This window comes from Geodermatophilus sp. SYSU D00684 (genome assembly GCF_054050455.1).
The window spans coordinates 1-113,067 of sequence record NZ_JBJGZI010000015.1 but is presented as its reverse complement, the minus strand read 5'-3'; the positions used below and the strand labels follow the sequence as shown (position 1 = coordinate 113,067).

Genomic DNA, 113,067 nt, shown 5'->3' with positions numbered 1-113,067 from the left:
GCGGTTTCGGCGGCGGTGGCGGTGGCGGCGGTTTCGGCGGCGGCGCGAGCGACCCGTGGTCGACGCCCGCCGGCCCGTCCGACGAGCCTCCCTTCTGACAGAAGGACCTCCTCGCCCCCCACGCCGCGCTCCGCACGGCGCGGGCCCCTGCGAGGGGGCCATCCACACCCCAGATCTAGTCGTACCTGGAGAACCCAGTGCCCAAGCCCCCCGTGCGCAAGCCCAAGAAGAAGGTCTGCCAGTTCTGCAAGGACAAGGCGACCTACATCGACTACAAGGACACGACGCTGCTGCGGAAGTTCATCTCCGACCGCGGCAAGATCCGTGCCCGCCGCGTGAGCGGCAACTGCAGCCAGCACCAGCGGGACGTCGCCACGGCCGTCAAGAACAGCCGTGAGATGGCCCTGCTGCCCTACACCTCGACGGCGCGCTGACCATGAGCACGATGAAGCTGATCCTCACGCAGGAGGTCACCGGTCTCGGGTCCTCCGGTGACACCGTCGAGGTCAAGGGCGGCTACGGCCGCAACTACCTCCTGCCCCGCGGCCTGGCCATCGTCGCCACCCGCGGTGCCGAGAAGCAGGTCGAGTCGCTGCGCCGGGCGCGTGCCGCCCGCGAGGTGCGGTCGCTCGATGAGGCCCAGGCCGTGGCCGGCCGCCTCTCCGGCCTGACGGTCCGGGTGCCCGCCCGCGCCGGCGACGGCGGCCGCCTGTTCGGCCGCGTCACCACCGCCGACGTCGCCGCGGCCGTCACGGCCGCCGGTGGCCCGGAGCTGGACCGCCGCCGCATCGAGCTGCCGAGCAGCATCAAGACCACCGGCAAGCACACCGTCACCGTGCGGGTGCACCCGGAGGTCACGGCGACCCTCCCCATCGAGGTCGTCGCCGGCTGAGAACGCCGCAGCACCGCCCGCGAGGGGCGTCGGACACCCGTCCGGCGCCCCTCGCGGCGTCTCGGGGGCCGTGCCCGCCCTCCCGGGCCCCCCGAGCCCCCGGACCGCGGCGAGGGGACGTGTCGCGGGCCCGCCGGACGGCGGGGTCGCGGCCGGGCTCCCGTGCCGGTGGGCGCCTGTGACGGCTGCGCCGGGCGGGACGACACGACACGCCCGGAGCCCCCGGCGCGCCGACTTTCTCGTGTCCACAGCCGGTGGGCGGCCGGGGCGCAGGTGACGCCCGCGGGACCGCGGCACGAGGGGTCGGTGTCCTCCCCGTCTCCACATGTCGACTCCGGCTGTCCACCGACTTGTCCACAAGTTGTGCAGAACGCGGCCCACACGGGTGTTGGACGGGTCCGTCCCCGCTTCCTAACGTCGTCTCCTGCGCCGGACCTCCGCGAACTGTCGGTGGCTCCGGGTAGTGATGTCCTCGAACGCGTGTTCGAGCGGCACGCGAGGCGTCCTGGTGCTTCCCCCACCGGGCCCCGGCCGGGCGGCCGGGGTCTGTACGCGCGCGCGTGCCCCGAGGAGAGGGAGGTACCCAGGTGGCGGTGGCCGACGACTTCAGCCGGCCGCAGGCGACGGCGCCGGAGTACGACCGGCAGCCGCCGCAGGACGTCGCGGCCGAGCAGTCGGTGCTGGGCGGCATGCTGATGAGCAAGGACGCCATCGCCGACGTGGTGGAGCAGCTGACCGGCAACGACTTCTACCGGCCGGCGCACCAGTTGATCTACGACTGCATCCTCGACCTGTACGGCCGGGGTGAGCCGGCCGACGCGATCACCGTCGCCGCGGAGCTCAACCGCACCGACCAGCTGTCGAAGATGGGCGGCGCGGTCTACCTGCACACCCTCATCGCCTCGACGCCGACGGCGGCCAACGCGGGCTACTACGCCCAGATCGTGGCCGAGCAGGCCACCCTGCGCCGCCTGGTCGAGGCCGGCACCCGCGTGGTGCAGCTGGGCTACGGCGCGGCCGGCGGGCGGGGCGACGTCGACGACATCGTCGACCGCGCGCAGCAGGAGATCTACGAGGTCACCGAGAAGCGGATGAGCGAGGACTACTCGCGCCTCGAGGACGTCCTGCAGCCCACGATGGACGAGCTCGACGCCATCGCCTCCCGCGGCGGCACCGCCCGCGGCGTGCCCACCGGCATCCGCGACCTCGACGAGCTGACCAACGGCCTGCAGGCGGGCCAGATGGTCGTCATCGCCGCCCGCCCCGGTGTGGGCAAGTCGACCCTGGGGCTGGACATCGCGCGGTCGGCCACGGTCAAGCACCACATGCCGGCCGTCATCTTCTCGCTCGAGATGAGCAAGCACGAGATCACCATGCGTCTGCTGTCGGCCGAGGCGAAGGTGCCGCTGCACCACATGCGCGCCGGCACGCTGTCCGACGAGGACTGGTCGAAGCTGGCCCGCCGGATGGGCGAGGTGGCCGACGCCCCGCTCTACATCGACGACTCGCCGAACATGACGATGATGGAGATCCGGGCCAAGGCGCGGCGGCTCAAGCAGCGCAACGACCTCAAGCTCGTGGTCATCGACTACCTCCAGCTCATGACGTCGGGCAAGCGCGTCGAGAGCCGCCAGCAGGAGGTCTCCGAGTTCTCCCGGGCGCTGAAGCTGCTGGCCAAGGAGCTCGAGGTCCCGGTCATCGCGATGTCGCAGCTCAACCGCGGGTCCGAGCAGCGTCAGGACAAGAAGCCGATGCTGTCGGACCTCCGTGAGTCCGGCTCGATCGAGCAGGACGCCGACATGGTCATGATGATCCACCGCGAGGACATGTACGAGAAGGAGAGCCCGCGGGCCGGCGAGGCCGACATCATGCTGGTCAAGCACCGCAACGGCCCGACGGCCAACGTCACCGTCGCCTTCCAGGGCCACTACAGCCGCTTCGTCGACATGGCCAACTGAGACATGGCCAACTGAGGCATGGCCAACTGAGACATGGCCAACTGAGACATGGCCGACCGAGACACGGCCGACCGAGAGGCCGCGCGCACGCGCAGGAGGGCCCGGGACCGTCGTGGTCCCGGGCCCTACGCGTGTTCGGTCAGCGGTCAGGCCACCGCGACCTGAGCCAGGCTCTGCGTCCGTGCGTGGATCTGCCCGCGCGCCACGTTCAGCGTGCCGGTCATGCCGTAGACGGTCCGGTTGAGCGCCGCAAGTGCCAGGTCGCCGGTCTGCATGGTCACCGCCCCGTGCATCGGGACCTCGACGTCGGGCCACTCGGTGTCGGGTGTGATCTGGTCCAGCGGTGGTAGGGGGAAGGGCAGGACGAGGTACCCGCGCACGATGAGGGACACCGTCGTCCCCGCGGGGAGGAGAGCGACCATCCGCACATCGAGGACCCCGACGCCGTCCGCACGGATCAGCAGGAAATCGGTGCCGGTGACCTGGGCGCCGACCATGGGCCCCTCCAGCATCGTCCCCTCGATGCCCACGTCCATCCTCAGCCCCTCGGGCACGACCCCGATCGGCACGGTGCCGGTCATCGTCGCCTCCAGGACGTAGCCGTCCATGTTCCCTCCTCCGATCGCTGCGGCGGTCGGTCCATGGCAGCCCGGCCGGCGGCGAGGGTGCAGGTGGGCGTGCACGACGTCCCGTGCCGTTCACCGGTTGTCCGCACCAGAACACGCGGTGTTCCACGTGGATCACCGAGCGCGACGTTGCAGCGACACACCGTCGCACTGCAACGTCGTGACCCCGGTGGCACCCGCTCGTTGGTCCGGGCCGAGCACCGCCGAGCCCGGCCGTGTCCTCGACCGACCGCTCACCGTCGAGAGGCCAACGCGTGACGACCCTGCCCGAGCACCCCCGCACCGACGAGCCCGCGGCCACGCACAGCCGCCGCCGCTTCCTCACCTACCTCGTCGCGGCCCCGACGCTCGCCGTCGCCGCGCAGGTCGTCGCCGACGTGGCCGGCCCGGCGACCGCGCAGGCGCTGCCCTCGCTGCCCGCGCCGGCCGAGCTCCTCGACCTCGGGGACGTGCTGATCCTCGCCGGCAAGCCCACCGAGGACCTCATCGTCGTCACCGTCGACGGGCAGGGCCGGGTCGGGCTCGCCCTCCCCCGCACCGAGGTCGGCCAGGGCATCACCACCGCCGTCGCCATGCTGCTGGCCGACGAGCTGGACGTGCCGCTGGACCGTGTCGACGTCACCCTCGCCGACGCCCGCCCCGAGCTGGTGTTCAACCAGCTCACCGGCGGCTCCAACACCATGCGCAGCGTCTACGGCCCGGTCCGGCGGGCGGCCGCCGTGGCCCGCGCCCGGCTGCTGGCCGCCGCGGCCCTCCGCTGGGGCACCACCCCGGGCTCGCTCACCGTCACCGACGGCGTGGTCAGCGGCCCCGGCGGGCGGACCGCCACGTACGGCGAGCTGTCGGCCGCCGCGGCCGACCGGACGCTGGCCGTCGCGCCCGCCTCGCCCAAGCCCGCCTCCGCGCACCGGGTCGTCGGCACGCCCACCAGCCGCACGGACGCCCGCGCGATGGTGACCGGCCGGCAGCGCTACACCCTCGACCTCGACGTCGTCCCCGGTGCGCTGCCGACCATGCTGCGCCGCCCGCCGACGATCAACGGCACCGTCCGGTCGCTGGACAACGAGGCGGAGGTCCGGGCCTTGCCGGGCGTCGTCGACGTCGCCGTGGTGCCCACCGGGGTCGCCGTCCTCGCCGAGACCTTCGGCCAGGCCCGCGACGCCGTCGCGGCCGTGCGGGCCACCTGGGGGCCGGGCACGGTCGACGGCGAGGACGACGAGTCGATCCGGCGGAAGCTGCGCGCGGTCACGCCGCCGCCCTTGGCCCCCGGCCTGCTGGTGCGGACGGTGGACGCGGAGTTCGACTTCGCCTTCGTCAGCCACGCGCCGCTGGAGCCCAACTGCGCCGTCGCGCACGTGACCGCGGACCGCGCGGAGATCTGGTCGCCGCTGAAGTCGCCGATCGTCGCGCAGGAGACGATCGCCGCCGAGCTCGGTCTGCCGGTGTCCCAGGTGACCGTGCACGTCGTCCAAGGCGGCGGCTCGTTCGGCCGGCGCCTGTTCTCCGACGCCGCCCTGGAGGCCGCGCGGGTGTCCAAGGCGACGGGGCGGCCGGTCAAGCTGCTGTGGTCGCGGATCGACGACATGCGCCACGGCCGGGCCCGCGCCGCCAGCCACCACCGCATCCGGGCCACGCACGCCGCCGGGGACGTGCTCACCTTCGAGCACCGGGTGGCCAGCGTGGAGACCGACTTCGGGCACGGCCTCGGCGAGATCCTCACGTCGGTCGCCGCCAACCTCCCGGTCGGCGGGAACGCCTCGTTCGCGCAGACGGTCTTCCTCACCACCGTGCACTCGCCGTACCACTTCGGCGTCACCACGCAGACGCTTGCCGAGGTGCCGCTGCAGATGCACACCGGCAGCTGGCGCTCGGTGTACTCGGCCAACACCCGCGGGGCCGAGGAGGTCGTCGTCGACGAGCTCGCCGCCGCCACCGGCCGCGACCCGGCCGAGTTCCGCCGCCGCTTCCTCACGGAGGACCGCTACCGCGCCGTCCTGGACAAGGTCGTCCAGGAGGGGCAGTGGGGCCGGCGGCTGCCGCGCGGCCGCGCCCAGGGCCTGGGCTTCCACGCCGAGTACAAGGGCTGCACCGCCTGCCTGGTCGAGATCGACGCGCACGACCCGCAGCGCCCGCGGGTCACCCGGGCGACGATCGCCGTCGACGTCGGGAAGGCGGTCAACCCGCGCGGGCTCGAGGCGCAGATGCTCGGCGGGCTCACCGACGCCATCGGCACCACGCTGCGCGCGGGCCTGCACGTCGTCGACGGGCTGCCGCTCGAGGGCAGCTACAGCCAGTTCCACTACACCCGGCAGGCCGACTCGCCGGCCGACGTCCGGGTCTTCGTCATCGACAGCAGCGACGAGCCCGGCGGGGCCGGCGAGCTCGGCGTCCCGGCCGCGGTCGGCGCCGTCGCCAACGCCTACGCCCGCGCGACCGGGACCAGGCCGCGGTCGTTCCCCCTCGTCTTCCCGGTCGACTTCGAGCCCTTCCCCCGCTGAGGAGCGCCCCGTGCCGAACTACACCTTCCAGCTCAACGGCGAGACCGTCACCGTCGACGCCCCCGCCGACCTGCCCCTGCTCTGGGCGCTGCGCGACAAGCTCGGCGTGACCGGGCCGAAGTACGGCTGCGGCATCGACGTCTGCAAGGCCTGCACCAGCCACCTCGACGGCGAGGCGATCCGCCCGTGCGTCACCCCGACGGCGGAGGTGGCCGGCCGCGAGGTCACGACCATCGAGGGGCTGGCCGACGGCGACCGACTGCACCCGGTCCAGGAGGCGTGGCTCGAGCAGGACGTCGCGCAGTGCGGCTACTGCCAGCCCGGGCAGATCATGGCCGCCGTCGCGCTGCTGCGCCGGACCTCGGACCCCACCGACGAGGAGATCGACGAGATCCAGAACGTCTGCCGGTGCGGCACCTACGTCCGCATCCGCGAGGCGATCAAGGCCGCGGCCGCACGGATGTGACCGTCCGTCCGGGGGCCGGGAGGCTGCCCTCCCGGCCTCCCGGACGGGGACGGACCGGTCCCGACCTGCGGTTTCCCGTGATCATCTTGTGATCCGAGTCACTGCAGACTAGGAAGAGGCGCCCCCTTCCTCCTACCTGGAGACGCCTTGCAGCAACGACGCTGGCACCGCGCGACGACGTCGCTCGTCGGTGCGCTGGCCTTCACGGCCGCCCTCTCGGTCACCGCGCCCCCCGCGCTGGCCGACCCGCAGAAGGCCGAGCCGGTCTCGGTCTTCCCCTCCGACACCCTCACCGTCCGCGACCCCGCCCAGCTGACCGGCCGGCGGGTGGACCTGCCGACGGCCGGCTGCGGCGCCGCGATCAGCTGCGGCCTGGTCCAGCAGCTCAACCAGCTCGACGGCTTCGACCTGGACCCGCGGCTGGCGATCCGCTTCAGCCGGCCGGTCGACGTGGCCACCGCCGCCGCAGCGATCACGGTCCAGGAGGAGCGCGGCGGCTGGCGGACCGGCGTCGACCGCGTCGTCTGGGACCCGGCCACCAACACGCTCTACGCCCACCCGGCGCAGCAGCTCGCGCCCGGCACCACCTACCGGGTCAGGGTCCAGGGCGGGCCGACCATCGAGGCCACCCAGGACACCTTCACCACGCTGTCGGCCACCGACGGCCTGCAGGACCTGCAGCGGCAGATCGACAGCGGCAGCGCCTTCCGCGCCGTCGGGATCGACCGCCCGGGCCTGCAGATCCAGGGCGCCTTCCCGACCCGCGGCACGACCGTCACGTGGACCACCGACCGCGGCGCCATCGACCCCGCGCCGACGCCCGTGCCCGTCCCGACGGCGGCCCTCGGGGGCACGATCGTCTTCGGCACGTTCCAGGCGCCGTCCTGGCTCACCCCCGACGTCACCATCCCCCAGACGCCGACGCGGGACGCCGGCCCGCGGCCGGTCGAGGCCGAGCGGCTGCCCTTCGTCGCCGTCCTGCCGCCCGGGCAGGCCCCGGCCGGCGGCTGGCCGGTCGCGGTGTTCGGCCACGGCTTCACCAGCTCGACCAACGCGGTGTTCCTCGCCGCGGTCGCGAACGCCCAGAACGGCATCGCGACCATCGGCACGAACGTGGTCGGCCACGGCTTCGGCCCGGACAGCGCGTGGAACGTGACCAGCGGCGGCACGACGACGGTCATCCCGGCCCACGGGCGCGGGATCGACCAGGACCGTGACGCCGACATCGAGTCCAGCGAGGGGTCCTCGGCCACCGGTGCGGCCGCGGCCCAGTCCTCCCGCGACGCGCTGCGGCAGACCGTCGCGGACAACACGACGCTGATCCGCTCGCTGGGCGGCACCGACGTCGACGGCAACGGGACGCCCGACCTCTCCGGCGAGGGCGTGACCTACTTCGGCCAGAGCTTCGGCGGCATCTACGGCACCATGCTGACCGGCGTCGACCGGGCGGTGACCCGCTCGGTGCTCAACGTGCCCGGCGGCCCGATCAGCGAGATCGCCCGGCTCTCGCCGGCGTTCCGCCCGCTGACCACGGCGTCGCTGCAGGCGGCGGGGCTGCTCAACAGCACCGACCCGACGCGGAACCACTTCCAGGAGCAGATGCCGCTGCGTGGCGAGGGACCGGTCACGGTCACCGTGCCCGGTGCGGTGGAGATCCAGGAGTACCTGGCCCGGTCCACCTGGCTGTCCCGCCCGGGCAGCCCGGAGACCTTCGCCCCGCTGATCGACCCGCAGCGGGTGCTGGTCCAGGTGGCCCACGGCGACCAGACGGTGCCCAACCCGACGTCGTACACGCTCGTCGACGCCGGGCACCTGTGGTCGCGGACCAGCCTCTACCGCAACGACAGGGCCACGCCGCCGCTGCCCAACCCGCACTCGTTCCTGCTGGTGCTGACGCACCCGTCGGCGCTGCAGGGGCAGGCGCAGGTGGCGGCGTTCTTGAGGTCGGGGCAGGTCGTCGACCCGGACGCGGGCGGCGCGGTGTGGGAGGTGCCGATCGGCGACCCGTCCGTGCTGCTCCGGCTGAACTACGCCCAGCCGGCGCTGCGGCCCTGACCGGCCGCTGACCGACGAGGGGCCCGGGACGGCGATCCGTCCCGGGCCCCTCCGCGTGTGCTGCCTCAGACCCTCGTCAGGCCGAGGCCGGGTCGAAGTGGTCGAGGAACTCGGCGACGGGCCGGCCGAACCAGCGGTGCGCGCCCTCGACGGCGACCTGCGGCCAGTCCCACCAGGCGACCCGCAGCAGCCGGGCCGCGACGTCGTCCTCGAAGCGCTTCCGGATGACCCGGGCCGGGACGCCGCCGACGACGGTGTAGGGCGCGACGTCGGCGGTGACCAGCGCGCGGGCGCCGACGACCGCGCCGGTGCCGACGGTGACGTCCCCGAGGAGCGTGGCGCCGTAGCCGATCCAGACGTCGTCGCCGACGACCAGCCGCTCGCCGGTGGCCCCGGGCGGCGCCTGGTCGTAGGGCTCGTCCGGCACGAGGATGCCGATCGGGAAGGTCGACGCCGTCTCGGGGCGGTGCAGGCCCCGCAGGTCCAGCCGGAGATCGGTGCCCTGCTCGTCCTGGAGACGGCCGCCGGGCAGCACGATCCGGACGTCGTCGGCGATCGAGCAGTAGCCGCCCAGCTCCACCAGGTCGTGCGGGGTGAAGGTCTGCACGACGGTCCGGGCGCCGGCGTAGGTCCCCGGACCGGCGACCACGCCGGGCACGCCGCCGAACGGGCGGCGCACGTGCTCGCTCAGGCTCCCGGCGTCGGCGCAGGCGGTCACCGGGATGCCGCCGGCCCGCGCCCGGCGCACCAGGTCCGGGACGGAGTCGGGCTCCTCCGGGCCGCCGGTCGCCGCGTCGCCCCACAGGCGCCGCAGCAGCGCGGCGGGCGCGGCCGCGTGCGGCGCCGGGTCCCCGGGGGCGGCGACGGCGACCCCGCCGTCGCGGGCCGCCGCCTCCGCCAGGACGGTCACCGCCGTCGGGACCGGGCAGCCCTCGGTGCCGGCGGAGAAGACCACCTCGCCCCGGGCCCGGTCGAGGCCGAGCAGGAGCGCCGCGGCCCGGCGGGCGCCGGGCGCGCGCACCACCTCGGCGCCCTCCACGAGCCGGAGGAAGGCCGCCACCTCGTGGCGGCCGGAGCTGTCGACGACCACGGTCTCGACGGTGTGGCCGGCGGACTCCGCGTGCCCCACCGCGGCGACCAGGGCCTCCAGGGACGCCTCGACGGCGGGGACACGGGTGTCGGCGACCAGGACGACGCCGACCAGCACGGGCCGGCGGTAGTCAGCGGCCGGGGCCGTCCCGGGTGCGACACGGCCACCGACGACGGAGGGCGGGGCGCGCGGCCGTGGCCGCACACCCCGCCCTCGTCAGGCGGACTCCCCGCTCAGGCGGCAGCGGCGGCCATGGCGGCCTGCTCGCGGACGAGCCGGCGGCGGACCTTCGGCTCCCCGGTGGTCATCTTCCAGAGCTTGGCCAGCTGCGAGGGCAGGTTCCGGGCGTTGGTGTTCGCCAGCCAGCCGTTCGGCAGCGACAGCCGGATGATCTTGTGCCAGGCCGAGCCGACCTGCTTCGGCAGCGGCGCGGTGTGGTAGTTCAGCCCGTAGCGCTGGAACAGGTCGCGGATCTTCGGGGCGATCTCGGCGTACCGGTTGCTCGGCAGGTCCGGGAACAGGTGGTGCTCGATCTGGTGGGAGAGGTTCCCGGTCAGGATGTGCATCGCCTTGGAGCCGGAGATGTTGGCCGAGCCGAGCATCTGCCGCAGGTACCACTCGCCGCGGGTCTCGCCGTCGATGGACTTCTTCTCGAAGGTCTCGACGCCCTCGGGGAAGTGCCCGCAGAGGATGACCGAGTTCGACCACAGATTCCGCACGATGTTGGCGGTGAAGTTCGCGGCCAGGGTGGCCAGGAAGTTCGGACCCGACAGCAGCGGGTGGATGACGTAGTCCTTGCGCACCTGCCGGCCGATCTTGACCAGCACCTGCTTGGCCCGCCGGCGGAACTCCGGGTCGCCGGTCTGCTTCTTGGCGATGACGGCGCCGAGCTCGAGGTCGTACGCGGCGATCCCGTACTCGAAGAAGCAGGCGTTGATGAAGCTCCACAGCGGCTGGCCGAGGTACATCGGCGTCCAGGGCTGGTCCTCGTCGACGCGCATGATGCCGTAGCCGAGGTCGTTGTCCTTGCCGATGACGTTCGTGTACGTGTGGTGCAGCTCGTTGTGCGAGTGCTTCCACTGCTCGGCCGGGCTGGCCATGTCCCACTCCCACGTCGTGGAGTGGATCTTCGGGTCGCGCATCCAGTCCCACTGCCCGTGGAGGATGTTGTGGCCGATCTCCATGTTCTCGAGGATCTTGGCGATCGACAGGCCGATCGTCCCGGCGATCCACGCGGGCGGGAAGCCGGAGGCCAGCAGCACGGCGCGGCTGCCGAGCTCGATCTTGCGGTGCACGTCGATGACCTTGCGGATGTAGCGCGCGTCGGAGTCGCCGCGGCTGTCCATCACGCCCTGGCGGATCTCGTCGAGCTCCTTGCCGATGAGCTCGATGTCCTCGGGGGTGAGGTGCTCGATGGGGTTGTCGGTCTTCTTCTGCAGAACGGTCATGCGATGCGTCTCCTCGGGGGTCGGGAGGTCAGTGGTCGATGTCGCAGGCGCCGGCGGCGGCGCTGATGCAGGTCTGGACGAGGACGCCGTCGCCGGGGGCGGCGGTGGTCACCTCGCCGGTGCGCAGGTCGCGGACGGCGCCCTCGCGCAGCGGGAGCACACAGCCGTAGCAGATGCCCATGCGGCAGCCGCTGGGCATCAGGACGCCGGCCTCCTCGGCGGCGTCGAGGATCGGGGTGGCGCCGCCGGCCTCGAGCGAGGTGCCCTTCTTCGTGAAGGTGACCGTGCCGCCCTCGCCGGTGACCAGCACCTTCGGGCGGAACCGCTCGGTGTAGAGCCGCTCGGTGAGCCCGGCCGCGGCCCAGTGCTCCTCCAGCGCCTCGAGCATGCCGACCGGGCCGCACGCCCAGGTGTCGCGCTCGGCGAGGTCGGGGACGAGGGCGGCGACGGCCGCGGCGTCGAGCATCCCGGCGGTGTCGGTGTGCTGCTCGACCAGCCGGATCCGCCCGTCGGCGGCCAGCTGCCGCAGCTCCGTCCCGAAGACGACGTCGTCGGGCGTGGGCGCGGAGTGCACCAGGACGACGTCGGTGAGCTCGGGGTGGTTGCGCAGGATGCCCATCACCGGGGTGATGCCGGAGCCGGCGGTGACGAACAGCGCCTTGGCCGGCAGCTGCGCGGGCAGGCAGAAGTCCCCGGTGGCCTGGTCGAGCTGCACGATCGTGCCGGGCCGCGTCCGCCGGACCAGGTGGTTGCTCACCTTGCCACCGGGGATCGCCTTGACGGTCACGGTGAAGCAGCCGTCGGTGCGGCCGAGGTCGGAGGTGATCGAGTAGGCCCGCCACATCCGGACGCCGTCGACGTCGATGCCGATGCGCACGTACTGGCCGGGCCGGTGCGGCTGCCAGTCGGCGCCGGGCCGGATGACCACGGTGGCGGCGTCGCGGGTCTCGGGCACGACCGCCTCGATCCGTCCGCGCAGGTCGGCGCCGGCGCGCAGCGGGTCGATCAGGTCGAGGTAGTCGGCGGGCAGCAGCGGGGTGGTGACGAGTTCGGCGACGCGCAGGACGCGGTCGCGCAGCGCCTTGAGGGCCGGCCGGGCCGGGGAAGGGCGCGGAGCGGTCGCGGTCATGCCCTCACTGTTCCCTGCGGAACGTGCAACTACCTGTGCCCTGGACGTGAACGTTCCGCCGGATACTGTTCGCGGAGGACAAACCGTGTCACGGGGAGGTCACGTGGTCCCCCAGCAGGAGACCTTCGCGCTGCACGTCGCGGCGGCGATGCGCACGGAGCTGCCGTCGGTCGCCGAGCGGACGGTCGCGGCGATCGTCGTCGAGGTGCCCAGCTACGCCGAGGCCTTCCGCGGGCAGATGGGCCGCAAGATCGAGAACGCCGTCCAGCTCGCCCTCGGCGGCTTCCTGGAGCTCGCGACCGGCGGCGCGGACGCCAGCCGGCCGGTGGACCCCGCGATCGAGAGCGCCTACGCGCTCGGGCGCGGGGAGGCACGCACCGGCCGGTCGATGGACGCGCTGCTGTCGGCCTACCGGGTCGGCGCCCGGGTGGCCTGGCGGCACCTCAGCGAGACGGCGGTGGCGGCCGGCATGCCCGCCGCGGCGCTGGCGCGCTTCGCCGAGCTGGTGTTCGCCTACATCGACCAGCTCTCGGCGGCGAGTGCCTCCGGGCACGCCGACCAGCTCGCGGCCAGCGGCCGGGTGCGGCGGCGGCACCTGGAGCGGCTGGCCGAGCTGCTGGTCACCGGCGCGCCCCCGTACGAGCTGATCACCGCGGCCGAGCGGGCGGACTGGACGCCGCCGCGCACGCTCACCGCCGTCCTGCTGTCCGAGGCCGGCGCCCGCGACGCGACGGCGGTGCTCGACGCGCGCACGCTGCAGGCCGGCGAGGACCTGCCCGGCGCCGAGCCCTCGACCGAGCGGGCGGTGCTGCTGGTGCCCGACGCCGAGGGGTTCGCCCGCGCCGCGCTGCTCAAGGTGCTCTCCGGCCGCGACGCCGTCGTCGGGCCGGCGCGGCCGTGGCAGGAGGCGCGCTCGTCGTACTCGCGGGCGCTGCGGGCGCTGCAGGTGGGCCTGTCCCCCGACGGCGACGCGCCCGTGGACACCGAGCAGCGGCTGGCCGACCTGGTCCTGCGCGCCGACGGCGAGGCGCTGGCCGACCTGCGCGCGCAGGTGCTCGCCCCGCTCGACGGGCTGGCTCCCGGCCCGCGGGAGAAGCTGCTGGAGACGCTGCGCTCGTGGCTGCTGCACCACGGCCGGCGCGAGCAGGTGGCCGCGGAGCTGTTCGTCCACCCGCAGACGGTGCGCTACCGCATGGGGCAGCTGCGGGAGCTGTTCGGCACGCACCTCGACGACCCGCAGACCGTCCTCGAGCTGACCCTCGCCCTCGGCTGCCGCTGAGGAGCCTCCCCGCGATCATGGCGTCCTGACCGCGACACGCCGCCCGGCGATGGTCACGGCGCCATGATCGCGGGGAACTGGCACGGTGCGCACCCCGCGCCGACGGCGCGACGCTCGTCGTCCACCTCGACGCCGGCCTGGGCGTGGTCGGCCGGCTGGCCGAGGTCAGCCGACCCGGAGGACGGCGACCAGGAAGTCCGACTCCGCGGTGAACGGGTGCAGGTGCCAGCTCGACAGGAGCAGGTCCGGCGCCAGCCCGGCGGCGCGGGCGTCGCCGAGGAACGCGTCGAAGGCGTAGTCCCGCCCGGCGCCGAAGCCGACCACCGCCCGGCCGCCGTCGGCCAGGTGGGCGCGGAAGCGCCGCAGCACCTCGACCCGCGTGGACGGCGCCAGGAAGGTCACCACGTTGCCGGCGCACACGATCGCGTCGAACCGGTCGGGCAGGTCCAGGGCGGCCAGGTCGCCCACCAGCCAGCGGGCGCCCGGGTGGTCCTCCTGCGCCGCGTCGATCAGCACCGGGTCGACGTCGACCCCGACCACGTCGTGCCCCACCGAGGCGAGGTGGCCGCCGACCCGGCCCGGGCCGCAGCCGGCGTCGAGCACCCGCGACCGCCGCGGCAGCATCGCGTCGACCAGCCGGGCCTCGCCGACGATGTCCATCCCGCCGGCGGCCAGGTCCCTGAACCGCTTGACGTAGGCCGCCGAGTGACCGGGGTCGGCCTCGGTCATCCGCACCCAGAGGTTCTCGCTCACGGCTCCATCGTCGGGGGCCGCCAGTCCGGCGGGTCGCCCGGGTGCAGCGCCGGGTCGTCCGCGGCGAGGGTCCGCACCGGCCCGGGCGGGGTCAGCGGCCCCTCGAAGCGCACCGTCACCCGGCCCAGCCCGCGGCCCCACACCCAGCCCGGGCCCAGCTCGTCGTGCACGACGTCCTGCCCCGGCCACCACCGCCGGTCGGCCGGGCCCGCGGTCCGGGCGGCCTGCGCGAGGACGGCGGTGGCCTCCGACTCGTCGGGCGCCTCGGCGTCGTCGTCGGCGAACAGGTCGCCCTGCGCGTACTGCGACAGCCCCGAGACGCCGACGCCGAGCAGCCGCAGGCCCCCGCCGGTGCCGGCCTCGACGAGCAGCCGCCGGGCGATCGCGGCCACCTGGCGGGCGTCATCGGTGGGCTGCGGCAGCGTCTGCGAGCGGGTGAGCGTGGTGAAGTCGTAGCGGCGCAGCTTGAGCGTCACCGTCCGCCCCGACAGCGCCGAGGACCGCAGCCGCGCGCCCACCCGGGTGGCCATCGAGTCGATGAGCCGGTTGAGCTCGGCGAGGTCGGTGAGGTCCCGCTCGAAGGTCTCCTCGTGCGACACCGACTTGGCCTCGCGCTCGGCCACCACCGGCCGGTCGTCCTCGGCCCGCGCCAGCTGGTACAGCCCGCTGCCGTGCGCCTTCCCGGCCAGCGCGACGAGGTCGGGCAGCGACTTGGCGGCCAGCTGCGCCACCGTCGCGACGCCGACCTGCCGCAGCCGCTCCGCCGTCGCCGGGCCCACGCCGCCGAGCCGGGTCACCGGCAGCGGGTGCAGCACGTCCAGCTCCGTGCCGGGCGCGACGACGACGAGGCCGTCGGGCTTGTCCAGGTCGGAACCGATCTTGGCCATGAGCTTGGAGCTGCCGATGCCCACCGAGCCGGTCACCCCGCCGGTGGCCCCGGCGATGCGCGCCTTGAGCCCGCGGGCCAGCGCGGTGACGCCCTCGACGGACAGGTCGTGCCCGGGACCGGCGGCGAGGTCGACGTAGGCCTCGTCGATCGACACCGGCTCGACCAGCGGCGACAGCTCCCGCAGCAGCTCCATGACGACGTCGGAGGTCCGCCGGTAGGCGCCGAACCGGCCGCCGAGGAACGCCGTCCCGGGCGGGCAGCGGCGCCGCGCCTCCGCCGTCGACATGGCCGAGCGGGCCCCGTACGCGCGCGCCTCGTAGGACGCCGTCGCGACGACGCCGCGCCCGCCGGTGCCGCCGACGACCACCGGCCGGCCCCGCAGCGAGGGCTTGTCGCGCTGCTCGACGGCGGCGAAGAACGCGTCCAGGTCCAGGTGCAGGACGCTCGCCTCCCGCCGCACGCCCCCCATGGTCCTACGCCGGGACGACAGGCCCTGGACGCCGGTCCGTTGCCGCCGGATGCTGGCCGGCAGGCACCCGGCAGGAGGCCGCCGATGACCGCTCACGGGACCCCGGCGACGACGCGGGCACGAGCCGGTGGACCGCGGCACGGGGCGCTGGTCGCCTACCGGCTGGCGCTGGCCCTGCTGCTGCTCGCCGTCGTCGTGCAGTTCTTCCTCGCCGGGATCGGCGCCTTCGGCGGGGGCTTCGACGCCCACGAGACCAACGGCTTCACCGTCGTCCCCGCGCTGTCGGCCGTGGTCCTCGTCCTGGCACTGGTGGCGCGCGCCGGCACCCGGGACGTCGTCCTCGCCCTGGTGCTCGCCCTGCTGACCTTCGTCGGGCAGAGCCTGCTGCGGGCCCTGGCCGACGAGGGGACCGTCTGGGGCGGCCTGCACGCGGTGGGCGGCCTGGCCGTCCTCGGGATCGCCGGCTTCCTGCACGCGTCGGCGGTCCGCCGGCTGCACGCCGAACCGGGGGCGTAGCGCCGGCTCAGGCCAGCGCCAGCACCAGGCAGACGACGGCCAGCGCGAGGGCGACCGGCGTCATGACCAGCCGCTCGGGCCGGCTGCGGGAGATCGCGTTGAGGACCACGCCCAGCGCGAAGTACCCGGTCAGGACCCACATGCCGACCTCGACGAGCCCGCCGGGCAGCAGGTCGACGGCCCCGGCCGCCTGCAGCACCAGCAGCGCCACCACGGCGTAGACCCCGATCGACAGCACGCTGCCCACCCGCAGGCGGGGCGGCAGGACGACGTGCTGCCCGCCCCACGCGAACCGGCCCAGCGGCGCGCCGCCGGCCAGCGCGAGCTGGAGGACGGCGAGGGCGGCGAGCAGGGCGGTTCCGACGGCGGCGACCGGGATCACGGAGCCGGACGGTAGCGCCGCGCGGCGTCGGTCAGGCGTCCGTGAGCGCGGCCGGCGGCAGCCAGTCGGCGTCGAGCAGCTCGGCGATCTCCTGCAGGGCCGAGGTGTCCGCACCCGCCGTCGACCCGCTGACCGCCAGCCGCCCGACCATCACCCGGGCCACCTGCTCCTCGACCGTCCCCTCGGCGTAGGCCACCCGCCACGGCGAGACCTGCCCGTCGCGGTGGGTGCGGCCGGTGACCTGGCGGGCCTGGATGCCGGAGAAGCGCGGCTGGTGGAACAGCCCCACCCGCGGCGCCGGCGAGGCGGTCGTGCCGCCGGGCAGCAGCTCACCGGCGTGCAGGCTGATCGAGGCGGTCACGGTGAACACGCACACCGGCGCCTCGCCGGCCTGGAAGCGCAGCCGCTCGGCCTCGACGTCGAACCGGTCGCGCCCGTAGATCGAGGCGACGGCGATGCCGGAGTCCAGCAGCGCCTCGCGGATCGGGTCGGCCGCGGTCTCCACGAACTCCACCGACACCGCGACCTGCCGCTCGGCCTCCACCTGGGCGCGCACCCAGTCGACGGTCGCCTGCGCGCGGATCAGGCCGGCCTTCTGCCGGAACCGCAGCAGCGCGGCGCGGCCGCGGGCGCTCTGCCGGGACTTCCGGGCCAGCTGCATCTCCGCGCGGAACTCCTGCCACTCCGACTCGTAGGCGGCCCGCTCGGCGGGGGTCAGGGCCACCGGCGTCCCGGTCACCGACACCGGGCCCCACGGCGCCGGACGGTGCAGGGTCGCCGGCGGGTCGTCCGGACCGTCCCCGCCGGCCAGCCAGCCCTGCAGGCGGGCGAGGTCGGCGCGGCGGGCGTCGGGGTCCTCGGTCCACGCCCAGCCGTAGCGGCCGCGTTCCACGTGGAACCCGTGCCCGGCGAGCTTCGCGGGGAGGTCGGCCCAGGCGCGCAGCGGCTCGTCGTGCACCTGGGCGAACTGCGGCGCCAGGTAGGGCAGCTCCATCGGCGTGTGCGCGGGGGTGGCGGTGGCCGCGATGACGAAGGGGACGTCCTTCGTGCGGGCGCCCCCGGAGACCGCCTTCCAGTGCTTCCAGCGCTGCGTCGTCGTGTGCCGGACCATGTGCGCCTCGTCGGCGACGACGACGTCGAACGGCAGCTTCGCGACCTTCGCCAGCCGGTCCCAGGTGGTGACGCACCAGCGCAGCCCGCCGTCGCCGAAGCCGGCGATCGAGCGGGTCCAGTGCGGGATCGTGATGGCGGCCGGGCGGTCGGCGACGACGAGCACCCGCTCGCCGCCGCGCAGCTCGCAGATCTCGCGGGCGGCCATCACCGCGGTGCCGGTCTTGCCGACGCCGGGGTCGTCGCCGAGCAGGAACACCCGGTGCCCGGCCGCGGCCGAGGCGACGACGGCCTCCGCGCCGGTGCACTGCTCCTCGCGCGGCACCAGCTGCCGGGCCTCGGGCAGCGGCCGCGGCGTCTCGTTGAGCTCGTCCTCGAGGAACCGCTCGAACGTGTACGGCGGCGGGTCGTAGGGCGCCAGCGCCGGCGGCAGCCGCGCGCCGACCCACACGTGCGCCTGCAGCCCGGCGTGCCAGACGGCGCCCGGGGCCGGGGCGCGGAACGGGACGGCGAGCACCCACACCCGCTCGCCGGGGCCGGCGGTGGGCAGGTCGGGCACCGGCGGCCGGCGGGCCGCCGTCCGCCGCTTCGTGGTCCGGCGCTTGGTGGTCGTGGCGGCGCGACGCCGTCCGGGCATGCTGGGACCTCCCCCGTCGTCCCCGGCACGGTAGGTCGCCGTCGCCCGCGGATCTGGTGGAATCGCCGGGTGACCGCCGATGCGCCCTCCGACGAGCGGCTGGCGGCGCGCACCGTCGGCGAGGCCGGGCCGCGGGTGGTGTTCGTCCACGGGCTGTTCGGCCAGGGCAAGAACTGGACGACGGCGGCGAAGGGGCTGGCCGACCGCCACCGGGTGACGCTGCTCGACCTGCCCAACCACGGGCACTCGCCGTGGACCGACCGGGTCGACTACGTGGACATGGCCGGGCTGGTGGCCGCGGAGCTGGAGTCCTCCGGCGAGCCGGCGACGCTGGTCGGGCACTCGATGGGCGGCAAGGTGGCGATGCAGCTGGCGCTGCGCCGGCCGGAGCTGCTGCGCGCGCTCGTCGTCGTCGACATCGCCCCGGTCGAGTACCCGCTCACCGGCGGCCGCACCGACGACCCCGACGAGGAGGCCTCGCCGTTCGGCGCCTACATCGCCGCGATGCGGGCGGTGGACCTCGGCGCGCTGCGCACCCGCGAGGACGCCGACCGGGCGCTGCGCGAGGCGGTGCCCAGCACGATGGTGCGGTCGTTCCTGCTGCAGAGCCTGGTCCGCGAGGGCGTGGGCTCGGGCCGCTGGCGGTGGCGGCTGAACCTGGAGACCCTCGAGCGCGACCTCGGCGAGCTGCGCGGCTTCCCCGACCCGCCGCCCGGCGCCACCTTCGACGGCCCGGTGCTCTGGGTCGCCGGCGCGAACAGCCACTACGTGCTGCCCGAGGACCGCGCGCGGATGGACGAGCTGTTCCCCTCGACCCGGCTGGTCAAGGTGAAGAACGCCGGCCACTGGGTGCACTCGGAGCAGCCCGAGGTCTTCCTCGAGACGCTGCGCCGCTTCCTGGACGCCGTCGAGGGCTGAGGACGTTCCCGCGGGGGACGTCGCGCGGGGCCCGTCGCCGCCGCGGAGCGAGCACCTCCGCGGACGTGTGCACGGGCTGCCCGCCGTCTGACCCGTCAGGGGTGGCGGAGCTGGGCCCGTGGCCCGCGGCTCCGTAGCCTGCCCTCCGCACCCGCGCCGGGACGACGGACGCCCGTCCGCTCCCGCGGGGATCGGGACGGGGAGGACGGACATGACGCAGTGGGAGGCGCCCGGGTACGGCACCGGGCAGCAGGGGTGGCCGCAGTACGGGCCGTCCCCCGGCTCGCCCGCGGGTGGCCCGCCGCACGGCCCGTACGGTCCGCCGCCCGGACCGTACGGCCACGGGTACCCGCCCTTCGGCTACCCCGTCCCACGCCGCACCAACGGTCTGGCCATCGCGTCGATGGTGCTGGGCATCCTCTGGCTCTACTGGATCGGCAGCGTCCTGGCCCTCGTCTTCGGCTACGTCGCGCGCGGCCAGATCCGCGAGCGCGGCGAGGGCGGGGACGGCATGGCGATCGCCGGCATCGTGCTGGGCTGGGTGGGGATCGGCTTCATCGCGGTCGGACTCCTCGTGGGCGTCGCGGCGAACGCCTGAGTCCCCGTCGCGCCGAGGTCGTGCACCGCGACCCCCGGCACTGCCGGGGATCGCTGCCACGCTGAGCGTGTGAGCAGCCCGCCGGCCGTGCCGTGTCGATGACCGAGGACGACGTCCGCGCGCTGGCGCTGGCGCTGCCGGAGGTCACCGAGGCCGACCACCACGGCCGCCCGTCCTTCCGGCTGGGGACCGCCGTGCTCGCGACGCTGTGGGCACCGGGCATCCTCAACGTCATGGTCGGGGAGTCGGAGGCGCGCGCGGCCGAGGGCGGCGCGGTGTCGCTGCTGTGGTGGGGCGAGCGGCTCTCCGGCGTGCGGGTCGACCTCGCCGCGGCCGACCCGGCCGTCGTCGCCGGTCTGCTGGACGAGGCCTGGGCCCGCCGGGCCCCCGCCCGGCTGCGGAGGCAGCACCCGTGACGTATCCCCGGCCGGTCCCGCTCATCGGCGACGCCACGTCCGCCGCCGAGCGGGCCGGCGACCCCGCCGGCTGGGCCATGCCCGACGACGCCGGCGGGTTCTACGCCGTCGTCGCCGCCCGCCGCGACGTCCGCCGGTACCGCCCCGACCCGGTGCCCGACGACGTCCTGCGCCGGGTGCTGGCCGCCGGGCACTCCGCCCCGTCGGTGGGGCACAGCCAGCCGTGGCGGTTCGTCGTCGTCCGCGACCCGGCCGTCCGGGACCGCGCCGCCGTCCTCACCGACCGCGAGCGGCTGCGCCAGGCCGCGCAGATGGAGCCCGACGCCGCCCGCCGGCTGCTCGACCTGCAGCTCGAGGGCGTGCGCGAGGCGCCGCTGGGGATCGTCGTCTGCTGCGACCGGCGCACCCCCGCGGCCGGCGTCCTGGGCCGCGCGACCTTCCCCGACGCCGACCTGTGGAGCTGCGCGGCCGCCATCCAGAACCTGTGGCTGGCCGCCCGCGCCGAGGGCCTGGGCATGGGCTGGGTGACGCTGTTCCGTCCCGAGGAGCTGGCCGGGCTGGTCGGCCTGCCCGACGGCGTGGCCACCCTCGGCTGGCTGTGCCTGGGCTGGCCCGACGAGCGCCCGCCCGCGCCCGGGCTGGAGCGCGCCGGCTGGTCGCGGCGGCTGCCGCTGGACGCCGTCGTCCTGGAGGACCGCTGGCCCGCCGACGACGGCGGCCCACCCGCTCCCCCGTCGCACCTGCGCGCGCCCGGCCGCGAGGACGTCGTCGGCGCCCGCGACGAGGCCGACCGCCTGCTCACTCCCCCGGGCTCGCTCGGCGTGCTCGACCGCGCGGTGGACCGCGTGGTGGCCCTCGGCCGCGGCGACGTCACCGGCGGCGCGCTCGTGCTCGCCGCCGCCGACCACCCGGTCGCCGCGCTCGGCGTCTCGGCCTACGGCGGGCACGTCACCCGCGACGTCGTCCGCGCCGCGCTGGCCGGCACCTCGGTCGGCGCCACCGCCGCGGCCGCGGCCGGGCTGACGACGGTCGTCGTCGACGCCGGGGTGGACGGCGACCCGCTGCCCGGCGCGGTGGACGCCCGCCCCGCCGGCCCGCGCGGCGACCTGGCCGCGGCCCCCGCCCTGACCGCCGCCGACGTCGAGCGGCTGCTGGCCGCCGGGCGGGAGCTGGGCGCCCGCGACGGCCTGCTCGCGCTCGGCGAGGTGGGCGTGGGCAACACGACCGTCGCCGCCGCGCTGGCCGCCGGGCTGCTCGGCGCCGACCCCGCCGAGGTCACCGGGCTGGGGTCCGGCGCCGACAGCGAGGTGCTCGGGCGCAAGCGCGCCGTGGTGGCCGCCGCGCTGGCCCGGGCGGGGAGCGGTCCGGACCCCGCGCGGGCGCTGGCCGAGCTCGGCGGGCCGGAGCTCACCGTGCTGGCCGGGGCGGTCCTCGGCGCCGCGGCCGCGCGCACCCCCGTCGTCCTGGACGGGTTCGCCGTCTCGGTGGCCGCGCTGGCCGCCGTGCTGCTCGAGCCCGGCGCGCAGGCCTGCCTGGTCGCCGGGCAGCGCAGCCGCGAGCGCGGGCACGAGCTGGTGCTGCACGCCCTCGGCCTGGAGCCGCTGCTGGACCTGCGGCTGCGCGCCGGGGAGGGCGCCGGGGCCGCGCTGGCCGCCGGCCTGCTGCTCGACGGCCTCCGGGTGCGCCGGGCGACCGCCCGGGTGGGGTGACGCCGGGTCGCCAGCCGGGCCCCGGTCGGGCCAGGATCGGCGCGTGACCGATCCCCGCGCCGGCCAGCCGGCCGCCCCGTCCGACCTGGTCGACGTCGCCTCGCTTGTGACCGCCTACTACACGCTGGTGCCCGACCCGGCCGAGCCGGAGCAGCGGGTGTCGTTCGGGACCTCGGGGCACCGCGGGTCGGCGTTCGACACCGCGTTCAACGAGGCGCACATCCTGGCCACCACCCAGGCGATCTGCGAGTACCGGGCGGCGCAGGGGTACGACGGGCCGCTGTTCCTCGGCCGCGACACCCACGCGCTGTCCGAGCCGGCGTGGGCCAGCGCGCTCGAGGTGCTCGTCGCCAACGACGTGACCGTGCTCGTCGACGCCGCCGGCCGGTACACGCCCACGCCGGCGGTGAGCCACGCGATCCTCGCCGCCAACCGGGGGAAGACCGGCGGTCTCGCCGACGGCATCGTCGTCACGCCGTCGCACAACCCGCCCCGCGACGGCGGCTTCAAGTACAACCCGCCGTCGGGCGGCCCGGCCGACACCGACGCCACGAAGGTCATCGCCGACCGCGCCAACGAGCTGCTCGCCGCGGGGCTCGACGGTGTGCGGCGGGTGCCGTTCGCCCGGGCGCACGCGGCGGCGCAGCGCTACGACTACGTCGCCACCTACGTCGACGACCTGCCGGCGGTGCTCGACCTCGACGCGGTCCGCTCGGCCGGGGTGCGGATCGGCGCCGACCCGCTCGGCGGGGCGTCGGTGGACTACTGGGCGGCGATCGCCGAGCGGCACCGGCTCGACCTCACCGTCGTCAACCCGCTGGTCGACCCCACGTGGCGGTTCATGACGCTCGACTGGGACGGCAAGATCCGGATGGACTGCTCGTCGCCGTCGGCGATGGCCTCGCTCATCGGCAAGCGCGCCGACTACGCGATCGCCACCGGCAACGACGCCGACGCCGACCGGCACGGGATCGTCACCCCCGACGCGGGGCTGATGAACCCCAACCACTTCCTCGCCGTGGCGATCTCCTACCTGTTCGCGCACCGCCCGGAGTGGGGCGAGGACGTCGCCGTCGGCAAGACGCTGGTGTCGTCGTCGCTGATCGACCGCGTCGTCGCCGGGCTGGGGCGGCGGCTGGTCGAGGTGCCGGTCGGGTTCAAGTGGTTCGTGCCGGGACTGCTCGACGGGTCGGTCGGCTTCGGCGGCGAGGAGTCCGCGGGGGCGTCGTTCCTGCGCCGCGACGGCGGGGTGTGGACGACGGACAAGGACGGCATCCTGCTCGCGCTGCTGGCCGGCGAGATCCAGGCGGTGACCGGCAGCTCGCCGTCGCAGCTGCACGCGGAGCTGACCGGGCGGTACGGCGCGTCGGCCTACGCGCGGGTGGACGCCCCGGCGAACCGCGAGCAGAAGGCGGCGCTGGGCAAGCTGTCGCCGGAGGACGTCACCGCCACGGAGCTGGCCGGCGAGCCGATCACCGCCAAGCTCACCCGCGCGCCCGGCAACGACGCCGCGATCGGCGGGCTGAAGGTGGTCACGGAGAACGCCTGGTTCGCCGCCCGCCCGTCGGGGACCGAGGACGTCTACAAGGTCTACGCGGAGTCCTTCCGCGGCCCCGACCACCTCGCGCAGGTGCAGGAGGAGGCGCGCGCCGTCGTCGGCGCCGCCCTCGGCGTCTGACCGGAGCGGGTGGCAGAAATGGCCACTTCTGCCGCCCGGGTCAGGCGGCCAGCGCCGCCCGGACACGCCGGAGGACGGCGTCCAGGACGCGGAGGTCGGCCGCGCTGAGGCGGATGACCCGCCAGCCGGCCGCGGTCAGCCGCGCATGGCGCTCGTCGTCGCGGACGATCTGGACGCCGTCGAAGTGGTGCTCGCCCTCGTACTCGATCGCGAGCCGCGCCTCGGGGAAGGCGAGGTCGACCCGGGCGACGAAGCGGCCGGCGTGCCGGACCTCGAACTGCGGTTCGGGCGCGAGGCCGGCCGTCACGAGCGCCACCCGCACCCGGGACTCCGGACCCGACTCGGCCCGCGGGTCGACCAGGGACACCGCCCGGCGCACCCTGGTCACGCCCCACCGTCCCGAGCCCGCGCGCACGCCGGCCGACAGGTCCGCGCGGGAGACGGAGCCCGCCCTGACCAGAGCGTCCAGGGCGGCGACCGCGGTCCCCAGGGGCTCGAGCGCGGCGACGTCCCAGGACGTGCGCAGCGCGGTGCTGAGCGGGATGCCGTCACGCACCTCGACCTCGTCGGGGCCGACCGCCGTCCGGTGCACCCGCACCCCACGAGGGCCCTTCCACTCGACGTCGGCGGGCCGCAGGACGGTGACGGGGTCGTTCGGCCCGGGCCACGGAGCGCCGTGCCAGCCCGCTGCCGAGCTGCCGCCGATGACCGCGCCAGGAGGCAGCAGGAGGGCCACCGCCTCACAGCGCAGCCGGTGGTCGAACGGCAGCGCGGGATCGGCGTAGACGCCCTGGACGACGCGGCGGAACGACCGCAGCTGCCGCGGCGTCAGGTCGCCGCTGGACACGGCGTGGCTGCCGACGAAGACGCCGGTGACGAAGCGGGCGGCGCTGGGCACCGGGAGAGGGTGGACCGACCGGCCCACCCCTCGCTGCCGTCGTCCACAGGTGCGGCAGAAATGGCCATTTCTGCCGCTCTCGGGTGTGGACACGGGGCCGGGAACGGAGGGCGCGGGTGCGGCGGCCGCAGACTGGGCGCATGACCGGTCAGCCGTACGAGCAGGAGTGGGACGTCGTCCCGCCCGGGTCCGTCCCCCCGCCCCCGCCGCCCGCGTACGGCAACCAGCCCACGTTCGGCGCCCAGCCGCTCTACGGCGCCCCCTCCCCCTACGGCGCACCGCCCCCGTACGGCGCCGTGCCGCCCTACGGGCAGGTCCCGCCCTCCCTGCCGCCGGCCCCGTACGGCCCCGGCTGGGCGGCGGTGCCGCTCGCGCCTCCGGCGTGGCCGCACGGCCCCGGGCGGCCGGGGACGGCGACCACCGCGGCCGTGCTCGGCTTCGTCACCGGCGGCCTGACCGCGCTGGTGTCGCTGGCCCTCCTCGTCGCGGTGCTCACCGGCGCCGAGGACGACCCGATCACCGTCACGCTGCTGCTCGGGCTCCCCTGCGCGGCCGGGCTGGTCACCGGGGCGGCGCGGCTGCTGGGCCGGCACTCCCCCACGGTCCTGTTCGCCTCCGCGCTCGCCTCGGTCGCCGTCCTGTTCCTCGCCCTCGTCGTGGGGGCCGCGTCGCAGCACGCCGACGACATCGCCGGCTTCACCGTCTTCCTCGTGCTCGCGCTGCCGCTGCCGGTGCTGACCGCGGTGTTCGCCCGGCTGCCCGGCACGGTGGGCTGGGCCGGCTCGCGCGCCTGAGGGAGCCGCGCCCAGGAGGAGCGGCGCCCGAGGGAGCTCAGCGGCGGCGGGCCTTGTCGGCGTACATCGCCGCGTCGGCCTCCCGGACCACCGCCTCCTGCGCCTCCTCCGGGTCCACGCCGCCGTCGACGGAGCCGATGCCGATGCTCAGGCCCACCCGCACGGTGGTCGAGCCGATGGTCAGCGAGCCGGGGAAGTCCTCCCGCAGCCGCGCGGCCAGCACCTCGGCGTCGGCCCGCTCGGTGTTCTCGCAGACGACGGCGAACTCGTCGCCGCCCAGGCGGGCCGCGGTGTCGCTGGCCCGCAGCACCGAGGCGAGGTGCCCGGCCACGGCCACGAGGACGGCGTCACCGACGGGGTGACCGAACTGGTCGTTGACCGCCTTGAACCCGTCGAGGTCGAGCACGAGCACGCAGGTCGGCGTGTGCTCGCGGTGGCCGCGCTCGAGCGCGTGCCGCAGCCGGTCGCGGAACAGCAGTCGGTTGGGCAGCCCGGTGAGCGGGTCGTGCGCCGACAGGTGCAGCAGCCGCGCCTCCATCGCCTTGCGCTCGGTGACGTCCTCGACCACCAGGACCAGGTGCGGTGCGCTGACGCCCGGGGTGCCGTCGACCCAGGACGACGTCACCTGGACCGGCACGACCTCCCCGTCGGACCGCACCATCCGGCACTCGTGCCGGGCCCGGCCGCGGCTCTCCTGCAGGCCGGCGCAGACGGTGACCGCCCCGGCCACGTCCTCGGGATGGGTGACGGCGAACAGCGTCGTGCCGCGCAGCGTCTCGGGGTCGCGGCCGAGCAGCTCGCCGAGCGCGGCGTTCGCCTCGATCAGCACACCCTCCGGGGTGCTCAGTGCCACGCCCATCGGCGAGTTCGTGAACGCGCTGCCCAGGTCGGGGGGCGGCAGGGTGCCCGTGGCACCACCCAGGTCCACGGCGCCTCCCTCCCGCACCTCGGCTCGGTGTACCGACCCCAGTCATTACCTCCTGCGTTCCACGTGGAACCCCATCACGTAGCAGGATGGTCGGGTTCCCCCGTCCGGGCGAGCAGACAGGAGGGCAGCGGTGTCGTCGGACTTCGACCTGGTGCTGCCGACGGCGGTCGACGTCCGCGAGGTCGGCATGCGGGACGGGCTGCAGCTGGAGGCCCCCGTCCCGCTCGAGGGCAAGCTCGCGATGCTGGAGGCGCTGGTCGCCACCGGCGTCCGCCGCATCGAGGTGACCTCGTTCGTGTCGCCGAAGGCCGTCCCGGCGCTGGCCGACGCCGACCGGGTGGCCGCCGAGCTGTCCCGGTGGCCGGGCGTGCACTGGTCGGCGCTGGTCGCCAACCCCCGCGGCGCGGTCCGCGCGGTCGACGCCGGCCTCGCCCACCTGGAGCTGGTCGTGTCCGCCTCCGACGGGCACAGCCGGGCCAACGCCGGCCGCTCCACCGCCGAGGCGCTGGCCGGCGTCGGCGAGGTGGCAGCGCTGGCGCACGGCGTCGGCGGCTCGCTGGAGGTCGTCGTCGCCACCGCGTGGGACTGCCCGTTCGACGGGCGCACCCCGATCGCCCGCACCGTCGACGTCTGCCGCGCCGCGGTCACCGCCGGCGCCGACGCCCTGTGCCTGGGCGACACCATCGGGACGACGACGCCGGCGCGGGTGGTCCGACTGCTGCACGCCGTCCGCCGCGCCTGCCCCGGCACCCCGGTCGCCGTGCACTTCCACGACACCCGCGGCACCGGCCAGGCCAACGCGCTGGCCGCCGTCCAGGCCGGGGTGACCCAGCTCGACGCCTCCGTCGGCGGGCTCGGCGGCTGCCCGTTCGCGCCCGGCGCGAGCGGCAACATCGCCACCGAGGAGCTCGTCTACTGGCTGGAGGAGTCCGACGTGCGGACCGGGATCGACCTGGACGCGCTGCTGGCCGCCGCGCGGGTCACCGAGTCCGCGGTCGGCCACGAGCTGCCCAGCTCCCTGTACCGCGCCGGCGGCCGCTCGGTCCCCCGGGCGGCGGCCGGGACGACGGCGTGAGCGGTCCGGCGGAGGTCGTCGACCCGCGGGTCATGCGGGACGTGCTCGGCCACTTCGCCTCCGGCGTCACCGTGGTCACCGCGGACAGCGACGGCGGCCCGATCGGCTTCACCTGCCAGTCGTTCAGCTCGCTGTCGCTGGACCCGCCGCTGGTGGCGCTCGCGCCCTCGCGCACGTCGAGCACCTGGCCGCGGCTGCGGGACATCGGCCGGTTCTGCGTCAACGTCCTCGCCGAGGACCAGTCCGGGCTGTCGGCGGCGTTCGCCCGCTCGGGCGTCGACAAGTTCGCCGGCGTCCCGTGGCGGCCGAGCCGGCACGGCTCCCCCGTGCTCGACGGCGTCGTCGCGTGGATCGACTGCACGCTGTGGGCGGAGTACGACGGCGGCGACCACACCATCGTCGCCGCCCGGGTGCTGGACCTCGGCGCCGATCCGGGCCGCCGCCCGCTGCTGTTCCACCGCGGCCGCTACGGGTTCGTGGAGGACAACGGGGGCTGAACGCCCCCTCCGGGTGTCCGCTAGCCGAAGCGGACGGCGATGAGCGCGACGTCGTCGCGGCCGTCGAGGGTGCCGCTGACCGCGGCGTCGCACAGGTCGCGGGGCGAGGCGTCGGCCGGGGTGGCCGACAGCCGCTCCACCAGCGCGGCGATCCCCTGGTCGAGGTCCGAGCCGGGGGTCTCCACCAGCCCGTCGGTGTAGGCGAGCACCGTGGAGCCCGGCGGCAGCCGCAGGGTCCGCGTCCGCCGCTCGGCGCTGGCGTCGACGCCGACCAGCAGGCCGGTCACGCCGTCGACCGGCGTCACGGACCCGTCGGGTGAGCGCAGGAGCAGCGGCGGGTGGCCGGCGTTGGCCAGCTGCGCGGTCCAGGCGCCGCCGGGCCCGTCCGGCGGGAGGGCGCGCAGGTAGGCCATCGTCGCCAGCGAGGCGACCCGCAGCCCCTGCACCAGCCGGTCCACCCGGGTGAGCACCGTGCTCGGGTACGGGTCGGGGGCGTCCCAGAGGCAGGCGCGGATGAGCCCGCGCAGGTGTCCCATCGCAGCGGCCGCGGCGACGTCGTGGCCGACGACGTCGCCGACGACCATCCCGACCGACCCGTCGGGCAGCTGCAGCAGGTCGTAGAAGTCCCCGCCGACGTCGGCGGCGGTCGAGGCGCTGACGTAGTGCGCGGCGGCCTCCAGCCCGGGGATCTCCGGCAGGTCCGGCAGCAGGGACCGCTGCAGGGTGTCGGCGACGGCGTGCTCCTGCTGGTAGAGCCGCACGTTGTCCATGACCAGGGCCGCCCGGCGGGCGAGGTCCTCGACCAGCCCGACGTCGTCGGGGGTGAACGGGCGCTCCGGTGAGGTGCGCACCAGCGTGATCGCCCCGCGGGTCCGGCGGCGGGCCACCATGGGCGCGCTCAGCGCCGACGCCGCGCCCAGCCGCCCGGCGATCTCCCGGGCCACCGGGGAGGCGGTGGCGTCGTCCAGCCGCTCGGGCAGCCGCTCGACCAGCACCGCGCGCGAGGTGGTGATGCTGCGCTGGCTCGGCGAGTCCGGCGGCAGCCGGAGGGCGTGCCCGGCGTCGAAGCGGCGCAGGTCGGTCCGCTGGTGCTCGCGGTCCCGGGAGACCAGCTCGCGGACCTCGCCGGACTCGTCGACGAGCGTGATGACCGTCCAGTCGGCCAGCTGCGGCACGCACAGGGCGGCCAGCCGGTCGAGCACGTCGGCGATGTCGAGGGTGGCGATCAGCGCGCTGGTCGCCTCGGCCATCAGCGCGAGCCGGGCCTGGGCGCTCTCGGCGTCGCGCTGCGCCTGCTCGGCGTCCCGCTGGGCCTGCTCGGCGACCGACCGGGCGAGCTCGGCCTCCTGCCGGGCCGCCTGCTCGGCGGCGAAGGCGGCCTCCCGCTCGGCCTCCACCCGCACCCGCTCGGTGACGTCGGTCTGCACGCCGACGAAGCTGACCAGCTCGCCGTCGCCGTCGAACACCGGGCTGATCGCGAGCTGGTTCCAGAAGGCGGTGCCGTCGCGGCGGTGGTTGAGCAGCGTGACGGTGACCGCCTCCCGCGCCCGCAGGGCCGCGCGGATCCGCTCGACGGTCGCCCGGTCGGTGCTGGGGCCCTGCAGGAAGCGGCAGTTGCGGCCCACCGACTCCTCGTAGGAGTACCCGGTGATCCGGGTGAACGACGGGTTGACCCAGACCAGCGGGTTGCCCGGCTGGCGGGGGTCGGTGATGGTGAACGCGATGTCGGTGGCCACCACGGCCCGCTCGCGCAGCGCCTGCAGCTCGGCGTCGGCGTCCTCGCCGCCGGCCTTCTCGACCTCCAGCAGCACCACCAGCGACAGCCGCTGCCCGCTGCCCGGCTGCGACAGCGGGAAGCCGGTCACCCACAGCAGCCGGTCCGCGTCGCCGTCGTCCTCCCGGGCCCGGCCGGCGTCGGTGCTGCGGCCCGGCGAGAGCCGCACCGCCTCGCCGGTGACCGGCTGGCCCTGGGCCACCAGCGACAGAGGGCCGCTGGTGCGCGCGAGCGGCGCGCCGCCGAGGTCGGTGAGACCGGCCGACGCGCCCCAGGTGTCGACGTCGACCGGGAGGCGGACGTTGCCGGCCATCTCCACCGCGGCGGTGTTCGCGTAGGTGACCGCGCCCGACTCCTGGTCGATGAGCAGGACCGCGACCGGGACGTCGGCCAGGACCGCGGGCAGCGCCGTGGAGGCGGAGTGGTCCCCGCGGTGCCCGGAGACGACGGCGGTGGCGGCGCTGACGATGCCGGCCTGCCGGTCGCCGGCGCCGTCCCCGGCGGGTGCCGTGGCCTCGGCCACGGCGGCGCGGGTGCGCGGGGGGATGCCGTCACCGGGCGGGGAGTCGGTGGGACCGGTCGGGCCGGGGAGCACGCCGGGGGGCGGGCCCTGCCCCTCCCGCGGTCGGTGGCCGTCCGGTCGCACGCAACGAATCTACCGGCTGTCGACGGCGGACCGCTCCCGACCGGCAGGTGACCTGCCCGGACAGGTGTGCCCTGCGCCCTCATGGGCACCTCTCCGGGGACCACTCGGGAGGGAGACGCCATGGGACTGCTCGACCGGCTCCTCGGCCGGCGCCGCGCGCCCGAACCCCCGGCCTACGGGGGCTACGACGGCTACGCCACGCCCGCTGCACCGCCCGCCGCACCGCCCCCGTCCGCCGCCCCGCGGGCCTCGGGGGACCGCCCGCTGACCGACCAGCAGGCCGTCGAGCGCTACCGCTACCTGCTCAGGACCGCACCGCCGGACCAGATCGAGCAGGCGCACGCGGAGGCCTTCGCCCAGCTCACCCCGGAGCAGCGGCAGGAGGTGCTCACCCAGCTCGCGGCCGGCGTGCCGGCGTCCGAGCGGCCGCGCAGCGACGACGCCCAGACCCTCGCCCGGGTCGCCACCCGCGCCGAGCTCCGCCAGCCGGGGTTCCTCGAGCGGACCTTCGGCGGCGGCTACGGCGGCGGACCCGGCTACGGGCCTGGCTACGGACCCGGCTACGGCCCCGGCTACGGGGGCGGCGGGTACGGCTACGGCGGCGGCTACGGGCCCCGGATGGGCGGCTTCGCCGGCTCGATCGGCGGCAGCATGCTCGGCACCATCGGCGGCCTCGTCGTCGGGACGGCGGTCGCCGACGCGCTGTTCGACACGGGCCTCGGTGACGGCGGCCTGTTCGGCGGCGGCGACGAGGAGGCCTACGCCGAGGGCTACCAGGACGGCGCCGGGGCCGGCGACGGCGGCGGGGACGGCGGCGGCGACTACGCGGCCTCCGAAGGGGACTACGGCGGCGACCCCGGTGCCGACTTCGCCGGCGGGGCCGACAGCGGCTACGACGGTGGCTTCGACGGCGGCGGGGACTTCGGCGGGGGCGACTTCGGCGGCGGGGACTTCGGCGGCGACTTCGGGGGCGGCGACTTCTGACCGCTCAGGACCGGCCGGGACCGTCCTCGGGGACGGTCCCGGCCGCCTCCTCCCCCGCCGCCACCTCGGCCTGGTGGCGCAGCCACAGCAGGCCGAGCACCGGCAGCACCAGCGGCACGAACCCGTAGCCGCGGCCGAACGCCGACCACACCGTCTCGTCGGGGAAGGCCGCCGGGTCCACCAGCGACAGCACGCCCACCACCAGCACGCCGGCCAGCTCCACCGAGCACGCGACGACGGCGGTCCGCCGTCCCGCCCGCCCGCCGCGGGCCAGCCCGACCGTGGCGACCAGGTAGACCACCGCGGCCAGGGCCGACAGCAGGTAGGCCACCGGCGCCTCGTCGAAGCGGGTGGCCAGCTGCACGCCGGCGCGCGCGCCGGCGGCCAGCGCGAAGACCGCGTACACGGCCACCAGCACCCGGCCCGGCCCGGCGGCGGTCCCGCCCGGCGAGGTGCCCCGCGCGTCCCGCTCAGGCACCCGGGGCCTCCCACAGCTGCACCAGCCGCCACACCATGACCGCGGTGACCAGCGACGCCACGGCCAGCACCGTCCCCGCCCAGCGGCTGGGCTCGGTGCGCGACCACAGCACCCCCGCCACCGGCAGCAGGACGACGCCGGCCAGGTAGCCGACGAACGTCGCCGTCTCCGGAGGCCGCTGCCCGCCCGCCAGCGCCACCGCCGCCACCACCGCCTGGACGACGAGCAGCACCTCGAGCACCGCGGCGCCGGCCAGGTGCAGCAGTCCGATGCGGCGGCGGGCGAGGGTGGACGCCAGGCCGGCGAGGGCGACCAGCAGGGCCACCGCCGTGGCCGACCAGACGAGGAGGGCGTTCATCGCCTCCCATGATCGCGCGCCCTCCGGGGGAGCCGGGACCGGGCGCGGGGTAGGCATGAGGTCATGACCGTCCGCGACCTGCTGGTGGACCTGTGCACCGAGCACCTGGACGCCGTCACCGGCGACCCGGTGCCGCTGCAGGCCCTGGTCGGCCTCCTCGCGGCGTGCGGGGTGGCCGAGCCGAGCACGCGGGTCGCCACGTCGGCACTGCGCCGCGCCCGCTGGCTGACCGCGTCCCGGCGCGGGCGGGAGACGCTGCTCGCCCCGACCGCGGCGCTGCGGGCGGCGGTCGCCGCCCGCGACGAGCGGGTCCGGCGGCGGCTGGAGCCGTGGGACGGCGCGTGGCGGATGGTCGTCTACGGCGTCCCGGAGACCGACCGCGCGGCCCGCGAGCGGGTGCGGCGCGCGCTGGCGCGCGCCGGCTTCGGCCCCCTGGCGCCGGCCACGTGGGTGTCGCCGCACGCCGTCGCCCTGGAGGAGGTGCGCGGCGAGCTGGCCGGCGAGCGCACCTCCCGGCTGGACCTGCTCACCGCGCACGTGGCCGACCCGCGGCTGTCCGACGCCGACCTGGCCGCCCGCTGCTGGGACCTCCCCCGGCTCGGCGCCGCCTGGGTGCGCGTGCTCGACCGGCTGCGCGCGGTCGCCGGTGCGCCGCCCGAGGGCCCGGCCGCGCTCGGGTGCCACCTGCAGCTGCGCGCGGAGATGCGGGCGGTGCTCACCGGCGACCCGCTGCTGCCCCCGGCGCTGCAGCCGGAGGCGTGGCCGGCGCGCGAGGTCCGCGACGCGTGGGCCGACGTCGGCGCCCGGCTGGCCGCCGCCGCCCGCGCCCACGTCGCCGACGTGCTGGGGACCGTCATCCCTCGCGCCGTCGCGTAGTCCGGCCTCCCTGCAGGGGCCCGCCGCGAGCCTGCGAGCGGTGGGGGGCAGGGAGGTCCTCCGTCACCGGTGGACGCCGGACATGTCCGGGTAGCGGTCGCCGACCGCGGCGCCGACCGGGGCGGCTTCGTCGAGCCGGCGCAGGTCGTCGTCGGAGAGCTCGGCGTTGGCGGCCGCGGCGTTCTCCTCCAGGTAGTGCACCCGCTTGGTGCCCGGGATCGGCACCACACCCGGGTTGCCCCCGCGGTCGCTCTGCGCCATCACCCAGGCCAGCGCGAGCTGCGACGCCGTCACGCCCTTCTCGTCGGCGATCTCCCGCACCCGGTCGACCAGGCGCAGGTTCTGCTCGAACGCCTCGCCCTGGAACCGCGGGTTGTGCCGGCGGAAGTCGTCGGGCGCGAGGTCGTCGACGCTGCGGATCCGGCCGGAGAGGAAGCCACGGCCGATCGGCGAGTAGGCGACGAACCCGATGCCGAGCTCGGCGCAGGTGGCCAGGACGCCGTTCTCCTCGGGGTCGCGGCTCCACAGCGAGTACTCGGTCTGCACGGCGGTCACCGGCTGGACGGCGTGCGCGCGGCGGATGGTCTCCGGTGCGGCCTCGGAGATCCCGACGGTGCGCACCTTGCCCGCCTGGACCAGCTCGGCCAGCGCGCCCCAGGTGTCCTCGACCGGGACGGTGGTGTCCACCCGGTGCTGGTAGTAGAGGTCGATGACGTCGACGCCGAGCCGCTCGAGCGAGGCGTCGCAGGCCCGCCGCACGTAGTCCGGCCTGCCGTTGACCCCGCGGAACGAGCCGTCCTCGCCGCGCTCGTTGCCGAACTTGGTCGCCAGCACCACCTCGTCCCGGCGGCCGGCGATCGCCTTGCCGACCAGCCGCTCGTTGGTGAACGGGCCGTACATGTCCGCGGTGTCGAGGAAGGTGACGCCGAGGTCGAGGGCCCGCTGGACGGTGCGCTCGGCCTCGGCCTGGTCGCCGGTGCCGTAGAACTCGCTCATCCCCATGCAGCCCAGCCCCATGGCGGGGACGGACAGGGACCCGAGGGTGCGTGTCTGCATGCGCGGCTCCTGCCCGCCGGGGGACGGGGACAACCGGGGGTCAGGGGACCCCGCCGTTCCGTTGGCTGGGCGCGCGCGGTGTCGACCTGTCGTCGTCTCCGCGTGCGGGAGGCGACAGCAGGTCGACACGGGTGGTGCCGCACGGGCGTGCCCGGCTAGGCCCAGCGGGCGAGGGCCGTGCTGGTCCCCGGGTCGACCACGGTGAAGCCCGCGTCGACCACCTCGACGTCCGCCCGCGGGCGCAGCGCCGTCCACCGCGCGACGTCGGGGTGCTCGACCACCACCGGGAAGCCGGCGGCCGCCCACGCGGCGAACCGCGCGCCGGGCATGCGCATCGCCGACAGTTGCGCGGCGTGACCGCAGGCCGCGGCCGCCTTGCCCAGCGGCAGGAACGGCTCGGGGCAGACCGAGACGACGAGCGGGCCGCCCGGCTCCGGATCGACCGCCGGCCGGGCGCCGGGGTCGTCGAGCTCGCTGCCGGTCAGCTGCAGCCTCGCCACCTCCGGGGGGATGGCGTCGGTCGGCCCCGGTACCAGCGCGCGGACCTCGGCGCCGGCCACCGCGGCGGTCACGCCCGGGAGGGCCCCGACCCGCTCCCAGGCCACTCCCCTGGCCCGCCGGCAGTGCTTGCGGATCGCCCCGTCGGTCCACCGGCGGACCAGCGGCTCCCACTCCCCACCCGGCTGCGCCCGGTCGTCGGCGAGCAGCCGCACGACCGCCGTCGCCGCGGCCTCGCAGACGGCCGTCCGGGCCGGCGGCCCGACCCGCTCCACGCGCGCCACCAGCTGCATCGCCCAGGGCGCCTCTCCGGGCGGGTCGTCGTACACGCCCCCACCCTGACGGACGGGCGCGGCTCCCCCGGTACCCGGAACCCGGCGACACGCCCGGCCACCCCGGCGGCGTGACCGGGGTCGCAGCGGCTCGTTCGAGCAGGGCACCCGTCAGTTCTCAACGAGGAGAGCCCATGCCCCGGTCGACCCGTCGCGTGCTCGGAGGAGGGAGCCTGGCCGCGCTGGTCGCCGGCGCGCTGCTGGCCTCCCCCGCCCAGGCGGCCCCCGAACCGCTCGCTCCCGTCCAGGACTTCCTGGCCGACCAGCTCGCCGGCCTGGCCGCCGCCGTCCCCACCACCGTGCTGGTGCACGGGGAGGACGCGCGGGCCGCCCGCGCCGCCGTCGCCGCCAGCGGGATGCGGACCGTCACCGAGTTCGAGCGGATCGGCGTCGTCGTCGCCCGCGGCACCGCCGCCCAGGTCCAGGCCGCCCGCGGCGAGCCCGGCGTCACCTACCTCGAGGGCAACACCCCGATCGAGTTCGCCCAGGAGACCTCCAACACCGCCACCGGCGGCGCCCAGGCGGTGCGGACGCTCACCGGGCCCGACGGCTCCCCGCTCGACGGCAGCGGCGTCTCGGTCGCCGTCATCGACTCCGGCGTCGACCCGACCCACCCCTACCTGCGCGACCCCGACGGCGGCAGCGCCGTGGTCGCCAACCTCAAGAGCCTGTGCCTGCTGGAGACCACGACGACGCCGGACTGCGTCGTCCGGGTGCCGACCGTGGTCGACACCGACACGCTGGCGGTCGGCGGGCACGGCACGCACGTCAGCGGGATCGTGGCCGGCCGGCCGACGACGCTGTCCGACGGCGGCCGGCTGCAGGGCGCCGCCCCCGGCGCGAGCCTGGTGTCCGTCTCCACCGGCGCGGTGCTGCTCATCGTCGGTGCCGACGCGGCGCTGAACTGGGTGCTGGAGAACCACGAGCACCCGTGCGGCGCGGACGTCCCCGCCGACGTCTGCCCGCCCATCCGGGTCACCAACAACTCCTACGGCCCGAGCGGCGGCGGGGCGTTCGACCCGGGGAGCGCCACGGTCAAGCTGCAGCGCGCGCTGGCCGCGGAGGGCGTCGTCACCGTGTGGGCGGCCGGCAACGACGGCGGCGACGGCTCGACGTCGCTCACCAACCCGCCCGGCCAGGACCCGACCGGCGGGATCATCAGCGTGGCGTCGTACGACGACCGGGACACCGGCACCCGTGACGGCGCGGTCAGCGAGTTCTCCTCGCGCGGCGCCGCGGCCGACCCCTCCACCTGGCCGGACGTGTCCGCGCCCGGTGAGGCCATCACCTCGTCGTGCCGGCTGTACCTGCCGATCTGCGCCACCGGCCTCGACCCGCGCAACGGCCCCGGCCCGCTCGACCTGGGCACCTTCAACACGATCAGCGGGACCTCGATGGCCGCGCCGCACGTCGCGGGCATCGTCGCCCAGCTGTTCGAGGCCGACCCGACGGCGACCGCGGCCGAGGTCGAGGCGGCGATCACCTCGACGGCGTACCGCTACGCCGACGGCGCCGCGTACACCCAGGCCGGCGGCCGGACGACGTCGTACGACAAGGGCACCGGTCTGGTCGACGTCCCCGCCGCGGTGGCCGCGCTCACCGCGTAGCAGGAGCGCACACGGCCCGGTTCCACATGGAACCGGGCCGTGTGACCTTCCTGTGAACTCCGCCGATCGCGTCGCGGTGATCGTCGGGCTGGGGTTGGATCGAACCCATGTGCGGCCTCTCCGGCGAGATCAGGTTCGACGGCTCCCTGGCCGACACCACCGCGGTGGCGCGGATGGTCGAGGCACTGGTCCCCCGCGGGCCGGACGGCCAGGGCCAGTGGAGCGCCGGCCGGGTGGCGTTCGGCCACCGCCGGCTGTCGGTCATCGACCTCTCCCCCAGCGGCTCACAGCCGATGGTGGACAGCGAGCTGGGCCTCGAGGCGGTCTTCAACGGCTGCATCTACGACTACAAGGAGCTGCGCGCCGAGCTCGAGGGCCACGGCTACCGCTTCTTCTCCACCAGCGACACCGAGGTCCTGCTCAAGGGCTACCACCACTGGGGCCTGGACTTCGTCGACCACCTGCACGGCATGTTCGTCGTGGTCATCCACGAGCGGGACACCGGCCGCGTCGTCATGGCCCGCGACCGGCTGGGCATCAAGCCGCTGTACCTCGCCGAGACGCCGGGCCGGCTGCGGTTCGCCTCCTCGCTGCCGGCCCTGCTGCGCGCCGGCGACGTCGACACCTCCATCGACCCGGTCGCGCTGCACCACTACCTGACCTGGCACGCCGTCGTCCCCGCGCCGCGCACCCTGCTCAACGGCGTGCGCAAGCTGCCGCCGGCCACCGTGCGGGTGATCGAGGCCGACGGCACCAGCCGCGAGCACCGCTACTGGGAGCCCACCTACGAGCGGCGCCCCGAGCACTCCGGCTGGTCGAACCGGGACTGGGAGGACGCGATCGAGGAGGCGCTGCGGGTCGCCGTCCGCCGTCGCCTGGTCTCCGACATCCCGGTCGGCGTGCTGCTGTCCGGTGGGCTGGACTCCAGCCTGATCGTCGGCCTGCTCGCCCAGGAGGGGCAGAGCGGCCTGGCCACCTACTCGATCGGCTTCGAGACCGTCGGCGGGCACGCGGGCGACGAGTTCCGCTACTCCGACGTCATCGCCGAGCGGTTCGGCACGGACCACCACCGCATCCGGGTGTCCTCCGACGAACTCGCGGCCGCGCTCGGCCACGCCATCGGCGCGATGGCCGAGCCGATGGTCAGCCACGACGTCGTCGCCTTCGACCTGCTGTCCGAGCGGGTCAGCCAGTCGATCCGGGTGGTGCAGTCCGGGCAGGGCGCCGACGAGGTCTTCGCCGGCTACCACTGGTACCCGCCGCTGGCCGACGTCGGCCGCGAGGAGGCCGTCGAGCGCTACGCGGCGGCGTTCTTCGACCGCGGCGCGGAGGACATGCGGGCGCTCGTCGGCGAGCGGTACGCCCTCGACGGCGACCCGAGCCTGGAGTTCGTCCGCGACCACATGTCCCGCGCCGGCGCGCAGACCGCCGTCGACGCCGCCCTGCGGCTGGACAGCGAGGTCATGCTCGTCGACGACCCGGTCAAGCGGGTGGACAACATGTCCATGGCGTGGGGCCTGGAGGCCCGGGTGCCCTTCCTCGACCACGACCTGGTCGAGCTCGCGGCCCAGTGCCCGCCGGAGCTCAAGCTCGCCGACGGCGGCAAGGGCGTGCTCAAGGCGATCGGCCGCCGGATCGTCCCGCCGGAGGTCATCGACCGGCCCAAGGGCTACTTCCCGGTCCCGGCGATCACCCACCTCGAGGGCAAGGTGCTCGGCCTGGTCAAGGACGCGCTGTCCAGCGAGGCGGCGCGGGAGCGGGCGCTGTTCCGCCCCGAGTACGTGTCCCGGCTGCTCGAGGACCCCAACGGGGAGCTCACGCCGCTGCGCGGCAACAAGCTCTGGCAGCTGGGCCTGCTGGAGCTGTGGCTGCAGAACCACGGGGTCTGAGGAGGCGCACCGTGGCACCCCGGCTCGCCGGGCACCGCCGCCGCACCGCGGTGGCCGGCCCCCCCGACCTCACCGGACGCAACTGGACCCGGCCCTCGGAGCACCAGCTCGAGGGGATGGACGGCGACGTCGTGCTGGACCTGGCGTGGGGGCGCCTGGTCTTCGGCCAGACGTTCACCGAGATGCGCGACATCCTCGCCGCGCTGCGCGCCGAGGAGAGCGGGCAGCGCGACATCTGCATCTACGCCCGCGACCCGCACGTCCTCGTCGGCCTCGCGCCCGACGAGCTGTTCATCGACCCCAGCTACACCTACCGGCTGGACCTCTACCGCTACCGGCCCCGGCCCGAGCTCATCCGCGGCGTCTTCGTCCGCACGGTGACCTCGCTGGGGGACATGGTGGCGATCAACGAGATCTACGCCCGCAACGGCATGGTCACCGGCGACCCCGAGACCATGTGGGCCAACCACCGCACCCGCGCCTTCACCTACCTCGTCGCCGCGGACACCCGGACCTCCCGGATCGTCGGCACGGTCACCGGCGTCGACCACGTGCTGGCGTTCGGCGACCCGGAGAGCGGCACCAGCCTGTGGTGCCTCGCCGTCGACGGGCAGAGCGCGCCGCCCGGCACCGGCGAGGCGCTGGTGCGGGTGCTGGCCGAGCGGTACGTCGGCCGTGGCCGCTCCTACGTCGACCTCTCGGTCATGCACGACAACAAGGGCGCGATCGCGCTCTACCGCAAGCTCGGCTTCATGCGCGCGCCCGCGGTGTGCGTCAAGCGCAAGAACCCGATCAACACGCCGCTGTTCGCCGCCCGCCCGCCGGGGCTGACCCGGCTCAACCCCTACGCGCGGATCATCGCCGACGAGGCGCTGCGGCGCGGGATCCGCGTCGAGGTGACCGACGCCGAGTTCGGCGAGATGCAGCTGTCCCTCGGCGGGCGCCGGGTGCTGACCCGCGAGTCGCTGTCGGAGTTCACCACCGCCGTCGCGATGAGCCGCTGCGACGACAAGCGGGTCACCCGCCGCATCGTCGAGGCCGCCGGGGTGCGCGTGCCCCGCGGCCTGACCGTGCCCGGCGACGACCTCGGCCCCGCCCGCGAGCTGCTCGCCGAGGCCGGGGAGGTGGTGGTCAAGCCCACCCGCGGCGAGCAGGGCAAGGGCATCACCGTGGGTGTGACCGGCGAGGAGGAGCTCGGCCGGGCCGTCGACGCCGCGCGGCTGTTCTGCCCGGACGTGCTGGTCGAGGAGCTCGTCGACGGCGAGGACGTGCGCGTCGTCGTCATCGACCACGAGGTGGTCGCCGCGGCGGTGCGCAAGCCCGCCGAGGTCGTCGGCGACGGCCGCAGCACCGTGGCCCAGCTGGTCCGCGAGACCAGCCGGCGGCGGGAGCGGGCCACCGGCGGCGAGTCGCGGATCCCGCTGGACGACGTCACCACCGACGTCGTCCGGGCGGCCGGGTACGCGATGGACGACGTCCTGGCCAACGGGCAGCGACTGCGCGTGCGGCGGACGGCGAACCTGCACACCGGCGGCACCATCGAGGACGTCACCGACCGGCTGCACCCGGCGATCGGGCAGGCGGCGGTGCGGGCCAGCCGGGCGATCGGCATCCCGGTGACCGGCGTCGACTTCCTCGTCCCCGACGTCGAGGGCCCGGACGCGGTGTTCGTCGAGGCCAACGAGCGCCCGGGGCTGGCCAACCACGAGCCGCAGCCCACCGCCGCCCGGTTCGTCGACCTGCTGTTCCCCGAGACCCGCCGGCGGTGAGGTCCCCGACGGCGGCCTATCCCCTGGCGGCGGTCGGCGGGGCGCTGGGGGCGCTGGCGCGGTGGGGCGTCGCCGAGGCGCTCCCCTCCCCCGGCGCCGGGTGGCCCTGGGCGACGCTGCTGGTCAACCTCACCGGTTGCCTGCTGATGGGCGTCCTGCTCGGCCTGCTCACCACGGGCCCGGAGCCGGCGTGGGTGCGGCCGTTCCTCGCCGTCGGCGTGCTCGGCGGCTACACGACGTACTCCGCGTTCGCCGTCGAGGTCGTCGAGCTGACCGACGCCGGCCGGGTCCTGCTCGCCGCGGGCTACGTGCTCGCCTCGGTCCTCGGCGGGGTGCTCGCCACCGCCGCCGGCCTGCTCGCGGTGCGGCGGTGGAGACCGTGACGCCGCTGCTGGTCGCGGCCGGCGCGCTGGTCGGTGCGCCGCTGCGGCTGCTGGCGGTCCGCCTCGCGGGCCGGGCGGGCCGGGACCCCGCGGTCGGCACCCTGGCGGTCAACGTCGCGGGCTCCGCCGTGCTCGGCGTGCTGCTGGGCCTCGGCGACGCGCCCGCGGCGGTGGTCGCCCTGGTCGGCACCGGCTTCTGCGGGACGCTGACCACCTTCTCCAGCTTCGGCGCCGACGTCGTCCGGCTGGTGGAGGAGCGCGCCCTCGCCCGGGCGGCCGGGTACCTCGCGGCCACGCTGGTGCTCGGCCTCGGGGCGGCGGCCGCCGGGTACCTCCTGGCCCGCTGACCGCGGTCACACCTCGAGCTGCCGCAGGAGCGCGGCCGTGTCCAGGTAGTCGCGGAGGGACCGGATCAGCCCGTTCTCGTCGTACCGGAAGAAGGTCGCGGCGTGCCACTCGACGCGGCGCCCGGTCGGCGGGAGCGTCCGGCCGGGCAGCACCAGGGGCCCCCGGTGGGTCCCCCGCTCGACGAGCTCCGCGGCGACCTCGTCACCCGAGACGAGCACGTGGGAGAAGGTCACCGAGAGGTCGGGGAACGTCGTTCTGACGGCCGTCATGAACCGGACGACGGCGTCCCGTCCGGTCGCCGTCAGGTCCCCCGTGCGGCTCCGGACGTCGGGCGCGAGAAGGGCGGCGTAGTCCCCGAGCCCGTCGGCGTTGCACGCCCGCTCGAAGAGACGGACCCGTTCCCGCACGGGGAGGTCGGCCAGCGCCGTCGACGTCATGCTCCCTCCCAGATCCGGCGACGGCCGCAGGGTCGTGCGGCGGGACGGCTGCGGCAAGAGACCAACGGCTCCCCCGGCCCGCGGGTGACGTGGCCGCGGCGTCTCAGTAGGGTCAACGGCGTATGGCCAGGACAGACGCGGGAGACGTGGGGACGGACAGTCCCGTCGTCGTGGTGGCCAACCGGCTGCCGGTCGACCAGGTGACCGACCCCGACGGGACGACGCGCTGGCAGCGCAGCCCCGGCGGCCTGGTGACCGCGCTCGAGCCCTTCGTCGCCGGTCGCGGCGGCGCGTGGGTGGGCTGGTCCGGCTCGGCCGGCGAGGCGCCCGAGCCCTTCGAGTCCGGCGGGATGTCGCTGATCCCCGTCGAGCTCTCGGAGGAGGAGGTCGACCGCTACTACGAGGGCATGTCCAACGCCTCGCTGTGGCCGCTGTACCACGACGTGGTCGAGAAGCCGGAGTACCACCGCACCTGGTGGGACACCTACGTGCAGGTCAACAAGCGCTTCGCCGAGCGGACCGCGGAGGTGGCCGCCGAGGGCGCGATCGTCTGGGTGCACGACTACCAGCTGCAGCTGGTGCCCGCGATGCTCCGGCAGCGGCGGCCCGACCTCACGATCGGCTTCTTCCTGCACATCCCGTTCCCGCCCTACGAGCTGTTCACCCAGCTGCCGTGGCGGTCGGCGATCGTCGAGGGGCTGCTGGGCGCGGACCTGGTCGGCTTCCAGCGGCCGAGCGCGGCGGCGAACTTCGTCCAGCTGGCCCGCCGGCTGCACGAGCTGCCCACCCGCGGGGCGACGGTCGAGTACGACGGGCGCACGGTGACCGCGCGGGCGTTCCCCATCTCCATCGACGTCGCCGCCTTCGACGAGCTGGCCTCCTCGCCGGAGGTGGTCAGCCGGGCCGCGGAGATCCGCGCGGAGCTGGGCAAGCCCGACAAGATCATCCTGGGCGTCGACCGGCTGGACTACACCAAGGGCATCAGCGTCCGGCTCAACGCCTTCCAGGAGCTGCTCGAGGACGGCGCGGTCGAGGCGCCCGGGACGGTCATGGTCCAGGTGGCCACGCCCAGCCGCGAGCGGGTCGAGCACTACGTGCACATGCGGGAGACGATCGAGCAGCAGGTCGGCCACATCAACGGCGTCTTCGGCTCCATCGGCGGCCCGGCGGTGCACTACTTCAACCAGTCGATGCCCCGCGAGGAACTCGCCGCCCTCTACCGCGCAGCCGACGTCATGCTGGTGACGCCCTACCGCGACGGCATGAACCTCGTGGCCAAGGAGTACGTGGCCGCCCGCGGCGACCTCGGCGGCACGCTCGTCCTGTCCGAGTTCGCCGGCGCCGCCGCCGAGCTCAAGCAGGCGTTCCTGGTCAACCCGCACGACATCGCCGGCGTGAAGAACCAGCTGCTGCGCGCGCTGCGGATCGAGCCGGACGAGGGCGCCCGCCGGATGCGCGCCATGCGCCGGTACCTGGCCAAGCACGACCTCGACCACTGGGCGTCGTCCTTCTTCGACGCCCTGCGCGCCCAGGCGTGAGCGTCCCGGAGGGGACGGCGGCCGCGCTGGCGGCGGTCGCCGCCCGCCGTCCGCTGCTGGTCGCCTCCGACTACGACGGCGTGCTGGCCCCGCTGGTGGGCGACCCGAGCGCGGCGGTCCCCTCCCCCGGCACCGCCGAGGCCCTGGCCCGGATCGCCGCCGCCGACGGCGTGACCGTGGCGCTGGTCAGCGGCCGCGGGCTCGAGGACCTGCGCACGGTCAGCGGCCTCACCGGTCCCTACCGCTGGGTGGGCAGCCACGGCGCCGAGTTCGACGGCCCGCTCACCGGCGAGCTGGCCGGCCGCCGGGACGTCCTCGCCGGGCAGCTCGCCCCGCTGGTGGCCGCCGTCCCCGGTGCGCGGCTGGAGGTCAAGCCCGCCAGCGTGGCCGTCCACGTCCGGCAGGTCCCCGACCCCGCCGCGGCCACCGCGCTGCTGGAGTCCGCGGATGCGATCGCGGATCCGTCACTGACGAAGAAGCCGGGCAAGGCGGTGCTCGAGCTCGTCCTCGTGGATGCCGACAAGGGCAGCGCCGTGCGCCGGCTGCGCACCGAGCTCGGCACCGCCGCCGTCGTCTACCTCGGGGACGACCGCACCGACGAGGACGTCTTCCGCTCCCTCGGCCCGGACGACCTCGGCGTCAAGGTCGGCGAGGGCGAGACGGCCGCGACCCAGCGGGTGGCCGACCCGGCCGCCGCCCTCGCCCTCCTCCGGCTGCTCGGCGACCTGCTCGCCTGACCCCCGCCGCGGCGCGGCGCGTCGCGCCGCGGTCCGGGACGACCGCTCCCCCGTCGCGCGGTCACCGCCCGCGGCGGGTCGACACGGCGCCCCTCCCCCGCTCCGACCAGCGCGGACGCCCGGCGGGCCGGCCGGTCACCGCCGACGTGCGTCGACTCGGCGACGGCGCCGCAAGGGGTCACCGCCTCCTCCGCAACGATCCGTCCCGGGGCGTTTCCGGCAGCCGGGCGCGGGCACCGGCCGCCGCCACCATTCCTGCTGCACGCCCGTCACATCCGTCGCAGCGTGCACAGGAAGCCCAGGAGGCTCTCGTGGACGCCGCATCCCGCCCGCGTGCCGGTTGGTTCGCCGACCGCCCGCTGTCCGTCAAGTTCGGCGCGCTGGTCGCCGTCGGCACGCTGTCGCTGGGGGGTCTGCTCGGCGCGACGCTGCTCGGCAACGCCGCCGTGCGCGACGCCCAGGAGCGCGTCGAGGCGCTGGAGGAGGCGCAGGAGCTGGTGCTCCAGCTGGACACCCGGGCCAGCGAGCTCAAGGTCGACGGGTTCAAGGCGATCGTCCGCGAGGACCCAGCCGAGCAGCTGGCCGAGCTCGCCGACGACGTCGCCACCCCGCGGGAGCTGCTCGCCGGGCTCGGGGGGATCGAGCTGACCGGGGACAGTGCCGCCGCGGTCGCCGCGCTGCAGGACACCTACGGCGACTACACCGACGCGATCACCGTCTTCGTGAACGGCGCCGTGGCCGACCAGGCCGGCGCGCGGGTGCGCTGGGAGGACATCCAGGCCGCCAACGACCTCACCGACGCCGCCGTCGGCACCGCCAAGGACACGCTGGAGACGGAGGCGGAGGCGGCCCAGGGCGAGCTGCAGGACACCGTCTCCCGCTACGAGACGGTCGCACTCGTCGTCGCCGGGCTGGGCTTCCTGCTGCTGGTCCTGCTCAGCCGGCTGACCGCCCGCTCGGTGATCCGGCCGGTGCGCACGGTCCAGGCCTCCCTCGAGGCGCTGGCGCAGGGCGACCTGACCCGCAGCACCGGCATCCGGTCGCGCGACGAGGTCGGCCGGATGGCCGACGCCCTCGACCGCGCCCAGGGCAGCCTGCGCGAGGTGCTCGACGCCGTGGCCGCCTCCGCGGACGCGGTGGCGGCCTCCAGCGAGGAGCTGTCCGCGTCCTCCGCGCAGATCTCCGCCTCGGCCGAGGAGACCTCCGCGCAGTCCGGCGTGGTCGCGGCGGCCGCCGACGAGGTGTCGCGGTCGGTGCAGACGGTCGCGGCCGGCGCGGAGCAGATGGGCGCCTCGATCCGCGAGATCGCCACCAACGCCGCCGAGGCGTCGGCGGTGGCCGCCCGCGCGGTCACGGCGGCGGAGACGACGACGGCGACCGTGGCCAGGCTGGGCGCGTCCTCGGCCGAGATCGGCAACGTCGTCAAGGTCATCACGAGCATCGCCGAGCAGACCAACCTGCTGGCGCTCAACGCGACCATCGAGGCCGCCCGGGCCGGGGAGGCCGGCAAGGGCTTCGCGGTCGTGGCGAACGAGGTCAAGGAGCTCGCGCAGGAGACGGCGAAGGCGACCGAGGACATCGCCCGCCGCGTCGAGGCGATCCAGAAGGACACCGGCGCCGCCGTCGGGGCGATCGGTGAGATCAGCCAGATCGTCGCCCAGATCTCCGACCGGCAGACGACCATCGCCTCCGCCGTCGAGGAGCAGACCGCCACCACGAGCGAGATGTCCCGGTCGGTCGCGGAGGCCGCCCAGGGCTCGGGGCAGATCGCCGACAACATCTCCGGCGTCTCGGCCGCGGCCGACTCCACCACCCAGGCGCTGGCGCAGACCCGGGTCGCCGTCGACGAGCTGTCCCGCATGGCCGCCGGCCTGCGCACCAGCGTCAGCCGCTTCACCCACTGAGACCCCACGGAACCTCCGGAAAGGCACCACCGTGCACCTGTCCTGGCTCTCCTCCCTGCGGATCGGCCGCCGGCTCGCCCTCGCCTTCGGCGTGGTCGGCGTCCTGGTCGCCGTCAGCGCCGGCGCCGGCCTGTCGGCCGTCGCCGAGCAGCGCGACCTCGCCGGGGAGCTCAGCCGCGCCGACGCCGTCCTGGCCGAGGCCGAGACCGCCCGCTTCCAGATCGCCGACGTCACCGGGTGGCAGGGCCTCGTGGTCGCCGACGCGGTCACCTTCGGCCCCGCGGTCGCCCTGGCGCCCGACGCCTACAACCGCTCCGGCCTGCTGGAGGCGAAGGACGGCGTCTACGCCTGGCTGGGCGACGTCGACACCTCCGCCATGAACGAGGAGGAGGCCGCCGCGTTCGCCGGGCTGCGGCCGGCGTGGGACGACTACTTCCGGTGGGACGACCAGGTCGTCACCTGGCTGTCCTCCGGCACTCCCGAGGGCTACCGCACCGCGCTGGAGAGCATCAACGGCGGCGAGGCCGGCGAGGGCTACGGCGCCGTGCTCGACCTGGCCGACCGGATGCAGGCCTCGGCGACGGAGCGGGCCGCGCAGCTGCGCGCCGAGCAGGACTCCGCGCAGACCCGCGCGACCGTGCTGCTGAGCGTCGTGGGGCTGGCCGCGCTCGTGCTCGCCGGGCTGTGCGCGGTGCAGGTCGGGCGGTCCGTCGTCCGCCCGCTGCGCCGGGTGCAGGTGGTGGCGGCCCGCCTGGCCGCGGGTGACCTCACGGCGCGCACCGGCATCGAGCGGGGCGACGAGGTCGGTGACGTGGCCCGCGCCCTCGACGCCGCCCAGGACGAGCTGCGCGCGGTGCTGGCCGCTGTGGCCGCCTCGGCCGACGCCGTCGCTGCGTCGTCGGAGGAGCTGTCCGCGTCCTCGGCGCAGATCTCCGCCTCGGCCGAGGAGACCTCCGCGCAGTCCGGCGTGGTGGCCGGCGCGGCGGAGGAGGTGTCGCGGTCGGTGCAGACCGTGGCCGCGGGTGCCGAGCAGATGGGCGCCTCGATCCGCGAGATCGCCACCAACGCCGCCGAGGCGTCGGCGGTGGCCGCCCGCGCGGTGACCGCAGCGGAGACGACGACGGCGACCGTGGCCAAGCTGGGCGACTCGTCGGCCGAGATCGGCAACGTCGTCAAGGTCATCACGAGCATCGCCGAGCAGACCAACCTGCTGGCGCTCAACGCGACCATCGAGGCCGCCCGGGCCGGGGAGGCCGGCAAGGGCTTCGCGGTCGTGGCGAACGAGGTCAAGGAGCTCGCGCAGGAGACGGCGAAGGCGACCGAGGACATCACCCGCCGGGTGCAGGCCATCCAGGGCGACACCACCGCCGCGGTGGCCGCCATCGGTGAGATCAGCCAGATCGTCGCGCAGATCTCCGACCGGCAGACCACCATCGCCAGCGCGGTCGAGGAGCAGACGGCGACCACGAGCGAGATGTCCCGCTCGGTGTCCGAGGCCGCCCAGGGCTCGGGCCAGATCGCGGACAACATCACCGGGGTCTCGGCCGCGGCCGACTCCACCACCCAGGCGCTCACCCAGACGCGGACCGCCGTCGACGAGCTGTCCCGGATGGCCGCCGAGCTCAGGACGAGCGTCGGCCGGTTCACGCACTGACCCGCGGTGACCGGCCGCCGAGAATGGTCATCCGCCCCCGGCGGCCGGTGATCACGGTCGAGTCCGGTGCCATTTCCGTGACAATGGTGACGGGCGCCGGCTGCTTTCCCTGCTTCGAGCGGCAGAAATGGCCATCATCGCCGCTCCCGTGCAGCGCCACCTGTGCGGATGCCCTTGTCGACTCGGGCATCCGCGCTGCTCGACGGGGTCCTGCCGCTTGTCGACTTGGTGCCGGGAATGGCCCCGGCGTCGCCTCTCGCACCCGATTACGGCCGTGTTCGGATCGTTACCGACACGCCATTTCCGGACGACGCGAGTTCCTTCTCGGATCCGTCACTCTCCTGTCCCGAGAGCGCCCGCTTCCCCACCCCCCCGGCCACACCCAGAACCCAGGAGCACTCCCCATGAGCACGCAACGCGCCGGCCGCACCGGCGGCTGGTTCGCCGACCGCCCGGTCGGTGTCAAGATCGGCGCCGCCGTCGCCGTCCTCGCGCTGGTCGCCGTCGCGATGACCGTCCTCGCCGTCAACCGGCTGTCGGCGGTCCAGGACGCGGCCGCCCGGATCAACGACAACGTCGTCCGGCTGTCCGACCTGGCCGACATCCAGCGCTCCTGGCAGGGCGACCGGTCGCGGTACAACACCTACCCGATCGCGGACGCCCAGCAGCGCGCCGCCCTGCGGGCCGACCTGACCGAGCGCCGGGACACCATCGACGGCCAGCTCGACGCCTACGCCGAGGTGACGGTCAACAAGGAGGCCTTCGAGGAGTTCCGCGGCACCGTCGAGGACTACTACACGATCGCCGACACCCAGCTGCTGCCCGCGGCCGACGCCGGGAACCTGGCCGTCGCGGCCACCGTCATCACCGGCCCGCTGCAGGACCGCTCCGACGTCCTCATGGACCAGTACAACGCCATGCAGGAGCGGCGGGTCGACGCCGGCCAGGCCGACACCGACGACGCCGTGGACATCGTCTCCTCGGCCACCACCACCCTGTGGGTCGCCCTGGTGCTGGGCACGCTGGTCGCCGGCGGGCTGACCGTCCTCGTCGTCCGGCGGCTCGTGGGCACCGTCCGCTCGGTGCAGCGCTCGGTCGAGGCCCTGGCGGCCGGCGACCTCACCGTCACCCCTGAGGTCCGCGGGCGCGACGAGCTCGGCCGCATGGCCGCCGCCCTGGGCGAGGCCCAGGAGAACCTGCGCGCTGTGCTGTCCGCCGTGGCCGCCTCGGCCGACGCCGTCGCCGCCTCCAGCGAGGAGCTGTCCGCGTCCTCCGCGCAGATCTCCGCCTCGGCCGAGGAGACCTCGGCGCAGTCCGGCGTGGTCGCCGGCGCCGCGGAGGAGGTCAGCCGGAACGTGCAGACCGTCGCCGCGGGTGCCGAGCAGATGGGCGCCTCGATCCGCGAGATCGCCACCAACGCCGCCGAGGCGTCGGCGGTGGCCGCCCGCGCGGTGACCGCAGCGGAGACGACGACGGCGACCGTGGCCAAGCTGGGCGACTCGTCGGCCGAGATCGGCAACGTCGTCAAGGTCATCACGAGCATCGCCGAGCAGACCAACCTGCTGGCGCTCAACGCGACCATCGAGGCCGCCCGGGCCGGGGAGGCCGGCAAGGGCTTCGCGGTCGTGGCGAACGAGGTCAAGGAGCTCGCGCAGGAGACGGCGAAGGCGACCGAGGACATCGCCCGTCGGGTGCAGGCCATCCAGGGCGACACCACCGCCGCGGTGGCCGCCATCGGTGAGATCAGCCAGATCGTCGCGCAGATCTCCGACCGGCAGACCACCATCGCCAGCGCGGTGGAGGAGCAGACCGCCACGACCAACGAGATGAGCCGGTCGGTGTCCGAGGCCGCCCAGGGCTCCGGCCAGATCGCGGACAACATCACCGGGGTCTCGACGGCGGCCGACTCCACCACCCAGGCGCTCACCCAGACGCGCACCGCCGTCGACGAGCTGTCCCGCATGGCCGCCGACCTGCGCACCAGCGTGGCCCGCTTCACCTACTGACCGGCCCTCCCGTGGCCGGCCGCTCCCGGCCGGCCACGGGAGGCGCCCGAGCACCCCCGCGGCCGCCCGGCGCTCACCTTGAGTCGGACGGCGGGCCGCCGAAGACCATCCGGGGACGGATCCGTCCCCCGCACGCGAGAGAGAAGGCAACGGTGGACGGTCTGGACGACATCGTCGAGGAGTTCCTCGTCGAGAGCCACGAGAACCTCGACCAGCTCGACACGGACCTGGTCGCCCTCGAGCAGGAGCCCGACTCCCGCGAGCGGCTCTCGAGCATCTTCCGCACCATCCACACGATCAAGGGGACCAGCGGCTTCCTCGCCTTCGGCCGGCTCGAGGAGGTCACCCACGTCGGGGAGAACATGCTCTCCCGGCTGCGGGACGGCGTCCTCGCGCTGACCCCCGAGCGCACCAGCGTGCTGCTGCGGATGGTCGACACCGTCCGCTCGCTGCTCGCGTCCATCGAGGCCACCGGCGGCGAGGGCGGCGTGGACGTCTCCGCCGTCGTCGCCGAGATCAGCGCGGCCATGGAGGACTCCCCCGTCCCGGCCCCCGCCGCCGCGCCCGCCGCCGTCGGAACCGAGGCCGGCCCCGCCGCGGTCGCCGCCGCGGTCGCCGCCGAGGTCGTCGCCGCCGCCGAGGCCGTGGTCGAGGCCGCCGCCGAGACGGTGTCCGAGCCCGAGCCCGCCCCCGTCCACGACGAGGTGCACGACGAGCACCACGACGACGACCACGCCGACGGCGGCCTGCCCGCCGGCGCCGCCCGCCCCGAGGGCCAGGGCGCGCAGCAGCGCCGCGCCGTCGCCGACTCGACCATCCGCGTCGACGTCGACCTGCTCGACTCGCTGATGCTGCTGGTCGGCGAGCTGGTGCTGACCCGCAACCAGATCGTCCAGTACGTGGGCCGCTCCACCGACACCGACCTGGTGCGCGCCTCGCAGCGGCTCAACCTCATCGCCAGCGAGCTGCAGGAGGGCGTCATGAAGACACGCATGCAGCCGATCGACCACATCTGGTCCAAGCTGCCGCGCGTCGTCCGCGACCTCGGCATCCAGTGCGGCAAGAGCGTCCGCCTGGACATGGAGGGCCGGGACACCGAGCTGGACAAGACGCTGCTCGAGGCGGTCAAGGACCCGCTGACCCACCTGGTCCGCAACTCCGTCGACCACGGCATCGAGGCCCCCGACCGCCGCCGCGCCGCAGGCAAGCCCGCCGAGGGCGTGCTCACCCTGCGCGCGAAGCACGAGAGCGGGCAGGTCGTCGTCGAGGTCGCCGACGACGGCGCCGGCATCGACCCGGCCAGGGTCGGCGCCAAGGCCGTCGAGCGCGGCCTGGTCACCGCCGACCAGCTCTCCCGCATGGGCCCGCAGGACGTCCTGCAGATGATCTTCCTGCCCGGCTTCTCGACGGCGGCAGCCGTCACCAACGTCTCCGGCCGCGGCGTCGGCATGGACGTCGTCAAGACCAACATCGAGTCCATCGGCGGCACGATCGAGGTCGAGTCCGAGCCCGGCCGCGGCACCGTCTGCCGGCTGCGCATCCCGCTGACCCTGGCGATCGTCCCCGCGCTCACCGTCGAGTGCGCCGGCGACCGCTACGCCATCCCGCAGATCAGCCTGCAGGAGCTGGTCAGCCTCGATGCCGAGAAGGCCGCCAACGCCGTCGAGGAGGTCGGCGGCGCGCCGGTCTACCGGCTGCGCGGCGAGCTGCTCCCCCTCGTCCGGCTCACCGACGTCCTGGGCCTCGCCTCCGACCGGCACGACGGCCACGTGGTCATCGCCGTGCTGCGGTCGGAGGGCCGGCGCTTCGGCCTCGTCGTCGACCGGGTGATCAACACCGAGGAGATCGTCGTCAAGGCCGTCGGCGGCCAGCTCAAGGCGATCGGCCTGTACTCCGGCGCGACCGTCCTGGGCGACGGCGCGGTGGCGCTCATCCTCGACGTCCAGGCCCTGGCCCGCCGCGCGCTGCGCACCGAGAGCAGCGAGCGGCAGGAGGCCCGCGAGGCGGCCGCCGCCGGCACCCCCGGCGGCGAGACCGAGCGCCAGCGGATGCTGCTGGCCGCGATCGGCGAGGGCCGTCGCGTGGCGATCCCGCTGGACACCGTCACCCGCCTCGAGCAGGTGCGCGCCGAGGCCGTCGAGCGGGTCGGCAACCGGGAGGTCGTGCAGTACCGCGGCGCGATCCTGCCGATCGTCCGGCTCGACCGGCACCTGGGCGCCTACGGCACGAGCGAGCGCGAGGTGCTCGAGGTCATCGTCTACAGCGACCACGGCCGCAGCGTCGCGATCGTCGTCGAGGAGATCCTCGACATCGTCGACGGCGGGGCCGCCGTCCGCAGCGACATCGACGACCTGGGCCTGCTCGGCTCCGCCGTCCTCGGCGACAAGGTGACCGAGCTCCTCGACGTCCGCGCCGCGATCCTCGCGGCCGACCCGGCGTTCTACGCCGCCGACACCCACTCCCCCGCGTCCGCTCTGCTGGAGGTCTGACGTGACCACCGAGACCGCCACCCGCGCCACCAGCGGGCAGCTGGCCACCTTCCGGCTCGACGGCGACCTGTACGGCGTCGAGGTCGAGCACGTGCAGGAGGTGCTGCGCAGCCAGAAGCTCACCCGGGTGCCGCTGGCGCCGCCGGCCGTCGCCGGGCTGATCAACCTGCGCGGCCAGGTGGTCACCGCCATCGAGCTGCGCGAGCGGCTGGGCCGCCCGCCGCGGCCGGCCGGCACCGACGCCGTGGTCATCGTCGTGCGGCTGCACGGCGAGGCGGTGAGCCTGCTGGTCGACTCGATCGCCGACGTCGTCGACGTCGACGCGGCCGACTTCGAGGCCCCGCCGGACACCCTCGACGGGCAGGCCCGCGAGCTCATCCGCGGCGCCTACAAGCTCGCCGGGCAGCTGCTGCTCGCCCTGGACGTGCAGAAGGCCGTCGGCGCCTGAAGAAGGACCCCCCTGCCCCCCACCGCTCGCAAGCTCGCGGCGGGACCCTGCAGGGGGGCCGCCTCCGGTGACCTTGCGTCACCTCCGTGTCACCCGACGGGGCCCGACACGCGGCCGTCACCCCCCGCCCCTCCGGCGATCGGGTGACGGCCGCGTGGCGTTGCGGGGTGATCACCGCGAGCATGGGCTGACCGCCTGCTCCACGGCGGTGCCGTCGGAGGGGGAGACGTGCCGTACTCGCTGGTCAGTGCCGCGACGCTCGGGTTCGACCTGGTGCGGCTGCCCGCCGGCCGCGCGGTCGCCGACGTGCTGCTCACCGGGCTCACCGCCGGCCCCGCCGAGCTCACCGCACTCGCCGACGGTGCCCGCTCCCGCGGCGCCGACCGCGACCAGCGCACCGTCCTGGCCGTCCGCGCCCGCCGCGCCCGCGAGCTCGCCGCCGCGGTGCCCCAGCTGCGCTCCGTGTCGCCGGAGCCGGGGGAGGACCGCGCCGCCGTCCTGGTCGCCCAGCTCGAGCGCGGCACCATCGGCAGCGCCGCCGCCCTGGAGCGGCTGCTGCGCGAGGACGTCCTCGGCCCCGAGCACGAGGCCTTCGCCCAGGCCGACGACGACGTCCGCGGGCAGGCCGCCGAGGTCCTCGCCGACGCCGCGGTGGGGGAGTGGGCCGCAGACGTGCTGCCCCGGCTGGTCCGCCGCGAGCTGGTGGCCCCGTTCGCCGCCGTCGTCCCGGACGCCGCCACCCGCGGCGCGGACGCCGACCTCGGCCCGGCCACGCCCGAGCTGAGCTCGCTGCTGGCCACGTTCGCCGGCCTGGACGCCCGCGGCCGGGAGCGCTGGCGGGCCGCCGTCGACGAGGGCCGCGCCACCCAGCGCCCGTGGGCGGCCGCCATGCACGAGGCCGCGTGGGCCGCGCACGTCTCCGGCCGCACCCGGACGCTCGCCACCGCCCAGCTGCTCGCCGTCCGCGCGTTCGCCGACGGCGGCCTCGACGCCCACGACGGCGCCACCGGCTCGTGGAACGCCCTCGCCGGCGTCGTCCAGGCGCTGACGATGGGCGACCTGCTCGACTCCAGCGCCCTGGGCGTGCTGCTCGCGCCCTGGCACCGCGCCACCGGCCGCTGACCCCGGGCGGCCGATCCCCGGTTGATCATCGGGTGCGTGCGCAGGACACGGGGCGACACGCCGTCCGGGCGTGCACGCGTCCGATGATCGACTCGCGGCACTCCTGATCCGCGCAGGTCAGCGCGGCGGGCGCCCCGCAGCCCCCCGCGCGGGCCGGTCGACATGTCCCCGCGGGCCCCCTGGTCACCGCCTCCCCCGTAACGGTTGCGCGGCCCGCGTCAACCCGGCGGGTGGGGCGGCCGACAACTCCTGGGACAGGCGATGCGGGTGGGACGCCCGAGGACGTTCCGGAACAGCACCGGAGCTGACCTCGAGGCCCCCCGCCGCGCTGCCGAGACCCCGACGACGGCCCCCGCCGGCCGTCGCCGCCGGAGCAGGAGGACGTGTGGACCCGATCCGCGTGCTGGTGGTCGACGACTCGGTCGTCGTCCGCAAGATCGTGACCGACGTGCTCTCCTCCGACCCCGCCATCGAGGTCGTCGGCACGGCGGTCAACGGCAAGCTCGCGCTGACCAAGCTCGACGCGCTCAAGCCCGACCTGGTCACCATGGACATCGAGATGCCGGAGATGAACGGCATCGAGGCGGTCCGCGCCATCCGCGCCCGCCGCAACCGCGTGCCGATCGTCATGTTCAGCACGCTCACCGAGCGCGGCGCGTCGGCCACCCTGGACGCCCTGTCCGCCGGCGCCAACGACTACGTGACCAAGCCGGCCAACGTCGGCAGCGTCGCGCAGTCGATGGAGAGCGTCCGCGAGCAGCTCATCCCGAAGATCAAGGCCCTCACCGGGCGCCCGGTCGGCCTCGGCGCGGCCCGCCCCGTGGCGGCGGCCCCGGTCGCCCCCCGCCCGCCCGCGCCGCGCAGCACGCCGCACAAGGCGCCCGCGGTGCTGGTCATCGGCTCCTCCACCGGCGGCCCCGAGGCGCTGGCCAAGGTCCTGCCCGCGCTGCCGGCCACCCTGCCGGTGCCGGTCCTGCTCGTGCAGCACATGCCCCCGGTCTTCACCCGCCAGTTCGCCCAGCGGCTCGACCGCCTCTCAGCGCTGCGGGTCGTCGAGGCCGCCGACGGCTCGCCGCTGCTGCCCGGCACCGTCCACCTGGCCCCCGGCGACCACCACCTCACCGTGCGCGGCACCGGCCGCGGCGCGACGACGGTGCTGTCCCAGGGCCCGCCGGAGAACTTCTGCCGCCCCGCCGTCGACCCGCTGTTCCGGACCGCGGTGACCGCCTACGACGGCGCCGTCCTCGCCGTGGTGCTGACCGGCATGGGCGCCGACGGCCGCAGCGGCGCCAGTGCCGTCCGCGACGCCGGCGGCACCGTCGTCGTCCAGGACCAGGCCACCTCGGTCGTGTGGGGGATGCCCGGCGCCGTCGCCTCCGCCGGCCTCGCCGACGAGGTCCTCCCGCTCGACCGCGTCGCCGAGGCGATCACCCGCCACCTCGGCCGCGCCGTCCCCGGCACCCCGCCGCAGCCCGCCCCCCTGATCCACGCGACGGGAGCACTCCGATGACCCTCACCGCCACCCGCTTCGACTGGGTGCGCCAACTGGTGCACCGGGAGAGCGCGATCGTCCTCGCGCCGGGCAAGGAGTACCTCGTCGAGGCCCGGCTGCTCCCCCTGGCCCGCAAGATGGGCCTGACCGACGTCGACGCCTTCGTCGACTCCGTGCGCAGCCGCCCGCGCCCGGACGACACCCGCTCGATCGTCGAGGCGCTCACCACCAACGAGACCTCGTGGTTCCGCGACGGCGACCCGTTCACCGCCCTCACCTCGACCGTGCTGCCCTCGCTGCTGTCCGCCCGCGGCCCCGCCGAGCGGCTGGAGGTCTGGTCGGCCGCCTGCTCCAGCGGCCAGGAGCCCTACACGGTCGCGATGCTGCTCGAGGACGCGTTGCCCAACGCCTCGACCCGGGTCTCGATCACCGCCACCGACATCTCCCGCGAGATGGTCGAGCGCACCCGGGCCGGCCGGTTCAGCCAGCTCGAGGTCAACCGCGGCCTGCCCGCGCCGATGCTGGTCCGCCACTTCCAGCGGGCCGGCAGCGAGTGGGAGGTCGCCCCGGCCCTGCGCCGCATGGTCACCGCCCGCGAGTGCAACCTGGCCGCCCCGCTGCCGCGGATGGGCCCGTTCGACGTCGTCTACCTGCGCAACGTGCTCATCTACTTCGACCTGCCCACCAAGCAGGCGATCCTCCGCCGGGTGCGGGAGCTCATGCGCCCCGACGGCTGGCTGTTCCTCGGTGCCGCCGAGACCACCCTCGGCGTCGACGACTCCTGGAGCCGGGTCGTGCTCGGCCGCAGCTCCGCCTACCGCCCGCTGAAGGGGGCATGACCGTGCGCGCTCTGGTGATCGACGACTCCCGCGCCATGCGGCGCATCGTGACCGGGACCCTCGAGGGGTTCGGCTACGAGACCCGGCAGGCCGGCCACGGCCAGGAGGCGCTCGACATCCTCCACGAGGGCTGGGTGCCCGACCTCTGCACCATCGACTGGAACATGCCGGTCATGGACGGCCTGCAGTTCGTCAACGCCGTCCGCGCCAACCCGGCCTGGCGCGCGGTGACGCTGATGATGGTCACCTCCGAGAGCGAGCACGGCCAGATCGTGCGCGCGCTGGCCGCCGGCGCCCACGAGTACGTGATCAAGCCGTTCACCGCCGACGCCATCCGCGACAAGCTCGCGCTGCTCGGCCTGCTCCCGCAGGAGGTCTCGCTGTGACCCGTCCGGACACCGGGCTGCGCCGCCGCTCGTCCGACCGCCCGCCGGCGCTCCCCGACCTGATCGACGAGGCGACGGTCCAGGAGATCACCGAGCAGGCGTGGCTCGCGCTCGTCGGCGAGGACGAGGTGCTGGTCCCGCTGCCGGCGCCGCTGCCCGCGGACACGCACAGCGCCTGGGTCGAGATCGTCGGGCCGTGGACCGGCGCCGTCGTGCTCACCTGCGGCCGCGGGACGGCGGTGGAGCTGACCCGGGCCCTGCTCCGCGGGCACGCCCCCGCGGTGCTCCAGGACGAGGACGTCGACGACGCGCTGGGCGAGCTCGCCAACGTCGTCGGCGGGAACGTCAAGGCCGTCGTCCCCGGCCCGTCGGTGCTCGGCCTGCCCGAGACCGGCGCCACCCCGCCTGCCGGCCGCGAGGCCGACACCTGCCGCGTCGCCGTCCTGTGGCGCGGAGAGCCCCTGACCGTCTCCGTGCAGTCGCACGCCGACGAAGAGAACGAGGTGCCCCTGTGAAGATCCTGGTCGCCGACGACAGCCGCGTCATGCGGCAGATCGTCATCCGCACCCTGCGGCAGGCCGGCTACGACGACCACGACATCGTCGAGGCCGAGGACGGCCGCGACGCCTACGACAAGGTGCGGAGCGAGAGCCCGGACCTGGTCCTGTCGGACTGGAACATGCCGAACATGACCGGCCTGGAGTGCCTGCAGGCGCTGCGCGGCTCGGGCTCGACCGTGCCGTTCGGCTTCGTCACCTCGGAGGGGTCGGCGGAGATGCGGGAGAAGGCCGCCGACGCCGGCGCGCTGTTCCTCATCGCCAAGCCGTTCACCGCGGACACGTTCACCGAGCACCTGGACGGGGTGCTCGCGTGACCGCCCCGCTCACGGTCGTCCTGCCCGACGCCAAGGCCGTCAAGGACATGCTGACCGGCCTCGTCGGCAAGCCCGTCGCGGTGACGCCGGGCGCCCCGGTGACGCCGACCGAGAAGGACCCCGTGTCGGTGGCCGTCTACGTCAGCCCGACGATGGCCGTCAACGCGCTGTGCGTCATGGACCTGCCGCTGGCGGCCTGGACCGGCGGCGCGCTGGCCCTGCTGCCGCCCGGCGGCGTCCAGGACGTCGTCGAGGAGGACGGCGAGCTCACCGCGATGCTCACCGAGGCCCTGCACGAGGTCGTCAACGTGCTCTCGGCCCTGTTCAACGTCCCCGGTGCCCCGCACTCGAAGCTGTACCAGCTGTACGCGCCGGGCGACGACCTGCCGGGCGACGTCGCCGGCATGCTCGCCGCCTTCAACCGGCTCGACCTCGCCGTCGAGGTCCCCGGCTACGGCAAGGGCCGGCTGTCGCTGGTCGTCCCCGGGTGAGGTGACGGGGTGGCCCCCCTGCGGGTCCCGCCGCGAGCGTGCGAGTGGCGGGGGGCAGGGGGGCCCTTCGTCCGTTCCCGCCGCCCCGGGCGCACCCACGTCCTCAGGACGCGGTGGCCGCGCGCTCCTCGAAGGTGGTCGGCAGGCAGGCCCACACGTGCTTGCAGCCGTCGTCGACGTACCAGCCGTGGGCCACCGACAGCCGCGCCACCAGGTAGAGGCCCAGCCCGCCCTGCGAGGGGTCCCGGCCGACCGCGGGCGCCGGCATGGTGTCCGGGTCGCGGTCGCTCACGTCGAGCAGCCAGCCGCCGGAGCCGGCCACCACGGTCGCGACGACCGGCGAGACGCCGTGCCGCAGCGCGTTGGAGGCCAGCTCGTCGAAGGCCAGGATCATCCGGTCGGCCGCCGGGTCGTCGGCGTCGCGCGGGAAGCCGACGCTGCTGAGGTGGTCGCGGAGGCCGGCCCGGGCGGCCGGCAGCTCGGCGAGGTCCCCGAGGTCCCGGCGCCACAGCTCGCCGCGCCCGTCGGGCAGCGGGCGCAGCGGCCAGGTGAGTCGGCCCATGACCTCTTCTCCGTCGTGGTCCTGTTTCTCGGACGAGGACTCGGGTGCCCAGCCGGCCGGCGGCCCAACCCTGCCGGCGCCCACCTGCCTCGGCGGGGTGAGCCGGATCTCGGCTCAGCCCGCACCGGCGCGCACCGCGAGCAGCGCGACGTCGTCCTCGGGCGGGTCCGGCACCAGGCGGGCGAGCAGCTCGTCGCACAGCTGCGGCAGCGGCCGGCCGGCGAGCGCGGCCAGCACCCGGTGCAGCCGGGCGGTGCCCGCGTCGAGCGTGGTGCCGCGCCGCTCGACCAGCCCGTCGGTGAACAGCAGCACCGTCGACCCCGGGGCCAGGCCGACCGCCGACTCGCGCCGCTCGGCCGTGGCGTCCACGCCCAGCGCCAGGTCGCCGACCGGGTCGCCGTGGTCGAGCGCGACGACCTCGCCACCGGGCAGGAGCAGCACCGGGGGCGGGTGCCCGGCGTTGGCCCACCGCAGCCGCCGCCCGCCGTCCTCCAGCCGGGCGACCGCGGCCGTGGCCAGCGTCTCCGGGTGCATGTCCGCCATGGCCGCGTCCAGGCCGTGCAGCACCTCGGCGGGGCCGGCGCGGCGGGCGTGCGCGATCCCCCGCAGCAGGCCGCGCAGCTGGCCCATCGTCGCCGCGGCCGCGGTGTCGTGGCCGACGACGTCGCCGATCGCCACGACCGGGTCGCCGGTGGGGGAGGAGAAGGCGTCGTACCAGTCCCCGCCCACCCCAGCCGCCTCGGCCGCCGGCACGTACCGCACCGCGACCTCCAGGCCGGGGAACGCCGGTGGGTCGGTGAGCAGGCTGCGCTGCAGCGCCTCGGCCAGCTGGATCTGCCGGCTCTGCCGCCCGACCCGGTCCACCGCGCGACCGGCCTGCACCGCGACCGCCCGCGCGGTGGCGAGGTCGGCCTCGCCCAGCGTGCGGCCGGCGTCGAGGTAGAGGGTGAGCACCCCGACGGTCCGCGACTCGGCGGGCAGGGGGAGGACCACCACGGACTCCGCGTGCAGGCCGCGCAGCATCCCGCGCGCGTCCTCGTCGGTCATGTCCCCCAGGACGTCGGCGATCGAGGTGGTCAGCGGCGTGCCCGCGCGCAGGGCCTGCGCCACGGGGGAGGACGGCGGCATGCGCTCCAGCCGCACCCGGGTGTAGCGGGCCAGCAGCTCGCGGCGCTCGGGGTCGGCGTGCCAGGAGCCGACGTCGCGGGCGCGGCCCTCCCGGTCGACGACGGTGACCACGCAGCCGTCGGTCAGCACCGGCACCACCAGCCGCGCCAGCCGGCCCAGCGCCGAGACGCCGTCGAGCGCGCCGGAGAGCTCCCCGCTCACCCGCACCAGCAGGGTGGCGCGGGCCGCGGCGCGGTCGGCCCGCTCCTGCACCGCGCGCCGGGCGGTGACGTCGGTGACCGTCACCGCGAGCCCCTCGGGCCCGGGCAGGGCCCGCACCTCGTACCAGCCGTCCCCGGCGGCGACGGTCACCTGCTCGCCGGTGGCGGCGGCCTCGGCGCAGGCCTGGGCGAGGACGTGGCCGGTGCTGCCGGGCACGCCGTCGTCCAGCGGCCGGCCGGTCAGCCCGGCGGCGGTGCCGCCCAGCAGCCGCGCCCCGGCGGCGTTCAGCCAGGTCAGCCGGCCCCCGGGGTCGAGCGCGAGGACGGCGGCCGGCAGCCGGTCCACCAGGGCGCCGAGGGCCACGGGGTCGGGCACCCGGCGACCGAGGGGAACGGTCGGCCGGGGACCCGCCTCCCACAGCCACCCCGCTCCCGGACCGGCAGGCGGGTCCGGCAGCGGAACGGCCATGCCCGCACCTCCTCGCCGGCCGTCGGCGCCGGCGGACGGGTGCCGGACGCCAGGGACCGGCCTTGATCGTCCCGTGCCCCGCTCCGGCTGCCAACGGGTCCCCGCCGGACCGTTCCCCACGACGGGGGACCGCAGGCGGGCAGGCCGCCCGGGATGCGGCAGCATGGCCCCATGACCCCGGACGGCGCCGCCCCGCCGCCCCGTGACCTGCTCGTGCAGGCCGTGGAGGGCATGGACCGGCCGCTGTTGGTGCTCGACGACGGCTGGCGGTTCCGCTACGTCAACCCGGCCGGGGCCGCGGTGCTCGAGCACACCGTCGCCGGGCTGCAGGGCCGGGGCATCTGGGAGGTGTTCCCGGAGGGGGTCGGGGGACCGTTCGAGGAGCTGTACCGGCACGTCCGCGAGACCGGCGAGTCCGGCTCCACCGAGGCGTTCTTCGCCCCGCTGGGGCGGTGGTTCCGCGCCGACGCGTTCCTCACCGAGGCCGGCCTGGTGGTCACCTACGACGACGTCACGCGGCGCCGGCGCACCGAGGAGGAGCGCGCCGCGGCCGTCGCGGCCCGCGAGTCCGCCGCCGCGGAGGCGGCCGCGTCCGCGGCGCGGGCCGAGGTGTCGGCCCGGCACCTGGTGCTGCTCGGCGACGTCAGCCAGGCGATGACGTCGACCACCGACGTCGACGAGGCCGTCGCCCGGTTCGCGGACCTGGTCGTGCCGCTGCTGGCGGACTGGTGCCTGGTCAGCGTCGTCGACCCCGACGGCACCCGCCGCGACGTCGGCCGCGCGCACAGCGACCCGGCGATGGTCCCGGCCATGCACCGCTACGCCGACCTGCGGGTGCGCAGCAACCGGCCCACCGCGCCGGTGCCCACGGCGCTGGCCAGCGGCCGGCCGGTGGTCCTCCCGCAGGTCACCGACGACGACGTCCGCGCCATGGTCGCCGACGACGCCAGCCGCGAGGCGCTGGCGCCGCTGCGGGTGGCCGCCGTCGCCACGTTCCCGCTGCTCGCCCGCGGCGAGGTGTTCGGCGCGTTCACCCTCGTCAACGGGCCCGAGCGGGGGCCGCACACCGACGTCGAGCTGCGGACGGCGGAGATCGCCTCGCGGCGGGCCGCGCTGGCCCTGGACAACGCCCGGCTGGCCAGCGCCGCCCAGCAGGTGGCCGAGCGGATGCAGCACAGCCTGCTGTCCCCGCCGGTGCAGCCCGACCACCTCGAGCTCGCCGTCCGCTACCGGCCCGCCACCCGCGGGGTGTCCATCGGTGGCGACTGGTACGACGCGTTCCTGCAGCCCGATGGCGACACCGTGCTGGTGATCGGCGACGTCATGGGCCACGACATCGAGGCCGCCGCGGCCATGGGGCAGGTCAAGACGCTGGTCCGCGCGATCGCCTTCGACCGGCTGGAGGAGCCCGCCGGGGTGCTGCGGCGGGTCGACCACGCCCTGGTCGGCCTCGCCGTGCCCGCGATGGCCACCGCGCTGGTGTGCCGGGTCGAGCAGACCCCGGCCGAGGCGGCCGTGGGGCTGCGCCGGCTGCGCTGGGCCACGGCCGGCCACCCCGAGCCGATGCTGCTGCTGCCCGACGGCACCGTCCGCGACCTGTCCGCGCCGGTCGGCCCGCCGCTGGGGATCGGCTGGCGCGGCCCGCGCGCCGACGGGTACGCCGTCGTCCCGCCGGACAGCACGCTGCTGCTGTTCACCGACGGGCTGTTCGAGCGGCGCGGCGTGCCGCTGGACGAGAGCCGCGAGGAGCTGCGCCGGCTGGTCGAGGCCGCGGCCGGCTCCTCGCTGGCCGATCTGTGCGACGGGCTGCTGGCCAGCATGCTCGGCGAGGGCGCCGAGGACGACGTCGCGGTGCTCGCCGTCCGGGCGCACCCGGTGGGCGGGGAACGCCCGGCCGAGGCCGGGCCCGAGGTGCTGCCCCCGCTGCTCGGCCACCCCGCCTGATCAGACGCGGGCGGCGGCCGCCCGGACCTCGTCCGCGATCGCCGCGACGCCCTCGTCGGCCCACAGCACCGAGTAGTGGTTGGTGCCGGGCACCTCGCGCGGGGTGATGCCGGCCGCCTCCAGCCCGAGCGAGGCCAGGCGCACCTCGTCGTAGAGGCCGGGCGTCTGGTCGAGCAGGCCGCGCGTGGCCCACAGCAGCGTGGCGGGCACCGGCAGGGCGGTGGTGGCCTCCAGCACGCGCTCGTTGAGCAGCACGTCCCCGCCGTCGACGCGGACCGCCTCGGGCACGCAGGCGCTGCGCAGCGGCGGCCCGCCGGGGGCGAGGTCGCGGGCGAGGTAGGCGGCCACCGAGGGCACGTCCACCCACGGGCCGACGGCGGGGTGCCGCGCCCAGAACGCGCGCACGGCGGCGAGGTCGGGGAACGACGTCGACAGCCGGTCCAGCGACGGGCCGAGGACGGCGGAGAGCATCGCGTCGACGTCGGCGCCCGGGGGCTGGGCGAGGGCCGGCCCGCCGTCGACCAGGACCAGGCCGTGCACCTCGTGGCGGGCCGGGCCGGCCGCGGCCAGCGCGGCGACGAACGCGCCCATCGAGTGGCCGACGAGCACGGTGGCGTCGGCCCCGGCGTCGTCGTCGGCGCCGAACCGGTCGAGCAGGGTGGCGACGTCCTGCGCGTGCCGCTCGAGGCCGTAGGGACCGGGCAGCCCGGCCGAGCCGGCCCGCCCGCGCAGGTCGGGGGCGACGACCTCGAACTCGCCGGCCAGCGCGGCCGCCACGCGGGCCCAGGCCATCGCGTTGGCGGTGATGCCGTGGACCAGCACGGCGATGGGGGAGCCGGGGGCGTCGGCGGCCCAGTGCAGGGCGGACAGCTCGCCGCCGTCGACGGGGACGCTGATCTGGACGGGGTCGCGTGCCTCTGCCACGGGCCCACCCTGCCCGCTCACGCGCCGAGCCGCTCGATCGCGAAGGCGACGAGGAACCCGGCGGCGGTGATCAGGCCAGTCCAGGTGCGGGTCCGCTCGAAGGCCTCCGGGATCATCGTGTCGGCGATCATCGTGAGGATCGCGCCGGCCGCGACGGCGGTGATGACGGCGATCGCCTCGGGCGGGGCGCCGCCCAGGGCCGCGTAGCCGACCAGCGCGGCCAGGCCGCTGGCCAGCGCGATGCCGCCCCAGACCCTGAAGACGTAGCCGGCCGACCGCCCGCTGGCCTTCATGCCGGCGGCGCTGGACAGCCCCTCGGGCACGTTGGAGATGAAGACCGCCGCCAGCACCGGCGCGCTCACCGCCCCGCCGCCGAGCAGGCCGAGCCCCAGGACCACCGACTCGGGGACGCCGTCGAGCAGCGCGCCGACGGCGATCGCCGCGCCGCTGCCGTCCTGCTCGCCCTCCGACGGCTGCTGCTCGGTCCCCGCCCCGCCCGACCGCTTGCGGTGCCGGGCGCCGCGCCGGGCCAGCGCCGCGTTCGCCGCGAGGTAGGCGACCGCGCCGCCGATGAAGCCGATCGCGGTGGGGCCCAGCCCGCCGGTGTCGGCGGCCTCCTCCATGAGGTCGAAGGCGACGGCGGAGATCAGCACGCCCGAGCCGAACGCCATGACCGAGGCGATCACCGCCTGCGGCACGCGCACGAACCAGGCGACCAGCGCCCCGAGCACGAGGGCGGCGCCGCCCAGCAGACCCCACAGACCGGCTTCGACGACGTCGGGCACGGGCCGCTCCCTGCCCCCCGTTGCGCAGCGCAACCGCCCGGTGCGGCAGAAATGGCCATTTCTGCCGCAGCAGGCGGGCGCGCACCGATGCCGCAGTCCCTACCGTGGACGTGCGGGGGGACGACTCCGGGAGGCCCCGTGTCCGGGACGACGCAGACCCTCACCCCGCGCACCGTGACCCTCCCCGGCGGGTTGCGGCTGGAGACGGTCGAGCAGGGGGACCCCGGCGGGCCGGTCGTCGTCCTCGTCCACGGCTGGCCCGACTCCTGGTTCTCCTGGAGCCGCGTCCTCGCGCACCTGGACCCGCGGCTGCACGTCGTCGCCTTCAGCCAGCGCGGGTTCGGCGGGTCCGACCACCCGCGCGCCGGCTACGCGCTCGACCGGTTCGCCGACGACCTGGTGGACCTGTGCGGCGCGCTCGGGATCGGGCGCGCCCACCTGGTGGGCCACTCCTTCGGCAGCTTCGTGGTGCGGCGGGTGGCGGAGGAGCACCCCGGGCTGGTCGGCCGGCTCGTCCTCGTCGGCTCGGGGGACCGGCTGGGCCGCCCGCTCGCGGAGGAGGTGCGGACGGCGATCGCGGACCTGCCCGACGACGTCCCCGAGGACTTCGCGAGGGAGTTCGCCGCGAGCACGGTGCACCGGCCCGTGGAGCCGGGGTTCTTCGACGCGCTGGTGGCCGAGAGCCGGCGGGCGCCGGGATGGGTCTACCGCGACTCGTGGGAGGGGCTGGCCGCCTCCGACGACCGCGACCGGCTCGGGGCCGTGACCGCGCCGACGCTGCTGGTGTGGGGCGACCGCGACGCGCTGTTCGACCGCGGGCAGCAGGACCGGCTCCTGGCCGCGCTCCCCGACGCCCGGCTGGTGGTCCACGAGGGCACCGGCCACTGCCCGAACTGGGAGTGCCCGCGGGACCTCGCCGCCGACCTGGACGCCTTCCTCCTGCGCGCCGCTAGTCCGGCTGGCGCAGGAGGTAGCGGCCGAAGTGGGGGACGGTGAACGCGATCTGCCCGCGCTCTGCGGAGTAGACCAGGCCCTTCTTGATCAGCGAGTCGCGCGCCGGTGACAGCGACGCCGGCTTGCGGCCCAGCGCCGCGGCCACCTCCGACGTCGCCACCGGGGCGCCGGCGGGACCGCCGAGCTCGGCCATCGCGTGCATGTACTCGCGTTCGGCCGGGGTGGCGCGGTCGTAGCGGGAGCCGAAGAACCCCACCGCGAGCTCGGCCTCGGCGACCGGCGCGGCCATCGCGACGTCGTCGGCGGTGATCGGGGAGGCCGCCGCGACGTCCCAGGTGACCTTGCCGTAGGCCTGCACGAAGTACGGGTAGCCGTCGGCGGCCGCGTAGAGGGCGTCGAGGGCGGCCGGCTCGAAGGTGACCTCCTCGCGCTCGGCGGGCGCCAGCAGCGCGCGGTCGGCGGCGGGCCGGTCCAGCCGGTCGATGCGCAGGTAGCGGAACAGCCGCTCGGAGTAGCTCTTCGACGCCGACAGCACCGCCGGAAGGTGGGGGAGCCCGGCGCCGACGACGATCAGCGGCGCGCCCTGCTGGGACAGCTCGTGGCAGGCCGCGCAGATGGCCGAGACGTCGGGGGCCTGCACGTCCTGCATCTCGTCGATGAACAGCGCGACGCCCTTGCCGACGTCGGCGGCCAGCCCGGCGGCGTCGCTGAGCAGCTCGACCAGGTCGATCTCCATGTCGCCGGAGTCGGCCCGGCCGGTGGTGGCGGGCACGTCGATGCCGGGCTGCCAGCGGTCGCGCAGCTTGGCGTCGGCCGGGGCCAGCCGCTGGGCGAAGGCCTTGAGCGTGCCGAGGACGGCGTCCATCGACTCCTGGTCGGGGTGGCGCAGCTCCCGCAGCGCCATGTGCAGCGCCGAGGAGACCGGCCGGCGCAGCGACTGGTCCGGCCGCGCCTCGATCTTGCCGGTGCCCCAGCCGCGGCCGATCGCCGCCGACCGCAGCTGGTTGAGCAGCACCGTCTTGCCCACGCCGCGCAGCCCGGTGAGCACCAGCGACCGCTCGGGCCGGCCGCGGGCGATCCGCTCCAGGACGACGTCGAAGGCCGACAGCTCGTCGTCGCGGCCGGCGAGCTCCGGCGGGCGCTGCCCGGCGCCGGGGGCGTAGGGGTTCCGGACGGGGTCCACGTCGAGCACCGTATGGCCCCGTCTAGCCCCCACCGTAGAGATCGGTAGAACGGCGTAGCGCGTGTCGCGGAGGGTCGACGGCGGCCGGTGGCGACGCCAGGGTGGCGCGCATGGACGACCGACTGGACGACCGCGTGCACGACGAGGTGCAGACCGAGCTCCTCACCCTGGAGCGGCGGGGCTGGGAGGCCCTGTGCGACGCGACCGGCGGGGACTTCTACGGCGAGGTGATGACCGACGACGGCCTGATGGTGCTCGCGGACGGGACGGTGATGGACCGCGCCGCCGTCGTCGCCGCCCTGGCCGCCTCCCCGCCGTGGCTGCGCTACGAGCTCGACGACGTCCGGCTGGTGCGCGCCGGCGCGGACGCGGCGGCGCTGGTCTACACCGGCCGGGCCTGGCGGCACGAGCAGGAGCCGCCGTTCACGGGAGCGATGAGCAGCCTGTACGTCCGCGACGGCGACCGCTGGCGGCTCGCGCTCTACACGCAGACGCCCGCGCGCTGACCGCCGGTCAGCCGTCGCCGGCCTCGCCGCGGACCTGGGCGGCGCGCGCCTCCGCCCGCTCGGCCGCGCGCAGGTGCTCGTCCCGCCCGTCGGTGCCGAGCTCGGCCAGCCGGCGGTGCACCGACGCGATCTCCAGCAGCTTGGACGCGGCGTTGTAGACCGCGCCCTCGACGGCCTGGCGCTGCGCCTCGAGCAGGCTCTGCGCCGACCACGCGTGGCCGACGTGGCAGGCCCAGCTCACCGACCCGTCGGCGGTGTTCTCGAACATGCCGCCCTGGCACTCGGGGCAGCCGAGGGCGGCGGGGACCCCTCGGTCGGTGGCGGCTGTCGGTCCGCCGGCCATCTGCGGACTCCTCTCGTCGGACGGGGCGCCGGCGGCGGGCGCCGGGGGGAGGGGGGCGCGGGCGAGCTCGGCGACCAGCGGCCCGAGCTCGGCGGTGGGGGCCGCGCGGGCGCGGCGCACGACGGCCAGTGCCGCCCGGGGCATCGCGGACACGCGCGCCTCGCCGGGGTCCTGCACCAGCACGCGGCCGTCCTGCGCCGCGACCGCGGCCGCGCCGAGGGCGCCGTCGTCGAGCGCGCCGGACAGGACGACGGCGACCACACCGGCGCCGTGGGAGACGGCGGCGCTGCGGAAGAGCACGTCGACCGCCGGCCGCTGCCGGTTGACCCGCGGCCCCCGGGTGACGTGCACCCGGCCGTCGCGCACGACCAGGTGCCGGTCGGGCGGTGCGACGACGACCTGCCCCGGCACCAGGACCCCGCCCTCGTTGGGGTGCCGCGCGGGCAGCGGGCCGGCCCGGGACAGCAGCTCGGGCAGCCGGCTCTCGCCGGTGGGGGACAGGTGCAGCACGACGGCGACGGCGGCCGGCAGGTCGGCGGGCAGCGCGCTCAGCAGCCGCCGCAGGGGGTCCATGCCCCCGGCGGACGCACCCACGACCACCAGCCGGTCCACCACGGCGCACCACCTCACCGTCCGCTGTGCCCACGCGGGCGCGCCCGCACGCACGTCGAGGCCGGTCTACGGGTCTCTAGCGCGGACGGCAGAGACCGGTAGAAGGGCGCAGAGCCAGGGGACTCCCAGGTCCGGCCATTAGCGTGGACGCGTGATCAGGTTCGCGCTCAAGGTCGTCGTCATGGCCCTGGCCTTCTACGCCCTCACGCGGCTGCTGCCGGGCATCGAGATCGACGGCAACGAGGACGGGGCGCTCGGCATCAGCGGCACGTTCCTCTGGGTGGGGCTGCTGTTCGCCGTCGTCAACGCGGTGGTCGGGCCGATCCTGCGGTTCCTGTCCTTCCCGGCGATCCTGCTGAGCCTGGGGCTGTTCCTCCTGGTCGTGAACGCCGCGCTGCTCGGCCTCACCGCCGCGCTGTCGGACCGGCTCTCGGTCGACGGCTTCGGCACCGCGATCCTGGGCGGGCTCGTCCTCGCCGTCGTCGGCTGGGCCGCCGACCAGCTCCTGGACCGGTGAAGGACCCCCTCGCCCCCGCCGCTCGCAGGCTCGCGGCGGGACCCTGCGAGGGGGCCGTTCCAGCACGTCACCCTGCCGGGCGGCCGCGTCGCACTGACGAGGCGGCCCGGGCGGGTTAGCGTCGCCGGACATGAGCACCACCGGCGTGGACACCGTCGTCCCCGACCGGCCGGAGGACGACGTCCCGCCGGCACTGGTCGCCCTCGAGGCCGCCAACGAGGAGAAGCGGGCGCTGCTCGCCGAGGCCGCGCGCGGCGCCGCCGACGACACCGACGACGGGCCCGGCCTGCCCGCCGGCTGCGGCACCGGCGACCTCCCGGCCCTGCTGCAGCGCTACTACTGGAGCGAGCCGGCCGCCGAGGTCCTCGGGCACGACCCGGCCGACCTCGCCGGGCTGGCGCTGCGCCACCTCCGGCTGGCCGGCGTCCGGGCGCAGGGCGCGGCCACCGTCGTCGTCGAGCGGCTGACCGACGGGCGCGGGCTGCTGCTCGTCGTCACCGACGACATGCCCTTCCTCGTCGACTCGGTGACCGCCGAGGTGGTCCGGCAGGGCGTGGGGCTGCAGCACGTCGTCCACCCGGTGGTCGTCGTCCGGCGGGACGTCACCGGCGCGCTGCGGGCCTTCTGCGACAGCCCCGGCACGGACGCGGCCCGCTGCGGCCCGGACGCGCTGGCCGAGTCGTGGATGGCCGCCGTGCTCGACGGCCCGCTCGACGACGAGGCCGCCGGTGACCTGGTCGCCGGCCTGCGCACCGTCCTCGCCGACGTCCGCGCCGTCGACGAGGACGCGCCGCGCACCGCCGCCCGCGCGCTGGAGCTGGCCACCAGGCTGGAGGAGCGGGGCAGCGTCGACATCGCCGACCCGGCCGACGACCCCGCCGAGGCCGCGGCCCTGCTGCGCTGGCTGGCCGACGGCAACTTCGTCTTCCTCGGTGCCCGCGAGGTCGAGGTCGGGACCGCCGTGCGCGCCGTCCCCGGCACCGGCCTGGGCGTCCTGCGCAGCGACACCGGGACCGCGCTGCCCGAGGCGGCCGGTCCGCTGGGCCCGGCGCTGCTGACCGTCACCAAGGCCGACATCCGCTCGACGGTGCACCGCCGCGCCTGGCTGGACCTGGTCGCGGTGACCGAGCCCGCCGCCGGCGACCGGCCCGCCCGCCAGCACCGGCTGGTCGGGCTGTTCCCCTCCGCGGCCGCGGCGGCGAACGTCCGCGAGGTGCCGCTGGTCCGCCGCCGCGTCGCCGAGGTCGTCGAGGGCTCCGGCGTGCCGGCCGACAGCCACACCGGCAAGACGCTGGTCGACGTCCTGGACACCCTGCCGCGCGACGAGCTGTTCCAGGCACCGGCTGCCGAGCTGCTGCCGGTGGCGCTGGCCGTGCTCTACCTCCAGGAGCGCCGGCAGACCCGGCTGTTCCTGCGCCGCGACCCCTACGGCCGGTTCTGGTCGGCGCTGGTCTACCTGCCGCGCGACCGCTACACGACCGAGGTCCGCCTGGCGATGCAGCAGCTGCTGTTGTCCCGCCTGGGCGGCCGGGACATCGAGTTCACCGCGCGGTCCACCGAGTCGGTGCTGGCCCGGCTGCACTTCGTCGTCCGGCTGCCGGTGGGCCGGGGCGGGACCCCGGCGCTGCCCGACGTCGACGCCGAGGCGCTGCAGCAGGAGCTCGCGGCGGTCGCCCGCAGCTGGACCGACGACCTGTCCGACGCGCTCGCCGGGCGGTACGGCCCCGAGGCCGAGCAGGTGCTCGCCCGCGTCGCGGACGCCTTCCCGGCCGCATACCAGGAGGACTTCCCGGCGACGACGGCCGTCGAGGACCTCGCCCGCCTCGACGCGCTGCCGCCCGGCGAGCTCGGCCTGCGGCTGCGCCGCCCGCGCGGGGCCGACGCCGCCGAGCCGCGGCTGACCGTCTACCGGGTGGGGGAGCGGCTGCTGCTGTCCGACGTGCTGCCGGTGCTGCAGCACATGGGCGTCGACGTCGTCGACGAGCGGCCCTACGAGATCGACCGGATCGGCGCCCCGGTGGCGTGGATCTACGACTTCGGGCTCACCGCCCCCGGCGGGGAGCTGCCCTTCCCCGGCTCGCTGCCCGAGCGGTTCACCGAGGCGGTCGCCGCGGTGTGGCGCGGCGACGCCGAGGACGACGGCCTGGGCGCGCTGGTGCTGCTGGCCGGGCTCAACTGGCGGCAGGTGACGGTCGTGCGCGCCTACGTGCAGTGGCTGCGCCAGGCCGGGCTGCCCTTCGGCCAGCGGTACGTGGAGACGACGCTGGCCGCCCACCCCGACGTCGTCGCGCGGCTGGTCGCGCTGTTCGAGACCCGCTTCTCGCCCGGGCGCGAGGCCGGCCGGGCCACCCGCCAGGAGGCGCTGGCCGCGTCGCTGCGCGAGGCGATCGGCCGGGTCGACACCCTCGACGCCGACCGCGTGCTCACCAGCCTGCTGGCCGCCGTCCTCGCCACCCAGCGCACCACCTACTACGCGGGCGGGCCGCTGGCGATCAAGCTCGACTGCCGCACGGTCCCCGACCTGCCCGAGCCGCGCCCGGCCCGCGAGGTGTTCGTCAGCTCCCCGCGGGTGATGGGCGTGCACCTGCGCTTCGGCGCGGTGGCCCGCGGCGGGCTGCGCTGGTCCGACCGCCGCGAGGACCTGCGCACCGAGGTCCTCGGCCTGGTCAAGGCGCAGATGGTGAAGAACACCGTCATCGTGCCCACCGGCGCCAAGGGCGGCTTCGTCGTCCGCACCCCCCCGCCGGAGGGCGCCTCCCGCGAGGAGGTCCTGGCCGAGGGCCAGGCCTGCTACCGGCTGTTCATCGGCGCGCTGCTGTCGCTGACCGACGACCTGGTGGGCGGGAAGGTCGTGCCCCCGGAGCGGGTGGTCCGCCACGACGGCGACGACGCCTACCTCGTCGTCGCCGCGGACAAGGGCACGGCGACCTTCTCCGACCTCGCCAACGCCGTCGCGCTCGAGCGCGGGTTCTGGCTGGGCGACGCCTTCGCCTCCGGCGGCTCGGTCGGCTACGACCACAAGGCCATGGGCATCACCGCCCGCGGCGCGTGGGAGTCGGTGACCCGCCACTTCCGCGAGCTCGGCGTGGACGTGCAGAGCCAGGAGTTCACCGTCGTCGGCATCGGCGACATGAGCGGCGACGTCTTCGGCAACGGGATGCTGCTGTCCGAGCACATCCGGCTGGTGGCCGCCTTCGACCACCGGCACGTGTTCGTCGACCCCACCCCCGACGCCGCGACGTCGTACGCCGAGCGCCGGCGGCTGTTCGGCCTGCCCCGCTCGTCGTGGGCCGACTACGACCCCGCGCTGATCAGCGCGGGCGGCGGCGTGTGGCCGCGGACGGCCAAGGCGATCCCGGTCAGCGAGCCGATGCGGGCCGCGCTCGGCCTCGACGCCGACGTCGACACGGTCTCCCCGGTCGAGCTCGTCCGCGCGGTGCTGCTCGCCCCGGTGGACCTGCTGTTCAACGGCGGCATCGGCACCTACGTCAAGGCCGCCACCGAGAGCCACCTCGACGTCGGCGACAAGGCCAACGACACCGTCCGGGTCGACGGCCACCAGCTGCGGGTGCGCGTGGTGGGGGAGGGCGGCAACCTCGGCCTCACCCAGCGCGGGCGGGTGGAGTACGCGCTGGCCGGCGGCCGGGTGAACACCGACGCCATCGACAACTCCGCGGGCGTGGACACCTCCGACCACGAGGTGAACATCAAGATCGCGCTCAACGAGGTGGTGGAGGCCGGCGTGCTCGACGCCGACGGCCGCGCCGCGCTGCTGGCCGAGATGACCGAGGAGGTCGCCGCGGCCGTCCTCACCGACAACCACGCGCAGAACGCCACGCTCGCCGTCGAGGTGAACTCCGCGCGCAGCCTGCTCGACGCGCACGAGCGGTTCATCCGGGCGCTGGAGCGGTCGGGGCGGCTGGTGCGCGCGGTCGAGGCGCTGCCCGACGACCGGGCGCTGGCCCAGCGGCGCCGCGACGGGCACGCGCTGACCAGCCCGGAGCTGTCGGTGCTGCTGGCCTACGCCAAGCTCGAGGCGGGCGACGCCGTCCTCGCCTCCGAGCTGCCCGACGACCCCGCCCTCGCCCGGCTGCTGAGCGGCTACTTCCCGGCGCCGCTGCGGAAGCGGTTCCCCGACGCGGTCGAGGCCCACCCGCTGCGCCGGGAGATCGTGGCCACCGCGCTGACCAACCGGGCGGTCAACACCGCCGGGGTGACCGGGCTGTTCCGGCTGGCCGAGGAGAGCGGGCTCGACCTGGCCGCCGTCGTGCGGGCGCACGCGGTGGCCCGCGCGGTGTTCGACGTCGACCGGCTGTGGGACGCCGTCCGGCCGCTGGACAACCGGGTGCCCGCGCCGGTGCAGGTGGAGCTGCGCACCGAGGCGACCCGGCTGGCCGAGCGGGCCGCGCGGTGGCTGCTGCGGCTGCCCGAGATCGGCGCGCACCCCGCGGCGGGGATCGCCGCCCTCACCGAGCGGTTCGCCGCCCCGGTGGCGGCGGTGCGGGCCGGCCTGCCGGGGTGGCTGCTGGGCCACGAGGCCGCCGCGTACGCGGAGCGGGCGCGGCGGCTGCAGGCCGCGGGCGTGCCGGCCGGGCTCGCCGGCGAGCTGGCGGCCGCGCCGCTGCTGCCGACGGCGCTCGACCTGGCCGTCGTCGCCGAGCGCACCGGCGCCCCGATCGAGCTGGCCGGGCGGGTCACCGAGGAGCTGGCCGAGCGGCTGGCCCTGGTCCCGCTGCGGGAGCTCGTGACGGCGCTGCCGCGGGACCGGCGCTGGCCGTCGATGGCCCGCGCCGCGCTGCGCGACGACCTGGCCGCCGAGCAGGCCGAGCTCGCCGTCGAGGTCCTGGCCGGGCGGGGGAGCGGCGACGACGCCACGGCCCTGGTCGCGGGCTGGGTGGAGGGCTGGGACCCCGCCCAGCGGCGGGCCGCGGCCCAGCTCGCCGACATCGCCGCCGGCGACCGGCACGAGCTGCCCGAGCTGCTGGTCGCCGTCCGGACCCTGCGGGGCCTGCGCCGCCGCTGAGCGCGGCACCCGGGGCCCGGGGCCGGCGCACCGCCGGTGCCGGGCCCCGCCCGCGGAGGGGTTCCCCGGGCCGTCGCGGGATCTCCGCACCGGCGTCACCCGGCGGACACCCGGGGCCCCCACCCTGGTGCGCGGACACCCGTCCCGTGACCTGGAGGACCCCGTGGACCACGGCACCCCGTCCCCCGCCCGCACCGCCATGACCCCGGCGCTCGCCCGCACCGCCGCCCGCACCGCCGTCCGCGCCGCCACCGCGACCTGGGGTGGCCGGCGCCGGCAGCAGCGGCTGCGGGTGTGCACCGCCGCCGACCTGCTCATGGCGCGGGGCCTGCGCGTGCGGGTGGTCAACCCGGCGGTCGCCTGGCCGCGCGGACCCCGGCTCGTCGTCGCCAACGCCGCCGGCTGGACCGACGTCCTCGCGCTGGCCACCGTCGTCCCCGGCACCCCGGTGGTCGACGCCGCGCTGGCCGGCACCCCGCTGCTGCGCGTGCTCGCCCGCCGCGGCGGGCTCCTGGTCGACGACGGCAGCGGCGCCGTCCGCGCCGAGGTCACCGCCCTGCTGCGCGCCGGGGACACGGTCACCGCGCACCCCGGCGGCGCGGCGGAGGGGGAGGACCCCGGCCGGTTCCGCGCCCGCACGCTGGCGCCCGCCGTCGACGCGCAGGCCGCCGTCTGCCCGGTCGCCGTCCGCGAGGTGGACGGCGGCGTCGTCGAGGTCCACCTGCTGCCCGCGCTCGCGCCCGGCCGCGACGCGCGGGCGCTGGCCGCGCTCGCCGAGTACGCCGTCGCGCACGTGCTCGAGTCCGGGGCGCCCGCCCCGTCGCGCCCCGGGCGTGCCCGGTCCAGGGTGGGGTACGGCCGGTCACGGACGTGACCGACCCGTGAGGGGGACCCCGTGCAGCCCGACACCGCCGTCGACCGCGAGCCAGTGCAGGACCAGGCCGTGCAGGACCGGGGGGGTGACCCTCCCGGCACCACCGAGGCGCCGAAGGAGGCCGAGGTCCTCGACCTGAGTCGCTGGCGGCTCAACGCCCTGCCCGACGAGGACAGCGACGAGGACTGGGACGACGACCGCGAGCTGTTCGGCCCCGACGGACTGCGGGTCGAGACCTGGCGCGAGGGCTATCCCTACACCGAGCGCATGGAGCGCCGGGAGTACGAGATCGAGAAGCGCCGCCTGCAGATCGAGCTGCTGCACATGCAGAGCTGGGTCAAGGAGACCGGGCAGAAGCTGGTCGTCGTCTTCGAGGGGCGGGACGCCGCGGGCAAGGGCGGCACGATCAAGCGGTTCACCGAGCACCTCAACCCCCGCGGGGCGCGGGTGGTGGCGCTGGACAAGCCCTCCGAGCGCGAGCAGACGCAGTGGTACTTCCAGCGCTACGTGCAGCACCTGCCCGCGGCCGGCGAGATCGTGATGTTCGACCGGTCCTGGTACAACCGCGCCGGCGTCGAGCGGGTGATGGGCTACTGCACCGACGAGCAGTACCGGCAGTTCCTGCAGGACGCGCCGGAGTTCGAGCGGATGCTCGTCGACAGCGGCATCCTGCTGTTCAAGCTCTGGTTCTCGGTGTCCCGCGGGGAGCAGCGCAGCCGCTTCGTCGTGCGGCAGATCGACCCGGTGCGGCAGTGGAAGCTCTCGCCCACCGACCTCGCCAGCCTCGGCAAGTGGGACGCCTACACCGAGGCCAAGGAGGCGATGTTCCTCCACACCGACACGCAGCACGCGCCGTGGACGGTCATCAAGAGCAACGACAAGAAGCGCGCCCGGCTCGAGGCGATGCGGCACGTGCTGTGCCGGCTGGACTACGACGACAAGGACTGCGACGTCGTCGGCGACCCGGACCCGCTCATCGTCGGCTCGGCCGCCGACGTGCTGGAGGAGTCCTCCGACACCCCGGTCGCCCCGCCGCCGCCCCGCACGAACCGGCGCTGAGGCCGTCGCTGCCTTCGTCTGCGGCTCTCTAGCGCCGGGGCTAGAGAGCCGCAGACGGGGTCAGAGCGCGGGCAGGCGGGGCGTCCCGAGCACCTGCTCGAGCGCGGCGGCCACTTCCAGCAGGCGCAGGTCGGCCCGCGGCGCGGCGACCACCTGCAGGCCCACCGGCAGGCCGTCGCCGGTGTACCCGCCGGGCAGGGACAGCGCCGGGCAGCCGGTGGCCGAGACCAGCGTGCAGGAGCGCATCCAGCCCAGGTAGTCCGCCTGCGGCACGCCCGCGACCTCGGTCGGGTACTCCTGCTCCACCGGGAACGGCAGCACCTGGGTCGTCGGCGCCAGCAGCACGTCGAAGCGGTCGAAGAAGCCGACCACCTCCTCGTGCAGCCGGGTGTGCGCGAGCTCGGCCCGGGCGACGTCGGCGCCGCTGAGCGCCGCCCCGCGCGCGGCGTTGCGCCGGATGGCCTCCTTCACCAACTCGGGCGAGCGGCGCACCACCTCGCCGAAGGTGGCCTCGAACAGCCAGGCCCGCAGCGTGCCGAACACCTCGTCGGCCTCGCGCAGGTCGGGGCAGGCCTCCTCGACGACGGCGCCCTGCGCCTCGAGCAGCCGCGGCACCCCCGCCAGCGCGCCGGTGACCTCCGGCTCGACCGGCACCAGCCCGCCGAGGTCCGGCGCCCAGGCCACCCGCAGGCCGCGCAGCTCCGCCGGCCGCGGCGCGGCGAAGGAGGCGCCGCCCTCGGACAGCGCGATCGGCACCCGCGGGTCCGGCCCGGCGATCGCCGACAGCGTCAGCGCGACGTCGCCCACGGTGCGGCCCATCGGTCCCTGCACCGACAGCGTCGCCCAGCCCAGCCCGGCGGGCCAGGTCGGCACCCGCCCGGGCGTGGGGCGCAGCCCGACGACGCCGCAGAACGCCGCCGGGTTGCGCAGCGAGCCGCCCATGTCGCTGCCCTCGGCCACCGGCACCAGCCCGGCGGCGAGCGCGGCCGCCGCGCCGCCGCTGGACCCGCCGGCCGACAGCCCGTGCCGCCACGGGTTGTGCGTGGCGCCGAAGAGCGGGTTGAACGTGTGCGAGCCGGCCGCGAACTCCGGCACGTTGGTCTTGCCCACCCGGACCGCGCCCGCCCGGCGCAGCCGCTCGACGACGAGCTCGTCGCGCGCCGGGACGGTGTCCGCGTGCAGCGGCGAGCCCCAGGTGGTCCGCATCCCGCCGGTGGCGTGGGTGTCCTTGTGCGCCACCGGCAGGCCGTGCAGCGGGCCGACCTCCTCCCCGGCGGCCAGCGCGGCGTCGGCGGCGTCGGCCGCGGCCCGGGCGCCCTCGGCGTCCAGGGTGACGATCGCGGTGACCTGCGGGTCGATCCGCTCGATCCGCGCCAGGTGCGCCTCCAGCAGCTCGCGGGCCGAGACCTCCCGCGCGCGCACCAGCGCGGCCAGCTCGGTGGCCGGGCGCAGGCAGAGGTCGTCGTCGGCGGCGGGTGCGGGGGTCACCGGGGGAGGGTGCCATGCCGGGGTGCCGTGCCGGGGGCGGGCTGCCGTGCCGGACACTGGGCGCGTGGACGGCGAGGACACCCTGCAGCAGGCCGACGAGACGGTTGCCCCCGACGGCGGGACCTTCGCCGACCTGGGCCTGCGGCCGGAGCTCCTGGCGGCGCTGTCGCGGCTCGGCTACGAGGAACCCACGCCGATCCAGCGCGAGGCGGTGCCGCCGATGGTCGCCGGCCGCGACCTGCTCGGCCAGGCCGCCACCGGCACCGGCAAGACCGCCGCCTACGCGCTGCCGGTGCTGCAGCGGCTGCCCGACGACCGCCCCGGCGGCGACCCGCTGGCCCTGGTCCTCGTGCCCACCCGCGAGCTGGCCATCCAGGTGTCGGAGGCGCTGCACCGCTACGGCCGCGACCTCGGCGCCCGGGTGGTGCCGGTCTACGGCGGCCAGCCGATCCCGCGGCAGCTGCGGGCGCTGGAGGCCGGGGTGGACGTCGTCGTCGCCACCCCCGGCCGGGCGCTGGACCTGCTGCAGCGGGGCAGCCTGCACCTGGGCGGCGTGGCCACCGTGGTGCTCGACGAGGCCGACGAGATGCTCGACATGGGCTTCGCCGAGGACCTCGAGGCGCTGCTGGAGGAGGTGCCCGAGGAGCGGCAGACGGTGCTGTTCAGCGCCACCATGCCGCGCCGGCTCGACAGCATGGCCCGCCGCCACCTGCGCGACCCGCTGCGCATCCAGGTCGCCCGCCAGGTGCCGGTGGAGGGCGAGGCACCCCTGGTGCGCCAGACGGCGTTCGTCGTCGCCCGGGCGGCCAAGCCGGCGGCGCTGGGCCGGGTCCTCGACGTCGAGAGCCCGACGGCGGCCATCGTCTTCTGCCGCACCCGCGACGAGGTCGACGACCTCACCGAGACGCTCAACGGCCGTGGCTACCGCGCCGAGGCGCTGCACGGCGGGATGAGCCAGGAGCAGCGGGACCGGGTGATGGGGCGGCTGCGGTCGGGCACCGCGGAGCTGCTGGTGGCCACCGACGTCGCCGCCCGCGGGCTGGACGTCGAGCAGCTCACCCACGTCGTCAACTACGACGTCCCGGCCGCGGCGGAGACCTACGTGCACCGCATCGGCCGGGTCGGCCGGGCCGGGCGCGAGGGCGTGGCGATCACGCTGGTCGAGCCGCGGGCGCACCGGATGCTCAAGACGATCGAGCGGGTCACCGGCGCGCCGATCCACGTGGAACGCGTGCCCACGGTCGCCGACCTGCGGGCCCGCCGGCTGGAGCTGACCCGCGCCGCGCTGCGGGAGAGCCTGCTCGGGGACGACCTCGAGCGGTTCCGCGCCGTCGTCGAGGCGCTCACCGACGAGTTCGACGTCATGGAGGTGGCCCTGGCGGCGGTCAAGCTCGCCCACGAGGCCACCACCGGCCCGGACGACGACGAGGAGATCCCCGAGGTCGCCCTGCGCCCGGAGCGGCCGGCCCGGCGGGACGGCGACCGCGGCGACCGCGGCCAGGGCCGCCCGCCCCGGTCCCGCTCCGGCGGCGGGGACACCGAGCGGGTGTTCATCGGCGCCGGCCGCAGCGCCGGCGTCCGCCCGGGCGACCTGGTCGGCGCGATCGCGGGGGAGACCGGGCTGCGCGGCCGCGACGTCGGCGCGATCGAGATCGCCGAGCGGTTCAGCCTGGTCGAGGTCCCCGCGGCCGCCGCCGAGGAGGTCATCACCGCGCTGCGGGCCAGCACGGTCAAGGGCCGCAAGGTGACCGTCCGCCGGGACAAGCAGCGGGACTGACGGGCTCGGTCAGGCGGTGGCGGTGCGCACCAGCGCGGTGACCCGCTCCTCCACCGCGGGGCTCCAGCCGGTCAGCGCGAACGACACCGGCCAGAGGTCGCCGTCGTCGAGCCGCGCGGGGTCGTTGAAGCCGAGGGTCGCGTAGCGGGAGCCGAACTTGCCGGCGTCCTGGAAGAAGACGACGACCTTGCCGTCCGCGTTCGCGTAGGCGGGCATGCCGTACCAGGTCCTCGGGGCCAGGTGGGGGGCGGTCGTGGTGACCACCACGTGCACCCGCTCGGCGAGCGCCCGGTCCTCCGGTGCCATCTCCGCGATCCGGTCCAGGACCGCCTGCAGGCCGTCGGCCCGCTTCGCGCCGTTCCTCCCCTCGGCGCGCAGCTCGGCGGCGCGCTCCTTCATCGCGGCGCGCTCCTCGGCGGTGAAGCCGGTGGTCCCCTGCTCGACGTCCTTGGTGGGCATCTCAGCTCCCTGTCGGTCTGCGGTCTCGCTGTGCCGCAGACGCTAGGGAGGGGCGGGTGCCGGGGGCTTCTCGATTCCTGACCGGATCCGGCGAGGGGTCAGCGCAGCGTCGGGCTCGCCGGGTCCTCGGGGACGACGTCGGGCACCCGGTTGGGGCCGGCGTCGGGCGGGCGCGGGCGGTCCTGCGGGTGCAGCCGGACCGCGACGAGCGCGACGTCGTCCTCCGGGCGGCCGTCCACCAGCCGGTACAGCACCTCGTCGAGCAGGTCGTCCAGCCGCCGGCCGGCGAGCTCGCGCAGCGCCTCGCGCAGCCGGGCCATGCCGGCGTCGAGGTCGGCGTCGCGGCGCTCGATCAGCCCGTCGGTGAACAGCAGCACGGTGGCGCCGCGGTCGAGGGTGACCACCGACTCCTCGCGGCGGGCGTCCGGGTCGACGCCGAGCAGCAGGTCGCCGCGCCAGGTGGCCAGCTCGGCCACGCTGCCGTCGGGGTTGATGACCAGCGGCGGCAGGTGCCCGGCGTTGGCCCAGCGCATCCGGGTGACGCCGCGCTCCCGCTCGTCGTCGGTCTGCTCGAAGCGGGCCACGGTGGCGGTGGCGAGGACCCGGGTCTGCAGCACGGCCATCGAGGCGTCCAGGCCGCGCAGCACCTCGCCGGGGCCGGCGTCGCTGTAGGTGGCGATGCCGCGCAGCAGGGCCCGCAGCTGCCCCATCGCGGCGGCGGCCTCGGTGTCGTGGCCGACGACGTCGCCGATGACCAGCATCGTCGACCCGCCCGGCTGCAGGAACGCGTCGTACCAGTCCCCGCCGACCCGCGCGGCCTCGGCGGCCGGGAGGTAGCGGACGGCGATCTGGGCGTGGTCGGGCTCGGGCGGCTCGGTGAGCAGGCTGCGCTGCAGCCCCTCGGCGAGCGCCCGCTGCTGGCCGTAGAGGCGGGCGTTGTCCAGCGCCAGGCCGGCCCGGTCGGCGACGTCCTGGGCGGTGGCCAGGTCCTCCTCGCGCGGCGTCCAGCCCGCCCGCCAGTACAGCGTCATGACGCCGAGCGTGCGGTCGCGGCCGCGCAGCGGGATCGAGATCGCCGACTCGGGGGCCAGCGCGACCAGCAGGTCGCGGGCCTCGCCCTCGGCCAGCAGGTCGCGCACGGCGTCGCCGCGCTCCATCACCGGCTCGCCGGTGAGCAGGGCGCGCATGAGCGGCGCGGTGGCCGGCATCGCGTCGAGCCGGACCGCGGCGTAGCGCTCCACCAGGGCGCGCTGCGAGGGGACGGCGTGCCAGTGCCCGACGTCGCGCGGGCGGCCGTCGGGGTCGACGACGGTGACGATGCACCAGTCGGCCAGCGCCGGGACCACCAGCCGCGGCAGGTGCCCGGTCGCCGTCTGCGGGTCCAGTGCGCCGGCGAGCTCGGCGCTGACCTGGGCGAGCAGGGCGAGCCGCTGGGCGGCGCGCTCGGCGCGGTCCTGCACGCGGCGGCGCTCGGTGACCTCGAGGAAGTAGACCGACAGCCCCTCGGGGCTGGGCCAGGCGCGCAGCTCGTACCAGCCGTTGAGCGGCGCGGGGTAGTGCGCGTCGAACTGCACCGGCGTCCCGGTGCGGACGGCGGCGCGGTAGTTCTCCTCGAAGGCGCTGGCGACCGCGGCGGGGAACGCCGTCCAGAGCTCCTGGCCGATCAGCTCCTCGCGGCTGCGGCCCAGCAGCCGCTCGGCCTCGGCGTTGACGTGCGTGAACCGCCACTCGCGGTCGAGGGAGTAGAAGCCGGCCGGCATCGCCTCGAGCACCCGGGTGACCCGCACGCCGGCGGCCCGCTCGGCGGTCGTGTCGTAGGCGGCGCCGAGCACGCGGGCCGCCGCGCCGCGCTCGTCGGCCAGCGTCCGGCCGCGGGCCTGCACCCAGCGGGTCTCCCCGCCCGGCCAGACCACGCGGTACTCGGCCTCGTAGTCGCCGCGGCTGTCGATGCTGGCCTGCAGCGCGTCGGTGACCCGCGGCAGGTCGTCGGGGTGGACCCGCGCGTTGAAGTCCTCGATGGTGCCGCCGAACTCCTCGGGCGCGTACCCGAACATCTCGACCAGCCGCGCGTCCCAGGTCAGCTCGCCGGTGCGCAGGTCCCAGTCGAAGGTGCCGATCCCGGCGGCGTCGATGGCCAGGCCCCAGCGCAGCCGGTCGCCCTCGTACTCGGTGCGCAGCGCGGCGAGCTCGAGCTCGGTGACGGCGGCCGCGGCGAGCTGGCGCAGGGTGGAGACGTCGGTGTCCGACCACGACCGCGGGGCGGGGGCGACGACGCACAGGACGCCGACCGTGTGGCCGGCGGAGTCGATCAGCGGGACGCCGAGGTAGGCGCCCACGGCGCCGGCGGCCACCTGCGGCAGCTCGGCCGCGCGGGGCTCGGCGTGGGCGTCGGGCACGACGAGCGGCGCCCGCTCGGCGGCGGCGACGGAGCAGGCGGTCGTCTCGATCGGGACCTCGCTGCCGACCGTGCCCGGCGGCAACCCGGCGCCGCTGACGACCACCTGGACGTCGTCGAGCAGGGACAGCTGGGCGACCGGGGCGCCGACCAGCCGGGCGGCGAGCTCGGCGAGGCGGTCGAGGACGACGCTGGCGTCACGCAGCCGCAGCCGGTACGCGGCCTCGGTGCGGGGCCGGTCGGCCTTGAGCAGCTCGGCGGCGTCGCGCGGACCCGGGACCGGCGGCTCCCCGGGGAGCCCAGACGTGTGGTCCACCGAAACCCTTCGCGCGGCTCACGGCCGACTCCTCGGACACCGGCGGTCCGGCCGAGGCTGGGTCCGGGCGCCGTGTACATCGTAAGCGACGGTCAGGACTGCCAACAGAGATCACGAGCGAAAACCTCTGCGGTCACACCCCGTGACGGCGCGCCGCTCACGCCGCCGCGGGCAGCACCAGGGTGAGCGCGTCGGCGCCGTCGTGTTCCACGTGCAACCCGGCCCGCCGCAGCAGCGTGCGCACCCGTCCGGCGTCGTCCGGCTCGGCCGTCGTCGTGGCCAGCAGGCGGGCCACCCGGCCCTTGTGGGCCTTGTTGGCGTGGCTGACCACGGCGCGGCTGCCGTCGGCGCGCTCGCTCAGGACGTCGACGGTGACCGCGCCCGGGGCGGGGGCCAGCGCCTGGTAGGCCCCGCTGCGCAGGTCGACGACGAGCTCGCCGGAGTCCGCGAGCACCGGGCCGAGGACCGGGCGCCACAGCGTGCGCAGGGTGGGCAGCCCGGGGAGAGCGGCGCCGGCCGACAGCCGGTAGGCGGGGATGGCGTCGGTGGCGCGGACCAGACCGAACAGCGCCGAGCCGACGGCGATCCGGCGGTCGGCCCGGGCCCGCTGCGCGCGCGTCAGCGTGCGGACGGCGAGGGCGTCGTAGAGGACGCCCGTGTAGCGCTCGAGCGCCGGCGTGGTGGGGCTGGTGCACAGCGCGGCGTTGCGGGCGAGCTCCGCGTCCTGACCGGGGGACAGGCCCAGCGCCGCGCGGGCGGCGGGCGGGTCGGCGGCCAGCCGGACCAGCGCCTCGACCAGTTGTGCGCGCAGCGGGGTGAGCTCCGGCGTGGAGAGGGCGGCGAGGTCGAGCGGGGCGCCGTCGCCGTCCGGGGACTTGGTCTCCGAGGGCGGGAGCAGTACGAGCACGACCGGCGACGGTACGTCGCAACGTGCCGCGCGTCCGGAAGGGGTCGGTGTCGCCGTCGAGACCGTCTCGTGACCCGGGCCACACTCGGACCCCGCCGGACCCCGGGACCAGGAGTCCCGTCCTGTCGCGGGGGCGGCACCAGGGCCGCGCCGGCCGGCGCGGCGAACGGAGACGGTGTCCGGCACAGTGCCGTGCCGGCTGCCGAGAGGAGGCACGTCCGTGGCGAACAAGGCGGTCATGTACATGGGTCCGGGCAAGGTCGAGGTCGCGGACCTGGACTACCCGGGGCTCGAGCTCAAGGAGGGGCCCGGGGTCAACCCGGCCAACGTCGGCCGCAAGACGCCGCACGGCGTCATCCTGCGGACGGTCGCCACCAACATCTGCGGCAGTGACCAGCACATGGTCCGCGGCCGGACGACGGCGCCCGAGCGGCTCGTCCTCGGCCACGAGATCACCGGCGAGATCGTGGAGAAGGGGCCCGACGTCGAGTTCCTCGAGATCGGCGACATCGTCAGCGTGCCCTTCAACATCGCCTGCGGCCGCTGTCGCAACTGCAAGGAGGGCAAGACCGGGATCTGCCTGAACGTCAACCCCGACCGCCCCGGCTCGGCCTACGGCTACGTGGACATGGGCGGCTGGACCGGCGGGCAGGCCGAGTACGTGATGGTCCCCTACGCGGACTGGAACTGCCTGAAGTTCCCCGACCGGGACCAGGCGCTGGAGAAGATCCGCGACCTGACGATGCTGTCGGACATCTTCCCGACCGGTTACCACGGCTGCGTCACCGCCGGCGTCGGCACCGGCTCGACGGTCTACATCGCGGGCGCCGGCCCGGTGGGGCTCGCGGCCGCCGCCTCCGCCCAGCTGCTCGGTGCCGCCGTCGTCATCGTCGGCGACCTCAACGCCGACCGGCTGGCCCAGGCCCGCAGCTTCGGCTGCGAGACCGTCGACGTCTCCCAGGGCGACCCGAAGGACCAGATCGAGCAGATCCTCGGCACGCCCGAGGTCGACTGCGGCGTGGACGCCGTCGGTTTCGAGGCGCGCGGGCACGGCGCGGACGCCTCGCACGAGGCGCCGGCCACGGTCCTCAACTCGCTGATGGACATCACCCGGGCCGGTGGCGCGCTGGGCATCCCGGGCCTGTACGTGACCGGCGACCCGGGTGCGGTGGACGAGGCGGCCAAGACCGGCTCGCTGTCGATCCGGCTGGGCCTGGGCTGGGCGAAGTCGCACGCGTTCACCACCGGCCAGTGCCCGGTCATGCGGTACCACCGCGGGCTGATGATGGCGATCCTGCACGACAAGGTGCAGATCGCGAAGGCGGTCAACGCGACGGTCATCCCGCTCGAGGAGGCCCCGCGCGGCTACCAGGAGTTCGACCAGGGCGCGGCGCGGAAGTACGTGCTCGACCCGAACGGCCTGATCCCGGCCGCCTGATCCCGGCTGCCTGATCCCGACGATCATGGCGCCGTGACCGCCGCCGGCCCGTCCGGCACGGTCCCGGCGCCATGATCGCGGGCGGACTCAGGTCCAGTAGAGGAAGCGGGCCCGCGGGAGCCGGTCGGCGACGGCGGCCTCGAACCAGGGCCGCAGCTGCGCCATCGTCTCCTTCGGGTAGACGTGCTTCACCGAGCCGAACCTCCCGCGCTTGAGCGTGCGCTTCGACTCGTCCATCTCGAGCTTCGTCCGCGGGTACCAGTCGAGCAGCGTCTCCTTGCTGCCCGGCGTGAACCGGTGGGTGATGCACTCGACGGTGAGGTCGGCGTCCGCCGGCAGCGCCGCGGCGACGGCGTCGAGCAGGGCGCCGTACTCCTCGCGCCAGCCGTCCACCGGCATGATCGGCGCGATGGTCAGGCCGACCGGGTAGCCGGCGCGGGCGACGGCGGCCAGCGCGGCGGTGCGCGCCTCGACCCGCGCCGTGGCGCCCTCGAACCGGCGGGCCACCGGGGCGGCGTTGAGGCTGAACCGGAGCCGGGTGCGGCCGCCGTGCGGCAGGCCCAGCAGGCCGGCCACGTCGTCGAACTTGGTGGTCGCGCGCAGCTGCACGGGGCCCGGCCACGCGTGCGTGCCGAAGTGCTCGACCATGCGGGCCAGGCCGCCGGTGAGGTGCTCGATCGCCAGCGGGTCGGTGTAGCAGGACGCCTCGAACGTCGTCCCCTCGCCGCCGCGCCCGACCGTGCCGGACGTGACGTGACCCCGGCCGACGTAGGCGTCGAGGCCCTCGAGCACCTCGTCGAGGTCGGCCCACACCCGGGTGATCGGCGGGCCGGACAGCGAGCCGGCGAGGTAGCAGTACTGGCAGTGCGCGGGGCAGCCCTCGGCCAGGTCGAGCCGGAAGTCCGCCGACGGCGGGATGGGCTGCAGCCGGCGCTTGGACGGCGGCGGCACCACCAGCGCCATCGTGTCCTTGGCGGCCGTGAACGCCGCGCGGTCGTCGTCGCCGCGCCCGCGCAGGGAGGGCAGCCGGTCGCCGGGCAGCAGGTCGATCGCGCCGACGCCGGCGGCCTCGAGGCGGCGCAGCACGCGCTGCCCGTGCGGGCGCTCGGCGGCCGAGCGGGTCACGAGGACGCGCCTCGGTGTCCACAGGCGGGTGGGGGAGGGGGCCTCGAGCAGGGCGGGCGCGGTCATCGACGGGTACAACACCGCGGCGGCCCCGCCGATGCCCCTCCGCAGGGCGTCTGCGCAGGTCAGCCCGTGAGTCGGGACACTCCGGGGTCAGGGCGCCGCCCGCCAGCGCGCCCGCCACCCGGGCGCCTCCCAGGCCTCGCCGATGTAGATCGTCTCGCGGGCCACCCGGTCTCCCCGGAACTCGTAGACGGCCGGTCCGTACATCCACGGACCGCCGTCGTACCGGGCGCGCACCTCCACCACCCAGAAGTCGTCCCGCCCCCGCACGCGGACGATCTCCAGGTCGACCCGTGCCGGGTAGTCCCGACGCCACTCCCGGAAGTTCGCCACGCCCTCGAACCGCTCGCCGGACTGCGGGAACTCGAGAACGGCGTCCTCGTGGTAGATCTCGCTGGCGCGGTCCTCGTCGCCCGCAGCGCTGTGGCGGACGTAGTGCTCCAGCGCGGCCCGGACGGACTGCTCGTCCATGACCTGATGCTCCCCGCCGGATCCCCGGACGTCGATGACTGCCGGGACGCGGACTCAGGACGCGGTGGTCGTGAGGACCGCGGCGAGGGAGTCCAGGGCCCCGGGCACGAGGGCGTAGTAGGCCCACACGCCGCGCTTCTCGCGGGTGAGCAGGCCGGCGTCGACGAGGACCCGCAGGTGGTGCGACACGGTCGGCTGGGACAGGCCGAGGGGCTCGACGAGGTCGCAGACGCAGGCCTCGCCACCGTCGTGGGCGGCCACCAGCGACAGCAGCCGGAGCCGCGCCGGGTCGGCGATCGCCTTGAGCGTCCCGGCCAGCGTGGCGGCGTCGGCGGCGCTCAGGGGGGCGCGGACCAGCGGCGCGCAGCACGCGTCGGTCCCCGGGGCCAGCGGCAGCGACGTCGTCACGGCGCCAGTGTCGCACCGGACATCCACGGACGTCGATATCGACAACCGTCGATGTCTGTGGCACCGTCCTGTCATCGACGTCCATCGATGTGTGGAGGAGCCATGACCGGGACCGAGGTCGACCTGCGGGAGCAGGTCCGCGCGCGCTACGCCGCGGCCGCGCAGGAGGTCGGGGGCGGCTGCTGCGGCCCGGCGGCCGGGGACGACGGGCGCTTCGGCGCCGGCCTGTACGACGCCGCGGCCACCGCGGGGCTCCCCGACGAGGCCGTGCTGGCGTCGCTCGGCTGCGGCAACCCGGTCGCCGTCGCCGACCTGCACGAGGGGGAGCGGGTGCTCGACCTCGGCTCCGGCGGGGGCATCGACGTGCTGCTCTCGGCCCGCCGCGTCGGCCCCACGGGTTTCGCGTACGGCGTCGACATGACCGACGAGATGCTCGACCTCGCCCGCGCCAACGCGGCGGAGGCCGGCGCGACGAACGTCGAGTTCCGCAAGGGCACCATCGAGGACCTCCCGCTCGCGGACGCGAGCGTCGACGTCGTCATCTCCAACTGCGTCGTGAACCTGTCGACCGACAAGCCCGCGGTGCTCGCCGAGACCTTCCGCGTGCTCGCCCCCGGCGGGCGCATCGGCATCTCCGACGTCGTCGCCGAGGACTCCGTGACCCCGGCCGAGCGGGCCGAGCGCGGCTCCTACGTCGGCTGCATCGCCGGCGCGCTGTCCCGGTCCGAGTACCTCGAGGGCCTCGCCGCGGCCGGCTTCGCCGACGCAACGGTCACCTTCACGCACGAGGTCGCGCCCGGCCTGCACGGCGCGATCGTGCGGGCCGTCAAGCCCGCGGCCGCGTGAGCGACGCCGTCGCCGAGCGCCCCCGCGCCGGCACCGGCCCGGAGGCGCCCGTCCTCGCCCGCCTGTCGACCCTGGACCGCTTCCTGCCGGTGTGGATCGCCGCCGCGATGGCGCTCGGCCTGGCGCTGGGCCGCTGGGTGCCCGGGCTCGACGACGCCCTGTCGGCGGTCGAGGTGGGCGGCGTCAGCCTGCCCATCGCGGTCGGCCTGCTGCTGATGATGTACCCGGTCCTGGCCAAGGTCCGGTACTCCGAGCTGGACCGCGTCACCGGCGACCGCCGGCTGCTGGCCGCCAGCCTGGTGCTCAACTGGCTGGTCGGCCCGGCGCTGATGTTCGTGCTGGCCTGGGCGCTGCTGCCCGACCTGCCCGAGTACCGCACCGGCCTGGTGATCGTGGGCCTGGCCCGGTGCATCGCGATGGTGCTGGTCTGGAACGACCTGTCCTGCGGTGACCGCGAGGCCGCCGCCGTCCTGGTCGCGGTCAACTCGGTGTTCCAGGTCCTGGCCTTCGCCGCGCTGGGCTGGTTCTACCTGCAGGTGCTGCCGGGGTGGCTCGGCCTGCCGACGACGTCGGCGGAGTTCAGCGTCGGGGCGATCGTCGTGTCGGTGCTCGTGTTCCTCGGCGTCCCGCTCGCCGCCGGCTTCCTCACCCGCACGCTGGGCGAGCGGGCGCGTGGCCGGGACTGGTACGAGGAGCGGTTCCTGCCGCGGATCGGGCCGGTCGCGCTGTACGGGCTGTTGTTCACGATCGTCGTGCTCTTCGCGCTGCAGGGCGACGCCGTCACCTCGCGGCCCTGGGACGTCGCCCGGATCGCGCTGCCGCTGCTCGCCTACTTCCTCCTCGTGTTCGGCGGGAGCTTCCTGCTCGGCATGCGGCTGCGCCTCGGCTACGCCAGGACGGCGACCCTGGCCTTCACCGCGGCGGGCAACAACTTCGAGCTGGCTATCGCCGTCGCGATCGGCACCTTCGGCGTCACCTCCGGCCAGGCGCTGGCCGGCGTGGTCGGCCCGCTCATCGAGGTCCCCGTCCTCGTGGCCCTCGTCTACGTGTCGCTCTGGGCCGCCCGCCGCTGGTTCCCGGGCGACCCCACCGTCCCCGCTGCCGTGAGGAGTGCGCGATGACCGACGAGCACGGGTCCCTGCCCGGCCTGCTGACCCCTGAGGCGACACTGCACCGCCTGGCCGACCAGCTGGCCACCCGCTTCACCGGGGTCTTCGCCCGCGAGACGATCGACCGCTACGTGTTCGAGTCCTACACCGCCCTGGGGCGCACCGCGACGGTCACCACCCACCTGCCGGTGCTGACCGAACGCTTCGCCACCGAGCGCCTCACCGCGCTCGCGCAGGCCGAGGGCGCCATCGCGACCGACACCTGCGAGATCCTCTTCGTCTGCGTCCACAACGCCGGGCGCTCGCAGATGGCGGCCGCGCTCACGGCCCACCACGGCGGCGACCGGGTGCACGTCCGCTCGGCGGGCTCCCTGCCGACCGCGAGCATCGACGACGCGGTCGTCGAGGCCATGGCCGAGGTCGGCATCGACCTCGGGGCGGAGTTCCCCAAGCCGCTCACCGACGACGTGGTCCGCGCCGCCGACGTGGTCGTCACCATGGGCTGCGGCGACGCCTGCCCGGTCCATCCCGGCAAGCGCTACCTCGACTGGCAGGTCCGCGACCCCGCCGGCCTGTCCGTGGGCGAGGTCCGCGCCATCCGCGCCGACATCGACGCCCGCGTGCGTGCCCTGCTCGCCGACCTGCACCCTGTCGCCGCCGCGCGTTGACCGCGCCCGCTCGTCCACCTGGAGGAGATCCCACCGTGTCCGACAAGCCCAGCGTCCTGTTCGTCTGCGTGCACAACGCCGGCCGCTCCCAGATGGCCGCCGGCTGGCTGCGCCACCTCGCCGGGGACGCCGTCGAGGTCCGCTCGGCCGGCTCCCTGCCCGGCGACCGAATCAACCCCTCCGCCGTGGAGGCGATGACCGAGGTCGGCATCGACATCACCGACCAGCGCCCGAAGGTGCTCACCACCGAGGCGGTCGAGGCCTCCGACGTCGTCATCACCATGGGCTGCGGCGACGCCTGCCCGGTCTTCCCCGGCAAGCGCTACCTCGACTGGGAGCTCGAGGACCCGGCCGGCATGGGCGTGGAGGCCGTGCGGCCCATCCGCGACGAGATCGAGCGGCGGGTCCGCGCGCTGGTCGCCGAGCTGGTGCCCGCCCGCTGAGCCGCCCGGCGCGACGGAGCGGGGCTCAGCCGAGCCAGCCGCTGCGGCCCGGCGACCGCCGCCGCCACACGTGCTTGAGCTCGCGGTACCCGGCCAGCCCGGTGGGCCCGAGCTCCCGCCCGACGCCGGACTGCCCGCGCCCGCCCCACTCCGCCCCGGGGACGTACGGGTGGTAGTCGTTGACCCACACCGTGCCGCAGCGCAGGGCGGCGGCCACCCGCTCGGCGCGCTCGTCGTCGCCGGTCCACACCGCGCCGGCCAGGCCGTAGACGGTGTCGTTCGCCAGCGCGACCGCCTCCTGCTCGTCGGTGAAGGTCTCCACGGTGAGGACCGGCCCGAAGACCTCCTCGCGGACGACGGCCGTGTCCCGCCGGCACCCGGTCAGCACCGTCGGCCGGTAGAAGAAGCCGTCCCGCAGTGCCGGGTCGTCGGGACGGCGTCCGCCGGCGGCCAGGACCGCGCCCTCGGCCAGCGCCCCGGCGACCATCTCCTCGGTCCGCGCCCGCTGCGCCGCCGAGATCAGCGGGCCCGACTGGGTGCGCTCGTCCCGCCCGTCGCCCAGCCGGATCGCCTCCGCGCCGGCGACCAGGCCGGCCACGACGGCGTCGTGCACGTCGGCGTGCACGACCAGCCGTGACCCGGCCGAGCAGACCTGCCCCGCGTGCAGGAAGGCCGCGTACAGGGCGTTGTCGACCACGACGTCCACGTCGACGTCGGGGAAGACGACGTTCGGGTTCTTGCCGCCGAGCTCGCAGTGCACCCGCTTCACGGTGTCCGCGGCGGCGCGCAGGACGGCCCGGCCGGTCGCGGTGCCACCGGTGAAGCTGACCAGGTCGACGTCGGGGTGCGCGACCAGCGCCGCCCCGACCTCCCCGTCGCCGAGCACCAGGTTGGCCACCCCCGAGGGCAGGCCGGCCTCGGCCAGCAGCGACAGCAGGTGCGCGGTGGTCAGCGGGGTGAGCTCGCTGGGCTTGACCACCGCCGTGCAGCCGGCCGCGAGCGCCGGCGCGAGCTTCCAGGAGATCTCGAGCAGCGGGTAGTTCCACGGCGTGACCAGCGCGCACACGCCGGCCGGCTCGGCGACGACCCGGCTGTCGACCCCGGGGCCGGCGTCGACGGACCGGCCGACGTCGACGACCGCGAGTCCGGCGTAGTAGCGCAGCACCGCGACCACGTCGTCGACGTCGGCCCGGCTCTCGCGCAGCGTCTTGCCGGTGTCGCGGGTCTCCAGCAGCGCGACGTGCTCGCGGTCGCGGACCAGCAGGTCCGCGGTGCGGTGCAGCAGCGCCGCGCGCTCGGCCGCGGGCAGGCCGGACCACTTCCCGGACTCGAACGCCGCCCGCGCCGCCGCGACCGCGCGGTCGACGTCGCCGGGCGTGGCGGCGTCGTGCGCGACCACGACCGACCCGTCGAACGGGTCGAGGACCCGCAGGACGCGGCCGGAGCGGGCGTCCTGCCACGTCCCGTCGATGAACAGCGAGCCGGGCACGGACACGGCGGGACCCCTCGTCGTCAGGAGGCGGGACACCGGCTACGGTAATCCCCATGCAGTTGGTCGGGATTGTGCGGATTGCGCTCGTGGCGCGCCGGCACGTCGACCTGCTGCGGTGCGCGAGCGCGCTCTGTCGGGCCTGAGCCCCGTCCCCGGCCCCGTCCGCTCGTCCGCACCCACCCCTGGAGACCTGGCATGACCCTGCTCGCCGCTGCCCCGACCACGCCCGCCGACCTCGACGGCGGCGTCCTCGACCTCGAGCGCCTGGAGCCGACCATCGGCGCCCGGGTCCACGGCGTCGACCTCGCCCGCGCCACCGACGAGCAGGTCCGGGCGATCCGGGCCGCGCTCGCCGAGTACAAGGTGCTGTTCTTCGCCGGCCAGCACGACCTGCACCCCGACGGCCAGATCGCCCTCGGCCGCCGCCTGGGCGAGGTCACCGAGTCGCACCCGGTCGTCCCGGGCGTCGACGAGGAGCACCCGGAGATCTACGCGCTCGACAGCGCGACCGGCGGCTTCGCCGACGTCTGGCACACCGACGTCACCTTCGTGCGGCGGCCGCCGCTGGGCTCGGTCCTGCGGGCCGTCGTCCTCCCGCCCACCGGCGGGGACACCCAGTGGGCCGACCTGGAGCTGGCCTACCGCTCGCTGTCCGAGCCGGTGCGGCGCCTGGCCGACCGGCTCGTCGCGGTGCACGACGGCACCCGCGAGTTCGGCTACTACGTCGCCCAGCGCGAGGAGCGCACCAAGTGGGAGGGCGAGGAGTACCGCGCCCTCGTCCCCGTCTCGCACCCGGTCGTGCGCGTGCACCCCGAGACCGGCCGCAAGGGGCTGTTCGTCAACCCCGGCTTCGTCTCGCACGTCGAGGGCGTCTCCGACGCCGAGAGCCGGTACCTGCTCGACCTGTTCTACGCGCACATCACCAAGCCGGAGCACGTCGTGCGGCACCGCTGGTCGGTCGGCGACGTCGTGATGTGGGACAACCGGTCGACGGTGCACTACGCCAACCGCGACTACGGCGACCAGCGCCGTGTCATGCACCGCATCACCCTCCGGGGCGACGCCCCGGTCGGGCCCGCCGCCGCCTGACCCCGGCCGCCGCCCTCCCCCGACCGATCGCGGTACGAGGCGCAGGCTCCTCCAGGGGGCCTGCGCCTCGTACTGTGCCCCCACCTGCTGCGGCCCGTCAGGCCCCACGTCCCCAGGAAGAGGACCCCATGCAGCACACTCCCCTCCGCCCCCGCGCCTCCGCCGTGGCGCTCACCGCCCTCCTGGCCGCAGCCCTCGCCGGGTGCACGAGCGAGGAGGCGGGCTCCGGCGCCAGCGGTGGCGGTGGCGGTGGCGACGGCATCACCGTCCAGACCGCCCAGTTCAGCTGGACCGCCGCCGGCCTGACCAACGGCATCCTGGGCGAGATCGCCGCCGACAACCCCGACCTCGGCGTCGCCTCGCTGGCCACCACCCAGCTCGACCCCGCCGCCGCCTGGGCCGGCGCCGCGCGCGGCGACATCGACCTGCTCACCGAGGTGGCGCTGCCCAACCAGCAGGAGCTGGCCGACTCGGCCGCCGACCGGGTCGAGATCGTCTCGGAGACCTACGGCGACGCCGCGCAGGGCTGGTTCGTGCCGGCCTACGCCGTCGAGCCGGGCGGGCCGCTGGAGGGGCTGACCAGCGTCACCCAGCTCAACGACTACGCCGAGCAGCTCGGCGGCAAGTTCTACGACGCCGACCCCGGCTACATCACCACCGAGCAGAACGCCAAGCGGCTCCAGGGCTACGGCATCGAGCTCGAGCACGTCGTCTCCAGCGAGGCCGCCGAGCTCGCCCAGCTGGAGAACAGCTACAGCCGCGAGGAGCCGATCGTGCTGTACCTCTACCACCCGCACGCGGTGTTCGCGCAGTACGACATGGTCCAGCTCGAGGAGCCCACGCCCTACACCGAAGGCTGCCTCACCGAGGGCGACGGCGCCTGCGCGATGCCCTCCTACAGCGCCAACATCGCCGCCAGCAACGAGCTGCGGGAGCAGGCCCCGGGCTTCGTCGAGCTGCTGACGAACTTCCGCATCTCCGTCGAGGAGATGGAGGAGATGCAGAAGCAGGTCGACGTCGACGGCGAGGACGTGGCCACGGTGGCGCGCGAGTGGGTCGACTCCCACGGCGACCAGATCGACGAGTGGATCGGCTGACGTGACCGCGCCGGTGCTGCGCGTCTCGGGCCTGACCAAGGTCTTCGGGGCGCGCGAGCAGGAGGCCCTGCGGCTGGCCGGGGAGGGGCTCGGGCGCGACGAGATCCAACGGCGCACCGGGGCGACGCTCGCCGTCCACGACGTCAGCTTCGCCGTCGGGCGCGGTGAGCTCTTCGTCGTCATGGGGCTGTCGGGGTCGGGCAAGTCCACGCTGGTCCGCCTGCTCAACCGGCTGATCGAGCCCAGCGCCGGCACCGTGGAGGTCGAGGGCCGGGACCTGCGGGCGCTCGACGACGCGCAGCTGCGCGCGGTGCGCAACGAGAAGATGAGCATGGTCTTCCAGCACTTCGCGCTGATGCCGCACCGCACGGTCCGGGAGAACGCGGCCTACGCGCTCAAGGTCCGCGGCGCGAGCGCGGCCGAGCAGCGCGAGCGGGCGGACTGGGCGCTGGGGACGGTGGGGCTGCTCGAGCGGGCCGAGGCCCGGCCGGCCGAGCTGTCCGGCGGCATGCGCCAGCGCGTGGGCCTGGCCCGCGCGCTGGCCGCCGACTCGGAGGTGCTGCTCATGGACGAGCCGTTCTCCGCGCTGGACCCGCTGATCCGCCGCGACATGCAGGACCTGCTGGAGCGGCTGCAGGCGGAGCTGGCGAAGACCATCGTGTTCATCACCCACGACCTCAACGAGGCCATGCGGCTCGGCGACCGGATCCTCATGCTCAAGGACGGGCGGACGGTCCAGCTCGGCACCGGGCCGGAGATCATCTCGGCGCCCGCCGACGACTACGTCGCCGACTTCACCTCCGACGTCGACCGGACCCGGGTGCTCACCGCCGGCGATCTGCTCCGCGAGCCCCGGCTGACCGCCCGGCTCGGCGACGCACCCGGCGACGTGCTCAGGGCGCTGGGCGCGGCGGAGGCCACCGGCGTCTACGTCCTCGACGACGGCGGGCGGATCGCCGGCGTCGCCCGCGACGACCTGCTCGCCCGCGCGGTGCAGGAGGGCCGCACCGTCCTCGGCCCGCGCGAGCTGGTCCCCGACCACGCGACCATCGCCGCCGACCGCCCGGTCGTCGAGTTCGTGCACCTGGTCGGGCGGCACCCCGTGCCGCTCGGCGTCGTCGACGACGCCGGGCGGCTGCTCGGCGTCGTCCCGCGGGCCGCGGTGCTCGACGCGCTGTCGGCCGTCCCGGTCCGGGGGAGGCGCCCGTGATCCCGCACATCCCGCTCGGCCAGTGGGTCGCCGACCTCATCGACTGGCTGCTCGCGACCGTCCCGTGGCTGTTCGACGCCATCTCGAACGTCATGCAGGTCCTCGTGGACCGGCTCACCGACGTGCTGGTCTCCCCGCCGCCGGTGGTGTGGATCGTGGTCTTCACGGTGCTCGCCCTGCTGCTGCGCGGCCCGTGGCTGGCGCTCTACACCGTGCTGGCGTTCCTGCTGGTGGTGTCGCTGGAGCTGTGGGTCGAGACGATGCAGACCCTCGCGCTGGTGCTGGTGGCCGCGGTCATCGCCGCGGCGATCGGGATCCCGCTCGGGATCCTGGCGGCCCGCTCCCGGGCGGTGAGCATGACGGTCCGGCCGGTGCTGGACTTCATGCAGACGCTGCCGGTGTTCGTCTACCTCATCCCCGCCGTCTTCTTCTTCGGCGTGGGCGTCGTGCCGGGCGTGGTGGCGACCATCCTGTTCGCCATCCCGCCGGGCGTGCGGCTGACCGAGCTGGGCATCCGGCAGGTCGACCGCGAGGTGGTCGAGGCGGCGCAGGCCTTCGGTGCCCGCCCCGGGCAGGTGCTGCGCGAGGTGCAGCTGCCGCTGGCGCTGCCGTCGATCATGGCCGGCGTCAACCAGGTGATCATGCTGGCGCTGTCCATGGTGGTCACCGCCGGCCTGCTCGGCGCGGCCGGCCTGGGCGCGGTGGTGGTGCGGGCGGTCACCCAGCTCGACGTCGCCAGCGGCTTCGAGGGCGGCCTGGCCGTGGTCCTGCTGGCCATCTTCCTCGACCGGCTGACCGCGTCGTTCGGGCAGCAGACCGCCCTGTCGCGGGCGTTGCGGCTCCGCCGGCGGCCCGGCGAGCGGGCTCCATCGGCGCGGGCCGGCGAGCCCGAGGTCGCGTCGCCGCCCGCCGGTGCGCGCGTGACCACCTGACGGCGGCCGCCTCAGTCGGCGAGCTCGACCACCACGGGGGCGTGGTCGCTGGCGCCCTTGCCCTTGCGCTCCTCGCGGTCGATGAGCGCCCCACTCACCCGGGCCGCCAGCGGCGGGGTGCCCAGCACGAAGTCGATCCGCATGCCCTCGCGGCGGGGGAAGCGCAGCTGCGTGTAGTCCCAGTAAATCCATTCCGGTGGTTCCGACCTGCGTTGATTCCTTGACCGGCATCCTTAGCTGGGATTTTGTCTTCCGGTGATTGTCGGCGTCTCTTGCCGCTTTCCAGCGCCTTTCCGGCCTCGTGTGCCCCGTCTGTGCCCCAGCAGCTCCCAGCTAGCCTGGGATTTGCCTTCCGTCGTCCATGTTGGTCGTCGTGACGACGGTCGCGTCGGAGCGGGAGTCTGGCGGCCGGGCCAGCGCGGCAGCACTCCAGCTATCGTGGGGTGACTGTCTCACTACGCAGCGGAGGGGCGTTGCTCTGGACCCGACGCCTCATCGGCCTCGCTGTGCTCAGCGGGATCGCCGTCCTGGCGGCCATCGTCCTCGCCGTCATCAGGGTCGGTCTGTGGACGCCTGGTAGCGCAGGTGTTGCGGCCTGGGTCACTCTCGTGGGCGCCGCGGCGGGTGGGTCGAGCGGCCTCTGGTCGGCAATCGACGAAGCTCGTCGAGGGCGGGAAGCGAAGGACAAGTCCGAGCTAGATGGCTTGGTCGAGGCGCTGAAGTGGGCCGTTGATAAGGACGTTGGCATCTCGCCCTTCGATCTGGGGATCACTGTCTGGAAGCCGCAGCGACGACCGCTCGTGGACCGGTTGCTCCGTCGAAATACCCCCCGCCGGCTGAAGCCGAGCTACCGCCAGCGCTCACGGAATCGTCACAGCTCCTCGGGCATCGAGTGGACTGAGGCCAAGGGCACCATCGGGCTGTGCATCCGCGATGGAGACATGGTCCACGCCGATCTGGGCGAACTGTGGGAGCCGCTGCGCGGCTGCACCAGCCAAGAGTGGAACGGTCAGTCAGAGGATGTTCGGCAAGGGTTGACTCACGCGGAGTTCACTAAGGCGCTGAAGTCCAGCGCCAGCGTGCTGGGCGGTCATCTGATCTACGTACTTGCCGTGCCAATCTTGAGCGCCAAGGGTGGGGAGGTCCTGGGCTGTGTCGCACTGGATGCCCCTTCAGGCTTCGCCGACAGGCTGTCTATGGGGACACCCCTGGAGAACCTTCGGCAGATCGCCGACTTCCTAGGACGGCAGTAGGTGTCGTCGGGCCGTAGTAGACATCCCATGAGTACTATTGAGCTGCCCGTCCCGAGGAGGCGAGTCGCGTGAGCGAGTCGATCGAGAAGCAGCGAACCGCGGCCGGGTCGAAGGTTGTACGGAGCGCCAAGATCGGCAAGGGTCGGCGGCTTTCGTCGCCCTCGCAGTCCCTCCTCGGGGCTCTTCGAGCGATCGGGGACGACTCCTTGGCTGAAGAGATCGAGCGAAGCTACTCAACCCCGGCATCCTCGAAGGTGGCGGGCCGCCGCTCAGGGTAGGCGGAGCTTCAAGGTCCTCGGCCGGAAGGAACCTCCGCCGGCTGGTACGCCTAGGGCCTGTCCTGCGGATCATGTGCGCCGCGACTGCCGCTGGTACCCCTGAGCGACCCATCCAGTGGGACCTCTCACAGAGCCCCCTCTTCGCGCAGTCGTCTCAGGGCCGCCGCAGCGCGCGTCCGGGCGGCCTGCGCCCGTGCACGCTCAACGTCCGCCCCCCCCCGGCGTTGGGCGGCAACTTCAGGGTCGGGCTCGCTGTCCGCATCAGCCTCCAGGCGAGCAGCAGTGGCCTCGTGCATCGCGATCGCGCGCTCATGCGCTGCGATGGCCTCATGCTCCCGGGCCACCGCCCGCCGGAAGGCTTCTGAGACGCGACGATCCCTCGCCAGGTCGCCGTCGTCCGATCCTCGGGGGTGCGCTGAGCGGTCAGGTGTCACGGGCGCGGCCTGGCGCGCGTCGCGCTTCCCGTTCCGCCGCATCAGCCTCCCGTAGGAGCCGCTCGGCGTCTGCGGAACGGCCCTGGGCCCTGGCTGTTGCGGCCAGGTCGCGCAGGGTGTCGGCGATCTGGGCCTCGGTGGTGGCGGTCTTAGCCTCTGCGTGACGCACTCGCTCTTGGAGTCGAGCCAACTTGGCTATCGCGTCCCTGGTGCGCTCGGCTGCCGCACGGGCCTGCTCCGTGGCAGCCCTCGCGGCCGGGACCGCAGGGTGCTCGCCCACCTCGGCCATACCTCCAGGGTGGCGGTGATGGATGACGACGACAAGGTGTCCCGAAAGCAGCCTGGGGAGACGGTTGGTGGCGCACATGATCCGCAGGACAGGCCCTAGCCATCCATGTGGACGATGATCGTCGCTCCCGGTTCCTCGTCATCCGCCACGGTGCGCTTGCTGGCCACCAGATAGTCCACCCGGTCATCGGCCGGCTGGGGCGGCCCCGCCCAGGGACGGTGCCCGAAGACCCCTTCCATGGCGTCCAAGGTGGCCTTGACGAGGTTGTCTAGGTCCCAAGCCTCGTTGCTGTTGCGAGGCACCGGCGTACGGAACTCAATGCTTACCGCGAAGCGGCCGATGGTCGGCTCGGCGTGCTCGGCTTCGATGGCGGCTCGGACCGTCTGCTTCCACGAGGCGGTCGCCGCGGTCGAGTACGAGGAGGGTCGACCCGCAACCTGGAAGGCCAAGAGGGGCTCACCGGGCAGTTGCGCCCTAGCTGCGGCCCAGTCCGTGGATCCACCCATGTCCGGCATTGTCGCGGGAGGCGCGAGAGCCTCGGTGACCGTGACGCCGAGGGCAAACGCCGTCGGCCTGCGACTGCGGGTGGAGCTGGAGTGCCCAGCGGCCATCATGGCCTTGCTGCACCATCTGGACACTGGTCCCCAGGGCGCCACGCCGCGGGGTGAAGGGGCTGAGGCAGCTCGTGGAGTACGCGGCATACCTGCGGGAAATCGATCGGGCCGCGGACGCCACGGACGGCAAGGTCGTCTCGCTGGCCGGCGGGTACTTCGGCGTGCAGTTCGCTGTGGACGGCGCACACGTGGTCCTGGCCCTGGACTCGGACGGTGACCAGGGTTGGGTGGCCTGGATCGAGGATGAAGACGGGGAGCGGTGCTGCGACGCTTCCGAGATGGTCATCGGCCACTGCCCGTTGCCGGACCTGCGTCCACGGGCGTTCGCAGCTTTGGCATCGCACCGACACGCTTGAGTGACTGGGTCTCGACAACACCGCGGAGTTCTGCAACGCTCCGTCCTCGCATAGCCACCTGCTCGTGCCGCCCTGGCTCAGCGGGTTCCCCAGCGGTATCGGGCCGTTGGGGTGCCCGATGCCGAGGTCACGGTGCGACCGGAGGGGCTCTCGTCGTGCAGCGGTGCTGTGCGACCACCCCGCCGATCGTCCGGCACGGGCCCGTACGACCACGGAGGTCGACGTGTCCCGTAACTCCCGCTCAGCCCAGAACGCGCGGTCCAGCAGCGCCGTCCTGCGTGCGCTCTCGGATGACGAGCTGAAGCCGCCGCCGTCCCGACTCAAGGGCCGCCCCCTCCGCCCAGAGCCGTTCCGCCCGGAGGCGGGCCGTGAGGCCGAGGCCGATGGCGCTCCCCTCACCAAGTTCGGTGGACGGTTCCGCGAGGTCTTCGCCGAGGCGCAGGGCGTCTCGATCGACGAGGTCGACCTCGGACTCGTCCGGCTCGTCGAGGCCCTCAACGCCGACACCCAGGCCAATCTGGCCGCACTCGCTGCACCGCAGACCAAGCGCACCGAACAGGGGGTGCTCCACCAGGTCCGCCTGCGCGTGAACACTCCCATCGTTCAGCCATGGATGCTCAACGGTCGCGCACTGCGCCGGATGGGCGCAGAGCTCGATGGGCACGCCCGCCTCGTCACCGAGGCTGCGGAGCACGAACGTTACTCCCTGCCGGTCATGGAGGTCGGCGGAGCTGAGGACGTCCGCGAGATCATCGGTGCCCAGCGGCGCCTCCTCGGCCTGGACACCTACGCGCAGGCCGACGGGAAGAAGAAGGACCGTATTGACAGCATCGTCCGGTTCGGTGTCCTCGAGGCACCCGATGTGGTACTGACCGAGCTCCGGACGGCCGGCGGTGAGCAGACGGCTTGGACCTGTCAGGCGTTTGAGGGTGCCCAGCGTCTCTTTTCCTCCATCCTCGCGCTAGACGTCCTGGCGAACCGCAGCACCTCCTCGGTGGGGACGGCGCACTGGTTCGACTCGACCCTGCCCCGGATGCGGAACTTCGAGCCAGCCGACCTTCGTCGACTGGACGAGCAGCTTCGCTACACGACCAGCGCCGCGGCGTCCTACTTCCCTGGCAGCGATATCCCCACGTGGCTCGACACCATCGCCGCCACCACCCCCGCTGCCGTGGCCTTTCAACTGCTCCGAACGATGGAGGTTTCGCTCGTCATCGCGGTCACCCCAGACCCGACGACGACCACGGACGAGGACTTCCCCGTCGTGAGCGTGCTTCAGGAGATGATCCGGAGCTACCACATGCCTGGGAAGGCGAAGGATTCCTGGCTGCTGGGCGATGTCCAGGGGCTGATCGCCATCGGGGTCATCGACGAGCTGCACCGCCAGCGGCGGATCACGGACCGCGAGCGGTCGGCATGGCTCGGGGAGCAGGCCGTGAGCTGGCAGGGACCGCCGGTCGTCGCGGACGGCGCCCCCGGCAACCGACTCACCATGATCACCAAGCTCCTTGCCGCCATGACGGCCCAGGCCGCCGTCCCTAGCGGACCGGATGCCGGCCAGCGGCGCGAGTCGTTGGAGATCGTCAACGACCACCTCCGGCGCAACAGCATCTGGCGCTCACCAGACGAGCGCGCTCGAGTCGGGGCGGCCCAGGCGGTCGTGGCCCTGCGCGTCCACAAGTCCGGCGACGAGGGCACAATCGCAGCCGCCCTGATCGGTACGTTCAACTCGCCCTGGTTCTGGCGTGCGGCCGAGCACCCGACCGGTTCCTGGGTCTCCCTGCTGGACATGCCCATTCACGAGCTGGCGGAGAAGGCACGGGCCGAGCTGGCGTCCTCCCTGCAGGAGCCGGGTCCCGCGCAACGAGCCCTCGCGGCCCTCGGTGGGGTGGCGCTGATGACCAACCCCCTCTTGGTCGAGCAGGGGAAGGCGCTCACCCGGACTGGTCGCGGTGGTGGTGGGAAGGCCGCCAACGTGCGCGCTAGCGATCCGGTGATCCTGCTGCAGCGCATGGTGGCGAACCCGCGCGGGCTCGACCAGCTCGAGGACGCAGCCGCGGCGCTGGTGGCACCGGAGTCGCCCGCCGTGCCCGCCGACCGGATCGAGCCCACCGAGTTCCTGACCGACTTGTGGCTGCGCGACCTGTGGCTGGGCAAGGACCCGGACGAGTCGGATGACCCGATCACCGAGTTCACCCGGCAGATCCAGCTCATCATCGAGAAGGTCACCGACGCCCATCGCGAGTCCACCGATCTGCGGACGGCCACCCGGGACGACATCCTCAAGGTGCCCGACGAGGACCGTGACGCCGACGCGCCCAGCGAGAGCCTGTTCGAGGCGATCGGCATCAACGCGCAGGCTGCGGATGACACCGTCAATCTCCTCCGTGAGCTGACGGAGTTCTTCACGCTCGGCAAGCTGTACGCCAAGGTGGCTGGAGGCCCCACCCGGTGAGTGGTTCGGCCCCGGAGCACAGCGCCGCCGGCGTCATCGAGCGCCTCGGCGCTGTGCTCCACGTCATCGCCCCTTCCGACATGCCGACGCCGACCTGGCGCACACTCGGCCAGGAGCTGGTGATGTTCACGGGTGCAACCGCGATCGACGACCGGTCCTTTGAGGTCCCGATCGAGCGAGCTGCATCGTTGAGCGACGTGCTCAGACAGCCATGGCCCGCGGGGCGATGGCCTTGGAGCTGGACTGGAGAGGCTGCCCGCTCAGCTAGCTCAGCAGCTGAGGTGGCCGACACGGTGAGCGGAGTCTTGTCCCAGCCACCGGTCGATCCCGCCGAGGCGGCAGAGTTGACGGCGCCGTTGGTCGAGGACGGGTTCGTGCGCAGGTTGCTACCTGCGCAGCAGGTGGCGGTGGCGACCCTGGTGCGCGGTGCTGGAGGTGGCAACTTCTCGGTACCGGGCAGCGGCAAGACGACGATGGCGTACGCCGTCTTCTCGCTGCTGCGTCACGCGGGACGGGTGGACCGGCTGCTGGTCATCGCTCCCCAGAGCGCCTACGAGGCGTGGCAGGAGGAGGCTCGGGACTGCTTCGCACCTGGGCGGCGGCCTGACGTCGAGGTGGCACCCCGCCTCCCCCGTCGACGGAGTGACGTCGTGGTCGTGAACTACGAGCGCGCGGCGACGGGAGCCTTCCGCGCGGCAGCGGACGAGTGGATGACCGGCCACCGTGCGATGGTCGTATTCGATGAGGCCCATCGGGCAAAGCGCGGAAGCGACGGACTGCACGGGCAAGGCGCTCGTGATCTGTCCAGCCTGGCCTCGGTCCGTCTGTCCATGACCGGGACCCCGATGCCGAACGGGCGGGACGACCTCGCCGCAGTCCTGGACCTAGCCTTCCCGGGCCAGGGGCAGCGGCTCGCCAGCCCCAACACGCCGTACGCCGACCGGGCATGGGTACGGATTACCAAGGACGAACTTGGCCTCGAGCCAGCCGCCGTGACGGTCCGGTCGCTGCCGCTGGATGGCTCACACCGGCGCCTCTACGACGCGGTGGCCGCCGGCTTGGCAGGCGAGACTGCCGCACTGCAGGTGCGGCCTGACCTCGCTGAGCGGGCTCTCATGCGCCTCCTGGCCTGCGCGTCGAATCCGACGCTGCTTGTCGGAGACGATGAGCGCTCCGATGTCCTGAGCTGGCCACGGAGCCTGCCCGAGGCCGACGTCCCACTGGCCGATCTCCTCAGCGACCTGGGGAGTGCCGCCCATCCAGCGAAGCTCCTCGCCGTTGCCGAGGAGGCCGCCGCCCACGCACGGATCGGCCAGAAGCTGCTGGTCTGGACCAACTTCATCGGAAACACCCAGGCCCTCAGCCAACTGCTGGAACCGTACGAACCGGCGGTCGTGACGGGTCGCCTCCCACTCCGAGATCCGGGCGCGGCGACCGACCGCGAACGAGAGCTCCGCCGGTTCCGCGAGGATGCGGACTGCGGCGTACTGATCGCGACGCCGCAGACCCTCGGGGAGGGCGTCAGCCTCCACCGCAGTTGCCAGTCGCAGATTCATGTCGACCGCACCTTCAACGCCGGCCTGTACCTACAGGCCCTCGATCGGACCCACCGGGTCGGGATGCCCGAGGGCACGCGCGCGCGCGTCACCGTGCTCCTGGCCAGTGACACCATCGACGAGGATGTCCACACGGCCCTGACCGCCAAGCTCAAGAAGATGGACGAGGTCCTCAACGACCCGACGCTGCGGCGTCTAGCCCTCCCCATTGAGGAGTCCAGCGGAGCGGCGATGCGCGGCCGACCAGACCTCGACGCGCTCCTTCGCCATCTGCGGTCATGACAGGTAGCTCGCGCGGTGGAGGCGGCACGCATGGCCGCCCTACTGCCTCCTCGCCGGAGGCCCGCCGACGTATGCAGGCGAACCGGCGGCGCGACACGGGACCCGAGTTGGCCCTGCGTCGCCTGCTGCACTCGCGGGGCCTGCGGTTCCGCGTCGATCATCCGCCGTTCCCCGGATGCCGGCGACGGGCGGACCTTGTGTTCACCCGCCGCAAGGTGGCCGTCTACGTGGACGGCTGCTTCTGGCACTCCTGCCCGCTGCACGGCACCACCGCCAAGGCCAATGCCGCCTTCTGGGCCGAGAAGATGGCCGCCAACCGACAGCGCGACCGCGACACCGACCGTCGCTTGGCGGAGGCTGGGTGGACGGTGGTCCGCGTGTGGGAGCACGAGCGTCCAGAGGAGGCAGCAGAGCGCGTGCAGGCCGCCCTGGGAGGCACCGAGCCTAAAGGAGCTTGAGTTCACACCAGCGTTGACCAGCAGGTTCACGTTCCGTTCCAACGAGTCCGCGGCCGGTTCACTGGTTTAGGGAGTGCCTCTCGTTAACGTCTCCTCGTGCAACACTCGGAGAGCGACCACCCGCTGAGGGAGACGAAGCGGCCGGACTTCGAGGGTGGGAGCCAGTTCCTGCGCATCGTGGACCTCTTCGCGGGCTGCGGGGGACTCACCTTGGGTGCCGCCCAAGCCGCTCATGGTGCCGGGCTCGGATTGCAGGTACCCCTCGCTGTCGACTTTGAGGCGTCCGCAACCCGGGTCTTCCAGGCCAACTTTCCGGCGGCGCATGTCGTCACCGATCCCGTGGAGAAGTACTTCGATGGCGAGCTCGGTCACGAGCTGACTGCGACGGAAGAGGCGACTGTCGCGCTCTGTGGACGCGTCGATGGCCTCCTCGGCGGCCCGCCGTGTCAGGGGCACAGCGACCTCAACAACCGCACCCGCCGAAACGACCCCAAGAACGCGTTATACGCCCGCATGGCTCGGGCTGCCGAAGTGCTCCGCCCCCCATTCGTGATGATCGAGAATGTCCCCGCAGTTCAGCACGACCGCGGCGACGTCGTCGGGATCACACGTCGTCATCTGGAGTCGCTCGGCTACACCGTGGCGGCCGCAACGATCGGTCTGCACGCCCTGGGTGTTGCGCAGACTCGGCGCAGGCACATCCTCCTCGCCGCCCTCTCTCCGGACGTCAAACCGGACGAGGTGCTGCGTGAACTGGTCGAGCGGACGCCGGCTCCCACGGTCAACCTGGATTGGGCCATCCGCGATCTTGAGGTAATTGCCGACCCGATGGGGTACGACGTACCGCCTCGCGCGAGTGCGACTAATGCTGCCCGGATGCAGTACCTCCTCGACCGCGACCTCTATGACTTGCCCAATGATCAGCGCCCGACGTGTCATCAGGACGAGCACAGCTACAAGTCCATGTATGGACGCCTCAAGTGGGGTGGCCCTGCCCAGACCATCACCAGCGGCTTTGGCAGCATCGGTCAGGGCCGCTACATGCACCCGAGTCGGGCGCGCGCGCTGACCGCACATGAGGCCGCGCGTATCCAAGGGTTCCCTGACTACTTCAGCTTCTCGCTCGTCACCAAGAGGGCGGCCCTGGCGACGATGATTGGTAACGCCGTTCCGCCAGCCTTGTCTCGCGAGGTCGCCGCTGCCGTGATCGAGCGCTTGGACTTGGCGGAGGTCGAGGTGCCACGACCAGCACCTCGCCAGACCCGACTTGAACTCATCGCCAGCTGACGCGAAGCGCAGCAGCGTTCGCTGACCTTCTCGGGTCAGTCGATCACGGTCACGACGGCCGTTGTTGGAGCGCGCGGAACTGGGCGTGGTTCGCTCGTAGTTGCGCGAGACGGCTGTTCGCGGTGCCGTTGTCAGCCCTTTCGGTGCCTTCGGGCAGGGTTGCGGCGACCAGGCGGGCGAGTGCGAGCCGCTGCTGACGCAACTCGGCCAGGATTCGACGACGCTCGGGCCCCTCGGTGTCCTCGGCGTCAACGTGCAGGGCGTCGCAGGCGTCAGCGGTCCGGGCGGCCTCCCGCAGCAGCATCAGCCGGGCGGGATCGAGCGCGTTGGCGCTGGTCACGTCGGTCCAAAGCTTTCGGCCGGCGGGTCCCAGCCCGATGGGTGCGCGCGGTGGCATCGGCGTTCCTCCTGCCATGGGGGCGCCAAGCTACTCGCTGTCGCTGACAGAACGTGACCTGTCGGGTCAGACGTTCCAATCCCCATACCGGGAGGGGGATGACGACCGAGCGGCGGAGTCTCCTGTTCACGGGCGTGACGTTCTGAGCCCGCCCCCCCGGTCCTCGCACGCTGCCCGGTCGGGCAGGGGGCACTTCGGTCTAGCGGTCCCTAAGCGACCTACCTAGGAAGCCTTGTACCTGCTGCACCATGGTCCTGTGGCTCCCGATGATCCCCTTCAATCTCTGTCCTTGGAGCAGCTTGAGGAGCAGGCTGCGGCGGAAGCGGAGTACCTAGAGAGTCTCGCTCCGCCCTCGTGGTTTTATCCGCTGGTGGGTCAAGTGGCCTCAGCAGCCGTTCTGCTCGAGTTCTACATGACCGAGGTCGCTCTGGCTCTGACACGCACTGACGGGACTCCGCGTGAAGTGATCAGGAGCTCTCAGCGTATGTGGCAGACGCTTAGGGCGGCAGCAGGCCTTGACGAGCGCTTCGACGAGCTCCTGCGCGCATTTCAACCCGCTCGCAACGAGCGCGATGCGATCGTCCATGCAGTTCTTTGGTGGTACGACGCTGAAGGGCCGTACAGCGACCGCTGGGAGCATCACCACCCCAAGACGGAGCGGCTCACGGTTCTAGATCAGGACGAGCCGCCGGAGTGGATGGTGGAAACTCTGCATCGGATTCGTGATCTAACTCGAAGGGCCTTTGAGTTGTCCAATGCAATCAGCGCGTCGTAGCGCGTGCATGTAGGGCCGGGTGAACCGATCCTGTTCGCAGGAGTCTCCGCCTGCACATGGGTGGCCTTCAGGATGACGGGGCTACCCCTGCCATTCCAGCGGGAGGGGTGAAATGTCGCTGCGCGACTTCAAGCTGCGGCCGACCAGCGATAGCTGGCGCAACTGCACGAGCGCGACCTGCTGGAGACGGAGAGCACTTGGCCGTTCGCCGGTAGCGAGGGGGAGGTCCTTCACCAGCGCCGCGAGGGCTTCCCGAGTCCGAGCGGGGGCGGTCTGTTTCCCCGGCTCCCGTTGCACCTCCGGTGACTCGGCCGGCCGTTGGTCGGGTCGAACGTCAGGTCTGGGCGCGCGCTGACCGGGACCACATGATCCAGCTCGTAGGCGGCTGGGTCGCCAGCCGGGGCGTCCCACTCGATCGGCTGCTGGCAGTGCCAGCACGGACGATTCTGCGCCCGCCAGCTCCGGCCCAGGTTGTCCCGCAGCTCGCGGTACCGCCGATGACTGCGGGGGTCACTCACCAGTCGAACCGCTCGTTGATGTTGTCGACTGGCCCTGGAGTGCACCAAGAGTCGGCCCCCAGCCCACGCGACGGGACCGCTTCATGGAAGGCGGGCAGGTGATATGACCAGATGGCGGTCGGGGCAGGAGGCCGTCGGCACGACGGCCGGACGCAGCCCCTCGGGTTGGGCGGTGTGGCACCAGCAGTCGGCGCGGTACGGCTAGGCCTTCCCCGCGTCTGAGCCGGGTAGGGCAAGTAGCCCGGCCGCAGAGGGCGTCCGGTGGGGCGGGTCATCGGGCGGCCGCTGCCGTTCGATGGCTGCGCGGGCCTCTGGCGAGCCGGGCGAGGGGAACGTAGGCCAGCCTTCGTCAGCCGCTCCTGTAGGTGCCAGGCCTGTCCTAGCCTGGCCTGTCCTAGCCTGGCCTGCGTTGTCATGCGTGACGTCACGCGTGACAACCTCAGAAGTAGTGGCCTCGCGGGCACGTTGCCTACGCTTTCGGTCCCTCGCCTTCCGACGTGCCTCGGCTGCCGCATCTAGCTCCTCCTTGCTGCTCTGCGTGTCGCGGTAGTCGAGCAGCGTCAGGATGGGGCCGTCCCAGGCAGCGATGCCGAGCTGGACTAGCTCGCGCAGGTCCTCGCGCCGTGCGAGGGGGATCAGCGCCAGGTCGGCGAGGTCGATCCTCCCGTCCGTTCGGTTGCTCACGGACCAGGCGTAGAGGTGCATGGTCGTCCGGAAGGCGTCGGCCGTCAGCCGCAGGAACCGGCGATCCGTCAGCCAGCGCTCGGGAAACCGGGCATCGGTCACCGGGGCGTCCTCGACCGCCGGCAGGGCGGGGCTGCCGTGTGCATCAGCACGTGAAGCGCCCTCGGTGGGGTGGGCTCTTGTGAGGGTGGCCGGCTCGCGTGCATCCGGGGGGCGGTCACGGGGGACCGTCCAGTGACGGGATGAACGGCAGCGTGGTCACCTCACTGATGCCTTCCTTGCGACGGCGGCCGCGCGGGCGTTCCGCTGGCGGGTGGCCGAGTCGGCGGCGTTGGTCGCGCGCCCTCTGTCGCGGCGCTGCTCGAGCCACGCCTCCAGGTCGGATCGGCGGACACGGACATGCCTCCCGATCCGGTAGCCGGGCACCCCAGTCCCCTTGGTTCGCTGCTGATAGAGGGTGTGAAGCGGGAGGCCGAGTTCCTCGGCGATCTGCTCCAAGGACAGCCACTCGTCGGACGACAGACGCTCAGTCAACTTCTCGGTCCTTACCGCTGGACGATGACACCTTTCTGCCGGTGTCAGTCTTTGACGGTACTACCAACCTGGTACTACCGTCCGTCCCGTGACGGGTACGGGGACTGACCGGGAGGAGCGGCTCGGACGGCGGTTGAAGGAGCTGCGGACTGAGCGCGGGTGGACCCAGGAGGGTCTCGCGGAAGCCATGCGGGCCGCCGGCTTCGGTTGGCGGTCGAACACGGTCACCAAGGTGGAACAGGCGCAGCGAGTCTTGAAGGCCACGGAGGCGGCCGTCATCGCCCAGGTGCTGGACGTCGACCTTGCCGCGCTCCTGACCGTCGAGCCGAGTGGCGAGGTTCGTGTGTCAACCGGCCGACGGCGCGAGGTCGAGCAGCCATTTGCCATTAACCGATCGGAGCTGCGGGCGGAGATCGAACGAGTCGTGCGGGCGGTGCTCGGCGACGAGGACAGGGAGGACTGAGCTGTGGCGAGCATCGAGAAGCGCACGGATCGGGGCCAGGAGCAGTACCTCGTCCGTTGGCGCGATGTCCACGGCTCCCAGCGGAAGAAGACGTTCCTGAGGGGGCAATACGCCGAGGCCCGAGCGTTCAAGGCGACGCTTGAGGCGGACCGGGTGCGCGGCATCTCCATCGAGCACCACAACAGGATCACGGTCGCCGCGTACGCGCGGGACTGGGCGGCGACCCGACCTCATCGCCCGACGACGGCACGCCGGACAGCGGGATTGATTGACAACCACATAGCCGCGACCAAGCTCGGCTCTCGTCGGCTCGCTGACGTCCGTCCATCCGAGGTCCAGGCGTGGGCCACTGACCGGGCGAAGGCGCTGGCTCCGAGCACCCTGCGCAGCCTGGTAGTACTGCTGCGCTCGATCTTCGCGGCGGCGGTGCGCGACCGGCTTGTGGGGGCCTCGCCGGTAATCCGCATCCAGCTTCCTCGCGCGGACAGGGAGCGGGTCGTGCCACTGACCGTCGAGCAGGTGCAGGCGCTCGCCGGTGCGATGCCCCATCGATATCGGACCATGATCATCGTGCAAGCAGGACTTGGGCTGCGGATCGGCGAGCTGCTGGCGCTCCGCGCGGAGGACGTGGACTTCCTGCGCCGGACGGCGCGGGTGGAGTGGCAGTTCACCTCTGGATCGGGATCGAAGTTCCGCACTGAGCCGAAGAGCCCGCGCAGCAGGCGGACCATCCCGGCCCCCCAGGTCGTCCTCGACGCGCTGGCAGCCCACTGGGCGATTCACACACCGGGGGAGGACGGCTCGGTGTTCACCACGGCGATGGGCACGCCACTGGGCCACACGTACTACGGACAGCTCATCGGTCGGGCGGTGGCGGCGGCCGGGCTGCCGGCGGGGACGACCTCCCATGACCTTCGGCACCACTATGCGAGCGTGCTGCTGGCGGCAGGGGAGTCGGTGATCGCCGTGGCCGAGCGACTGGGCCACGAGGACGCCGCTCTGGTGCTGTCCACTTACGGGCATCTGATGCCGGACAGCGAGGACCGCACTCGGCGGGCCGTCGACGCTGCGTGGGGCACGGCCGATGTCCCATGTGCCCCGGATGTGCCCCAAGTGAGGCGATCGTCCGGCTAGTCCGTCAGCTCGACCACCACGGGGGCGTGGTCGCTGGCGCCCTTGCCCTTGCGCTCCTCTCGATCTATCAGGGCTTTCGTTACCCGGGCCGCCAGCGACGGGGTGCCGAGCACGAAGTCGATCCGCATCCCCTCGCGGCGGGGGAAGCGCAGCTGCGTGTAGTCCCAGTACGTGTAGACACCGGGACCGGGGGCCAGCGGCCGGACGACGTCGGCGTATCCGGCGTCGACGACGGCGCGGAACGCCTCCCGCTCGGGCACCGAGACGTGGGTCGAGTGCGTGAAGACGCTCATGTCCCACACGTCGTCGTCCTGGGGGGCGATGTTCCAGTCGCCGACCAGCGCGACCTGCGCGGCCGGGTCGGCGGCCAGCCAGCCGCCGGCCGCGGTGCGCAGCGCGGCCAGCCACTCGAGCTTGTAGTCGTAGTGCGGGTCGCCGAGCTGCCGGCCGTTGGGCACGTACAGGCTCCACACCCGCACGCCGCCGCAGGAGGCGCCCAGCGCCCGGGCCTCGGCGGCGGGCTCCACGCCCTCCTTGGCCGCCCACGTCGGCATGCCGGGGAAGCCCACCTCGACGTCGGCCAGCCCGACCCGGGAGACGACGGCGACGCCGTTCCACTGCGAGTGGCCGACGTGCGCCACCTCGTAGCCGAGCTCGGTGAACCGCTCCTCGGGGAACTGGTCGTCGCGGCACTTGGTCTCCTGCAGCGCCAGGACGTCGACGTCGCGGCGCTGCAGCCAGGCCGTCACTCGGTCGACCCGGGTCCGGATGGAGTTGACGTTCCAGGTGGCGAGGCGCACAGTCCCCGAGCCTAGATAAAGGACCCTCCTGCCCCCCCACCGCTCGCAGGCTCGCGGCGGGGCCCCTGCACGAGGGCCGTCCGTCCCATGGGCGGCCGCCGGGTCCCGGGTGCGGAGATCACCGCCGGAGCCCGTCCGGACACCCCGCGTGACCAGGGGAGACGCACCTCACGCCCGTTCGGGTGCCCGGGGTCTGTCCGGGGTAGGGAGACGCCCGTGACCGCCAGCCGAGAGTGGGATCATGGCCGGATGACCAGGACCCGTGGGAGCGAGACGAGCCGACCGGGTGCATCCCGGGTGCGTCCGTGAGCGACGACGTCACCCGCCCGATCGGCGACGCGCCGCCTCTCCCGCCGGTGCCCGGGAAGGAGGGAGCCTCCCGCCGTGGGCGTCCCCGCCGGCAACGGCGCGAGTCGCGGTCCCTCGCGGCAGTGCTCGGCCTGACCGCCGCGAACGCCGTCGTCCCCGGGACCGCGTTCCTGGCCTCCGGGCGGCGCCGCCTGGGCGCGGTCGTCCTGGTCCTGTTCGTGCTGCTCGTCGCCGCCGGCGTCTGGCTGGCCACCGCCGGCCGGCGCACCGCGGTGCGGCTGGCGGTCGACTCCTCGTCGCTGACCTGGATCGTCGCCGCGCTGGTCGTGCTCGCGGTCGCCTGGGTCGCCGTCGTCGTCACCGGCTACCGGTCGCTGCTGCCGCGGCACAGCTCCGCCCCGCGGCACGTCGTCGGCGCCGTCCTGGTGGCCCTCCTGGTCGCGGGGATCGCCTACCCGGCCTACCGGGTCGGGGAGGTCGCGGTGGCGCAGCGCGGCCTGCTCGACGGCCTGTTCGCCGACGACCGCGAGTCGGCCACCGTCGAGGACACCCCCGACCCGTTCGGCAGCAAGGACCGGGTGAACGTCCTGCTCCTCGGCGGCGACGGCGGCGAGGGCCGCGAGGGCGTGCGCACCGACACCGTCATCGTCGCCAGCGTCGAGACCGAGACCGGTGAGACGACGCTGTTCAGCCTGCCGCGCAACCTCGAGGACCTGCCCTTCCCGGCCGACAGCCCGCTCGCCGAGATCTACCCCGACGGCTTCGACGCCGGCAGCGAGAGCGAGAGCCTGCTCAACTCCGTCTACGGCAACGGCCCCGCTCAGCACCCCGACGTCCTGGGCCCCACCGACGACCCCGGCGCGGACTTCCTCAAGCTGGGCGTCGGTGAGGCGCTCGGCCTCCACATCGACTACTTCGTGCTGGTCAACCTCGACGGGTTCAGCCGGCTGGTCGACGCCCTGGGCGGCATCACGGTCAACGTCAACTACTACGTGCCGATCAACGGCATCACCGGTGAGGAGCTGCCCGACGACTACATCGCGCCGGGCCCGAACCAGCACCTCGACGGGTTCCTCGCCCTGCAGTTCGCCCGCGGCCGGTACGGGCTCAGCGACTACGACCGCATGGCCCGGCAGCGCTGCACCATCAAGGCGATCGTCGACGAGGCCGACCCCATCACCCTGCTGGAGCAGTACCAGGAGCTGGCCGCGACGACGCAGGACATCGTCAGCACCGACATCCCGCGGTCGGCGCTCGACGACTTCGTCGACCTCGCGTTCCTGGTCAAGGACGCCGAGATCCGCAGCGTCGTGTTCGACACCAGCCTGATCGACCCGGCGTACCCGGACTACGACCGGATGCGCCAGATCGTGGAGGACACCCTCTCCGGCGCCGCCGGCACGTCCGCTCCTGCGCCGGCCCCGGGGACCAGCGCCGCCGGCGCCGAGGTGCCCAACGGGACGCCGCCCGCCCCCGCCGAGGGTGCCCCCACGGCCACCGAGGTCGACGACGCGTGCGCCTTCAACCGGGCGCAGGCGCAGGCCGCGCTGGACGCCGGCGAGCCGCCGAGCCGCAACGGCTGAACGGACGGCCCCGGCGGCCGTCAGGTCGCCGGGGCGCTCGCGATCTGGACGAGGTTGCCGCAGGTGTCGTCGAGGACGGCGGTGGTCACCGGGCCCATCTGCAGGGGCTCCTGGGTGAACCGCACGCCGAGGGCCTTGAGCCGCGCGGTCTCGGCGTGCACGTCGGCGACGGTGAAGGAGTTGTACGGGATCCCGTCGGCCACCAGCGCCTCCTTCCAGGGCCGCGCCGCGGGGTGGGCGTCGGGCTCGAGGACCAGCTCGACGCCGTCCGGCGCCTCGGGCGAGACGACGGTCAGCCAGCGGTGCTCGCCGAGCGGGACCTCGGTCTTCTTCACGAAGCCGAGCACCTCGGTGTAGAAGCGCAGCGCCTTCTCCTGGTCGTCGACCAGCACGCTGGTCAGGGTGATCCGCACGGGCCCTCCTCCGTGTCCAGCCGCCACCTCTCGACGATGGCGCGCAGCGGTGCGGTGTCCAGGTGGTGGAACTTGTAGCGACCCTCCCGCCGGGTCCGGACCAGGCCCGCCTGCTCGAGGACCTCGAGGTGCTGGGAGACGGCCTGGCGCGACGAGCCCACCCCGTGCCGCTGGATCAGCCGGGTGCACAGCTCGAACAGCGTCTGGCCGTCCCGGTCCTGCAGCTCGTCGAGCAGTGCGCGCCGGGTCGGATCGGCGAGGGCCCTGAACACGTCGCCCACGGCCGGACGGTACGCAAGTGCACGCTTGCCTGTCCAGTGTCGCGGCGTCTGGTTGGCTCGGGTGGGGAGCCGGTCCGGGGACCGGCGGGAACGGAGGCGACATGGGCGGCGGACCGGCACGGCCCGGGGACGGCGGGACGACGGCGCGGCGCGAGCGGCTGGTGGCGCTGCTCGTCCTCGGCATCGGGGTGGTGCTGCTGCTGTCCTCGCCGACCTGGTTCGCCAGCGACCGGGGCGGCGTCGGCGTCTCCCAGCTGTTCGTGGGCGTCGTCCTGCTCGCCGTCGGCGCCTTCCTCCTGCGGCGGTCGCGCTCGGTGCGCTGACGTTGCGGTGCCGGGGTGACCGGCACCACACTCCGGGGGACCCAGCGGGCCCCAGGACGGAGGACGCACGTGAAACTGGAGAAGCGGCACCTGCTCGAGATCCTGCGCACCGAGGGCGACCACCACACCGCGGACGCGGTGGAGAGCCGGTTGCCCGACGAGATCGACACCGACCGGGACGCCGACGCGCTGTCCGGCGTCGGCCTGGACCGCACCCAGTTGCTCGCCAAGCTGGCCGCCGGGGGCTTCGGGACGACGCTGTCCCCCTGAGCCGCCCAGGACGTGCGACAGGCCGGCACCCCGCAGGGGTGCCGGCCCGTCGGCGTTCCGCTGTCCTCAGCCCACGTACGGACGCTCGCGGGCGAGCTCCTCCTTGGCCACCGAGCGCAGGTGCACCGCGTCCGGGCCGTCGGCGATGCGCAGCGTGCGGGCCGAGGCGTAGAAGCGGGCGAGCACGGTGTCGTTGCTGACGCCGGCGCCGCCGTGCACCTGGATGGCCCGGTCGATGACGTCGCAGGCGACGTTCGGCGCGATCACCTTGATGGCGGCGATCTCGGTGCGGGCGCCCTTGGCGCCGTACTTGTCGATCAGGTCGGCGGTGCGCAGCACGAGCAGCCGGGCCTGGTCGATCTCCATGCGCGAGCGCGCGATGGTCTCGCGGATCGTGCCCTGCTCGGCCAGCGGCCGGCCGAAGGCGACCCGCTTCTGCGCGCGGTCGACCATGAGCCCCAGCGCCCGCTCGGCCATGCCGAGGGCGCGCATGCAGTGGTGGATGCGGCCGGGGCCCAGCCGCGCCTGGGCGATCATGAAGCCGTCGCCCTCACCGGCGAGGATGTTGCCCACCGGCACCCGGACGTCGGTCAGCCGCATCTCGGAGTGGCCGTGCTGGTCCTGGTACCCGAACACCGGCAGGTGCCGGATGATCTCCAGGCCCGGGGTGTCGCGCGGCACCAGGACCATCGACTGCTGCCGGTGCGGGGCGCCGTCGGGGTCGGTCTTGCCCATGAGGATGAAGATCTGGCAGCGCTCGTCGGCGGCGCCGCTGGTCCACCACTTGCGGCCGTTGATCACGTACTCGTCGCCGTCGCGGACGATCGACGTCTGGATGTTGCGGGCGTCGGAGGAGGCGACGTCGGGCTCGGTCATCGCGAACGCCGAGCGGATCTCGCCCTCGAGCAGCGGCTCGAGCCAGCGCTGCTTCTGTTCGGGCGTCCCGAACATCATCAGCGTCTCCATGTTGCCGGTGTCCGGGGCGCCGCAGTTGGTGGCCTCGGGGGCGATCGTGGGCGACCAGCCCATGATCTCGGCGACCGACGCGTACTCGAGGTTGGTCAGCCCCCCGAGCTCGTGGTGGAAGAGGTTCCAGAGGCCGCGGGTGCGGGCCTCCTTCTTCAGCTCCTCGAGCACCGGCGGGTGCTCGTGGTTGTCGTGGCCGCGCTCGGCGCGCCACGCCTCGTACACGGGCTCGGCGGGGAAGACCTGCTCACGCATGAAGTCCCACATCCGGCCGCAGACGTCCTCGGCTCGGGCGGAGAGGGCGAAGTCCATGCGTCGGAAGGTAGCCCGCCGCGTGACCGGCGTCGCACCGGGGTCGCGCGCCGTCCGGGTCCGGGGCCGGCGGGGGCCGGGTCCCCGCCACGTGGCGGGGGCCC

The 113,067-nt window shown here is 74.7% G+C and carries 109 protein-coding genes (1 of these 109 only partly in view); 68 read left to right on the top strand and 41 right to left on the bottom strand.

Features of this window, described 5'->3' with window-relative positions; translation table 11 throughout:
- From ACI79L_RS12985 to dnaB, 4 genes are all read left to right on the top strand, one after another.
- On the top strand, positions 1-98 hold the 3' end of the coding sequence (locus ACI79L_RS12985; protein ID WP_387988607.1) for a single-stranded DNA-binding protein. Its footprint begins 388 nt before the window's first position; 98 of the gene's 486 nt are visible here — the last part of the coding sequence; the start codon falls outside the window, past its left edge; it ends in the stop codon at positions 96-98.
- A 99-nt stretch (positions 99-197) separates the two neighbouring features.
- A complete protein-coding gene (gene rpsR, locus ACI79L_RS12980; RefSeq protein ID WP_073422051.1) occupies positions 198-434 on the top strand; it encodes a 30S ribosomal protein S18 in 237 nt (78 codons plus the stop codon).
- An 11-nt stretch (positions 435-445) separates the two neighbouring features.
- Positions 446-892: a 50S ribosomal protein L9 gene (rplI, locus tag ACI79L_RS12975; RefSeq protein WP_456937186.1), complete on the top strand. Its 447-nt coding sequence runs from the start codon at positions 446-448 to the stop codon at positions 890-892.
- Positions 893-1,485: 593 nt separating this feature from the next.
- A complete protein-coding gene (gene dnaB / locus ACI79L_RS12970) occupies positions 1,486-2,850 on the top strand; it encodes a replicative DNA helicase (RefSeq protein WP_456903469.1) in 1,365 nt (454 codons plus the stop codon).
- 146 nt (positions 2,851-2,996) lie between these two features.
- Here the strand turns inward: dnaB and ACI79L_RS12965 are convergent, their stop codons facing one another.
- On the bottom strand, positions 2,997-3,458 hold the full coding sequence (locus tag ACI79L_RS12965; RefSeq protein WP_456937185.1) for a DUF3237 family protein: 462 nt from the start codon (positions 3,456-3,458) through the stop codon (positions 2,997-2,999).
- A 272-nt stretch (positions 3,459-3,730) separates the two neighbouring features.
- Between ACI79L_RS12965 and ACI79L_RS12960 the strand changes: the two genes are divergently transcribed.
- From ACI79L_RS12960 to ACI79L_RS12950, 3 genes are all read left to right on the top strand, one after another.
- A complete protein-coding gene (locus ACI79L_RS12960; protein WP_456937184.1) occupies positions 3,731-5,974 on the top strand; it encodes a molybdopterin cofactor-binding domain-containing protein in 2,244 nt (747 codons plus the stop codon).
- A 10-nt stretch (positions 5,975-5,984) separates the two neighbouring features.
- Entirely contained in the window at positions 5,985-6,440 is a 456-nt protein-coding gene (locus ACI79L_RS12955) for a (2Fe-2S)-binding protein (RefSeq protein ID WP_456927691.1), read from the top strand.
- Positions 6,441-6,587: 147 nt separating this feature from the next.
- Complete coding sequence (locus tag ACI79L_RS12950; protein ID WP_456937183.1) at positions 6,588-8,495, top strand: Ig-like domain-containing protein; 1,908 nt, start codon at positions 6,588-6,590, stop codon at positions 8,493-8,495.
- 76 nt (positions 8,496-8,571) lie between these two features.
- Here the strand turns inward: ACI79L_RS12950 and ACI79L_RS12945 are convergent, their stop codons facing one another.
- The 3 genes from ACI79L_RS12945 to ACI79L_RS12935 all read right to left on the bottom strand — a co-directional run bounded on the left by ACI79L_RS12945 (position 8,572) and on the right by ACI79L_RS12935 (position 12,162).
- Positions 8,572-9,702 (bottom strand): CatB-related O-acetyltransferase, encoded by a 1,131-nt coding sequence (locus ACI79L_RS12945; protein ID WP_456937182.1) that lies wholly within the window; start codon positions 9,700-9,702, stop codon positions 8,572-8,574.
- 116 nt (positions 9,703-9,818) lie between these two features.
- Entirely contained in the window at positions 9,819-11,033 is a 1,215-nt protein-coding gene (locus ACI79L_RS12940; protein ID WP_456937181.1) for a fatty acid desaturase family protein, read from the bottom strand.
- Positions 11,034-11,061: 28 nt separating this feature from the next.
- Positions 11,062-12,162 carry a ferredoxin reductase gene (locus tag ACI79L_RS12935; RefSeq protein ID WP_456937180.1) on the bottom strand — a complete coding sequence of 367 codons (1,101 nt, stop codon included), beginning with the start codon at positions 12,160-12,162 and terminating at the stop codon, positions 11,062-11,064.
- A 103-nt stretch (positions 12,163-12,265) separates the two neighbouring features.
- Here ACI79L_RS12935 and ACI79L_RS12930 point away from each other — a divergent pair, with 103 nt between their 5' ends.
- On the top strand, positions 12,266-13,441 hold the full coding sequence (locus ACI79L_RS12930; protein WP_456937179.1) for a PucR family transcriptional regulator: 1,176 nt from the start codon (positions 12,266-12,268) through the stop codon (positions 13,439-13,441).
- Positions 13,442-13,606: 165 nt separating this feature from the next.
- Here ACI79L_RS12930 and ACI79L_RS12925 read toward each other — a convergent pair whose 3' ends face one another.
- Positions 13,607-14,194, bottom strand: coding sequence for a class I SAM-dependent methyltransferase (locus ACI79L_RS12925; RefSeq protein WP_456937178.1), 588 nt, complete (start codon positions 14,192-14,194; stop codon positions 13,607-13,609).
- Entirely contained in the window at positions 14,191-15,543 is a 1,353-nt protein-coding gene (locus ACI79L_RS12920; RefSeq protein ID WP_456937177.1) for a DNA polymerase IV, read from the bottom strand. The genes ACI79L_RS12925 and ACI79L_RS12920 overlap by 4 nt, the downstream gene beginning before the upstream one ends.
- A 93-nt stretch (positions 15,544-15,636) precedes the next feature.
- Between ACI79L_RS12920 and ACI79L_RS12915 the strand changes: the two genes are divergently transcribed.
- Complete coding sequence (locus ACI79L_RS12915; RefSeq protein ID WP_456937176.1) at positions 15,637-16,068, top strand: hypothetical protein; 432 nt, start codon at positions 15,637-15,639, stop codon at positions 16,066-16,068.
- 7 nt (positions 16,069-16,075) lie between these two features.
- Here ACI79L_RS12915 and ACI79L_RS12910 read toward each other — a convergent pair whose 3' ends face one another.
- Both ACI79L_RS12910 and ACI79L_RS12905 read right to left on the bottom strand, forming a co-directional pair.
- Positions 16,076-16,450 carry a hypothetical protein gene (locus ACI79L_RS12910; RefSeq protein ID WP_456937175.1) on the bottom strand — a complete coding sequence of 125 codons (375 nt, stop codon included), beginning with the start codon at positions 16,448-16,450 and terminating at the stop codon, positions 16,076-16,078.
- A 31-nt stretch (positions 16,451-16,481) separates the two neighbouring features.
- Positions 16,482-18,197, bottom strand: coding sequence for a helicase (locus ACI79L_RS12905; RefSeq protein ID WP_456937174.1), 1,716 nt, complete (start codon positions 18,195-18,197; stop codon positions 16,482-16,484).
- Between the two features lie 69 nt (positions 18,198-18,266).
- On the opposite strand from ACI79L_RS12905, the gene ACI79L_RS12900 reads away from it, so the two are divergent.
- From ACI79L_RS12900 to pgm, 5 genes are all read left to right on the top strand, one after another.
- Positions 18,267-19,115, top strand: coding sequence for an alpha/beta fold hydrolase (locus ACI79L_RS12900; RefSeq protein WP_456937173.1), 849 nt, complete (start codon positions 18,267-18,269; stop codon positions 19,113-19,115).
- 211 nt (positions 19,116-19,326) lie between these two features.
- Positions 19,327-19,713 carry a DUF4190 domain-containing protein gene (locus tag ACI79L_RS12895; protein WP_456937172.1) on the top strand — a complete coding sequence of 129 codons (387 nt, stop codon included), beginning with the start codon at positions 19,327-19,329 and terminating at the stop codon, positions 19,711-19,713.
- A 98-nt stretch (positions 19,714-19,811) separates the two neighbouring features.
- Entirely contained in the window at positions 19,812-20,129 is a 318-nt protein-coding gene (locus ACI79L_RS12890) for a hypothetical protein (protein ID WP_456937171.1), read from the top strand.
- The gene (gene bluB, locus ACI79L_RS12885; protein ID WP_456937170.1) at positions 20,126-21,838 is read left to right on the top strand and encodes a 5,6-dimethylbenzimidazole synthase; all 1,713 of its coding nucleotides are present in this window, start codon (positions 20,126-20,128) and stop codon (positions 21,836-21,838) included. The genes ACI79L_RS12890 and bluB overlap by 4 nt, the downstream gene beginning before the upstream one ends.
- Before the next feature lie 43 nt (positions 21,839-21,881).
- The gene (pgm, locus tag ACI79L_RS12880; RefSeq protein ID WP_456937169.1) at positions 21,882-23,516 is read left to right on the top strand and encodes a phosphoglucomutase (alpha-D-glucose-1,6-bisphosphate-dependent); all 1,635 of its coding nucleotides are present in this window, start codon (positions 21,882-21,884) and stop codon (positions 23,514-23,516) included.
- A gap of 40 nt (positions 23,517-23,556) precedes the next feature.
- On the opposite strand, the gene ACI79L_RS12875 is transcribed toward pgm, so the two are convergent.
- Positions 23,557-24,414 (bottom strand): DUF559 domain-containing protein, encoded by an 858-nt coding sequence (locus ACI79L_RS12875; RefSeq protein ID WP_456937168.1) that lies wholly within the window; start codon positions 24,412-24,414, stop codon positions 23,557-23,559.
- A gap of 140 nt (positions 24,415-24,554) precedes the next feature.
- Between ACI79L_RS12875 and ACI79L_RS12870 the strand changes: the two genes are divergently transcribed.
- The gene (locus ACI79L_RS12870) at positions 24,555-25,208 is read left to right on the top strand and encodes a hypothetical protein (RefSeq protein WP_456937167.1); all 654 of its coding nucleotides are present in this window, start codon (positions 24,555-24,557) and stop codon (positions 25,206-25,208) included.
- A 37-nt stretch (positions 25,209-25,245) separates the two neighbouring features.
- Here the strand turns inward: ACI79L_RS12870 and ACI79L_RS12865 are convergent, their stop codons facing one another.
- Complete coding sequence (locus tag ACI79L_RS12865) at positions 25,246-26,136, bottom strand: diguanylate cyclase domain-containing protein (RefSeq protein WP_456937166.1); 891 nt, start codon at positions 26,134-26,136, stop codon at positions 25,246-25,248.
- Between the two features lie 130 nt (positions 26,137-26,266).
- Here ACI79L_RS12865 and ACI79L_RS12860 point away from each other — a divergent pair, with 130 nt between their 5' ends.
- Together ACI79L_RS12860 and ACI79L_RS12855 are read left to right on the top strand one after the other, a co-directional pair.
- Positions 26,267-27,211, top strand: coding sequence for a hydroxymethylglutaryl-CoA lyase (locus tag ACI79L_RS12860; protein ID WP_456937165.1), 945 nt, complete (start codon positions 26,267-26,269; stop codon positions 27,209-27,211).
- On the top strand, positions 27,208-27,708 hold the full coding sequence (locus ACI79L_RS12855; protein ID WP_456937164.1) for a flavin reductase family protein: 501 nt from the start codon (positions 27,208-27,210) through the stop codon (positions 27,706-27,708). Before ACI79L_RS12860 ends, ACI79L_RS12855 begins: the two co-directional genes overlap by 4 nt.
- 20 nt (positions 27,709-27,728) lie before the next feature.
- On the opposite strand, the gene ACI79L_RS12850 is transcribed toward ACI79L_RS12855, so the two are convergent.
- Positions 27,729-30,005: a SpoIIE family protein phosphatase gene (locus tag ACI79L_RS12850; RefSeq protein WP_456937163.1), complete on the bottom strand. Its 2,277-nt coding sequence runs from the start codon at positions 30,003-30,005 to the stop codon at positions 27,729-27,731.
- A gap of 243 nt (positions 30,006-30,248) precedes the next feature.
- On the opposite strand from ACI79L_RS12850, the gene ACI79L_RS12845 reads away from it, so the two are divergent.
- Positions 30,249-31,112 (top strand): hypothetical protein, encoded by an 864-nt coding sequence (locus ACI79L_RS12845; RefSeq protein ID WP_456937162.1) that lies wholly within the window; start codon positions 30,249-30,251, stop codon positions 31,110-31,112.
- A 4-nt stretch (positions 31,113-31,116) separates the two neighbouring features.
- Here ACI79L_RS12845 and ACI79L_RS12840 read toward each other — a convergent pair whose 3' ends face one another.
- Together ACI79L_RS12840 and ACI79L_RS12835 are read right to left on the bottom strand one after the other, a co-directional pair.
- The gene (locus ACI79L_RS12840; protein ID WP_456937161.1) at positions 31,117-31,590 is read right to left on the bottom strand and encodes a hypothetical protein; all 474 of its coding nucleotides are present in this window, start codon (positions 31,588-31,590) and stop codon (positions 31,117-31,119) included.
- Entirely contained in the window at positions 31,583-31,948 is a 366-nt protein-coding gene (locus ACI79L_RS12835; protein ID WP_456927667.1) for a hypothetical protein, read from the bottom strand. Before ACI79L_RS12835 ends, ACI79L_RS12840 begins: the two co-directional genes overlap by 8 nt.
- Positions 31,949-32,011: 63 nt before the next feature.
- Here ACI79L_RS12835 and ACI79L_RS12830 point away from each other — a divergent pair, with 63 nt between their 5' ends.
- Complete coding sequence (locus tag ACI79L_RS12830) at positions 32,012-32,824, top strand: PaaX family transcriptional regulator C-terminal domain-containing protein (RefSeq protein WP_456937160.1); 813 nt, start codon at positions 32,012-32,014, stop codon at positions 32,822-32,824.
- Positions 32,825-32,887: 63 nt separating this feature from the next.
- Here the strand turns inward: ACI79L_RS12830 and ACI79L_RS12825 are convergent, their stop codons facing one another.
- Complete coding sequence (locus ACI79L_RS12825) at positions 32,888-33,880, bottom strand: aldo/keto reductase (protein WP_456937159.1); 993 nt, start codon at positions 33,878-33,880, stop codon at positions 32,888-32,890.
- A gap of 155 nt (positions 33,881-34,035) precedes the next feature.
- Positions 34,036-34,707, bottom strand: coding sequence for a hypothetical protein (locus ACI79L_RS12820; RefSeq protein ID WP_456937158.1), 672 nt, complete (start codon positions 34,705-34,707; stop codon positions 34,036-34,038).
- A gap of 137 nt (positions 34,708-34,844) precedes the next feature.
- On the opposite strand from ACI79L_RS12820, the gene ACI79L_RS12815 reads away from it, so the two are divergent.
- The 5 genes from ACI79L_RS12815 (at position 34,845) to ACI79L_RS12795 (ending at position 40,705) form a co-directional block, all read left to right on the top strand.
- Positions 34,845-36,317, top strand: coding sequence for a S8 family serine peptidase (locus ACI79L_RS12815; protein ID WP_456937157.1), 1,473 nt, complete (start codon positions 34,845-34,847; stop codon positions 36,315-36,317).
- A gap of 107 nt (positions 36,318-36,424) precedes the next feature.
- Complete coding sequence (locus ACI79L_RS12810) at positions 36,425-38,206, top strand: N-acetylglutaminylglutamine amidotransferase (protein WP_456937156.1); 1,782 nt, start codon at positions 36,425-36,427, stop codon at positions 38,204-38,206.
- A gap of 11 nt (positions 38,207-38,217) precedes the next feature.
- Positions 38,218-39,975 carry an N-acetylglutaminylglutamine synthetase gene (ngg, locus tag ACI79L_RS12805; protein WP_456937155.1) on the top strand — a complete coding sequence of 586 codons (1,758 nt, stop codon included), beginning with the start codon at positions 38,218-38,220 and terminating at the stop codon, positions 39,973-39,975.
- Positions 39,972-40,358, top strand: coding sequence for a fluoride efflux transporter CrcB (gene crcB / locus ACI79L_RS12800; RefSeq protein ID WP_456937154.1), 387 nt, complete (start codon positions 39,972-39,974; stop codon positions 40,356-40,358). The genes ngg and crcB overlap by 4 nt, the downstream gene beginning before the upstream one ends.
- Positions 40,346-40,705, top strand: coding sequence for a fluoride efflux transporter FluC (locus tag ACI79L_RS12795; RefSeq protein ID WP_456937153.1), 360 nt, complete (start codon positions 40,346-40,348; stop codon positions 40,703-40,705). The genes crcB and ACI79L_RS12795 overlap by 13 nt, the downstream gene beginning before the upstream one ends.
- 6 nt (positions 40,706-40,711) lie before the next feature.
- On the opposite strand, the gene ACI79L_RS12790 is transcribed toward ACI79L_RS12795, so the two are convergent.
- Positions 40,712-41,143 carry an ester cyclase gene (locus ACI79L_RS12790; RefSeq protein ID WP_456937152.1) on the bottom strand — a complete coding sequence of 144 codons (432 nt, stop codon included), beginning with the start codon at positions 41,141-41,143 and terminating at the stop codon, positions 40,712-40,714.
- A 146-nt stretch (positions 41,144-41,289) separates the two neighbouring features.
- Between ACI79L_RS12790 and ACI79L_RS12785 the strand changes: the two genes are divergently transcribed.
- From ACI79L_RS12785 to ACI79L_RS12770, 4 genes are all read left to right on the top strand, one after another.
- Positions 41,290-42,681, top strand: a complete 1,392-nt coding sequence (locus tag ACI79L_RS12785; RefSeq protein WP_456937151.1) for an alpha,alpha-trehalose-phosphate synthase (UDP-forming) — start codon at positions 41,290-41,292, stop codon at positions 42,679-42,681.
- A complete protein-coding gene (gene otsB / locus ACI79L_RS12780; protein ID WP_456937150.1) occupies positions 42,678-43,418 on the top strand; it encodes a trehalose-phosphatase in 741 nt (246 codons plus the stop codon). Before ACI79L_RS12785 ends, otsB begins: the two co-directional genes overlap by 4 nt.
- A 311-nt stretch (positions 43,419-43,729) precedes the next feature.
- Entirely contained in the window at positions 43,730-45,322 is a 1,593-nt protein-coding gene (locus ACI79L_RS12775; protein WP_456937149.1) for a methyl-accepting chemotaxis protein, read from the top strand.
- A gap of 31 nt (positions 45,323-45,353) precedes the next feature.
- A complete protein-coding gene (locus ACI79L_RS12770) occupies positions 45,354-46,976 on the top strand; it encodes a methyl-accepting chemotaxis protein (protein WP_456937148.1) in 1,623 nt (540 codons plus the stop codon).
- Here the strand turns inward: ACI79L_RS12770 and ACI79L_RS12765 are convergent.
- The gene (locus tag ACI79L_RS12765) at positions 46,966-47,166 is read right to left on the bottom strand and encodes a hypothetical protein (RefSeq protein ID WP_456937147.1); all 201 of its coding nucleotides are present in this window, start codon (positions 47,164-47,166) and stop codon (positions 46,966-46,968) included. The two genes, ACI79L_RS12770 and ACI79L_RS12765, sit on opposite strands and share 11 nt — an antisense overlap.
- Positions 47,167-47,380: 214 nt before the next feature.
- On the opposite strand from ACI79L_RS12765, the gene ACI79L_RS12760 reads away from it, so the two are divergent.
- The 10 genes from ACI79L_RS12760 to ACI79L_RS12715 all read left to right on the top strand — a co-directional run bounded on the left by ACI79L_RS12760 (position 47,381) and on the right by ACI79L_RS12715 (position 57,123).
- Positions 47,381-48,982 (top strand): methyl-accepting chemotaxis protein, encoded by a 1,602-nt coding sequence (locus ACI79L_RS12760; RefSeq protein WP_456937146.1) that lies wholly within the window; start codon positions 47,381-47,383, stop codon positions 48,980-48,982.
- A 152-nt stretch (positions 48,983-49,134) separates the two neighbouring features.
- Positions 49,135-51,471, top strand: coding sequence for a chemotaxis protein CheA (locus ACI79L_RS12755; protein WP_456937145.1), 2,337 nt, complete (start codon positions 49,135-49,137; stop codon positions 51,469-51,471).
- A gap of 1 nt (position 51,472) precedes the next feature.
- On the top strand, positions 51,473-51,919 hold the full coding sequence (locus ACI79L_RS12750) for a chemotaxis protein CheW (protein WP_456937144.1): 447 nt from the start codon (positions 51,473-51,475) through the stop codon (positions 51,917-51,919).
- Between the two features lie 228 nt (positions 51,920-52,147).
- Entirely contained in the window at positions 52,148-53,041 is an 894-nt protein-coding gene (locus ACI79L_RS12745) for a hypothetical protein (RefSeq protein ID WP_456937143.1), read from the top strand.
- A 385-nt stretch (positions 53,042-53,426) separates the two neighbouring features.
- Positions 53,427-54,551, top strand: a complete 1,125-nt coding sequence (locus tag ACI79L_RS12740; protein ID WP_456937142.1) for a protein-glutamate methylesterase/protein-glutamine glutaminase — start codon at positions 53,427-53,429, stop codon at positions 54,549-54,551.
- A complete protein-coding gene (locus ACI79L_RS12735; RefSeq protein ID WP_456937141.1) occupies positions 54,548-55,372 on the top strand; it encodes a CheR family methyltransferase in 825 nt (274 codons plus the stop codon). Before ACI79L_RS12740 ends, ACI79L_RS12735 begins: the two co-directional genes overlap by 4 nt.
- Positions 55,369-55,758, top strand: coding sequence for a response regulator (locus ACI79L_RS12730; protein ID WP_456937140.1), 390 nt, complete (start codon positions 55,369-55,371; stop codon positions 55,756-55,758). The genes ACI79L_RS12735 and ACI79L_RS12730 overlap by 4 nt, the downstream gene beginning before the upstream one ends.
- Positions 55,755-56,273: a chemotaxis protein CheX gene (locus ACI79L_RS12725; protein ID WP_456937139.1), complete on the top strand. Its 519-nt coding sequence runs from the start codon at positions 55,755-55,757 to the stop codon at positions 56,271-56,273. The genes ACI79L_RS12730 and ACI79L_RS12725 overlap by 4 nt, the downstream gene beginning before the upstream one ends.
- Positions 56,270-56,632, top strand: a complete 363-nt coding sequence (locus ACI79L_RS12720) for a response regulator (protein ID WP_456927641.1) — start codon at positions 56,270-56,272, stop codon at positions 56,630-56,632. Before ACI79L_RS12725 ends, ACI79L_RS12720 begins: the two co-directional genes overlap by 4 nt.
- Complete coding sequence (locus ACI79L_RS12715; protein WP_456937138.1) at positions 56,629-57,123, top strand: hypothetical protein; 495 nt, start codon at positions 56,629-56,631, stop codon at positions 57,121-57,123. Before ACI79L_RS12720 ends, ACI79L_RS12715 begins: the two co-directional genes overlap by 4 nt.
- A gap of 103 nt (positions 57,124-57,226) precedes the next feature.
- Here the strand turns inward: ACI79L_RS12715 and ACI79L_RS12710 are convergent, their stop codons facing one another.
- Positions 57,227-57,685, bottom strand: coding sequence for an ATP-binding protein (locus tag ACI79L_RS12710; RefSeq protein ID WP_456937137.1), 459 nt, complete (start codon positions 57,683-57,685; stop codon positions 57,227-57,229).
- Between the two features lie 114 nt (positions 57,686-57,799).
- Positions 57,800-59,389 carry a SpoIIE family protein phosphatase gene (locus ACI79L_RS12705; RefSeq protein ID WP_456937136.1) on the bottom strand — a complete coding sequence of 530 codons (1,590 nt, stop codon included), beginning with the start codon at positions 59,387-59,389 and terminating at the stop codon, positions 57,800-57,802.
- Between the two features lie 264 nt (positions 59,390-59,653).
- Here ACI79L_RS12705 and ACI79L_RS12700 point away from each other — a divergent pair, with 264 nt between their 5' ends.
- Entirely contained in the window at positions 59,654-61,426 is a 1,773-nt protein-coding gene (locus ACI79L_RS12700) for a SpoIIE family protein phosphatase (RefSeq protein ID WP_456937135.1), read from the top strand.
- On the opposite strand, the gene ACI79L_RS12695 is transcribed toward ACI79L_RS12700, so the two are convergent.
- Both ACI79L_RS12695 and ACI79L_RS12690 read right to left on the bottom strand, forming a co-directional pair.
- Positions 61,427-62,350 (bottom strand): alpha/beta fold hydrolase, encoded by a 924-nt coding sequence (locus ACI79L_RS12695; protein WP_456937134.1) that lies wholly within the window; start codon positions 62,348-62,350, stop codon positions 61,427-61,429.
- Positions 62,351-62,367: 17 nt separating this feature from the next.
- Positions 62,368-63,135, bottom strand: coding sequence for a ZIP family metal transporter (locus ACI79L_RS12690; protein WP_456937133.1), 768 nt, complete (start codon positions 63,133-63,135; stop codon positions 62,368-62,370).
- A gap of 138 nt (positions 63,136-63,273) precedes the next feature.
- On the opposite strand from ACI79L_RS12690, the gene ACI79L_RS12685 reads away from it, so the two are divergent.
- Positions 63,274-64,131 (top strand): alpha/beta fold hydrolase, encoded by an 858-nt coding sequence (locus tag ACI79L_RS12685; protein WP_456937132.1) that lies wholly within the window; start codon positions 63,274-63,276, stop codon positions 64,129-64,131.
- Here the strand turns inward: ACI79L_RS12685 and ACI79L_RS12680 are convergent.
- A complete protein-coding gene (locus ACI79L_RS12680; RefSeq protein ID WP_456927633.1) occupies positions 64,085-65,272 on the bottom strand; it encodes an AAA family ATPase in 1,188 nt (395 codons plus the stop codon). The two genes, ACI79L_RS12685 and ACI79L_RS12680, sit on opposite strands and share 47 nt — an antisense overlap.
- A 110-nt stretch (positions 65,273-65,382) precedes the next feature.
- Here ACI79L_RS12680 and ACI79L_RS12675 point away from each other — a divergent pair, with 110 nt between their 5' ends.
- Positions 65,383-65,778 (top strand): nuclear transport factor 2 family protein, encoded by a 396-nt coding sequence (locus tag ACI79L_RS12675; RefSeq protein WP_456937131.1) that lies wholly within the window; start codon positions 65,383-65,385, stop codon positions 65,776-65,778.
- A 7-nt stretch (positions 65,779-65,785) separates the two neighbouring features.
- Here ACI79L_RS12675 and ACI79L_RS12670 read toward each other — a convergent pair whose 3' ends face one another.
- On the bottom strand, positions 65,786-66,736 hold the full coding sequence (locus tag ACI79L_RS12670) for a chemotaxis protein CheB (protein WP_456937130.1): 951 nt from the start codon (positions 66,734-66,736) through the stop codon (positions 65,786-65,788).
- A gap of 148 nt (positions 66,737-66,884) precedes the next feature.
- Between ACI79L_RS12670 and ACI79L_RS12665 the strand changes: the two genes are divergently transcribed.
- The 4 genes from ACI79L_RS12665 to ppk2 all read left to right on the top strand — a co-directional run bounded on the left by ACI79L_RS12665 (position 66,885) and on the right by ppk2 (position 74,206).
- Positions 66,885-67,250, top strand: a complete 366-nt coding sequence (locus ACI79L_RS12665; protein WP_456937129.1) for a phage holin family protein — start codon at positions 66,885-66,887, stop codon at positions 67,248-67,250.
- Between the two features lie 130 nt (positions 67,251-67,380).
- The gene (locus ACI79L_RS12660; protein ID WP_456937128.1) at positions 67,381-72,273 is read left to right on the top strand and encodes an NAD-glutamate dehydrogenase; all 4,893 of its coding nucleotides are present in this window, start codon (positions 67,381-67,383) and stop codon (positions 72,271-72,273) included.
- A gap of 163 nt (positions 72,274-72,436) precedes the next feature.
- Positions 72,437-73,147 carry a hypothetical protein gene (locus ACI79L_RS12655; RefSeq protein ID WP_456937127.1) on the top strand — a complete coding sequence of 237 codons (711 nt, stop codon included), beginning with the start codon at positions 72,437-72,439 and terminating at the stop codon, positions 73,145-73,147.
- Positions 73,148-73,168: 21 nt separating this feature from the next.
- Complete coding sequence (ppk2, locus tag ACI79L_RS12650) at positions 73,169-74,206, top strand: polyphosphate kinase 2 (protein ID WP_456937126.1); 1,038 nt, start codon at positions 73,169-73,171, stop codon at positions 74,204-74,206.
- 60 nt (positions 74,207-74,266) lie between these two features.
- Here the strand turns inward: ppk2 and ACI79L_RS12645 are convergent, their stop codons facing one another.
- Positions 74,267-75,694, bottom strand: coding sequence for an amidase (locus tag ACI79L_RS12645; RefSeq protein WP_456937125.1), 1,428 nt, complete (start codon positions 75,692-75,694; stop codon positions 74,267-74,269).
- A 64-nt stretch (positions 75,695-75,758) separates the two neighbouring features.
- Here ACI79L_RS12645 and ACI79L_RS12640 point away from each other — a divergent pair, with 64 nt between their 5' ends.
- Entirely contained in the window at positions 75,759-77,471 is a 1,713-nt protein-coding gene (locus tag ACI79L_RS12640; protein ID WP_456937124.1) for a DEAD/DEAH box helicase, read from the top strand.
- Between the two features lie 9 nt (positions 77,472-77,480).
- On the opposite strand, the gene ACI79L_RS12635 is transcribed toward ACI79L_RS12640, so the two are convergent.
- The 3 genes from ACI79L_RS12635 to yaaA form a co-directional block, all read right to left on the bottom strand.
- On the bottom strand, positions 77,481-77,930 hold the full coding sequence (locus tag ACI79L_RS12635) for an iron chaperone (RefSeq protein ID WP_456937123.1): 450 nt from the start codon (positions 77,928-77,930) through the stop codon (positions 77,481-77,483).
- A 98-nt stretch (positions 77,931-78,028) separates the two neighbouring features.
- The gene (locus ACI79L_RS12630) at positions 78,029-80,641 is read right to left on the bottom strand and encodes a SpoIIE family protein phosphatase (protein ID WP_456937122.1); all 2,613 of its coding nucleotides are present in this window, start codon (positions 80,639-80,641) and stop codon (positions 78,029-78,031) included.
- Between the two features lie 157 nt (positions 80,642-80,798).
- Complete coding sequence (gene yaaA, locus ACI79L_RS12625; RefSeq protein WP_456937121.1) at positions 80,799-81,548, bottom strand: peroxide stress protein YaaA; 750 nt, start codon at positions 81,546-81,548, stop codon at positions 80,799-80,801.
- Positions 81,549-81,768: 220 nt separating this feature from the next.
- On the opposite strand from yaaA, the gene fdhA reads away from it, so the two are divergent.
- The gene (fdhA, locus tag ACI79L_RS12620) at positions 81,769-82,986 is read left to right on the top strand and encodes a formaldehyde dehydrogenase, glutathione-independent (protein WP_456937120.1); all 1,218 of its coding nucleotides are present in this window, start codon (positions 81,769-81,771) and stop codon (positions 82,984-82,986) included.
- An 87-nt stretch (positions 82,987-83,073) separates the two neighbouring features.
- Here fdhA and ACI79L_RS12615 read toward each other — a convergent pair whose 3' ends face one another.
- The 3 genes from ACI79L_RS12615 to ACI79L_RS12605 all read right to left on the bottom strand — a co-directional run bounded on the left by ACI79L_RS12615 (position 83,074) and on the right by ACI79L_RS12605 (position 85,053).
- Entirely contained in the window at positions 83,074-84,177 is a 1,104-nt protein-coding gene (locus ACI79L_RS12615; RefSeq protein WP_456937119.1) for a spore photoproduct lyase family protein, read from the bottom strand.
- 87 nt (positions 84,178-84,264) lie between these two features.
- Positions 84,265-84,645, bottom strand: coding sequence for a nuclear transport factor 2 family protein (locus ACI79L_RS12610; protein WP_456937118.1), 381 nt, complete (start codon positions 84,643-84,645; stop codon positions 84,265-84,267).
- 54 nt (positions 84,646-84,699) lie between these two features.
- Positions 84,700-85,053: an ArsR/SmtB family transcription factor gene (locus ACI79L_RS12605; RefSeq protein ID WP_456937117.1), complete on the bottom strand. Its 354-nt coding sequence runs from the start codon at positions 85,051-85,053 to the stop codon at positions 84,700-84,702.
- Between the two features lie 102 nt (positions 85,054-85,155).
- Here ACI79L_RS12605 and arsM point away from each other — a divergent pair, with 102 nt between their 5' ends.
- The 4 genes from arsM to ACI79L_RS12585 are packed head-to-tail and all read left to right on the top strand — an operon-like array spanning position 85,156 to position 88,119.
- Positions 85,156-85,899, top strand: coding sequence for an arsenite methyltransferase (gene arsM / locus ACI79L_RS12600; protein WP_456937116.1), 744 nt, complete (start codon positions 85,156-85,158; stop codon positions 85,897-85,899).
- A complete protein-coding gene (gene arsB / locus ACI79L_RS12595) occupies positions 85,896-87,020 on the top strand; it encodes an ACR3 family arsenite efflux transporter (RefSeq protein ID WP_456937115.1) in 1,125 nt (374 codons plus the stop codon). The genes arsM and arsB overlap by 4 nt, the downstream gene beginning before the upstream one ends.
- On the top strand, positions 87,017-87,676 hold the full coding sequence (locus ACI79L_RS12590; RefSeq protein ID WP_456937114.1) for an arsenate reductase/protein-tyrosine-phosphatase family protein: 660 nt from the start codon (positions 87,017-87,019) through the stop codon (positions 87,674-87,676). The genes arsB and ACI79L_RS12590 overlap by 4 nt, the downstream gene beginning before the upstream one ends.
- A gap of 35 nt (positions 87,677-87,711) precedes the next feature.
- The gene (locus tag ACI79L_RS12585; protein ID WP_456937113.1) at positions 87,712-88,119 is read left to right on the top strand and encodes an arsenate reductase ArsC; all 408 of its coding nucleotides are present in this window, start codon (positions 87,712-87,714) and stop codon (positions 88,117-88,119) included.
- A 25-nt stretch (positions 88,120-88,144) separates the two neighbouring features.
- On the opposite strand, the gene ACI79L_RS12580 is transcribed toward ACI79L_RS12585, so the two are convergent.
- On the bottom strand, positions 88,145-89,614 hold the full coding sequence (locus tag ACI79L_RS12580; RefSeq protein ID WP_456937112.1) for an aldehyde dehydrogenase family protein: 1,470 nt from the start codon (positions 89,612-89,614) through the stop codon (positions 88,145-88,147).
- A gap of 50 nt (positions 89,615-89,664) precedes the next feature.
- On the opposite strand from ACI79L_RS12580, the gene ACI79L_RS12575 reads away from it, so the two are divergent.
- The 5 genes from ACI79L_RS12575 (at position 89,665) to ACI79L_RS12555 (ending at position 93,939) form a co-directional block, all read left to right on the top strand.
- Positions 89,665-89,754: a putative leader peptide gene (locus ACI79L_RS12575; protein WP_456937111.1), complete on the top strand. Its 90-nt coding sequence runs from the start codon at positions 89,665-89,667 to the stop codon at positions 89,752-89,754.
- A 52-nt stretch (positions 89,755-89,806) separates the two neighbouring features.
- Positions 89,807-90,700 (top strand): TauD/TfdA dioxygenase family protein, encoded by an 894-nt coding sequence (locus ACI79L_RS12570; RefSeq protein ID WP_456937110.1) that lies wholly within the window; start codon positions 89,807-89,809, stop codon positions 90,698-90,700.
- Between the two features lie 128 nt (positions 90,701-90,828).
- Entirely contained in the window at positions 90,829-91,797 is a 969-nt protein-coding gene (locus ACI79L_RS12565) for a glycine betaine ABC transporter substrate-binding protein (protein ID WP_456937109.1), read from the top strand.
- Between the two features lies 1 nt (position 91,798).
- Positions 91,799-93,007 carry a quaternary amine ABC transporter ATP-binding protein gene (locus ACI79L_RS12560; protein ID WP_456937108.1) on the top strand — a complete coding sequence of 403 codons (1,209 nt, stop codon included), beginning with the start codon at positions 91,799-91,801 and terminating at the stop codon, positions 93,005-93,007.
- A complete protein-coding gene (locus tag ACI79L_RS12555) occupies positions 93,004-93,939 on the top strand; it encodes an ABC transporter permease (protein ID WP_456937107.1) in 936 nt (311 codons plus the stop codon). Before ACI79L_RS12560 ends, ACI79L_RS12555 begins: the two co-directional genes overlap by 4 nt.
- An 11-nt stretch (positions 93,940-93,950) precedes the next feature.
- On the opposite strand, the gene ACI79L_RS12550 is transcribed toward ACI79L_RS12555, so the two are convergent.
- Complete coding sequence (locus ACI79L_RS12550; protein ID WP_456937106.1) at positions 93,951-94,082, bottom strand: hypothetical protein; 132 nt, start codon at positions 94,080-94,082, stop codon at positions 93,951-93,953.
- Positions 94,083-94,445: 363 nt separating this feature from the next.
- On the opposite strand from ACI79L_RS12550, the gene ACI79L_RS12545 reads away from it, so the two are divergent.
- Positions 94,446-95,192 (top strand): hypothetical protein, encoded by a 747-nt coding sequence (locus ACI79L_RS12545; protein WP_456937105.1) that lies wholly within the window; start codon positions 94,446-94,448, stop codon positions 95,190-95,192.
- Positions 95,193-96,288: 1,096 nt separating this feature from the next.
- Here the strand turns inward: ACI79L_RS12545 and ACI79L_RS12540 are convergent.
- Positions 96,289-96,642 (bottom strand): RusA family crossover junction endodeoxyribonuclease, encoded by a 354-nt coding sequence (locus ACI79L_RS12540; protein WP_456937104.1) that lies wholly within the window; start codon positions 96,640-96,642, stop codon positions 96,289-96,291.
- Between the two features lie 236 nt (positions 96,643-96,878).
- Between ACI79L_RS12540 and ACI79L_RS12535 the strand changes: the two genes are divergently transcribed.
- The 5 genes from ACI79L_RS12535 to ACI79L_RS12515 all read left to right on the top strand — a co-directional run bounded on the left by ACI79L_RS12535 (position 96,879) and on the right by ACI79L_RS12515 (position 103,201).
- Entirely contained in the window at positions 96,879-97,163 is a 285-nt protein-coding gene (locus ACI79L_RS12535; protein WP_456937103.1) for a hypothetical protein, read from the top strand.
- Between the two features lie 223 nt (positions 97,164-97,386).
- Complete coding sequence (locus ACI79L_RS12530; protein WP_456937102.1) at positions 97,387-99,618, top strand: hypothetical protein; 2,232 nt, start codon at positions 97,387-97,389, stop codon at positions 99,616-99,618.
- A 281-nt stretch (positions 99,619-99,899) separates the two neighbouring features.
- The gene (locus tag ACI79L_RS12525) at positions 99,900-101,456 is read left to right on the top strand and encodes a DEAD/DEAH box helicase family protein (RefSeq protein ID WP_456937101.1); all 1,557 of its coding nucleotides are present in this window, start codon (positions 99,900-99,902) and stop codon (positions 101,454-101,456) included.
- The gene (locus ACI79L_RS12520) at positions 101,453-101,914 is read left to right on the top strand and encodes a very short patch repair endonuclease (protein WP_456937100.1); all 462 of its coding nucleotides are present in this window, start codon (positions 101,453-101,455) and stop codon (positions 101,912-101,914) included. Before ACI79L_RS12525 ends, ACI79L_RS12520 begins: the two co-directional genes overlap by 4 nt.
- A gap of 96 nt (positions 101,915-102,010) precedes the next feature.
- Positions 102,011-103,201: a DNA cytosine methyltransferase gene (locus ACI79L_RS12515; protein WP_456937099.1), complete on the top strand. Its 1,191-nt coding sequence runs from the start codon at positions 102,011-102,013 to the stop codon at positions 103,199-103,201.
- A 49-nt stretch (positions 103,202-103,250) separates the two neighbouring features.
- Here ACI79L_RS12515 and ACI79L_RS12510 read toward each other — a convergent pair whose 3' ends face one another.
- Positions 103,251-103,541 carry a hypothetical protein gene (locus ACI79L_RS12510; protein ID WP_456937098.1) on the bottom strand — a complete coding sequence of 97 codons (291 nt, stop codon included), beginning with the start codon at positions 103,539-103,541 and terminating at the stop codon, positions 103,251-103,253.
- Positions 103,542-103,830: 289 nt separating this feature from the next.
- Here ACI79L_RS12510 and ACI79L_RS12505 point away from each other — a divergent pair, with 289 nt between their 5' ends.
- The gene (locus ACI79L_RS12505; protein ID WP_456937097.1) at positions 103,831-104,373 is read left to right on the top strand and encodes a hypothetical protein; all 543 of its coding nucleotides are present in this window, start codon (positions 103,831-103,833) and stop codon (positions 104,371-104,373) included.
- A gap of 230 nt (positions 104,374-104,603) precedes the next feature.
- Here the strand turns inward: ACI79L_RS12505 and ACI79L_RS12500 are convergent, their stop codons facing one another.
- The 3 genes from ACI79L_RS12500 to ACI79L_RS12490 form a co-directional block, all read right to left on the bottom strand.
- Complete coding sequence (locus tag ACI79L_RS12500; protein ID WP_456937096.1) at positions 104,604-104,891, bottom strand: HNH endonuclease; 288 nt, start codon at positions 104,889-104,891, stop codon at positions 104,604-104,606.
- Positions 104,892-105,092: 201 nt separating this feature from the next.
- A complete protein-coding gene (locus tag ACI79L_RS12495) occupies positions 105,093-105,677 on the bottom strand; it encodes a hypothetical protein (protein WP_456937095.1) in 585 nt (194 codons plus the stop codon).
- Positions 105,678-105,833: 156 nt separating this feature from the next.
- A complete protein-coding gene (locus tag ACI79L_RS12490) occupies positions 105,834-106,109 on the bottom strand; it encodes a helix-turn-helix domain-containing protein (RefSeq protein ID WP_456937094.1) in 276 nt (91 codons plus the stop codon).
- Positions 106,110-106,197: 88 nt separating this feature from the next.
- Between ACI79L_RS12490 and ACI79L_RS12485 the strand changes: the two genes are divergently transcribed.
- Positions 106,198-106,572, top strand: a complete 375-nt coding sequence (locus ACI79L_RS12485) for a helix-turn-helix domain-containing protein (protein ID WP_456937093.1) — start codon at positions 106,198-106,200, stop codon at positions 106,570-106,572.
- Between the two features lie 3 nt (positions 106,573-106,575).
- Complete coding sequence (locus ACI79L_RS12480) at positions 106,576-107,706, top strand: tyrosine-type recombinase/integrase (RefSeq protein ID WP_456937092.1); 1,131 nt, start codon at positions 106,576-106,578, stop codon at positions 107,704-107,706.
- On the opposite strand, the gene ACI79L_RS12475 is transcribed toward ACI79L_RS12480, so the two are convergent.
- Positions 107,703-108,506 carry an exodeoxyribonuclease III gene (locus ACI79L_RS12475; RefSeq protein WP_456937091.1) on the bottom strand — a complete coding sequence of 268 codons (804 nt, stop codon included), beginning with the start codon at positions 108,504-108,506 and terminating at the stop codon, positions 107,703-107,705. The two genes, ACI79L_RS12480 and ACI79L_RS12475, sit on opposite strands and share 4 nt — an antisense overlap.
- Positions 108,507-108,937: 431 nt before the next feature.
- On the opposite strand from ACI79L_RS12475, the gene ACI79L_RS12470 reads away from it, so the two are divergent.
- Positions 108,938-110,398 carry an LCP family protein gene (locus ACI79L_RS12470; protein WP_456937090.1) on the top strand — a complete coding sequence of 487 codons (1,461 nt, stop codon included), beginning with the start codon at positions 108,938-108,940 and terminating at the stop codon, positions 110,396-110,398.
- Positions 110,399-110,418: 20 nt separating this feature from the next.
- On the opposite strand, the gene ACI79L_RS12465 is transcribed toward ACI79L_RS12470, so the two are convergent.
- Positions 110,419-110,811 carry a VOC family protein gene (locus ACI79L_RS12465; RefSeq protein ID WP_456937089.1) on the bottom strand — a complete coding sequence of 131 codons (393 nt, stop codon included), beginning with the start codon at positions 110,809-110,811 and terminating at the stop codon, positions 110,419-110,421.
- On the bottom strand, positions 110,796-111,092 hold the full coding sequence (locus tag ACI79L_RS12460; protein WP_456902916.1) for an ArsR/SmtB family transcription factor: 297 nt from the start codon (positions 111,090-111,092) through the stop codon (positions 110,796-110,798). The genes ACI79L_RS12465 and ACI79L_RS12460 overlap by 16 nt, the downstream gene beginning before the upstream one ends.
- A 101-nt stretch (positions 111,093-111,193) precedes the next feature.
- On the opposite strand from ACI79L_RS12460, the gene ACI79L_RS12455 reads away from it, so the two are divergent.
- Both ACI79L_RS12455 and ACI79L_RS12450 read left to right on the top strand, forming a co-directional pair.
- Complete coding sequence (locus ACI79L_RS12455) at positions 111,194-111,415, top strand: hypothetical protein (RefSeq protein WP_456937088.1); 222 nt, start codon at positions 111,194-111,196, stop codon at positions 111,413-111,415.
- Between the two features lie 69 nt (positions 111,416-111,484).
- Positions 111,485-111,685 carry a hypothetical protein gene (locus tag ACI79L_RS12450; protein ID WP_456927598.1) on the top strand — a complete coding sequence of 67 codons (201 nt, stop codon included), beginning with the start codon at positions 111,485-111,487 and terminating at the stop codon, positions 111,683-111,685.
- Between the two features lie 66 nt (positions 111,686-111,751).
- Here ACI79L_RS12450 and ACI79L_RS12445 read toward each other — a convergent pair whose 3' ends face one another.
- A complete protein-coding gene (locus ACI79L_RS12445) occupies positions 111,752-112,963 on the bottom strand; it encodes an acyl-CoA dehydrogenase family protein (protein WP_456937087.1) in 1,212 nt (403 codons plus the stop codon).
- Positions 112,964-113,067 lie beyond the last annotated feature (104 nt).

What these genes read in the sequence shown, in the direction of transcription:
- ACI79L_RS12870 (WP_456937167.1), top strand. Translation starts at nt 24,555, where the DNA reads ATGACCGGTCAGCCGTACGAGCAGGAGTGGGACGTCGTCCCGCCCGGG.
- ACI79L_RS12765 (WP_456937147.1), bottom strand. Translation starts at nt 47,166, where the DNA reads ATGCCCGAGTCGACAAGGGCATCCGCACAGGTGGCGCTGCACGGGAGC.
- ACI79L_RS12895 (WP_456937172.1), top strand. Translation starts at nt 19,327, where the DNA reads ATGACGCAGTGGGAGGCGCCCGGGTACGGCACCGGGCAGCAGGGGTGG.
- ACI79L_RS12675 (WP_456937131.1), top strand. Translation starts at nt 65,383, where the DNA reads ATGGACGACCGACTGGACGACCGCGTGCACGACGAGGTGCAGACCGAG.
- ACI79L_RS12730 (WP_456937140.1), top strand. Translation starts at nt 55,369, where the DNA reads ATGACCGTGCGCGCTCTGGTGATCGACGACTCCCGCGCCATGCGGCGC.
- ACI79L_RS12590 (WP_456937114.1), top strand. Translation starts at nt 87,017, where the DNA reads ATGACCGACGAGCACGGGTCCCTGCCCGGCCTGCTGACCCCTGAGGCG.
- ACI79L_RS12825 (WP_456937159.1), bottom strand. Translation starts at nt 33,880, where the DNA reads ATGCAGACACGCACCCTCGGGTCCCTGTCCGTCCCCGCCATGGGGCTG.
- ACI79L_RS12700 (WP_456937135.1), top strand. Translation starts at nt 59,654, where the DNA reads ATGACCCCGGACGGCGCCGCCCCGCCGCCCCGTGACCTGCTCGTGCAG.
- ACI79L_RS12835 (WP_456927667.1), bottom strand. Translation starts at nt 31,948, where the DNA reads ATGAACGCCCTCCTCGTCTGGTCGGCCACGGCGGTGGCCCTGCTGGTC.
- ACI79L_RS12940 (WP_456937181.1), bottom strand. Translation starts at nt 11,033, where the DNA reads ATGACCGTTCTGCAGAAGAAGACCGACAACCCCATCGAGCACCTCACC.
- ACI79L_RS12570 (WP_456937110.1), top strand. Translation starts at nt 89,807, where the DNA reads ATGACCCTGCTCGCCGCTGCCCCGACCACGCCCGCCGACCTCGACGGC.
- ACI79L_RS12635 (WP_456937123.1), bottom strand. Translation starts at nt 77,930, where the DNA reads ATGCCCACCAAGGACGTCGAGCAGGGGACCACCGGCTTCACCGCCGAG.
- ACI79L_RS12935 (WP_456937180.1), bottom strand. Translation starts at nt 12,162, where the DNA reads ATGACCGCGACCGCTCCGCGCCCTTCCCCGGCCCGGCCGGCCCTCAAG.
- ACI79L_RS12845 (WP_456937162.1), top strand. Translation starts at nt 30,249, where the DNA reads ATGGGACTGCTCGACCGGCTCCTCGGCCGGCGCCGCGCGCCCGAACCC.
- ACI79L_RS12790 (WP_456937152.1), bottom strand. Translation starts at nt 41,143, where the DNA reads ATGACGTCGACGGCGCTGGCCGACCTCCCCGTGCGGGAACGGGTCCGT.
- ACI79L_RS12905 (WP_456937174.1), bottom strand. Translation starts at nt 18,197, where the DNA reads ATGCCCGGACGGCGTCGCGCCGCCACGACCACCAAGCGCCGGACCACG.
- ACI79L_RS12565 (WP_456937109.1), top strand. Translation starts at nt 90,829, where the DNA reads ATGCAGCACACTCCCCTCCGCCCCCGCGCCTCCGCCGTGGCGCTCACC.
- ACI79L_RS12520 (WP_456937100.1), top strand. Translation starts at nt 101,453, where the DNA reads ATGACAGGTAGCTCGCGCGGTGGAGGCGGCACGCATGGCCGCCCTACT.
- ACI79L_RS12445 (WP_456937087.1), bottom strand. Translation starts at nt 112,963, where the DNA reads ATGGACTTCGCCCTCTCCGCCCGAGCCGAGGACGTCTGCGGCCGGATG.
- ACI79L_RS12575 (WP_456937111.1), top strand. Translation starts at nt 89,665, where the DNA reads ATGCAGTTGGTCGGGATTGTGCGGATTGCGCTCGTGGCGCGCCGGCAC.
- ACI79L_RS12815 (WP_456937157.1), top strand. Translation starts at nt 34,845, where the DNA reads ATGCCCCGGTCGACCCGTCGCGTGCTCGGAGGAGGGAGCCTGGCCGCG.
- ACI79L_RS12610 (WP_456937118.1), bottom strand. Translation starts at nt 84,645, where the DNA reads ATGGACGAGCAGTCCGTCCGGGCCGCGCTGGAGCACTACGTCCGCCAC.
- ACI79L_RS12830 (WP_456937160.1), top strand. Translation starts at nt 32,012, where the DNA reads ATGACCGTCCGCGACCTGCTGGTGGACCTGTGCACCGAGCACCTGGAC.
- ACI79L_RS12660 (WP_456937128.1), top strand. Translation starts at nt 67,381, where the DNA reads ATGAGCACCACCGGCGTGGACACCGTCGTCCCCGACCGGCCGGAGGAC.
- ACI79L_RS12965 (WP_456937185.1), bottom strand. Translation starts at nt 3,458, where the DNA reads ATGGACGGCTACGTCCTGGAGGCGACGATGACCGGCACCGTGCCGATC.
- ACI79L_RS12710 (WP_456937137.1), bottom strand. Translation starts at nt 57,685, where the DNA reads ATGGGCCGACTCACCTGGCCGCTGCGCCCGCTGCCCGACGGGCGCGGC.
- ACI79L_RS12615 (WP_456937119.1), bottom strand. Translation starts at nt 84,177, where the DNA reads ATGACCGCGCCCGCCCTGCTCGAGGCCCCCTCCCCCACCCGCCTGTGG.
- ACI79L_RS12915 (WP_456937176.1), top strand. Translation starts at nt 15,637, where the DNA reads ATGACCGCTCACGGGACCCCGGCGACGACGCGGGCACGAGCCGGTGGA.
- ACI79L_RS12760 (WP_456937146.1), top strand. Translation starts at nt 47,381, where the DNA reads ATGAGCACGCAACGCGCCGGCCGCACCGGCGGCTGGTTCGCCGACCGC.
- rplI (WP_456937186.1), top strand. Translation starts at nt 446, where the DNA reads ATGAAGCTGATCCTCACGCAGGAGGTCACCGGTCTCGGGTCCTCCGGT.
- ACI79L_RS12550 (WP_456937106.1), bottom strand. Translation starts at nt 94,082, where the DNA reads ATGCGGATCGACTTCGTGCTGGGCACCCCGCCGCTGGCGGCCCGGGTG.
- ACI79L_RS12735 (WP_456937141.1), top strand. Translation starts at nt 54,548, where the DNA reads ATGACCCTCACCGCCACCCGCTTCGACTGGGTGCGCCAACTGGTGCAC.
- arsM (WP_456937116.1), top strand. Translation starts at nt 85,156, where the DNA reads ATGACCGGGACCGAGGTCGACCTGCGGGAGCAGGTCCGCGCGCGCTAC.
- ACI79L_RS12455 (WP_456937088.1), top strand. Translation starts at nt 111,194, where the DNA reads ATGGGCGGCGGACCGGCACGGCCCGGGGACGGCGGGACGACGGCGCGG.
- ACI79L_RS12810 (WP_456937156.1), top strand. Translation starts at nt 36,425, where the DNA reads ATGTGCGGCCTCTCCGGCGAGATCAGGTTCGACGGCTCCCTGGCCGAC.
- ACI79L_RS12890 (WP_456937171.1), top strand. Translation starts at nt 19,812, where the DNA reads ATGACCGAGGACGACGTCCGCGCGCTGGCGCTGGCGCTGCCGGAGGTC.